72 protein-coding genes and 1 pseudogene (1 of these 73 only partly in view) are annotated in these 96,095 nt (G+C 60.9%); 41 read left to right on the forward strand and 32 right to left on the reverse strand.

Translation table 11 applies throughout. The features are described from left to right. From EA473_RS12245 to EA473_RS12270, 6 genes are all read left to right on the forward strand, one after another. Nucleotides 1-614 carry the 3' portion of a hydantoinase B/oxoprolinase family protein gene (locus tag EA473_RS12245; RefSeq protein WP_124195947.1) on the forward strand. It extends 1,210 nt beyond the left edge of the window, so the window shows 614 of its 1,824 coding nt (coding positions 1,211-1,824); its start codon lies beyond the left edge, outside the window; its stop codon occupies nucleotides 612-614. Continuing rightward, nucleotides 604-2,658, forward strand: coding sequence for a hydantoinase/oxoprolinase family protein (locus EA473_RS12250; RefSeq protein WP_165875276.1), 2,055 nt, complete (start codon nucleotides 604-606; stop codon nucleotides 2,656-2,658). The genes EA473_RS12245 and EA473_RS12250 overlap by 11 nt, the downstream gene beginning before the upstream one ends. Nucleotides 2,659-2,902: 244 nt before the next feature. Further along, nucleotides 2,903-4,573, forward strand: coding sequence for an ABC transporter substrate-binding protein (locus EA473_RS12255; protein ID WP_124195949.1), 1,671 nt, complete (start codon nucleotides 2,903-2,905; stop codon nucleotides 4,571-4,573). A 15-nt stretch (nucleotides 4,574-4,588) separates the two neighbouring features. Then, nucleotides 4,589-5,536: an ABC transporter permease gene (locus tag EA473_RS12260; protein WP_124195950.1), complete on the forward strand. Its 948-nt coding sequence runs from the start codon at nucleotides 4,589-4,591 to the stop codon at nucleotides 5,534-5,536. Between the two features lie 2 nt (nucleotides 5,537-5,538). Beyond that, nucleotides 5,539-6,450: an ABC transporter permease gene (locus tag EA473_RS12265; RefSeq protein ID WP_124195951.1), complete on the forward strand. Its 912-nt coding sequence runs from the start codon at nucleotides 5,539-5,541 to the stop codon at nucleotides 6,448-6,450. Beyond that, nucleotides 6,447-8,594, forward strand: coding sequence for an ABC transporter ATP-binding protein (locus EA473_RS12270; protein ID WP_124195952.1), 2,148 nt, complete (start codon nucleotides 6,447-6,449; stop codon nucleotides 8,592-8,594). The genes EA473_RS12265 and EA473_RS12270 overlap by 4 nt, the downstream gene beginning before the upstream one ends. Before the next feature lie 820 nt (nucleotides 8,595-9,414). On the opposite strand, the gene EA473_RS12275 is transcribed toward EA473_RS12270, so the two are convergent. From EA473_RS12275 to EA473_RS12310, 8 genes are all read right to left on the reverse strand, one after another. Beyond that, nucleotides 9,415-11,076, reverse strand: coding sequence for an aldehyde ferredoxin oxidoreductase C-terminal domain-containing protein (locus EA473_RS12275; protein WP_124195953.1), 1,662 nt, complete (start codon nucleotides 11,074-11,076; stop codon nucleotides 9,415-9,417). A gap of 641 nt (nucleotides 11,077-11,717) precedes the next feature. Next, a complete protein-coding gene (locus EA473_RS12280; RefSeq protein WP_124195954.1) occupies nucleotides 11,718-13,334 on the reverse strand; it encodes a gamma-glutamyltransferase family protein in 1,617 nt (538 codons plus the stop codon). A 918-nt stretch (nucleotides 13,335-14,252) separates the two neighbouring features. Continuing rightward, nucleotides 14,253-14,450: a cytochrome-ba3 oxidase subunit gene (locus tag EA473_RS12285; protein WP_124195955.1), complete on the reverse strand. Its 198-nt coding sequence runs from the start codon at nucleotides 14,448-14,450 to the stop codon at nucleotides 14,253-14,255. Nucleotides 14,451-14,491: 41 nt separating this feature from the next. After that, nucleotides 14,492-14,686: a CbaC protein gene (locus EA473_RS12290; RefSeq protein WP_124195956.1), complete on the reverse strand. Its 195-nt coding sequence runs from the start codon at nucleotides 14,684-14,686 to the stop codon at nucleotides 14,492-14,494. Continuing rightward, the gene (locus tag EA473_RS12295; protein ID WP_124195957.1) at nucleotides 14,686-16,440 is read right to left on the reverse strand and encodes a b(o/a)3-type cytochrome-c oxidase subunit 1; all 1,755 of its coding nucleotides are present in this window, start codon (nucleotides 16,438-16,440) and stop codon (nucleotides 14,686-14,688) included. Before EA473_RS12295 ends, EA473_RS12290 begins: the two co-directional genes overlap by 1 nt. After that, the gene (locus tag EA473_RS12300) at nucleotides 16,437-17,222 is read right to left on the reverse strand and encodes a cytochrome c oxidase subunit II (RefSeq protein WP_124195958.1); all 786 of its coding nucleotides are present in this window, start codon (nucleotides 17,220-17,222) and stop codon (nucleotides 16,437-16,439) included. The genes EA473_RS12295 and EA473_RS12300 overlap by 4 nt, the downstream gene beginning before the upstream one ends. Then, nucleotides 17,219-17,383, reverse strand: a complete 165-nt coding sequence (locus EA473_RS12305; RefSeq protein ID WP_124195959.1) for a cytochrome oxidase — start codon at nucleotides 17,381-17,383, stop codon at nucleotides 17,219-17,221. Before EA473_RS12305 ends, EA473_RS12300 begins: the two co-directional genes overlap by 4 nt. Before the next feature lie 222 nt (nucleotides 17,384-17,605). Then, complete coding sequence (locus EA473_RS12310; RefSeq protein WP_165875277.1) at nucleotides 17,606-25,957, reverse strand: right-handed parallel beta-helix repeat-containing protein; 8,352 nt, start codon at nucleotides 25,955-25,957, stop codon at nucleotides 17,606-17,608. A gap of 817 nt (nucleotides 25,958-26,774) precedes the next feature. Between EA473_RS12310 and EA473_RS12315 the strand changes: the two genes are divergently transcribed. Continuing rightward, on the forward strand, nucleotides 26,775-28,520 hold the full coding sequence (locus tag EA473_RS12315; RefSeq protein WP_165875278.1) for a sensor histidine kinase: 1,746 nt from the start codon (nucleotides 26,775-26,777) through the stop codon (nucleotides 28,518-28,520). On the opposite strand, the gene EA473_RS12320 is transcribed toward EA473_RS12315, so the two are convergent. Together EA473_RS12320 and EA473_RS12325 are read right to left on the reverse strand one after the other, a co-directional pair. Beyond that, nucleotides 28,508-29,464 (reverse strand): sulfite exporter TauE/SafE family protein, encoded by a 957-nt coding sequence (locus EA473_RS12320; RefSeq protein WP_124195962.1) that lies wholly within the window; start codon nucleotides 29,462-29,464, stop codon nucleotides 28,508-28,510. The two genes, EA473_RS12315 and EA473_RS12320, sit on opposite strands and share 13 nt — an antisense overlap. Beyond that, nucleotides 29,461-30,135, reverse strand: a complete 675-nt coding sequence (locus EA473_RS12325) for an SCO family protein (RefSeq protein ID WP_124195963.1) — start codon at nucleotides 30,133-30,135, stop codon at nucleotides 29,461-29,463. The genes EA473_RS12320 and EA473_RS12325 overlap by 4 nt, the downstream gene beginning before the upstream one ends. Nucleotides 30,136-30,273: 138 nt before the next feature. Between EA473_RS12325 and EA473_RS12330 the strand changes: the two genes are divergently transcribed. Both EA473_RS12330 and EA473_RS12335 read left to right on the forward strand, forming a co-directional pair. Further along, complete coding sequence (locus EA473_RS12330; RefSeq protein ID WP_124195964.1) at nucleotides 30,274-30,858, forward strand: nitrous oxide reductase accessory protein NosL; 585 nt, start codon at nucleotides 30,274-30,276, stop codon at nucleotides 30,856-30,858. A 139-nt stretch (nucleotides 30,859-30,997) separates the two neighbouring features. Continuing rightward, on the forward strand, nucleotides 30,998-31,288 hold the full coding sequence (locus tag EA473_RS12335) for a hypothetical protein (RefSeq protein WP_124195965.1): 291 nt from the start codon (nucleotides 30,998-31,000) through the stop codon (nucleotides 31,286-31,288). A gap of 50 nt (nucleotides 31,289-31,338) precedes the next feature. On the opposite strand, the gene EA473_RS12340 is transcribed toward EA473_RS12335, so the two are convergent. From EA473_RS12340 to EA473_RS12350, 3 genes are read right to left on the reverse strand one after another with little or no spacing between them, the layout of a single operon-like run. Beyond that, nucleotides 31,339-32,199 (reverse strand): ABC transporter permease, encoded by an 861-nt coding sequence (locus EA473_RS12340; RefSeq protein ID WP_124195966.1) that lies wholly within the window; start codon nucleotides 32,197-32,199, stop codon nucleotides 31,339-31,341. Continuing rightward, complete coding sequence (locus EA473_RS12345) at nucleotides 32,196-32,951, reverse strand: ABC transporter ATP-binding protein (protein WP_124195967.1); 756 nt, start codon at nucleotides 32,949-32,951, stop codon at nucleotides 32,196-32,198. Before EA473_RS12345 ends, EA473_RS12340 begins: the two co-directional genes overlap by 4 nt. Next, nucleotides 32,948-34,888: a NosD domain-containing protein gene (locus EA473_RS12350; protein WP_124195968.1), complete on the reverse strand. Its 1,941-nt coding sequence runs from the start codon at nucleotides 34,886-34,888 to the stop codon at nucleotides 32,948-32,950. The genes EA473_RS12345 and EA473_RS12350 overlap by 4 nt, the downstream gene beginning before the upstream one ends. A 93-nt stretch (nucleotides 34,889-34,981) precedes the next feature. Between EA473_RS12350 and EA473_RS12355 the strand changes: the two genes are divergently transcribed. From EA473_RS12355 to EA473_RS12365, 3 genes are all read left to right on the forward strand, one after another. Next, nucleotides 34,982-35,425, forward strand: coding sequence for a universal stress protein (locus tag EA473_RS12355; RefSeq protein ID WP_124195969.1), 444 nt, complete (start codon nucleotides 34,982-34,984; stop codon nucleotides 35,423-35,425). A gap of 252 nt (nucleotides 35,426-35,677) precedes the next feature. Further along, on the forward strand, nucleotides 35,678-36,130 hold the full coding sequence (locus EA473_RS12360; RefSeq protein ID WP_124195970.1) for a universal stress protein: 453 nt from the start codon (nucleotides 35,678-35,680) through the stop codon (nucleotides 36,128-36,130). A 55-nt stretch (nucleotides 36,131-36,185) separates the two neighbouring features. Continuing rightward, a complete protein-coding gene (locus EA473_RS12365) occupies nucleotides 36,186-36,614 on the forward strand; it encodes a hypothetical protein (RefSeq protein ID WP_124195971.1) in 429 nt (142 codons plus the stop codon). Nucleotides 36,615-36,704: 90 nt separating this feature from the next. Here the strand turns inward: EA473_RS12365 and EA473_RS12370 are convergent, their stop codons facing one another. Further along, nucleotides 36,705-37,292: a DoxX family protein gene (locus tag EA473_RS12370; protein WP_124195972.1), complete on the reverse strand. Its 588-nt coding sequence runs from the start codon at nucleotides 37,290-37,292 to the stop codon at nucleotides 36,705-36,707. A gap of 257 nt (nucleotides 37,293-37,549) precedes the next feature. Here EA473_RS12370 and EA473_RS12375 point away from each other — a divergent pair, with 257 nt between their 5' ends. The 5 genes from EA473_RS12375 (at nucleotide 37,550) to EA473_RS12400 (ending at nucleotide 42,008) form a co-directional block, all read left to right on the forward strand. Further along, on the forward strand, nucleotides 37,550-37,966 hold the full coding sequence (locus tag EA473_RS12375; RefSeq protein WP_124195973.1) for a universal stress protein: 417 nt from the start codon (nucleotides 37,550-37,552) through the stop codon (nucleotides 37,964-37,966). A 340-nt stretch (nucleotides 37,967-38,306) separates the two neighbouring features. Further along, complete coding sequence (locus tag EA473_RS12385) at nucleotides 38,307-39,152, forward strand: GIDE domain-containing protein (RefSeq protein WP_124195975.1); 846 nt, start codon at nucleotides 38,307-38,309, stop codon at nucleotides 39,150-39,152. Between the two features lie 460 nt (nucleotides 39,153-39,612). Beyond that, nucleotides 39,613-40,830 carry a CBS domain-containing protein gene (locus EA473_RS12390; RefSeq protein ID WP_124195976.1) on the forward strand — a complete coding sequence of 406 codons (1,218 nt, stop codon included), beginning with the start codon at nucleotides 39,613-39,615 and terminating at the stop codon, nucleotides 40,828-40,830. A 213-nt stretch (nucleotides 40,831-41,043) separates the two neighbouring features. Then, nucleotides 41,044-41,445, forward strand: coding sequence for a universal stress protein (locus tag EA473_RS12395; protein ID WP_124195977.1), 402 nt, complete (start codon nucleotides 41,044-41,046; stop codon nucleotides 41,443-41,445). Nucleotides 41,446-41,582: 137 nt separating this feature from the next. After that, nucleotides 41,583-42,008 (forward strand): EamA family transporter, encoded by a 426-nt coding sequence (locus tag EA473_RS12400; protein ID WP_124195978.1) that lies wholly within the window; start codon nucleotides 41,583-41,585, stop codon nucleotides 42,006-42,008. A gap of 41 nt (nucleotides 42,009-42,049) precedes the next feature. On the opposite strand, the gene EA473_RS12405 is transcribed toward EA473_RS12400, so the two are convergent. The 10 genes from EA473_RS12405 to EA473_RS12455 form a co-directional block, all read right to left on the reverse strand. Then, nucleotides 42,050-42,925 (reverse strand): universal stress protein, encoded by an 876-nt coding sequence (locus EA473_RS12405; protein ID WP_124195979.1) that lies wholly within the window; start codon nucleotides 42,923-42,925, stop codon nucleotides 42,050-42,052. Nucleotides 42,926-43,017: 92 nt separating this feature from the next. Beyond that, complete coding sequence (locus EA473_RS22795; protein WP_243645246.1) at nucleotides 43,018-43,473, reverse strand: hypothetical protein; 456 nt, start codon at nucleotides 43,471-43,473, stop codon at nucleotides 43,018-43,020. Then, nucleotides 43,470-44,357, reverse strand: a complete 888-nt coding sequence (locus EA473_RS12420; protein WP_207890176.1) for a ParA family protein — start codon at nucleotides 44,355-44,357, stop codon at nucleotides 43,470-43,472. Before EA473_RS12420 ends, EA473_RS22795 begins: the two co-directional genes overlap by 4 nt. A 782-nt stretch (nucleotides 44,358-45,139) precedes the next feature. Further along, nucleotides 45,140-46,054: a DUF6159 family protein gene (locus tag EA473_RS12425; protein WP_124195980.1), complete on the reverse strand. Its 915-nt coding sequence runs from the start codon at nucleotides 46,052-46,054 to the stop codon at nucleotides 45,140-45,142. Nucleotides 46,055-46,878: 824 nt separating this feature from the next. Further along, the gene (locus EA473_RS12430; RefSeq protein ID WP_124195981.1) at nucleotides 46,879-47,913 is read right to left on the reverse strand and encodes a lactonase family protein; all 1,035 of its coding nucleotides are present in this window, start codon (nucleotides 47,911-47,913) and stop codon (nucleotides 46,879-46,881) included. Between the two features lie 149 nt (nucleotides 47,914-48,062). Then, on the reverse strand, nucleotides 48,063-49,004 hold the full coding sequence (locus EA473_RS12435; RefSeq protein WP_124195982.1) for a carbohydrate ABC transporter permease: 942 nt from the start codon (nucleotides 49,002-49,004) through the stop codon (nucleotides 48,063-48,065). A 2-nt stretch (nucleotides 49,005-49,006) separates the two neighbouring features. Further along, nucleotides 49,007-49,951: a carbohydrate ABC transporter permease gene (locus EA473_RS12440; protein ID WP_124195983.1), complete on the reverse strand. Its 945-nt coding sequence runs from the start codon at nucleotides 49,949-49,951 to the stop codon at nucleotides 49,007-49,009. A 31-nt stretch (nucleotides 49,952-49,982) separates the two neighbouring features. Next, a complete protein-coding gene (locus tag EA473_RS12445) occupies nucleotides 49,983-51,314 on the reverse strand; it encodes an ABC transporter substrate-binding protein (protein WP_124195984.1) in 1,332 nt (443 codons plus the stop codon). A 224-nt stretch (nucleotides 51,315-51,538) separates the two neighbouring features. Next, on the reverse strand, nucleotides 51,539-52,702 hold the full coding sequence (locus tag EA473_RS12450) for a mandelate racemase/muconate lactonizing enzyme family protein (protein WP_124195985.1): 1,164 nt from the start codon (nucleotides 52,700-52,702) through the stop codon (nucleotides 51,539-51,541). A 230-nt stretch (nucleotides 52,703-52,932) separates the two neighbouring features. Next, nucleotides 52,933-54,066, reverse strand: a complete 1,134-nt coding sequence (locus tag EA473_RS12455; protein WP_124195986.1) for an ABC transporter ATP-binding protein — start codon at nucleotides 54,064-54,066, stop codon at nucleotides 52,933-52,935. Nucleotides 54,067-54,204: 138 nt separating this feature from the next. On the opposite strand from EA473_RS12455, the gene EA473_RS12460 reads away from it, so the two are divergent. From EA473_RS12460 to EA473_RS12470, 3 genes are all read left to right on the forward strand, one after another. Further along, complete coding sequence (locus EA473_RS12460) at nucleotides 54,205-55,338, forward strand: mannonate dehydratase (RefSeq protein WP_207890177.1); 1,134 nt, start codon at nucleotides 54,205-54,207, stop codon at nucleotides 55,336-55,338. Between the two features lie 185 nt (nucleotides 55,339-55,523). Continuing rightward, the gene (locus EA473_RS12465; protein ID WP_124195987.1) at nucleotides 55,524-56,309 is read left to right on the forward strand and encodes an SDR family NAD(P)-dependent oxidoreductase; all 786 of its coding nucleotides are present in this window, start codon (nucleotides 55,524-55,526) and stop codon (nucleotides 56,307-56,309) included. A gap of 67 nt (nucleotides 56,310-56,376) precedes the next feature. After that, entirely contained in the window at nucleotides 56,377-57,537 is a 1,161-nt protein-coding gene (locus EA473_RS12470; protein WP_124195988.1) for a glycoside hydrolase family 88 protein, read from the forward strand. 30 nt (nucleotides 57,538-57,567) lie between these two features. Here EA473_RS12470 and EA473_RS12475 read toward each other — a convergent pair whose 3' ends face one another. Further along, entirely contained in the window at nucleotides 57,568-58,371 is an 804-nt protein-coding gene (locus EA473_RS12475; RefSeq protein ID WP_124195989.1) for a creatininase family protein, read from the reverse strand. A gap of 93 nt (nucleotides 58,372-58,464) precedes the next feature. Here EA473_RS12475 and EA473_RS12480 point away from each other — a divergent pair, with 93 nt between their 5' ends. Together EA473_RS12480 and EA473_RS12485 are read left to right on the forward strand one after the other, a co-directional pair. Then, a complete protein-coding gene (locus EA473_RS12480; protein ID WP_124195990.1) occupies nucleotides 58,465-59,619 on the forward strand; it encodes a hypothetical protein in 1,155 nt (384 codons plus the stop codon). Nucleotides 59,620-60,023: 404 nt separating this feature from the next. Continuing rightward, nucleotides 60,024-60,788, forward strand: a complete 765-nt coding sequence (locus EA473_RS12485; protein WP_124195991.1) for an IclR family transcriptional regulator — start codon at nucleotides 60,024-60,026, stop codon at nucleotides 60,786-60,788. Nucleotides 60,789-60,800: 12 nt separating this feature from the next. Here the strand turns inward: EA473_RS12485 and EA473_RS12490 are convergent, their stop codons facing one another. Then, nucleotides 60,801-61,580: an SDR family NAD(P)-dependent oxidoreductase gene (locus EA473_RS12490; RefSeq protein ID WP_124195992.1), complete on the reverse strand. Its 780-nt coding sequence runs from the start codon at nucleotides 61,578-61,580 to the stop codon at nucleotides 60,801-60,803. Nucleotides 61,581-62,414: 834 nt separating this feature from the next. On the opposite strand from EA473_RS12490, the gene EA473_RS12495 reads away from it, so the two are divergent. Continuing rightward, complete coding sequence (locus tag EA473_RS12495; protein ID WP_124195993.1) at nucleotides 62,415-63,629, forward strand: aminotransferase class V-fold PLP-dependent enzyme; 1,215 nt, start codon at nucleotides 62,415-62,417, stop codon at nucleotides 63,627-63,629. Nucleotides 63,630-63,788: 159 nt separating this feature from the next. Here EA473_RS12495 and EA473_RS12500 read toward each other — a convergent pair whose 3' ends face one another. Beyond that, nucleotides 63,789-66,293: a methyl-accepting chemotaxis protein gene (locus tag EA473_RS12500; protein WP_124195994.1), complete on the reverse strand. Its 2,505-nt coding sequence runs from the start codon at nucleotides 66,291-66,293 to the stop codon at nucleotides 63,789-63,791. Nucleotides 66,294-66,767: 474 nt separating this feature from the next. On the opposite strand from EA473_RS12500, the gene EA473_RS12505 reads away from it, so the two are divergent. The 12 genes from EA473_RS12505 to EA473_RS12560 all read left to right on the forward strand — a co-directional run bounded on the left by EA473_RS12505 (nucleotide 66,768) and on the right by EA473_RS12560 (nucleotide 80,127). Next, a complete protein-coding gene (locus tag EA473_RS12505; RefSeq protein ID WP_124195995.1) occupies nucleotides 66,768-66,995 on the forward strand; it encodes a hypothetical protein in 228 nt (75 codons plus the stop codon). Nucleotides 66,996-67,371: 376 nt separating this feature from the next. Next, nucleotides 67,372-68,286: a HEAT repeat domain-containing protein gene (locus tag EA473_RS12510; RefSeq protein ID WP_124195996.1), complete on the forward strand. Its 915-nt coding sequence runs from the start codon at nucleotides 67,372-67,374 to the stop codon at nucleotides 68,284-68,286. Between the two features lie 114 nt (nucleotides 68,287-68,400). Then, entirely contained in the window at nucleotides 68,401-70,236 is a 1,836-nt protein-coding gene (locus tag EA473_RS12515) for an ABC transporter substrate-binding protein (RefSeq protein WP_124195997.1), read from the forward strand. A gap of 62 nt (nucleotides 70,237-70,298) precedes the next feature. Further along, the gene (locus EA473_RS12520; protein ID WP_124195998.1) at nucleotides 70,299-71,306 is read left to right on the forward strand and encodes an ABC transporter permease; all 1,008 of its coding nucleotides are present in this window, start codon (nucleotides 70,299-70,301) and stop codon (nucleotides 71,304-71,306) included. Further along, nucleotides 71,293-72,453 (forward strand): ABC transporter permease, encoded by a 1,161-nt coding sequence (locus EA473_RS12525; protein WP_243645247.1) that lies wholly within the window; start codon nucleotides 71,293-71,295, stop codon nucleotides 72,451-72,453. Before EA473_RS12520 ends, EA473_RS12525 begins: the two co-directional genes overlap by 14 nt. Then, nucleotides 72,450-73,574, forward strand: coding sequence for an ABC transporter ATP-binding protein (locus EA473_RS12530; RefSeq protein ID WP_124195999.1), 1,125 nt, complete (start codon nucleotides 72,450-72,452; stop codon nucleotides 73,572-73,574). The genes EA473_RS12525 and EA473_RS12530 overlap by 4 nt, the downstream gene beginning before the upstream one ends. Beyond that, a complete protein-coding gene (locus tag EA473_RS12535) occupies nucleotides 73,571-74,665 on the forward strand; it encodes an ABC transporter ATP-binding protein (protein ID WP_124196000.1) in 1,095 nt (364 codons plus the stop codon). The genes EA473_RS12530 and EA473_RS12535 overlap by 4 nt, the downstream gene beginning before the upstream one ends. Before the next feature lie 112 nt (nucleotides 74,666-74,777). Beyond that, complete coding sequence (locus EA473_RS12540; protein ID WP_124196001.1) at nucleotides 74,778-75,779, forward strand: hypothetical protein; 1,002 nt, start codon at nucleotides 74,778-74,780, stop codon at nucleotides 75,777-75,779. Between the two features lies 1 nt (nucleotide 75,780). Further along, the gene (locus EA473_RS12545; protein WP_124196002.1) at nucleotides 75,781-77,610 is read left to right on the forward strand and encodes a glycoside hydrolase family 9 protein; all 1,830 of its coding nucleotides are present in this window, start codon (nucleotides 75,781-75,783) and stop codon (nucleotides 77,608-77,610) included. A 145-nt stretch (nucleotides 77,611-77,755) separates the two neighbouring features. Then, nucleotides 77,756-78,385: a DUF7437 domain-containing protein gene (locus tag EA473_RS12550; protein WP_207890178.1), complete on the forward strand. Its 630-nt coding sequence runs from the start codon at nucleotides 77,756-77,758 to the stop codon at nucleotides 78,383-78,385. Beyond that, nucleotides 78,378-78,926: a hypothetical protein gene (locus EA473_RS12555; protein ID WP_124196003.1), complete on the forward strand. Its 549-nt coding sequence runs from the start codon at nucleotides 78,378-78,380 to the stop codon at nucleotides 78,924-78,926. The genes EA473_RS12550 and EA473_RS12555 overlap by 8 nt, the downstream gene beginning before the upstream one ends. Before the next feature lie 169 nt (nucleotides 78,927-79,095). Next, complete coding sequence (locus EA473_RS12560; protein ID WP_124196004.1) at nucleotides 79,096-80,127, forward strand: Gfo/Idh/MocA family protein; 1,032 nt, start codon at nucleotides 79,096-79,098, stop codon at nucleotides 80,125-80,127. A 10-nt stretch (nucleotides 80,128-80,137) separates the two neighbouring features. Here EA473_RS12560 and EA473_RS12565 read toward each other — a convergent pair whose 3' ends face one another. After that, nucleotides 80,138-81,400, reverse strand: coding sequence for a Gfo/Idh/MocA family protein (locus EA473_RS12565; protein WP_124196005.1), 1,263 nt, complete (start codon nucleotides 81,398-81,400; stop codon nucleotides 80,138-80,140). Nucleotides 81,401-81,516: 116 nt separating this feature from the next. Between EA473_RS12565 and EA473_RS12570 the strand changes: the two genes are divergently transcribed. Together EA473_RS12570 and EA473_RS12575 are read left to right on the forward strand one after the other, a co-directional pair. After that, complete coding sequence (locus tag EA473_RS12570) at nucleotides 81,517-82,662, forward strand: Gfo/Idh/MocA family protein (protein WP_124196006.1); 1,146 nt, start codon at nucleotides 81,517-81,519, stop codon at nucleotides 82,660-82,662. 502 nt (nucleotides 82,663-83,164) lie between these two features. After that, nucleotides 83,165-83,893 (forward strand): sugar phosphate isomerase/epimerase family protein, encoded by a 729-nt coding sequence (locus EA473_RS12575; protein WP_124196007.1) that lies wholly within the window; start codon nucleotides 83,165-83,167, stop codon nucleotides 83,891-83,893. 73 nt (nucleotides 83,894-83,966) lie between these two features. Here EA473_RS12575 and EA473_RS12580 read toward each other — a convergent pair whose 3' ends face one another. From EA473_RS12580 to EA473_RS12595, 4 genes are all read right to left on the reverse strand, one after another. Then, nucleotides 83,967-84,797 carry a PIG-L deacetylase family protein gene (locus EA473_RS12580; protein ID WP_124196008.1) on the reverse strand — a complete coding sequence of 277 codons (831 nt, stop codon included), beginning with the start codon at nucleotides 84,795-84,797 and terminating at the stop codon, nucleotides 83,967-83,969. A 77-nt stretch (nucleotides 84,798-84,874) separates the two neighbouring features. Next, a complete protein-coding gene (locus EA473_RS12585) occupies nucleotides 84,875-86,707 on the reverse strand; it encodes an MBL fold metallo-hydrolase (RefSeq protein ID WP_243645248.1) in 1,833 nt (610 codons plus the stop codon). A gap of 835 nt (nucleotides 86,708-87,542) precedes the next feature. Then, complete coding sequence (locus EA473_RS12590) at nucleotides 87,543-88,871, reverse strand: MFS transporter (protein WP_124196009.1); 1,329 nt, start codon at nucleotides 88,869-88,871, stop codon at nucleotides 87,543-87,545. A 160-nt stretch (nucleotides 88,872-89,031) separates the two neighbouring features. Beyond that, on the reverse strand, nucleotides 89,032-89,460 hold the full coding sequence (locus tag EA473_RS12595) for an acyl-CoA thioesterase (protein ID WP_124196010.1): 429 nt from the start codon (nucleotides 89,458-89,460) through the stop codon (nucleotides 89,032-89,034). A 1,562-nt stretch (nucleotides 89,461-91,022) separates the two neighbouring features. On the opposite strand from EA473_RS12595, the gene EA473_RS12600 reads away from it, so the two are divergent. From EA473_RS12600 to EA473_RS12615, 4 genes and pseudogenes are all read left to right on the forward strand, one after another. Further along, complete coding sequence (locus tag EA473_RS12600; protein ID WP_124196011.1) at nucleotides 91,023-92,420, forward strand: SLC13 family permease; 1,398 nt, start codon at nucleotides 91,023-91,025, stop codon at nucleotides 92,418-92,420. Between the two features lie 156 nt (nucleotides 92,421-92,576). Beyond that, nucleotides 92,577-94,040: an amidase gene (locus EA473_RS12605; RefSeq protein ID WP_124196012.1), complete on the forward strand. Its 1,464-nt coding sequence runs from the start codon at nucleotides 92,577-92,579 to the stop codon at nucleotides 94,038-94,040. 164 nt (nucleotides 94,041-94,204) lie between these two features. Beyond that, complete coding sequence (locus EA473_RS12610; protein WP_165875279.1) at nucleotides 94,205-95,785, forward strand: class I adenylate-forming enzyme family protein; 1,581 nt, start codon at nucleotides 94,205-94,207, stop codon at nucleotides 95,783-95,785. A 147-nt stretch (nucleotides 95,786-95,932) separates the two neighbouring features. Then, nucleotides 95,933-96,095 (forward strand): annotated as a pseudogene (locus tag EA473_RS12615) (IS4 family transposase); the annotation flags it as partial.

Genomic DNA, 96,095 nt, shown 5'->3' on the forward strand with positions numbered 1-96,095 from the left:
GTGGTCCGGGGGTGCCCGGACACGACGGTTGGCTGACCTACGGCAGTCCCGATGCAGGCGGCGTTCTTCGCCGTGACAGTATCGAAATCGACGAGATGAAACATCCGATTCTGTTCGAGCGAAACGAGGTACGACAGGATACGGAAGGTCCAGGACAGTGGCGTGGTTCTCCAGGGATCGTCATCGAATACGGCCCGCGCGAGGACCCGATGACGATCACGTATCTCTCCGGCGGTACCGAATTCCGACCACAGGGAATCCGGGGTGGGAAACCCGGCGCGTTAGAGACGACCGAAAAGCGAACTGAAGCGGGCGACCTGGTCGAACTGTCCCCGATTGGAACCGAGACGATAGCTCCCGGCGAAACGATTGTCGGACGGAAATCCGGCGGCGGTGGGTACGGTGATCCGTACGACCGGAACCGACATAGTGTGCTGAAAGACGTCCGTCGTGACATTGTATCCGTAACACGGGCTCGAGAAGAGTACGGGGTCGTCCTCGTCGAAACCGAAGACGGATACGCGATCGATTCGGATGCGACGAACGACCGACGAGGACGAACCAACCGACGGGACGCCACCAGCGAAACTGAGGGAGAACCCGATGACAACTAACGTTTCGATCGACATCGGCGGCACGTTCACCGATCTGTATCTGGTTTCGGATGCCGAAACCATCTCGACGAAAGTGCCGACGACTGAAGGCGATCTGAGTACCGGATTGATGAACGTAATCGAAAGTGCAGCAGCGGCGAAAGGGATCTCGGTCGAATCACTGCTCGACTCGACCGTACGTATCGTCCACGGGACGACGGTTGCCACGAACGCCATCATCGAGGATGATACGGCGACAACGGCCCTTATCTGTACGAATGGGTTCCGTGATATCCTCTGGTTCAGGGAGGGTGGAAAGCAAAATCCGTATGACTGGGATGTCGACTATCCGGACCCGTACGTTCCCCGATCGCTCACCTTTGGCGTCGATGAACGAATGACCGCGGAGGGAACGGTACGACGAGACCTCGACGAGGACTCGGTACACGAGGTAGTAGCCGAGATCGAGCGACGCGACGTCTCGGCAGTCGCTGTTTCACTGCTCTGGGCGCAGGTCAATCCAGAACACGAGCGACGGATCGGAGAGATACTAGACGAACGACTTCCAGAGGTGGAGTACTCGCTGTCACACCAGGTAAATCCAGTTATCAGGGAATATCGACGAACCTCGTCGACGGCGATCGATGCATCGATCCAATCATTGGTAGGCGACTATCTATCGAAATTTCAGTCCATCCTCGAACGACGAGGATACGAACGGTCGCCGTTGATCGTCACGGCCAATGGTGGTGTAATGCCCGTTGAGGAGGTGATACAGGTACCGATCTGGACTGTCGACTCGGGACCGACGATGCTCCCGGTCGCTGCGAATGAATACGTACAGTACACGCTCGACCGGGCGAACGTTATCGCCCTGGATATGGGTGGCACCAGTTTCGACGTAAGCGTCGTTTCGGAAGGAAAGGTGTCCCGAACGCGGGACGCAACCGTCGGGGAAGACTACGCGCTCGGCATCGAGAAAACGGAGATTACGAGTGTCGGATCCGGTGGCGGAAGCATAGCGACCGTCGACGACGGAAACCGAATACACGTCGGACCCGAGAGTGCCGGAGCGGTCCCGGGACCAGCCTGTTATCTCCGTGGTGGCAAGCGACCGACGGTGACCGATGCTGCACTCGTGCTGGGGTATCTCAGCGAAGACCATTTCCTCGGAGGTAAGATGGATATCTCGGAGGCTGCCGCACGGGAGGCGATAGACGAACACGTTGCCGCCCCACTGGGTACCGATACCGTTGACGCGGCGCAAGTAATCTACAGTACGACGATCCAGGACGTCACCAACAGTATCAAAGACGTCACCATCAGTAACGGAATCGACCCTCGAGAGTACGTGATCGCCGGCGGTGGCGGTGCACTCGGAATGCACGTAGTGCCGATCGCCGAGGCGATGGGTATCAATGACATCATATTACCACCGAACGCAGGTGTCATGAGTGCCGTCGGCGGTATCGTTTCGGACCTCGTGCGGGACTTCTCGATCAGCGCACACACGCGCTCGGACGAGTTCGATTACGACCTCGTCACAGACACGCTAGAGGAATTACGGCGCAAGTCACAACGGTTCTTTGAGCGAAATGCCATCCCGGACGAAAAGCGGTCGGTGAACTATTATGGTGAAGGGCGATACCCCAACCAGGTGTGGGAACTGCACGTCCAGTTACCTGAGGATACGATCACCGAGGATTCGGTCGCGTCGATAGTGGATCGATTTCACGCCCTTCACGAGGACACCTACGGTTTCAGTACCGATGAGCCGATAGAATTTCTCGCGTGGCGTGCAGAGGCCCGAAGCCGATTGGAGACGTCTAGTATTCGTTCTCGAAGCGAAAACGACGTACCTGACGAGCCGGTGCCCTACGAAACTAGAACCGCGTACTTCGAAGGCGAACCGTATGAGGTTGACGCGTACGAAGGGCCCTTGCTCAATGTCGACCACAGCATTTCCGGGCCGGCAATAGTCGATACGAGTACGACGACGATCGTCGTGCCACCCAGTTCCGACCTCGAGCCCACCCAGACGGGTGCGCTTCACATTTCCAGGTAGAGAGACCGCCCGATAAAACGGGTGACATCGCTCCGTATCAGTTCTCTATTTACGGGGAGTTGGCGAATGTATAAGCGATCGCCCTTGCGCTGGTTTCGATATTCTCTCTGTTCTATTGTCTCGAGCTCATCTCTCGTTGATGGTTTCCGGTTCGTCGTCACCCTCTCTCGTTGCGGAGGGGAATAGTATCAGGAGTGTAATAAATAGGGTATGTTTTATTAGGTGTGGTTTGCATTAACTATGCATGGTTCGGACTTCAGAAGAATCAGAGCCGATTCTGACAATGGAGGAAGCGGTGGGTGCAGGGTTGAGCCGGCGTGAGTTTGCCGGCATCGCTAGCTCGCTGGGGCTGGTTACCATGGCGGGATGTATGGGGGACGAGGATCCCGACCCGGGCGACGTCGGTGACGACGATGGAGTAGAGCCGACCGAGGGCGGAACCCTGGAGGTTGGTATCGAGGTGTCGCTCGATTCGATGGACCAGCACCTCCAGACACAGATCACGACTGTCGCCGTACTCTCCCAGATGGTGGAGAACCTTTTCGTCGTTGAACACGATTACACTGTCGATGGGAAACTGGTCGAGAACATCGACCTAGAAGACGACGGACAACGGTGGGTAATGGACATCCGCGAAGGCGTTGAATTCCATCCCCCGTATCAAAAGGAACTCACTGCGGAAGACATTATCTACAACCTGGAGCGGGTGGTCGATCCGGACGTGGGATCGTTCAGTCGACGCCCGTGGATAATCGAATCCGAGTTTGAACAGATAGACGACTACTCGATCGAGATGAGTTGGGACGAGACGCAAACGAGCGTCGACAGTTGGATCGCGGGATTTCACGGGTTCGGTATCATGTCCCCCGAATCGATCGAGGAAGGCGATCCGTCCAACCATCCGGTCGGGACGGGTCCGTATGTGTTCGAAGAGTGGATACCGCGTGATCATATCACGATGAGCGCCTTCGACGATTACTGGGGCGACGATTACCCGCATTTCGACGAAATCACTATGCGGCCGATCGACGAACCAGCGACGATGATCACCGAGTTACAAGAGGGATCCGTGGATCTCCTGCGACAGACCCCGCGAGAGAACATACCAGAACTCGAGCAGGACGACGACGTCGTCGTTGACATCAGCGAAGGGTTTGCGTACCAAACCCTGGATATCAACCCAACAACTGAAACAGAGGAAGGGCGGGTCGAGGAGATGCCGACGGTCGAACGGGAGGTCAGGCAAGCCATTGCCGCGGCAATCGACTTCGAGGAACTCGTCCAGATTTGTTTGAGCGGATATGGAGTCCCGACGCAGAACTTCTTCCCGGAGGACAGTCCGTGGCACGTCGATTACAACCCACACCCGATGGAACAAGATGCCGAGTTAGCAGAACAGTTGATCGACGATGCGGGCTACGATACACCGCTCGAAGTCAACCTCATCTCGACTTCCGAAGACCCGATTTACAGGGCCCTAGGCCGGACGGCCCAGGGACAACTCAATCAGGCGGGCTTCGACGTCAATCTCGACGAGTTCGAGTTCGCGGAGTGGGCTGGTAAGTTGTTCGCGGGCGAGTTCGATATCAGTGTTGATGGCTTCCCAGGCGCTCCCGATCCGGAAGCTCTGAGCGGCTACTTCCACATCGGTCAAGATGATCCGCCGCTGTTCAACTACGAGTTCGAGGAAGCGGATCGGGTATTCGATCTCTGGGAACAGGGGCGTCGTACGACCGATGAAGACGAACGACAGGACATTTATCGAGAGTTGCAAGAACTGATCATCGACGATCCGATACGCCTGGTGCTCTGGCATCGAGACATCGTCAATTCGTACACAACGGATGTCGGTGGCTTCGAGGCCCACCCGTGGGACATGGAGTTCCGTGCGTACGAAGCATACTTTGGAGAGTAATACACGGCTGTTGCTATGGGATGGATCACCTATTCGGTTCGTCGCCTGTTGATCAGTGTCTTCGTTCTCTTCGTAGCGTCTATACTGATCTTTTCGATCGTCAGATTGATCCCGGGCGACCCGGCCAGGGTCTTTCTCGGCCCCACGGCCGACCAGGAGGCCGTGGACACCCTTCGGGTACAACTCGATTTACACCTCCCCATATACGAACAGTACCTGAACTGGATCGCCGGCGTCCTTACTGGGAACTGGGGGAACAGCCTTATCAACGACATTCCGGTGTTCGACCTGGTCCTCATTCGGTTTCCCAGATCCATCCAGCTGGCCATCTTCTCACTTATAATTGGAGTGATAATATCGTTACCGCTTGGTCTCCTCGCGGCCTTACAGCCGAACAGCGGCCGTGATTACGCCGCGCTGTTTTTCTCCCAGTTCGGAATGTCGGTGCCGAGTTTCTGGTTAGGGATTATCCTTATGCTGGTATTTGGACGCTACCTAGGTGTCTTGCCGGCGTCAGGATACGTCTCCCCAATGGAAGATCCGGTTGCGGCGGTATCGCACATGATCATGCCGGCGTTCGCACTCGGAACGATCAACGCGGCGGTACTCACCCGATTTCTCAGATCGGAGATTCTCGAACAGCGAGGCAAGGAGTACGTGCTCACCGCACGCGCGTTCGGCCACTACAAGGGAACCATCCTACGGAAATACGTGCTGAAAAACGCGTTGATCCCCTACATGACGAACCTCGGCATTCAGTTCGGCTGGGTGCTCGGCGGTGTCGTCATCATCGAAGTGGTCTTTTCGTATCCGGGACTCGGGCGGTTAGTCCTAGACGGGTTGTTGAACCGTGACTATCCGGTCATCCAGATGGGACTGCTCGTGTTGATCTCGACGTACGTCCTAGTCAACCTAGTCGTGGACCTGACATACAGCGTTTTGAATCCAAAAATACGGTACTAATTATGGTAGAGCAACACACGACATCACTCAGCGTGCCTCGGCAGGTAGTCAGGATGCTATCTCCAAACTGGACGATGTTAAAAGAGCTTGCCGCCCATCGTCTTGGACAGATCGGGTTAGCGATCGTCGCGATATACGGAATCCTAGCCGTCTTGGGACCGGTAGTCTTTACCGTGGACCCATCGGCCGTCGCAGGCGGGGAGCGATATCTCGGTCCGAGTCTCCAGTATCCGTTCGGAACCGACGGCTATGGTAGGGACATCTTCGCACTAACGATACTCGGAGCCCGGGTAAGCCTTTACGTTGCCGTGGTCGTCGTCGGCATCTCGACGACGCTCGGGATTATTTTCGGGCTCATTTCGGCGTATTTCTCCGATCTGGTCGACGAGGCGATTATGCGAGCCGTCGACGTGCTGTTGGCGTTTCCCGGTATCCTGCTGGCGCTCGTCATCATCGCCATACTGGGGCCAGGACTGAATCGGGCTGTGCTCGCGTTGGCCATCGCCTACACTCCGATAATGACACGTATCGTCCGAGGCAACGCGCTGGCGATTCGCGAGGAGGAGTACGTCCTTGCCGCGAAATCCTACGGGGAATCCCACTGGCGAATCCTGTTCAGGGAGATGTTACCCAACCTGACCTCGGTCGTGATCGTCCAAATGACGATTACTTTCGCGTTCTCGATACTATCGGAGGCAAGCCTCTCGTATCTGGGGCTCAGCGCGCAACCGCCGCAGGTGACTTGGGGGGTGTTGATCAGCGAAGGCCAGAGTGTCATCGGCATCGCCCCCTGGGTAAGCGTCTTTCCGGGGTTGACGATTATGTTCACGGTGCTCGGGCTAACGCTCTTGGGTGTCGCACTCAGAGATGTACTTGACCCGCAGGGCGAAGTAAACATGACTCAAGACATATGAGCAAGAAATCGATCTTAGAAGTCAGGGACTTACATACGCAGTTCGAGACGGATAGCGGCGTGGTTAAAGCAGTCGATGGCGTCAGCTTCTCGTTGCAACAGGGTGAGATATACGGTCTCGTTGGCGAGAGCGGAGCCGGCAAGTCGGTGACCGGCCGGTCGATAATGCGTTTGATCGATCCGCCGGGGAACATCACCGATGGTACGGTTCGTTTCAACGATGAGAACCTGCTTACACTTCCGATGGCGGAGGTCAGGGACATACGAGGCAACGAGATCGCGATGATCTTTCAAAATGCGATGGCCGCGCTGAACCCTGGGTACACCATCGGGACGCAGATTTCGGACGTACTGCAGCGACACAAGGACTTCAACGACAAGCAGGCCAGAGAACGTACGATACAGCTGCTTTCGGATGTAGGGATCCCCGACCCGGAGGCTCGATTCGACTCTTATCCCCACCAGTTGAGCGGCGGGATGTGCCAGCGGGTAGTCATCGCAATGGCGTTGTCGTGTGATCCGGATATCATCATTGCCGACGAGCCGACGACAGCACTGGACGTGACGATTCAGGCTCAAATCCTCGAATTGCTATCCGATCTCAGGGACAACTACGGTATAACCGTGCTGTTGATCACCCACAACATGGGCGTAGTCGCAAGCACGTGCGACCGCGTTGGGGTCATGTACGCTGGCGAAGTCGTCGAGGAAGGCCCCGTCCAGGATATCGTAGCCAAGCCACGCCATCCGTACACAATGGGTCTGATGCAGGCGGTTCCCCGACTCAACGACGCTCGCGAACGGCTGGAATCAATTCCGGGCGATATGCCAAACTTGCTCAAGACGCCGAACGGCTGTTCGTTTCACCCTCGCTGTCCGTACGACGCTGAGGACTGTCGCAACGTGGACCCGTCACTCGATCCGCTCTCCCCAGATGATCGTTCGACGGAACGGCGTACGGCCTGTCTCCGTACCGACGAGATCGATTTCGACCGCGAGATGGCCGAAATGGCCACTGAAGCCGACGGGAAGGAGGGTTCACCGAAACCGAAAATACCGAACCGGGGCAGAACGGACTCCGATCCATTGATCGAGGCGAGCAACCTGCAGAAGTACTTCGACCCCGAATCACAGTCCTGGCTCGATCGACTGATCGGTGAGCGCGAGTACGTCCACGCCGTTGACGACGTGAGTTTAGACATCTACGAGGGCGAGACACTCGGACTCGTCGGCGAAAGCGGTTGCGGGAAGACGACGCTCGGGCGCGTGCTGTCACACCTATACGAACCAGATGCGGGAACGGTGGTGTACGCAGGCACGGATCTAACCGAGCTCGATCGGCGAAAACTCAAGTCGATGCGCGGGAACATCCAGATGATCTTTCAGGATCCAGTTTCGAGTTTGAATCCGCGCAAATCCGTCTACGAGATCATCAGTCGTCCCCTCGAAATTCACCAGAACATCGCCGACGAAGTCGCCCGTCGGGAGCGTGTTGAGGAACTGTTAGATTCCGTCGGATTGAAACCCGAACACGCGTCCAGAAAACCACACGCATTTAGCGGGGGCCAGAAACAGCGAATCGGCATCGCACGGGCGCTTGCGGTCGAGCCTGATTTCATCGTGGCGGACGAACCCGTCAGCGCGCTGGATGTCTCTATTCAGGCAAAGATTATCAATCTCTTGATGGACCTGCAAGAGGAGTTCAACCTGACTTACGTATTCATCGCGCACGATCTGAACGTCGTCCAGCACATCGCCGATCGAATCGCAGTTATGTATTTGGGCGAGATAATCGAGTGTGGCGACGCCGACGATATATTCACGCCACCGCATCACCCATACACGGAGATGTTGCTCTCCTCGATTCCGCCGCTTGATCCGTCAGCCGAGACCGATCGGATCGTGCCCCGCGGTACGCCACCCAGTCCGATCGATCCTCCCTCTGGCTGTCGGTTCCACACGCGCTGCCCACGGGCTATGGAAGAGTGCAAATCGGTAGTGCCCGCCGACCACCAGTTCGGCGAGGACCACACGATAACCTGTCACCTGTTCGACGACGACAGGGACCACGCGGAGATCAATGCGCTCATCGCCGAACAGGAAGCCTATGGGGTCCCGAAGGATCAACTGGTAGATTCCGATTGAAAGCGGAGTGGACCTCCCCTGGCCCGTTTTGCCGTACACATATAGTGAGGCGGTCACCCACGTCAATTTCTATCCGTTCCGAGCCACCAATACACCGTATCGGTTTATACTAATCGACGATGGATTTGCCCGCATCGGTTTGTGGGTGTCCTCGGAGAAGGACTTCATAAGCTCAACCACCATGGGCCAGCAGTCTATGACGTTCCGTGGATGCACGTCGCAGTCACCGTGAGAATTTCACCAGGCCGGTCAAATCGATGGACGTTTTTTTTTTGCGACAGGTGGTTTGTCAGACTCGAAACTGTCCTCTCCATTCTTTAATGGATTCCCTTGTTGTGCTGTCGTAACAATTGCACCGATTGACACATCCATCGCAGATACGTCTGGCGATCACGTGTCCGATGACGTGCAGTGGCTACTACAGGTACTTACGCGCTGGCGGTATTCCCCGTAGTAGTCGTCCGGCGGGAAAGAACGTTCTATCGAGTTCCTGGTCATCAACAGCAACCAACGAAGATCTTGTCACTAAATTACCATCTCAGATACAGATTGGACGTCCTGACAGTCGATGTGGCGACGACACAGTCGGTCTACGGGTGCGTTCCGTGGCGACTTCGTGAGCGACCGGACGGCATTCGTCTGCACTGGTCAGACCATAGGCCGGTCCTGCCGACCGTCGCTGTGGGTGTCCTCGAGTACACAAGTAAGACTGGTGGTGTTTGGCATCACAATGGCGTCTCATACGGATCGGTGTATCGTTTTACCGGTGATCGCTCGGAGGGGGTCGGCGAACACCGGTAAAGATCTACATCGGTCCGTATCAGTCCGCGGCGACATCTGTCACGGTATCCTCGGAGACGGTACCGTCCTCGTTCCAGCCCCTGACCTGGTAGTACTCCTGTACGGCGTCTTCCAAGTTCGGCAGGTCATATGGGAGGTCGTCGTCGGCCTCGTCGAAACCACGCTGGTTGTTGAAGTGACGTTCGAGGGTAACCGTTTTGCTCCCGATGTCGAGCAGCGTCTCCATGTCGGTGTCGAATAGAGTTTCGAGGCGGTCATCAGTCAGATAGTCACTGCCGAACGCACAGACGATACCGGTATCACGGAAGGCGTTACGGTTCTCGCGTTCGGCAACAATATCGGCCTTGCCGAGTGTTCCTTGGGGATCGATGTCACCGTTGTACTCTAGTTTGAGTACCGTGGCGTACATGTGATCGGCGCCCCGGTTCGCAACTGCATAGGAGAGTCCTTGACCATGGAGAACCCGGCCATCGTGAGCGGCGAATTCCAGACCCTTGACAGTGTAATCGGTTACACCGAGTTGGTCGTGACAGCGGTGGACGCCTTCAGCGAGCAGGTCACCGACCTCCTCACGGTGGGCGATCTTCCGCGTAATCTCTTGAGCTAGGTCGGCGTTGCCGAACTCGTCTTCGCTCGCGAGATAGGCCGCCACGGTAACCCCGGCCGAGATGGTGTCCATTCCGAGGCGATCACACAGTTCGTTCGCCTGCATCACGTCGACGATATCTCCGATTCCCTGCATCGACCCGAACGAGTAGACCGTCTCGAATTCGGGCCCTTCTGTCTCTAGACCCGTCGCTTCGTCCCGCGTCGGAAGCTTACACGCGTAGGCACAGGCCGAACACGCACCCTTTTTGTACTTCTTCTCTTCAACGGCGTCGCCTCCGATATCAGCTGCATGCTCGAACTCGTACTCCTCGAAGTAACGCGTCGGTAACGAGAAATTTTCGTTTATCGACTCCGTTCCGCCCGTCGTCCCTTGCCGCCGCATCCGATCGTCGGACGTCGCCGCCTCTCGGTGAACATCGCTTTCGGGTGGGTTCGGAATCTCGATCGACGGCGGCGAGTTCCCCTCGAAGGTGATGCACTTCACATTTTTCGATCCGAGGACGGCACCGAGTCCGCCACGACCGAATGCCCGAGAATCAAAGGTCATCACGCTTGCGAACCGGACGAGATTCTCCCCCGCAGGGCCGATCGCGATGCAGTTGTCCGGTCCTAAATCTCGGGTGGTCGCGATGTAATCGGACACCTCGGGAACTGGCGCACCTTCGAGTTCCGGGACGGTTTCGAATTCGACGCCGTCGTCGGTGACGTGGATCACCAGAAGGTCGTCGCTCGCACCAGTGACTTCGAGTACGCTAATGCCGGTATCCGTGAAGTTCCGCGAAAGGTAACCGCCAGCGTTCGTCGAGACGAGTCCGTTTGAAAGCGGCGAGAGACCGGTCATGTTCATCCGACCTGTAAACGACATCGTGGACTGCTGGAGTGGCCCCGTCGAGATATATGCCCGGTTCTCAGGACCGAACGGGTCCGCACTGAACGGTATGCGGTCGTGTGCTAATGCCGTCGCTACCGCACGGCCGCCCACGAGCGATTCGAGCAGCCCTTCGATCGATGTTTCTGTAGCCGTCCGGTCGTCGACGTCGATACTGAGCAGTGGGCCCACTGCGTGAAGCATACTCCTGCTTGGGACTCCCATACCTTAAACATGTGCAGCGTTCACCTCTCTTGCATCTGTCGCCTTCACCGTCTCACCGCTGCACGTCGCTCAAAACCCAGCTACAGGACTGAGGTACTGCTACAGGTTTCGTCCATAAAAACGCGGCCACAACGAGAATGTATTATACGAAACCAGAGGTATTGTGGGCGGATTTCCATCAGGGAACTGTGATCCCGCGGCTGTCGACGGTATTTTCGCCGTCGAATTCGACGACTGGAACGAGATCATGCCTGTTCGTTCGCCGAGAGGAGGGTTGTGACATCTCGAACTATAGTAACAACTGAAACGATTTGCACACCGATCACCGATCTATCTGGCGATCGAGTGTGCGATGACTTTCAGTGGCTACTATAGGCAGACGCCGAGGAGAAAATTTGACTGGCTCGAAGTCAGACGACATCGAATCGGCCATGTCAATTCCCGCTGACACTGCCCATCACTGATTCACGACGAACCGATTGAAGGCGGTCTCAGAATAGACATCCTGATCGAGAGTACGCACTCGATGGTTGCTCGAAACTGGTCTCAGAAAGCCACCAATATGAGTGGGAAAACTTCGATTGGTCGGTCTTCGACGACAGGTGGTGGGAAAAATGGGGTCAGAACCCGATCGTCGTTCCGTCCTTCCGGGGATCGCTTGCGCCCGAGAGGACACCGTCGTTCCAACGAGCGATCTGTGCCCCACCGAACGCCGATAATCGTTCGACGCGGACGTCGTGACCTCGGTCTAGGAGGGCGTCGACGAGGGTGTGGTCCATCCGCGATTCGACGGAGAGCGTTCCGTCTTCGCGATACCGCCAGCGGGGGCGATCGCAGGCCCGTTGGAGCGAGTCATCGGAATCGAGCAGATGCGAGAGTACCTGCAGGTGCCCCTGTGGTTGCATGAACCCGCCCATAACACCGAACGCGGTCCAGTCGTCAGTATCTCGACGCACGAGACCGGGGATCAGGGTGTGGAATGGTTGTTTGCCGGGTTCAAATCGGTTTGGATCGGACGGATCGAGGGAAAACGACCGCCCACGGTTTTGCAACAGAATACCGGTGTCACCGGCGGCGATACCGCTACCGAACGACGCGAACACCGAGTTTATAAACGAGACGACGTTTCCCGCCTTATCGGCCACGGTCAGAAGGACGGTATCAGCGTCTTCGGTCTCAGGATTGGGTGTCCCGATCGACGGATTTTCCGTTGCCGAGTCTCCGATGGCGTCTGCCCGACGTGCCGCATAGGCCTTCGAATCGAGTGGCGGGATCTCCTCGAAATCGGGATCGGTCACGTAGTGGTGGCCGTCTCGGAAAGCCACCTTCATGGATTCGACGAGGCCGTGAACTCGCTCGGGAGAGTTGGGGGAATGAGCATCCACGTCGAGTTCGTCCGCGACGTTTAGTGCCTCGATGGCGAGCAAGCCCTGATTGTGCGGCGGTAATTCGTACACCGTGGCGTCTCCGTAGGTCGTGCTGACGGGATCGACGAAGCGGGGTTCGAACTCGGCGAGGTCCTTTGCCGAGAGGAATCCACCCAGGTCCCTGATCGTCCGAACGATCTCGTCGGCAATCTCGCCTTCGTAGAAAACGTCCGCACCGTCCGTGGCGATCCGTTTCAGACTCTCACCCAGTTCGGGAAGCGTGACAAACTCGCCGGCCCTCGGCGGTCGGCCGTCGATCAGGTACGTTTCCCTCGCTCGTTCGTCGAGGGTGTCGGCGTTGGCCGCCCAGTCCGAAGCGATGATTTCTGAAACCGGGTAGCCGTCAGTGGCGTACTCGATGGCCGGTTCGAGCGCCGGACTAAGCGTCCGCCGTCCGAACCGCTCGAGGAGCGCGTCCCACCCGCGCACCGTACCTGGGACGGTAACAGCGTGTGGACTCTGACTACCGATTTCGACTGATCCGTCGTCGGATTCGGCCGAGATCGTCGATCGGAGCTCCTCGAGTGAGACCGACTGTGGGGCGGGACCGCCGCTTTGCATGCCGCCCACGTCGCCGTCTGCGGTCCGGTAGAGCGCGAAGACGTCCCCTCCGATGCCGGTCATGTGTGGTTCGACGACGGCCAGTGTGGCCGCGGTCGTCACCGCTGCGTCGAAGGCGTTCCCGCCGTCCCGGAGTGCCTGAATTCCTGCTTGCGCTGCGAGGGGTTGACTCGTCGATACGACACCCCGCGTCCCGTAAACCGTTGACCGTCGCGATTCGAAGACATCGATAGCCGGTGATCCTGCCATGTAGACACACACTCCTTGGACCCATAATAAGTGTGGTCCACGGCGATCGGAAAGGTGGTATACTGCACAATCACGACCTATCTTCAAATAGTCCCCGCCAACTCACAACATTCAGTTCGGCTGGAAGTAATGGCTGAGAGAAGTTAACGGGAGCATGATCTATACGTCGTGATTTGACGAATCGTGGGTGCGTAAGTGAACACTGCCAACCGTAAGGATGTTCGCCGTCCTTTTCACGAAATCTGGTGTCCGCTTCGAGGGATACAAGTATTTCTCCGCTCGTTTCACGTATAATGTACTCACCAAGCATCTTTCCGTGGATACTTCGGCTGGCTGACTGCGTTCCAGGCCATTCGATGAATTCACCATATAGAATCGATATTGGCGATATATTACATTTATAACGACAAATAGAATTGCAAGTATTATACAATATTATGTGGTTCGTGGGGTATTCTTGATGCTGCAGTCTTCGAAGACGGGGGTCTGATCAAGTTGCCACATTCGTCCCAGACTGACCGGGAATTGCTATCTTTCCGGGGCTATGTTTTTCGTCAATGGCTACGGTCATCTAACTACACTATCTCGATTCGAGTCGATCAATCAACTCAACTACGTCTACCAATGTCTAATCGAATAGTAATTTCCCCTCTCAAGACACGTGTCGAGTGTTCCCATAAGTTGTGAAGTGGGAAGTCGGGTCAGTATCCAAAGAAGAGTTGTTTAACCCATACACTACTATGGCCTCCAATTAACAAACCAATATACCAATTGACATATGTCTGCGAAGATGCTGAAATGATCGGTCCCGCCTAGACAAGGTCAACTAAAAGTAGCCGTGACAAATTGACTATACTTGCCGAGCGGTCGTGTGAACCGTTTCAATTTCCATTAAAACATGTCCTTCAGAACAACACGTTAGGCCGTCGAGTCGGGGCCGTGGTCGGCTTCGCCGATCGGCGACAACGCGATGGCGAGCGCGAGAAAGATCAGGACGACGTTCAGGGCCGCGACGAACCCGCTGAGCCCTGGGTGGACGACGCCGTAGACGATCGTCGGCACGAGTGCGAGCAGTCCGACCGCGGCCGCATACCGGGGTGTGAGCGACTCGAGCATAGGTGGATTACGTCTCGCAGGGACTTAACGGGATGACGTCGTCACTCCTCGGTCGGTTCCTCGTCGACCGGTCGGGTCCCCCAGTAGACCAACACGGCGATGACGGCGACCGCGGCGATTGCGGATTCGAGAGGTGAGACGGCAACGCCGAAGAACGCGAGGACGGTCCGGGCCTCGAGGAAGACGACGAGGACGAACGCGACGATGAGCAAGAGTCGGGGCGGGGAGATGCGCATCAGGCGATCAACGCCCCGAGAGAGTAAAAGACGGTCGGGATCGCGTCGGTAATCTGGACGAAGACGGGAAACGGCCCGATGTCCGGACCGAAGAGACCGCCCCGATCGACGATGCTCGCAAGCGGTATGATGTAAGCGATCACGACGAGCACGAGCGCGATGGCGATCCACAGCCGAAGGTTGTCGAGGACGGGTGGCGAGTCCTCCGGTCCCGACAGCGCTGGTGGGATCGTTCCGTCGACCAGCGGTTCGGTATCGTCGTTGAACGCGGTCAACAGCATAATTCCCAGAAAGAGCATCGCCGAGACGAACAACAGCGTTCCACCCAGTGCGAGCTGGACGTTGAGTTCCGCCATCGAGCCGACGCCGATGTCGTACTCGAAGCTGTACTCTGGCTCTGCGGTTCGACGCGGGACACCGAACAGTCCGGCGCGATACATCGAGTTCGTCATGAACACGATGCCGAGAAACCAGAGGACGACCTGGACGAGGCCCGCCTGTCGGTTGACGAGACGATTTCCGGTCAACTGCGGCACGAGCCAGTAGGAGCCGGCCATGAGGGTCAGCGCGACGGCGGTTCCGACCTGGGTGTGGATGTGGCCGGGGATCCACACCGAGTTGTGCACGAGGTAGTTGATGTTCATCCCGGCATTGACGATCCCGGTGAAGCCGCCAAAAGCGAAGACGATCCCGGCGAGTGCCATCCCCGTAAACGCCGGATCACGCCACGGCAGCGCACGGAGCCAGTTGAACGTGCCCTCGCCACCCCGCTGGCGGGCCCCGTGTTCCATGCTGGCGACGACGGTAAACGCCGTCAGCAGGCTCGGCAGCAACAGGAACATGGTGTTGGTCATCGCGATGAACTTGAACCCCTCCGAAATCCCCGGATCGAGGTACTGGTGGTGGATCCCGACCGGCGTCGAGAGCAAGACGAAGAGGATGAACACCACCCGAGCGAGCGGGTCGCTGAACAGCCGGCCGCCCGAGAGCTTCGGTAACACGATGTACCAGAGGAGATAGGCGGGAAGCAGCCAGAAGTAGACGAACGCGTGGCCGAAGTACCAGAACAGCGTCCGCGTCAACGTCGGATTGAGGCTCTCGGTGAGGGCGAGCGACCACGGCAGGATAAACGCAAGAATCGCGATCGCCACGCCGATCGAGGAGATATACCACATGATCATCGTCGTCAACACCATGAACGTGGGCAACGGGATGCGCTCGTCCGGGTTGTCACGCGACCAGGCGAGCCAGGTCCGGAACCAGTCCGCCCCCGCGAGCCACGTTCCGACGACGAAGACGACGAGTCCGACGTAAAACAGCGGATTCGCCTGCAACGGGGCGTAGAACGTAAAGAGCACGTCGGCACTCAGTTCCGACCCGAGGACCTCCGGCGGATCGCCGAGAAAGCCGGCGAGAATGGTGACGGCCGTGATGATCGTCCCGGCCGACATGAGACCGTACCACGTCCAGGTGACGCGCGGATCGACGGGACCCCGGTCTAAGCTGTCGGTGACCGCCCACTGGTAGAGCCCGACGAGAAAGAATATCGTGAACGTGACGACCAGGAAGACGCCGTGTCCGGTCAACAGCGTGTAGTACGTCGGCGATTCGACGATCCGGAGTATATCGGTCCGGTGGAGGGCCTGGAGGAGTCCGAAGACCGCGCCGACGCCGAGTGCGATAAACGACGCGGTAAACGCGAGACGTATCAGCCGCGCCTGCTCGGGATACTTCTCGACGAACAGCTCACTCACGACTCGTCACCTCCGTCGTCGGTCCCGACGGTGACCGTCCCGCCGTCGGACTCGTCGTCGACCTCGACGGTCCAGTCGTGATCGCCCTCGCCGAGGTCGTCTGCGTCGACGCTCGTCGTGATCTCCTCGCTCGTTCCGCCCTCGACGACGACCTCCTCTTCGATCGTTTCCTCGCCGATTTCGACGGTGAGCGTCGTCTCGACCTCCTCGAGCAGGCCGTTTTCGACCGTCGCGGTCAGTTCGACCTCCTCGCCCGGTTCGACCTCGTCGGGCGCGTCGACGGCGAGATCCGTCAGGTCGAACTCCTCGGCCTCGACGACGGTCAGTTCGCCTTCCATGTCGTGGTGGCCGGCCCCGCAGTACTCGTTGCAGATGACGCCGTACTCGCCGGGTTCGTCGAACTCGACGGTCATCGTCGCCACCTCGCCGGGGATGACCATCGTGTTCGTGTTCGTTCCCACGACGGTGAAGCTGTGAATGACGTCGCGACTCGTGACGTAAAACGTCACCTCGCTGTCCGCCGGAATCTCGATCGGATCGGGCTGGAACACGAACGTCTGGGCGACGACGTAGGCCGCGTACTCGTCTTCGCCGACCTGTTCGACGCGGGGATCGGCGAACCGTTCGTCCTCGCCGATCTCGTCGGGAGCGAGCGTCTCCTCTTCGTCGTCAATCATCGTGATCCCGAGACCGACGGATCCGTACGTGATCGTCGCAATGAAGCCGACGATCAACACCATCGCGCCGACGATCCACAGTCGTTCGTACGTGTGTATGTTCATAGGACGATCATCGGCGTCGGCTCGTTTCCGACGAACTCGACGAAGTACGTGAACAGCCACATCAACACGAGGACGAGGAAGTACAGCGCGATCAGCGCGAGCGTTCCCCACGGATCGAACTCGTCGTGGCCGATCTCTCGAGTAGCGCTTGCATCGCTCATACCGATCTCACCACCACGAACGCCGTAATAAAACTCACAGGGGGCGTCCTCGAGGACGAGGGCGTATGTGTACGTGATTTTGCACTCGGTGGAACGGATCACATCGGACTCATTGATACGGTCTGTCGGTACGACTTACCGGTGGGACCCCAGGACGGTCGCGATTGCACCGCTACCGCCCGGCAACAATCCGTATGAGTAGAGACGAGAACCGGCGGGACCCTACCGATCGGTGCGACTGTACCAGAGCAGACTGGTCGCAAGTAACAGCGCCAGCAAGCCGGAGACGCCTGTGAATCCTGGTACCGTGTCATCCTCGCCGCTGTCGTCTGTGCCGGTAGCCGAAGCGTCGGGGTCGCTGTCGTCTGTGCCGGTCTCAGAGCCGTCAGTGTCTCCGTCGGCTGGGTCGCTATCGGAGTCACTGTCGCCCGTGTCACTATCGGAGTCGTCAGCGTCAGCATCAGAGTCGTCGCCGTCAGCATCAGGGTCGTCGTCAGCATCAGAGCCGTCGTCAGAATCCGGGTCGTCGTCGGAATCAGTATCGCCGGGGCTGGTATCGGTATCGGAGCCGCCAGTACCGCCGTCCTCCGTATCGCCATCGTCGTCGCCGTTCTCGTCTGGCACGCCGGAACCGCTATCATCACCGGTGGACCCATCGTCGACAGCGAACGTGAGGTCGTACGTTTCCACGTTTCCGGCTTCGTCCGCCAGAGTCACGGCTGCGGTGTAACTCTCTCCGTCCACGACGTCCATCTCGTGTGACGCGCTGGTCGACGTAATTGCCGTCGCCGGGTCGTCGGAGACGTCCGAACCGTCGACGACCAGTTCGACCGCACCGACGTCGACTCCCGACCCGTCGTCGTCGTACTCGAACTCGAGAGTTACGTCGTCGGAGCCGTGCTCGAGCGTCTCGCCGTCATCGGGCGTCGTGGCGAGCAGCTCCGGCGGTTCATCGTCGGTCGCGATCGCGCCGTAGGTCGAGAACTCTTCGACTTCGGCGACCCAGTACTCGCCGTTGACGCCGATCGTATCATCCGCAATCGTCTCGACGGTCGTTTCGACTGTCTCCCATTCGTCGGTCGATCCGTTGTAGTGTGTGATGTCGACCGCTTCGGGGTCGTCGACACCATCGACGTCCGAGACGTCGGCGGGGACGTGGATCGTCGCGCTCGTGAGGTTCGCCTCGAGGTCGTCGCCGAGCATCGCAGTGAGGAACCCGGCACCGAGCAGGTCGTCCTCGAGTTTCTCGTAGGCGTCCTCGTTCTCGGAGACGGCGGCGAACCCGTCCTGCAGGTCGGATTCCGTCTCGAACTCGATGAACGTTCCCGTCTCCTCGTTGTGGAGTACGCCCGTTCGATTGTCGGTCGCGAACTCGGTGTCCGCGGTCACTGCCGTGGTTGCAGTCCCGTCGTTGCCCGCCAGATCCGTTCCCTCGATCGTCACGTCGTACTCGCCGGCAGAATCGAGATCGATCGTGGCGTTCCAGTGGTCGCCATCGGACTGGACCGTCGGCTCCGTAGTCGATCCGTCGGGACCGGTGACGGAGGCGGTCGGCGCGCCCTCGAGGTCGGTATCGCTACGAATCTCGATGGTGGCCGCCTCGCCGTCGACGTCCTCGATCGCGCCGGTCAGCGACGGCGACTCGCGGTCGATCACGAGCGTCTCGTCGACCTCGGTCTCGTTATCGAGACCGGCCTCGTCGGTCGCCCGGGCGGAGAGCTCGTACGGCGCGTCGTCCGGGACGTCCTCGAGATCGATCGTGGCTGTCCACGTCTCGCCGCCGTCGTGGCTCGCCGCGACGTCGTGACTCCACGTGGTCGCGAGCGAGTGGATCTCGAGGTCGACGGTGTCGACGTCGCGGCCGTCGTCAGCGCTGGCCTCGATCGTGACCGTGACGTCCTCGCTGGCGTACATCGTTCCCTCGTCTGCGGTGTGGGAGTCGACCGCCGTGATCGATACATCGGGTTTTTCACCGAGCACTTCGACCTCCTCGAGATCCTTGTCGATGTTGATCGAGTACGTCGCGTCGAACTCGTTCTCGAGGTCCATCCAGAGGTCGTACGTGTCGCCGCTCGGGAGGTCGTCGACGTCGACCGTTGCGTTCCATTTGGTCCCACTGAGGTGGGTTGCGGACTCCTCGAGGTTCTGCCAGGCGTTGTCCCCGTGGACGATCACGGTCAGATCGCTGATCTCCTCGGTCGCCGGAACGCCCGGTTCGGCGTCGCCTGGTTCCTCGACGAACAGGCCGATCGTTCCGAACTCGGTGAGGTCGGTTGTCACGACCTCGTTGTCGGTGTCGACCGACGAGTCTTCCAACTCCTCCCACGTTTCATCGGCGTGGTCGTAGCGCCACAGCGAGAGGTCGGTCGGATCGGCCCCGTCGAGGTGGGCCTCATCGTAGTGCACGGAGAGGTTCAGGTACGAGGGAGTGCCGGACTCCTCTTGCACGTCGATGTACGTACCGAGCGAGTGGGCGTTGGGGTTCTCGGCTGGAGCGTGGGTCGCCTCCAGATCCACGTTCTGTGCCCCGAAGGAGACGATGAACTCCGATGCTGGAGTCGCGGTGAACTCGAACTCGACCTCGTCGCTGGCGTAGACGACCCCGTCATCGACGGAGTCGCCAGTAACGTCGTTGACGGTCACTTCCGAGGGTGCGCTTACCGTGTAGTTCTCGACGACAGTGGGGCCACTGTCCGACGCGTAGAAGTCCGGGAGATCCCACGGTGCCTGCACGTCGCCACGGTTGTAGCGAGCATCGATGTCGGCGACTTCGACGCCGGAGACGCCAGTGAGGAGCAACCCGTAGTTGTTCGCGACGATGACGTTGTCCTCGACGACAGCGTCGTCGCTGCCCGACGCTAGATGAAGACCGTAGTACGCCCCCGTCATCTCGTTGTCCGTAATCACGTTCCCGGGCGAGTCGTAGAGGTACGCGCCGTACCAATTGTTCCCACTTAGGTCGTTCCCGTGGATCGTGGAGTTCGTGAGGTCGTTGGCCCAGATGCCGTAGTAGCCGTCGATGCTCGTGGAGTTCGTGATCTCGCTGTCGGTGACGTTCTGCACGCGAATCCCGGCGTTGTCGACTTGGAACGAGGACCAGCTTTCGAGGTGGACGTCGTTGATCACGACGTTCGTCAACTGGCCGTCGGTCCCGTCGACGTGGATGCCGTGCGCACCGTCGTCCATCCCGCCGCCTCCAGCGAGATAGATTCCCTGCCCGTCGAGTTCGACGTAGCTCGAGGTGATCGTGATGCAGGTCGACGAACTGGTCTGTCCACTAACGATCGTGTAGACGCCCGGTGTGTCGATGTCGGTACAGCCGTCGAGTGCGACTTCTTGCTGGATCGCGATCTCTTTTTCGTCCGCGTTGTCCTCGGTCCGTACGGTGATGTCACCGTAGTCTGCGTCGTCCTCGGCGGTCGGGTTCGTGAGTGTGACCGTCTCGGTCTCGTGGCGTTCGAGCGTGAGTTCGACCGTGTCTTCGACGGATCCGTCGAGGCCGACCAGTTCGACCTCCTGGGTCCCTTCGCCACCCACGTTGTGTACCGTCACCTCGACCTCCAGGGTCTCGCCCTCAAGAACTGGTGCATTCGAGTCGGTGACCTCGACGAGGAACTGGGGATAAAGCGCCTCGTTGTGTCCGAACGTCGCCAGCCGGATCCGCGAGTCGGAACTCGAACCGCCGACACCCGCGTCGATCGCGTGGAGTGTCCCGTCGAAGTCGGGTTCGTTTCCGGCGACGTAGACCACACCGTCGGCGGCCGTCGGCGATGAATCTGCTCGATCCCCGGCATCGTATACCCAGTGGACGGCGCTCGAGGCGTCCCCGATTGCGTAGACAGTTCCGTCGCCGGTGCCGACGAAGACGAGCGCGTCGTCCGCGTGGACCTTGTCGACGTCGTCGGGTGCGTGGACGACGGTGGGCGACGATCGAATCATGCTGGACGAGTCGAACCGCCACGCCTCACTGCCGTCATCGGCGTCGATCGCGAACAGCTCGCTGTCGCCACCGGGGACGTATATCGTGCCGTCGTGAACGGTCGGTGCGGCGGTGATTCCGGCACCCTCGTAGTCGTCGCCGAAGGGCTCGTCCCATATCTCCGCGCCGGTCTCGGCGTCGAGGGCGTGGACCTCGGTGGTCCAGCGCGTCACGTCCCCGCCGAACTCGGGGACGACGTTGTCAACGGGGACGTACACCGTCCCGTCGTCAACCGTCGGAGAGGTCGGGATGTTCGTGCCGGAGTCGGACTGGAACGTCCACTTTTCGGTGCCGTCGGCGGCTCCGAGTGCGTACACCGTCCCGACTCTGTCACCGATGAAGACCGTCCCGTCGGCGACGGTCGGCGCACCTCGCGTCTGGCCCGTGGTCTCGTACTCCCACAGTGCTTCGCCGTCCGTGGCGTCGAACGCGAGGACGTAGCCGTTATTGTGATCGAAGTCGGGCCCGGTCGACACGTAGACGGTGTCCCCGACGACCGTCGATCCTCGGGGCGGTCGCGTCATCGTCTCGTTCCAGCGCTCGTCGCCGGTTTCGGCGTCGATCGCGTAGAGGGTCCCCGAATCACCGATCAGTGAAGTCCCGCCCGCGACGTAGACGACGCCGTCGACGACGGTCGGCGCTTCGTCGGTGCCGTCGTAGTCCCGTTCGAACTCCCACTCGACGTCGCCGGTGTCGACGTCGATCGCGTACACCGTCCCCTGGAAGTCGGAGATGTACGCCATCCCGTCGACGACCGTCGGCGCGTTGTCGTCGAAGCGCTCGTCGACCGTTTCGGTCCAGATCGCCTCGCCCTCTACGGCGACGTGGATCGTCGCAGTCGTCGCGTTCGTCTCGCCGCTTTCGGTCTCGATTTCGAGTTCCACCGCGTAGCTGCCGTCCTCGGTGTACTGGTGAGTGATCTCGGGGCTCGACGTCGTCTCGGTCGTTCCGTCCCCGAAGTCCCAGTGGTAGGTGTCGACGTCGCCGGTGGGTGCCGTCGAGTTCTCGGCGTCGAAGGTCACGTCCTCGCTCGGTTCCGGAGCGGGTGGCTCCCACTCGAAGATCGCCTCGAGTGGATCGAGCCCGTACACCTCGACAGTCTCGTTCGTCGTCGCGGTCACCCCGTTCTCGTCTTCGACCGTCAGTTCGACCTCGTACGTGCCGGGCGTGTCGAAGACGTGTGCCGTCTCCGGATCTGCGGTGGTTTCGTTGATCTCGCCGTCGCCGTTGAAGTCCCAGTGGTAGGCCGTAACGTCGCCGTCGGGTGCTGTCGACCCGCTGGCGTCGAAGGTGATTTCCTCGCCCTCGTCGGGGTCGGCGGGATCGACGGTGAACGACGCGGACGGGCCGTCGATCGGGTCCTCGTTGAGCCACGGATCGAAACAGACGTTGTTGTCTCCGTCGTCGTCGATTGCGTCGCCAGCGCCGTCGGCCACCGTGCCGGTACAGGCGTCCGTGACGCCCCCGCTGGCCCCACTCTCCGCACCCCACCAGTTGTCCGTGACGGTCATCTCGTCGGCCGTCAGGTAGTAGTCATTGACGAAGGCGAAGTCGTTGCCCTCGAAGCTGTTCTGGGCGATCGTCACGTCCTCGGTCTCATCCTGAAGAACGAGCCCCTCGACGTTGTCCTGGAACGCGTTTCCGGTGACGACGATGCCGTCGAGGTCACCCCAGGCGTTCAGATCGACACCAACGCCGTTCCGGGCGATGGTGTTGTCAGTTATCGTCGCGTTCTGCACCCCGTCGCGCAGGTCGACGGCCAGGCCGTAGTCGTCGTTATCGACGAGGACCGAGTTCGTGACTTCGATCGACTCGAGCTCGTCAGTAGCAACCCCTGTGTCTCCCCCCTCGACCGTGACCGAATCGAGCGTTACATTCACGGATTCCGCGAGGTACAGGCCATCGGTCGTCGGGGCGGTGATCGTACTGTCCGCGATGGTTACGTTCTCGCTGTAGATGACCTGAATTGTCGGAGCACTATCATCGAGAGTGAGGTCCTCGGCGGTCACATTCGACGAGTTGGCGATGATGACCTGGCCGGCGTCCGTCGGTACGTTCGGATCGTCGACATCGTGGAAGTACACGAGCGGATCGCCGGCGACCAGGTTGTCCTCGAACGCGTGGTCGGTGAATTCGACGCCGTCACGGAACACATCCAAGAAGACGCCAGTCTCGAACTCGTTGCCGACGACGGTCGCATTCGCCGATTCATCGAGCCTGAGATCGATGTCGTGTCCGGACACCGAGTTGTTTACAACCTGGTCGTCCTCGAACCCGTCGATGTAAATTCCTTCGAGTCCGCTGTCGGTGACGGTGTTGTTCATCAGGTCGCCTCCCCACGCGTAGATGCCGTGTTCTCCGCTGTTGAGGATGGTGTTATCGTCGACCGTGGCGCCAGATCGTGCTTCGATACCGTTGTCTTCAACGTCGGTGACGGTGTTGTTCGTGATCAACCCAGTCCGAGCCTCGATGCCGTTGCCCTCGCTCTCGGAAATTACGTTGTCCCGGATCGTCACGTCCTCGTCGGCGTTCCCGGAGCCGATGCCCTGGCCGTTTCGGGCCACCTCGTTCGACTCGATGACGAGCCGTTCGTTGGTGTCCGTGCTATGTCGTGGCCCGATGCCAACCCAGTGGTGGTCGGTCACGACGTTGTTCGAAATCGTCACGTCACCGGCCTCGTAGATTGCGATCCCCCGGGCGTTGTTCGAAACCTCGTTCCCCGTGATCGTCGCGTCGCCGTCTTCGACCTGAATCCCGGACATCTCTTCGTTGCCCGTGACGACGTTGTCCGCAATCGTGGTGTCGTCGGCATCCTCTCCGATGTTGATTCCGTCGGTCTCAACTCCGTTCGTGACGTCGTTGTTCGTGATCTCGACGTCGACGGTTCCCTCGGCGAAGAGACCGTAGCGCGTCGGCGCGTCGATCTCGTTGCCGTCGATCACAGCCTCCTCCGTGCCGTACAGGACGAGGCCCATCCACTCGCTGTCCTGCATGGTGTTCTCGGTGACCGTCACATCAGTTCCATCCCAGAAGTTGATCTGACCGCGGTCGGTCAGAAAGTCGTCGTGCCCCCCTCTAGTGAGGTCGTTGTCGTGGACGGTTACCTGATCGCTGTAGGCGATCTGGATCCCTGCGGCGACGTCAGTGAACTCGTGGCCGCTCACGTCCACGTTCGTCGAGTTCACGACGATGATCTGGCCGATGTCGTCGGGAATCGCTGGGTCATCCTCCCCGTTCGCGAAGAAGAGCGGTTCCCCGTCGACAGTGTTGTCCTCGACAGGGTGATCGAAGTGTGCCAACTGGTCGCCGTCCAGTACCAGTCCCGACTCAAGATCGTTTCCAGTGATCGTCGCGTTGGCCGAAAACGACACATCAACCGCGGCGTCGTGTCCGGACACGTTGTTGTCTTCGACAATCACGTCTGCGTTCGGGCCGCTGGTGGATCCCCAGATCGAGCGCCCGTTCACGTAGATTCCACGATAGCCGTTGTCGTGGATCTCGTTTCCGACGATCGTCGTCCCTTCGCTTGCCCTAACCTGAATCCCATTGTCGAGGGAGCCGACGCCCGGAACGTTACCCTCCACGACGTTGTCCATGATGGTCACCGCGTTCGAAGCCTCGACGAGGATTCCTTCCTCGTCGTTCTCCGAGAGGTCGTTCCCGTCGACGATCGCGCCGTGTGAGTTATCCCGGATCAGCACACCGTACTCGGCGTAGTCGCTCGTCACTTCGTTTTCGGTCACGACGGCGTCCGGCGACTGGTAGATGTCGAATCCTTCGTCGCGGGAGTCGGTCGCCGTGTTGTTCCGGACCTCGAGGTCGGCGGCCTGGTAGGCGTAGACGGCGTTGCCGTAGTTGTCGTAGAAGGTGCTGTTCTCGACGACGGCGCCGTCGGCGCCCGGTCGGACGCGGATCGCGTCACCGTTCGTCTCGAACGTGCTCTCCGTGACGACCACGTTCTCTGCGCTGATCTCGACGCCGTCCGAGTTCTCGAGGGCAGTCACGTTCTCGAGCAGCGTGCCGTCGGACGTCTCAACGAGGACGCCGTAGTTGTGTTCGTCGACGACGGTGTCCTCGACGACGGCGTCCGGCGAGTTCACCAGGTGGATTCCGTCACCGCTGTTCCCCCAGCCACCGATCACGTCCATGTCGGAGAGCGTCACGCCAGCGGAATCCTGGACGACGATTGCAGTGTCTTCCAGGTAGTTGCTCACGTTGAACCCTTCGATCGTCACTCCGTTGGCATCCTCGATGGAGATTGCCGTCTCCAACCCATCGTCCCCACCACCGTCGAGTACGGGTGACGCCCCGTCCGCGGCGACAATTGAGATATCTTCGACGTCGATAATCACCTCTTCCTCGTAGTTTCCGTCCTCAACAACAATCGTATCCCCCGGTTCTGCCTCGTCGACGGCGTCCTGGATCGACTCGCCGTCGGAGACGGTGATCTCACTGGCCGTTGCGGCTACCGGAGTGGCGACGACGAACGCTGCCATCGAGACGGCGACTAGCACCGCTATTATGACTGCAGACCGACGTTTCAGCCCGTTACCCAGCGCTGGTGCGTCCGCACTTTTTCCGAGCGTTTCCGTCATCTTACACTCCCCCATCGGTCACCCTACCCAGTGTCGTACCGTTCACATTTTCTAGTTACAAAATTGAACTGTACCAAATTCATTAACATGCTTATAACCGATATATCATGTGTCAATAAGTGTAAGGCAACCTTCAAGTAAGTTAGAAGGTTACCTCAAGGTAATCTCAGAATCGTCGGACGGTGTCTTGCCGAACCGGGCTAAGGTGCGGGAAAGTCGTATATCTCGATGGTCCAACTAATCACAGACCTGCTCAGCGAGTTTGACGCGGCGGAACATCGATGCGTTATAGGAGTGTGGACAGAGTCCTCCTTAGTTGAAATCCTCGAGACCAGGGTGTACGGCTTTGCGCGACTTGACGAAGTCACCGATGTTCTGGTATTCGTCGTTGGTACTGGTCTCTACCGGCTGGAAAGTGGCTGCGATCAACTTACTGTCACGGCAGTTCCCGAACTCGTGTGGAAACCGGTTTTACTCGTCGTGGTCCCGATGTGGATGAGTTCGACTGCCCGATCGGTGATCGTGGTCATGGGCTCTGGCCTTTCCCGACGATATGACACTGATCCGCGCCGCATCGCCACTGACCCGGCGAACCATCGCATATCTGAGCGGGGTCGCCTCAAACGAACTGTAATTCGTCACCGTGTGAGTACCGCCGTCCCGCGGTGCGTCCCTCTGGACGCAGTCGAGACGGACCCGTTCAGGAACGCTAACACCGAGGGAAACGCCAGAACGAGGGTGCCTGATCCCAGTCACAAACATGGACTTTTATTATGAACTGGTAGAATGCTTCCCAGACCGTTCCAGATCACTCACAATGACGTGGCAACACACGATCTACGCCTACCCGACGCTCATCGCGACCGCGGTGTCGCTCGTTCTTGCAGTCTACACTGTTCTCCATATTCGCCGTCACGAGCCGTCTCCGACGACGCTCTCGTTCGTCGCGATGAACGTCGCGATCGTGATCTGGACCCTGTTTTCGGCGATCAAACTTCTGAGCACCGATCCGCTGATCAAGTTTCAGGCGTATCGGCTTCTGTATCTCGGTGGCGGCTCGATCGGCCCGTTTTTGCTCTTGTTCACGCTCGCCTACACCGATCGGACGCGGTGGCTCCGCCGCCGCTTCGTCGTCGGCCTGTTCGTCGTCCCGATCGTATTCTGGACGCTGTTGTTCACCAATCCGTACGATCTGGTAACCGTCGAAACGTACCTCGTGGACGTCGACGGGTTGGTTGTTCTGCGGACGACCACCGGCCCAGCATACGCCGTATTCAGCTTTACGTACGCGCTGGTGATGGCGCTGCTCACGCTGGCAGTTCTGCTATCCGAAACCATCAAACAGGGCCGATCGTACCTGCCACAGTCGGTACTGATGGTGATCGCCGTCGTGACGCCGGTGCTCGTGAGCTTTCTCACGTCGGCGAACGTCCCCCCGTTTACCCTCGAGTCTGTGAACTTCGTCCCGGCCTCTGCAGTCATCTCCTCGATCGCGTTGGGGGTCGCGACGTTCCGATACCGAATGCTCGACCTCCGGCCGATCGCACGCCGAACGGTCATCGAGCACTCGCCCGACGGCGTCCTCGTCCTCGATCGGGCAAAACGAGTCGTTCACGCGAACGACACCGCCGCTACGGTACTCGGCCCAGCCTCGCCTGCCGTCGGCAACTCCCTCGAGGAGGTGTTTCCGGGGTTCGACCTCGAGACGGCGTCGACGGTGACGCTCGATCGCTCTTCGAGCACCGGGGCGGCCGACTTTCTCGAGATCCGGTCACAGCCACTGCGCCGTCAGGGCGACCACGTCGGCTGGGTACTCGTGCTCAGAGACGTTACCACACGCATCCGGCGGGAACGCGACCTCGAGAACTTTACGAGCGTGGTGTCACACGACATCCGGGAGCCGTTGCGCACCATCGAGAACTACCTCGACCTGCTCGAAGACAACGCGGCGCTCGAGGAGGGAGACCGAGAGTTACTGACCACGGCAAAAGAAAACAGCCGCCAGCTCCAGGGGATGGTCACCGACCTGCTGCAGTATTCTCAACTCGACGCCGGTGAGGAGTCGTTCGACCGGGTCGATTGTGACCGAGTGGTAGCCGACGTCCTCGAGACACTCCAGTTCGAAATCGAGGACAGGGATGCCACGGTCGTCGTCGACGACTTGCCGACCGTCGTGGGAAACGACCACCAACTCCGGCGACTGTTCCGGAACCTCCTCACGAACGCGCTCAAGTACACCGACGACTCGCCGGAGATTCAGGTTACCGTCGACGAACTCGAGACCGAGTGGGCGTTTACGGTCGCGGACGACGGAATCGGTATCGAATCGTCCGATCTCGAGCGCATTTTCGACCTCTTTACGCGGGCTGATCGAACAGACTCGGCGTCCGGGTCGGGGGTAGGACTCGCCGTCTGCAAGAAAATCGTCGAACAACACGGCGGACAGATTTCCATCGAGTCGACCCCTGGAGACGGAACCGAAGTCACGTTTACGATTCCACAGCCACGGTTGAAATCCGATCGACCGGTATCGCCTCGTCCTAGCCCGTCTCACAGCGGCTGATAGTGAGGGAGCGGGACCGACGGCAAGGGAACGCCGAGCGTCGCGAGTCCATGTTGAAGCGGAACGTACCCGAGGACGACGAACGCGACGCCGAGAACGCGGTGGAGTTTCGCCCGCGTCGCGGGGCTGAGCGACTGAAAGAGGGTCCCATAGAGGAACATCGACGGAATCGTTCCGAGCCCGAGGACGCCGAGGGCGACGACGCCCTCGAGTGGCGAACCGCGGACGAACGCGTAGAGAAACGCCGGATAGAGCAGCGGACACGGCAACAGGCCGTGGACGGCTCCCAGTCCGACGATCCGGTAGTTACCGACCCAGGCGTCGACGTTGCCGAGCAGCCACCGGTGGACGCGACCGAACAGGGGGCCGATCAGCGGAAGACTGATCGAGCCGCCGAGCAGTCCACGGCCGACGAGATAGTGAACGCCCATCGCGACGATGATCGTTCCGACGAGAATACCGGCTATCGAGTGGACGTCGGTTGCGACCGCCGTAACCGCCCGCGGTGTCACGAACATCACTGCGCCCGCAGCCCCGAAAACGCCTCCCAGGATCGCGTAACTGGTCGCTCGGCCGAGGTTGAAAAGCGCGTGCTGTCGGACCATACCCACGGTCAACTCGGCCCGTCTGCTCCCCCCGTCGCGTCGTGCCCGGAGCCGATCCGAGTACGTGCTCACGAGCGGGCCACACATCCCCAGACAGTGGGCCCCACCCAGCAACCCGATCAGCCCGAAGACGACGACGCTCACCGGTTCGATCGCGGTCGGATCGAGCGCCGGATCGTAACACGTAGAGAGTATCGTAGGAGTCCATAGTTTTCCCGGGAAGAACCAGGACACAGCGTCAAAGGACGGGCCTCGAAACCCTCGATTGGCTACGATACTCCCTAACTGCCGTTCGAGGACGATCCCCGCGGGGATGGTGGCGGCCGGTTCGACGCTCATGCCCAGCGCTCGAGGACGGTCTCGAGGTCGTCCGCAATCCGCTGCGTATCCGGGTTTTCGCCCCGGTAGCTCCGTTCGACGTAGCCGCCGGGATTGACGAGAAACGTGACGGTGACGTGTATGAAGTCGTACTCGCCGCCGCCGAGGTCCTCCCGCTCGAACGGGATCCCGAGCCGGTCGTCGACGACGGCTTTCGCGTCGTTCGCATCGTCCGGCCGCAGATAGTGCCAGTTTCCCGCCTCGAGATCGACGCCCATCATCTCGGCGTGCTCGCGCAGTTCGTCGGCCGTATCCCGTTCGGGATCGAACGTGATCGCGAGAAACAGCGTGTCGCTCCCGAACCCGCCCTCGAGGCTGTTCGTCTGGACCGTCGACATGGCGTTCATAAGCGGGATGCACTCCGCCGGGCAGGTCGCGAAAAACGCCGTACAGACGAGACAGTCGTCCACGTCGCCGACGTCGACGACTCTCCCGGCGAGCGGATCGGCGAGTTCGAACGTCGGAAACGGGTCGCCGTAAGTCGGGTACGACGGATCTCCTTGCGTCTCGTCTCCGGCTGGCTCGAGAACGACGTCGTCGGCGCTTTCGCCCCCGAGCGCGTCGGTGAGACAGCCAGCGATGGTGGTCAGGACGGCCGTTGCCCCTGTGCCGAGAACACGGCGTCGGTTCATCGATCGAAGGTAAGGAGGCCCGCTCCAAGTACAGTCTGGTCGAACCGTCGAAATCGAACCGAAGACGGGCTCTCGAGGCGAGACCGTTTCGGCGATCGTACCACATCTGACTTACTAGTGCGGTCCGTCTGTTCGAGTATGACGTCGAAAACGTATCTCGGGGATGGACCCACGCGCCGGTCGGTGCTCGCTGGGACGGCAGCCGTCGCGCTGGGTGCGATTGCGGGGTGTCTGGGCGAAGACGACGCGCCGGAACCGATATCGATCGCGGGCGATCAGGACTGTGACAACTGCACGATGGGAATCGGTCACCATCCCGGACCCGTCGGTCAGGCTCACTACGAGAATCCGGACGAGGTCGTCGGCGACGACCGGCCGGCGCAGTTCTGTAGCTCGCTTTGTACGTACGCCTTCACGTTCGAACAGGCGGACCGCGGAATCGACCCCCAGGTCACGTACGTCACGGACTACTCGACGGTCGACTACTCGATCACGACGTCCGACGGCGACCTCGAGATCAGCAATCACCTGGACGCCGAGACGTTCGCGACGCCGGCGGATCTCGCGTTGATCGCCGACAGCGAGGTGCTGGGTGCGATGGGTCGGTCGATAATCGGGTTCTCCGACGGGGACGATGCCGACGAGTTCCGAGCGGAGTACGGCGGCGAGGAGTACGCACACGAGGACGTGACGATGGAACTCGTGATGTCGCTGATGTCCTGACGGACGAGAGCGCCGGATCGACTCGGACGGGCGGTCGGACGTCGTTGCCGGCCGGACCGTGGTCCGTTTGCGTTCCCACCGATAAATCGTCACGAGTCCGATCGAAAGAAAATTTCCAATGGGATAACGTATCGACGGTATGGCCATCGCCACGGTTGCCCGCTACACTGGAAGTACGATCGAACTGACACTGGCGGTCGGACTTCTCGGGATCGCCACAGTCCATACCATCGCTGGCGTTCCGACCGCGCTTCTCCCCGCTATTGGTGCTTTTGGCTTGATTGGTGGCGCGGTCGCCCTCGCTCCCGTAACACGTCGTCGTATTCGACAGAATGCGACCGGACGAGAGGATATACTGGTGTTTCTCGGATCACTCATCGTCGCGACCGCCACTCTGGGATCGTTCGTCGTACTCGGCCAGTTTTTCTGACCGCCATCCTATAACCTGCCGGGTCAGGCGGATCGCGGTCACCAACCGTGTTATCGCCCGACGGCCCAGACCGCGACCGCAAGCGAGCCGACGGTCCAGAGGGCCAGACCGATCAGACTCGAGACCGGCGAGGCGACGGTGGGGCCGGTTCCGGACGCGACCATCACCGTCGTCTCGAGCACCAGTCCGCGGTATGCGCTGAGCGGACTTGCCGCCAGCGCGTACAGTAGATCCGAGTCGCCGACGATCCCCTCGGCCAGCCCGTAGACGATCGCGAGATCGAACCCGACGAGCAACGCGACGAGCGCGAGGACCGAGAGGCCGAGCGCGCTCCTGGTCGCGCTGACGAGCGACGAAATCGCGATTGCCACTGCGAGCACGGCGAGCCCGAAGAGGACGGTCAACACGAGAAACCGGGCGAACAGGATGGGCGAGTCCGCCCCCGAATGGCTGGCGTAGACGCTGACGGGATCGTCGCCGCCGACGGCGATCGCGACGGCTGCGATCGCGAGCGGAACCGCGATCGTCACGGCCAGTCCGACCGCTCGTCCCGCGTACACGCCGACCACCAGCTCCCGTGCCGAGACGGGGTACGTCTCGAGGACGTCGAGTTCGCCCCGTTGCTCGTCGCCGAGGATCGCCCGGTAGCCGAACGCGATCGCGACGACCGGGACGAGCAACTCGAGGGGCGTGAGGAGGTCGACGATCGACGGGAGGTAGCCGGCCGTGAACCCGTCGCCGATCCAGGTGACGCCGACGACGACCGCCGTCAGCGCTGCCGCGAGCAGGAGCAACGACCGGGAACGGGCGACGGTCCGTATCTCCCGGACCGCGATCGCCTCGAGCAGCCGTCGGCGCGCCGGCGGGGTGCGAGCACGACCGTCGGCAGGAGAGGATTCCGGCGGACTCACGTCGTCACCCCCTGGACGCGAACGGTTCGGGTGTCGCCGGTGATCGACTCCTCGTAGGCGTCCCGCAGGGAATCGACGCCGACGCGATCGCAGACGTCCCCGGGGTCGCCGCGATCGACGATCGCGCCGTCGTCGAGTATCGCGACCTCGTGGGCGTTTCGCTCGACGAGCTCGAGGTCGTGGGAGCTGAGGACGATCGCGGTGCCCGCCGCCGCGAGTTCCGTCGCGACCTCGAAGACGTGCGTGCTCATACCGGGATCGAGACCGCTCGCGGGTTCGTCGAGGACGACGACGGGTGGATCGCCGATCGTCGCCTGGGCGATGCCGACCAGCCGCGTCATGCCGCCCGAAAGGGCATCGACCGGTCGGTCTGCGGCGTCCGCGAGGCCAACGCGCTCGAGACGCTCGAGTGTGGCCCCGTCGCCCTCGCCGACGAGGGATCCGTAAAACTGGAGCGTCTCACGGACGGTAAATCCGGGGCGAAACGCCGGCTGCTGGGGGAGGTAGCCGATTCGGCGCGCCGCGTCTGGGCCGCGGTCGGTGACGGTGCCGCCGGTCGGCTCGAGGAGGCCCGAAAGCACCCGGAGAAGCGTCGTCTTTCCGGAGCCGTTCGGGCCGATCAGCGCCGTCACCGCGTCGGCGCGGATCGGGAGCGTGACTCCCTCGAGGACGGAGACCGATCCGTACTCGTGGTCGACGTCCTGTGCGTGCAGTACCGGTTCGGTCGACGGTGGTGTATGCCGTTCGCTCATGGTGATGGTCCCTGCTCGATTCGTTCGCACGACCAGGCCCGATCGGCCCACGGCGTCTCCGCGAGCAGGTCCTGGTTGTTCGGCTCACACGTCGGCGCGAGGTCGACGACGCTGCCGGTTCGCATCCCCGGAACGGTCCCCTGGAGCCCGGAGATCGCCTCGAGCGCCGGGGAGCGAGCGAGCGTCTCTGCGCCGTCGGTTCGGTGGAGTTGCCGGTCGACCGGTGCCGTTGGCGAGTACGACCCGTCGACCGTTCGGTCGCCGGTGAGACTACTCGCCCCCTGCCAGTAGTTGCCCGTCCCGTCGTGGGTCCAGACGCGAAGCGGTCCGGTGCCGGCGTCGGCGTGGACGTCGTTCTCGACGAAGTCGTTCTCGAGGACCTGGTTCGTCGGCAACATCGCGCGAACCTGAGCTCCGATCTCGTTGCCGGCGACGACGTTGCCCTCGTAGCGCGATCCCGTTGCGTCGATCCGGAGCCCGACGCGGTTGTCGACGAGGAGGTTGTCGGCGACGTACGAGTCGCTGCCGTCCGGGTAGAGCCCGTACTCCGCCCCGCGAATCTCGTTGTTCACGATGGCGTTTCGCTCCGGTCCGGTCATAACGTAGATCCCGGTGTTCGACTGGTTCGCGACCCGGTTGTCCGCGAGCAACGCCTCGGAGGTGTGCATCAGGTGGATGCCGAGTCGGTTTCCCTCGAGCGTGGAGTCCCGGACGACCAGTCCGGTCGATCGATGCGAGTAGATTCCGTCTCTGCCGTCGGAGACGGTCACGCGTTCGACGACGCTCGGCGAGTGAAACGCGAGGATGCCGGCGTGACCGTCCTCCCAGCGGTCGGGGCTGTCGACGGTGACGTCGCGGACGACGGATCCGGCGCTTCGCCGGAGGACGATGCCGGTGATCTCCGAGTCGACGGACACGTCCTCGATCAGCGATTCGTTCGCCGTGTGCATCCCGATCCCGGCGTCGCCGCCTGCGTAGTTCGCCTCGAAGGTTTCGTCCCACGCGCCGTCGGGTTCGTCGTCCCCGGGAAGTTCGCCGCTTCCCTGTCGTTGTGATCCCGAGCCGGCGACGGCGAGGCCGACGACGGCGGTACGGTCCGCCGTCGCGGTGATCACCGTCCCGTTTCCGTCGCCCCGGATCGTCACGTCGCCCTCGCCGCGAAGCGTGATCGACCGATCGATCTCGAGGGTCTCGTCGTAGGTTCCGTCGGGAACGAGTACGGTCGTGTTCTCGGGTGCGGCGTCGATCGCCTCCTGTACCGTGTCGGCGTCCTCGCCGACGACGGTGGAGACGGGCCGGTCGCGTAGCGTGGAGACGTCCTCGACGCGTTCGTCTGCCTCTCGGTGCTGGTCGTCGACCCGGTCGCGGACGACCGTCGCGTCGTCCGTCTCGACGTCCCGATCCAGCAGTTGCTCCCACGTGACGATCGAACCGCCGTGGGAATCGGCGAACGCCGTCGCGTCGTCGCGATCCGCGAAGGGAACGATCGTCTCCCCGCTCGGCGTCTCGGCGTCGCTCCCGACCACGAACCACGCGGATTCGGCGTCGGTCCACGCCGGCTCCCGGTCGGCCGTCGGATAGCCCGCAGCCGACAGTTCGGCGTCGACGCTGGAGTAATCGCTCACGTAGACGGTCCGCGGGTGCCCGAACCGGTCCGTGTGGCCGTCCTCTCGAAACGAGGCGACGAACGTCTCGACGCCGTAGTAGCCCACGACGTACTCGTACTGGGAGTAAAACACCTGCGCCCTCGGCAACCGAACGTCGTCCTCGAGTCCGTACTCGTCCTCGAGGGCGAGCCCCATCGACACCGTATCGTCGAAGTGGACCGGGTCGGGATCGCTCGTCTCGCCGTCGACGACGAAGACGCCGACCGCGACGACGGCGATCACGAGGCCGACCGCGACGACGAGCAGACGGATTCGCTGGCGCTCGATCACGGTCGACTTTGGAACTGACGCTATCTATACCGTCTGGTCCGACGCTCGAAAGTCGGCCGTAAGGACTTGGTTCGTCCCCGCCGATCGGCAACTATGTACGATACGATCCTCGTGCCGACGGACGGCTCGGAGAAGTCCACCGTCGCGCTCGAGCACGCCATCGATCTCGCGTCGACCTACGACGCGACGTTACACGCCCAGTACGTCGTCGAGTCCTCGCCCGCGTTCTCGGCTGAACTGGACGAAACGACCGAAGAGGAGATCTACGGCTCGCTGTTCGACGCCGGCCGCCGGGCGGTCGACGAGGTCGCCGCTCGAGCCGACGACGACGGCGTTCCGGAGGTCGAAACTGTCGTCGATCGCGGTCGGCCCCACGAGGAGATTCTCGGGTACGCCGACGACGCCGACGTCGACCTCGTCGTCATGGCGACTGCCGGCCGAACGGGGGAATCCCGCGAACTGATCGGCAGCGTCGCGGAACGGGTCGTTCGCTCGTCGCCGGTCCCGGTTCTCACCGTCGCCGCGGACGACGAGTAACGCCACGACCGAAAAGATTCCTGTCGTTTCATACGGTTTACTGCAAGGTAGTACCGGATCGACCGCGGGACGGAACCCGGTCGCTCCGGTACACAGTTGCAGCAATCCGTATCAGTCCGGCAGGAACGCCCTCTATAGTAACAACTGGAACTATTTACACACTGATCGCACGACAGCTGTGCGATCAGGTGTGCAGTGACTTCCAGTGGCTACTATACTACTATCAGCCTCGAGCGAGTAGTCGAGCGTGAGATGTACGAACGGGTACTCTTGCCGACGGACATGAGTCCCGGCGTCGACGACGCCATCGATCACGCGATCGACGCCGCGAAGCGATACGACGCGACGTTACACGTCCTGTACGTCGTCGACGCGGAGGCGTACAGCTCCTACCCCGGCGACGAGTACGTCCACGAGTTCGAAGGGTTAGAGAGTGCCCTCGAGCAGGCCGGTCGCGACGCCGTCGAGGAGATCTCCCGGCGGGCCGACGAGGCCGGCGTCGAGACGGAGACGATCGTCAGACACGGCGTCCCCCACGAGGAGATCCTCGTCTACATGGACGAGTCGGACGTCGACCTGACGGTCGTCGGATCGAAAAACCGCACTGGCGAGTACCGGCGCCTGCTCGGGAGCGTCGCCGAGCGCGTCGCGAACATGGCGGAACGGCCGGTGACCATCGTGAAAACGCCGGTCGACGAGGAGTAATTCGACGCGGAAAACGGTCGGTACAGTTTTCCTTTCTTCGTCCCAATTCGAGGGTATGTCACGACTCCTGTTCGGTGTGCTGGGCGTGCTCATCGCACTCGTTCCGCGGGCCGTAATCGAGACCTACGAGCAAATCGTCTTCGAGAATCCGGAGGAGTGTACGGCCAAGCCGTGGCTCGAGCCGGCGGTACGAGCGGAAGGTGTCGTTTACGCGCTGGCCGGTCTCGTCGGCGGTCGGAGCTACGGCTGGGTGATGAACGTCGCGGGAGTCGCCGGCCTCCTCGCAGCGCTCGCACCCGAGCGGTACCTCGAGGCCGGCGTCTCGATCGCGTACGACCACTCCGACGACGTGGCCTGGAACGATGGTGTCGTCCCCGCGGTCCGGGTCATCGGCGTCGTCGCCGTGGTCCTCACACTCCGAGCCATCGGCCAACGCCGTCGGGACGCGTCGGCTCAGCTCGAGGACGGCTCGACCACCGACTGATACGGTTTGCTGTAACGAACTGCGGCTGGGACCGCAGGACGGTCGTGGTTCCACTGGTGACGACTGTCAGCAGCCCGTACGAACGCTGGCCTATCCCAGCAGGTACCGTAGCCACGGGTTCGATCGAACGATCGACGTCTCCTCGAGGGTTCCGTCCACGCCAGCGAGTCTCCCGGCACCCCAGGCTGCGAGTCCGAACAGCAACAGCATGTAGACGAACGAGCTGTCGATGAAGTACCCGTTTTCCATCGGGAATCCGGCGGCCAGTCCGCCCTGCCAGGCGGCGGTCCAGAAAAACAGCATCTGGATCGCGCCCATCAACGCGGCGAACCGGAAGAACGCGCCGAACAGAAGCGCCAGTCCGATGAGAACCTGTCCGAAGATGACCATCGGATCGACGATGGCGGCGTACTCGCCAAAGCTCACGAACAGCCCGTGAAGCGGGTTCGCTTCGGGGACGGCGTGGTTCAGAAACCCGGCCGAGGACCAGGCGAGCGGATCGCCCCACCCGCCTTCCGCTAACTTCGCGAGTCCGGCCTGCAGGAAGACCCAGGCCATGACGAGCCGAAGCCCGAATATCGAGTATGCGAGCCAGGTATCTGAGTAGTTGAACGAGACGGTGCGGCCGAGCAGCGTCGATTCGAGCGTTCGTTCCGTCGGTTGACGTTTCGTTGCCATCTGTAATATCGACGATGTGGTTCTACACAGGTAATATTCGGTGCAATTCCTGGCTACTGATAATTCTCGAAAGCTACCCGTGACGACATAGACCGGATCGTCGGTCGAGGTCTGCCGCCCTGGTGTCGCGCCAACGGTGTCGCCTCTGGTCCGTTTCGACGGTAGGTGACGACCTCGACCCAGCACCGAGGACAGCACGATACCGCATCGAAACCCGCGAGGTACACCTTTTTGTCGGCTGATCACAAATTACACGTATGAACGTCCTCGTTCCGATAGACGATTCCGATCCGGCGACCAACGCCGTCGAGCACGCCGCAGAGACGTTCTCCGGTGAGGATTTAACGTTCGTTCACGTGATCTCTCCGAATACGGGGATGTACGGTGAAGGGGCGATATACGCGTACGACGAAGTCCTCGATGCACGCCGGGAGGCGGCGGAGGACCTGTTCGCGGCGGCTACCGAAATCGCGTCCGAACACGGCTGTCGCGTCGAAACCGAGACGATCATCGGCCTTCCGGCTCGAGAGATCGTCGAGTTCGCGGAGGAATCAGACGTCGATCACATCGTGATCGGCAGTCACGGCCGGTCGGGAGCGTCGCGCGTCCTCCTCGGGAGCGTCGCCGAAAAGATCGTCCGCCGGGCACCGGTGCCGGTGACCGTCGTTCGGTAGAGTACCAGCTGATACGGGCTATGGAATAGTAATAACTGAAACGGTTTACACACCGATCGCCGATCCGTCTGGCGATCGGGTGTGCAATAACTTTCGGTGGCTACTATAGTCACTAGCGGCGCGTGGCAACGGATAATTGATTTTATAGCGGAAAGAGTCACATCAGTCACTATCAGTACAGCTCAGATACTCTTCTATGGGTGAAAATTAACAAATCTTATATACTGTATCCTACAGCTAGTGAGTATCAAATGCTAGCTTGTGACACTACAGTGGGACGCTATCACGCCTCTCTCACCTGTTGGTCGGAACGCACCTACGCCCAGATGAGTGATCACGGATGAGCAAGTGGGCCGTGTTGGTCGTCACCGCCCTGGAGGAGATTCAACAAAGCATGCACGAGGGACCGTTCGACGAGCCGATTGGCTGGGTGATGCTGGCACTGTTCGGCGTTACGGTCGTCGCTGGCCCCCTACTCATGGTCGTCGGTGGCAAAAAGTTACAGCAGGCTTTCAGTGTGTTCACGAACGAACCAGTCGGGGCCGGTGAGGTCCACCTCGAAGACGGCATCGTCGAGGTGGAGGGAACTGCCCAGCGCTTCGAGAAAACACTCACCGGCAAGTACAGCAACGAAACGGCACTCGCCCAGTCCTGGAAGCGCGAGCGAAAACAGGAGCGAGAGCAAGACGACGGGAGTACGAACACGACCTGGACGACAGTCAACAGGGGAAGCAACGCCGTTCCGTTTCTGGTTGAAGACGATACAGGAGCCGTCGTCGTCGATGCCCGCAGTGCGGATCTTTCGATTTCGACGTCCCGTATTCGAAGACGCCGACGGCTATTGCCCTGGCGCAAGAGCCGCAAAAACCGGCGGTACCGGGAGTACGAAGGCCGGATCGAACCCGGTGACGGTGTCCACGTCTACGGACAGGTTACCAGTACGGCACAGGAAACCCCGCCTTTGACGGACGATCCCGCCTACATCGGTGACGGCGACGACGTCTCTAACTTCCTCGTCTCGAAGGGATCGGAGCTACGGACCGTGCTTCGACTCTCACTGTTCGGCCTGCTCGTGTTCGTGGTGGGTGCCGTATTCGTTCCGATCGGCATTGTCATGTTTCTGCTCGCGCTCGAAGCGGTGGTCGGTATCGGTGCCGGCTCATGGCTGATCGACCTGCTTTCGTGAGCAGGTCACCTCTTGTAGCTCTGCCAGAGAGACACGAGGCCGACCGGCGGACTGACACCTCTTGCGCTGTAGGTCTAGTTAGACATCAAGAAATGGCAGTGAGTGCCGAAATCGCCCACAGTCGAGGGACATTTCGGCCATTCGTACTCGTTATCGCCCATTCGCACTCGTTATACTATCGAACAGAGTGGACTGCAAACCTGAAACTCCCACCGCTCGGGATTTCGCCACGTGAACGCCGAGGAGGATGGTAACAGGAGACGTATCGCTTCTACTCTTCGTAGCCGATCGATATCGAGGCGAGTCCCCCCTTTCGGGAACTTTCGACGTCGAGCGAACCCAGACGGGATTCCGGGCTGCCAGGAATCACCCTCCGGCTATTTGAACTCGAGAACCGAATTATCACCCGTCGACCGACGCCGATCGCATCGCCGACACACCACTGACACAACCCACAATAATGAATATCGCCGACATCATCTCGACGGAGTACGTCGAATTTCCACCGGATGCGACCGTCTCGAAGCTCGTCGGAACGTTTGCCGATTCCGACGTCGACGGCGTCGTGGTGCGAGGGACGGAGTTCGAGGGAGTCGTTACCCGCCGACAACTCGCCACGTCACACCGCCAGCCTAACGAAAAACTCGGCTCGCTGGTCTGGCACGTGCCTCGGTTGGCTCCCGACGAGGACGTTCGCAAGGTCGCACAGCTCATGATCGACAGCAGCTCCCGGCTGCTCCCGGTCTTCGAAGACGGCGAACTCGCGGGCGTCGTCACGGTCGACGATATCCTCGAGGCGGTCATCCCGTATCTCGACGCGGCGACCGTGCGCGAAGCCCACTCGCCGGACCTTCTCACGCTCGAGCCGACGTCGTCGGTCGGGGAGGCGCTGCACGTCTTTCGTGAGAACCGGATCACCCACCTACCAGTCGTCGAGAACGACACCGCTGTCGGCGTCCTCAGTCTGTACGACGTGACCGACCTGACGGTCCGTGCCGAAGTTCGGAGCCAGGGTGGGGACGCGGGTGGCGTCGATCCGTTCGGGGGTGAAATTTCGTCTTCCACCGCCCGCGCACGACGTGGCGGGTTCGGTGCTCGCGAGGGTGAACTCGCGCGTATGCTCGATCTCCCGATCCGCGACGTTATGACCACGCCTGTTCGCACCGTGGCCCCCTCCGAGACGCTCGACGTGGCCGTCGAAACGATGTTCGAGGCGGACGCGTCGTCGCTCGTCGTCACGGAAAACGGCTCGCCACACGGGATCGTGACCAAAACCGACGTCCTCGAGTCGCTCACCTGGGAGGCAGGTGGCAATCGCGGCGTCCAGATCTACGGCACCGACCTGATCGAGGACGTAAGCTACGACGAAATCGTCTCGATGGTCGAAGGGTTCGACGACAAGGACCACGGCATGAGCGTGCTGGACGCGAAAGTCCACCTCCACGAGCACGACGAGAAACGGCGGGGGACGCCGCTTTTGCTCGTCCGGATCAGACTCTACACGGATCGGGGGCTGTACATCGCCTCGGGAGAGGGATTCGGTGCACGACAGGCACTCTCCGAGGCCCGAGACGTGCTGGAACGCCAGATTCGCGACCGCAAAACGTACGGGCGGAGCAAGAAGCCGCCGAGCGAGGAGTTCTGGGAGAAACGGTTCGGGTGGCTCCTCGAGGAGTAATACTGTCGGACAGGACGGTGTGCCGATCGGTCGCTCTCCTGTGGCCGTCTCCGGTGGCGACGGCCGCGAATTCGCGACCGACGTCTCATTGACTTCTCGTCGGCAGTATAAGCGCCGCTTACGAGTTTTTCGTCGGTTCTCATCGCCGAGACGTCGTCCCGGAGTGCTGGATTTACCCTGAATTATTTATCTGCGTTAGCACAACCCATAGCTATGGCCGACATCCTGCTGGCTGTCGATACAGACGAAACGCGCGCCACCCGCCAGGTCGAGACGATACTGGATCTCTCGTTCGACTCCCCAGCGGTTACGATCTTACACACCTTCACGGAAAACCCGTCCGGGGCATCGGTAAACCAGGTCAAATCCGCGCGCCTGGTCGAAAGCCGACTCGAGGAAGCTGGAATCGACGTCACCCTCGCCGAGCAAAGTGGTGATCCGGCCGAGCAGATCATCGCGTTCGCCAGGGAAAACGAGATGGACGCGATCTGTCTGGCCGGCCGGAAACGATCTCCGGCGGGGAAAGCGTTGTTCGGGAGCGTTACACAGGAGGTCATTTTGAACACCGATCTCCCCGTGTTGATCGCTGGGAAAAATCAGTCCGAGCAGCTGTAGGTCGTGCTCTCGCTTCCACCCCTGGGAGAGGATTGGTCTGGCTCATGGACTCTCGAGTGCGAGCGGGGAGAACCGCTTCAACGAGTACTGTCCCGGTAGCAGAAACACTTTGGGATGGGGCCGAATATTCGCCACGAATGGATGGCATCGAACTCGATTCGGCCGTTCTCTTCGGACTGATCACGATGGTGTCGTGGGGACTCTGGGTCGTCGTTGGTAATGCGGCGTCGGAGTCTATCGACCCGCGAACTGCCGCTGCCATCTCGTATCTCGTCGCTGCACCTCTCGCTGTCGTATACGTCGTCGTCTCCGACGCATCCCTTGCCGTAACTGCGAGAGGGGGTATGCTCGCCGCCCTGGCCGGCCTGTTCACTGCCGTCGGCTTCATCGCAACGTACGCAGGCCTCTCCGTGGGGTCGACGACAACCGTTTCGACGATCGGTGCGATGTACTTCGTCGTTGCAGCGGTCACTGGGGCGATCATCTTCGGAGACGACTTGACAGCGATAGACGTCGCCGGGATCGCGTTTGCGGCCATCGGCGTTGCCCTGATCGCCCGGTGACTTCCGCGTTCGCGTCCGATCCGAACGAACTCGACACATCGTTATCGTGAGGCGTTAACGGTGAGAACCGGTCGCTCTGCAGCCCGGAGGACCCTGACCGTCGTGCTCCCGAGGAGCCGGTCGTCCGTCTCGCCGTGACCCCGGGTTCCCATCGCGAGCAAGTCCGCGTCGACGCGGTCGGCGTACGCGAGCAACTCGTCCGTCGGCGTCCCCCGCCGGATTCCCGTGCGGACAGTGATCCCGAGGTCGTTCGCTTCGGCTTCGATCGCCTGGACGGCCGCGTTTCCCCCCTCCTCGAGTAATCCGATGATGCTTCGTGGCGCGTCCTCGAGGTCGGATATCGTTCGATCGACCACGTAGACGACGTCGACGGAGGCGTCGACGAACGCGGCGAACTCGAGGGCGACCGCGGCTGCCCGTTCGGCCGCGTCGCTACCGTCGGTGGGGATCACGATGCGGTCGATCGAAACGTCGTCGACGTCGGTCACTGCGTCGCTCGTTCGGACCGTCACGACGGGGACGGGGGCGTACGCGAGGGTTCGCTCCGCCGTCGATCCGAGCCGGGACCTGGCAGTCTGGCCCCGAGTCCCCATGACGATCAGATCGACGTCACTCTCGTCAGCGTATCCGACGATTTCTCGGTAGACGACTCCTTCGCGGAGGGTTTCGACGACGTCGACGTCGGCGTCGTCAGCGACGTCTGTGACCGTCCCGATCGCTTGCCGGCCGAGCTGTTCGGTGTACCGATGAACCGCGTCACGTTGCTGTTCGTCGACGTTCACCAGGTCGTCTTCCGGGTGAATAACTGATAGGGCGTGGATAGTTCCGTCCGCGATGCGGGCCAACGCAACTGCGTGGGCGATTGCGCCCTCACCTTCGGGGCTTCCATCCACCGGTGTGAGAATCGTCTCGAACATCGTGGTCGGGTACCACGTCAACAGTCAAGTAACTGCCACCCGTTCGAGATCGTTTTCGATCGACTTCCCTGGTGGTTCTGTCCGGCGAACGGTTACTCCGTTTCGACTCGCGTGTCGCGGATCCGATCCGGAACTTCGTCGATGTGCTCGAGGACGACCTTCAGGAGGGCGTCGTGAACTTCTCTCGTCTCCTCGTCTCGTATCCCCATCCGCCGAAGCTCCGGTGTCACCGTGATGCCGAGTTGGTCCTCGAGTTCGTCCCACGTCTCCCCACGTGCGTAGAGCGGTTTCTGGCGAACCTCGCTGTACTCGAACGCCGGTCCCGCGTCCGCGGGGGACGCGGTTTCGTCCGGCTGGGTCTGTTCCCCATTCGACGGCTCCGCCGAGTTGGTCGACGGTGTGGAGTGATCTGTCGGTTCGTTCGCGGCGGGTTCCGGCGCACTCGAGTCGGCCGTCGTCCCGGACGTGGCTGTTTCCGATACGCCCGAGTCGGTCGTCGTCTCTCCAGCGCCGCCGCTTTCGAGATCGTCGAACGGGTTGTCGCTCATGAAGTCGTCCCCCCGTTGGCGACGATATCCGCCAGTTCCTGGTAACAGGCGATCTGGTCGTTCTCCGGATCGTAATCCTGCAGTGGCTGATTGTGCTGGAGCGACCGCGAGAGTGCAGACCGGTGACGGATTCCCGGTTTCGGTGGCGTCATCTCGCCCGCGTCGATTCGATCGAACTCCGTCGCCGAAATCCGGGCGAACTCGGGTACTACCTCCTGGAGTGGCTGGCCGTCGTTTACCTCGTACGTCGCCGTGTTCAGGTTCTCGAGCAGTTCTCGATCCTCGGTCCGATGGTCGATCCGGTCCGAGAGTTTGTTCGGTATGACGGCGAGCACGTCGACGTCGATGTACTCCCGTGCCGGCTCGATCAGCCGTTCCATCGTCCGTTTGTAGCCGCCGATTGCACTCGAGCCCGGTTCGAGTGGGATCATCACGTTACCGGTCGCGACGAGTGCGTTGTTGTTGAGCATTCCCGGATATGCCGGGCAATCGAAGACGACGTACTCGTAGGTCTCTCCGAGCAACGGATCGACGATGTTCGATTTGACCCGCGCCGATCCTTGCATCGCGCCCGCGAGGTCCTTCTCGACGTCCTCGAGGGTGTTCGAGGACGGAAGCAGGTCGAACCCGTGGTCGGTTTTCCGGATCAGATCACTCGGGGTCGCATCCCCGTCGAGGAGAACGTCCCGGAGGTTCAACTCGTCCTGGTACGCGTCCTGGAATCCGAGTCCGTTCGTCGCGTGCCCGTTCGGATCGAGGTCGGCGAACAGCGTGTCACCGCGCTCGGCGAGTTGGCGCGCGAGGTTCATCGAAGTCGTTGACTTCCCGACACCGCCTTTCAAAATTACCACGCTTACGGCCCGTGGTGCGTTCGTCGTTGCCATTGTGTGGATCCGCCCGCTATACCTAAGGTACCTATTGTCGACGGAGTGTCTCTCGTAGCGGACACTCCGTACATCTGGAGTGTTCTACTTAACTTTACCGTAGGTAGATACAATAGGTAGTTTAGGGGGCTTAGGTAGCTTAGGTGAAATAGCTATTTTCACTACCTAAGGTTAGATAGGTGGTTCAGGCAGAATAGCTTGTTAAGGTAAGGCACCTATTGCAGGTGTTTGCGGCAGCTCAGATGGTTGAGGCACTAAAAATGGCTCAGGTGAGCTTCACACCGGTGGTGGCGTCGCTCACATAACTATCGTAGCTGCAATAGTAACAACTGAAGCGATTTAGACACCGATCGCCGATCAGCCTGGCGATCGGGTATGCAGCGACGTTGAGTGGGTACTATAGACGTCGAGCACACCCGATGGAATCGGAGGAGCACGGTTCGGAGCGTACGCGGTTCGGAGCGAGTGAAACGAGCGAGAACCGCGGACCGGAAAACGGTGTGAACAGCGACAGTTGTACGCTCCGAGGGGTCTTGCCGTCGGTTGTCCGTTCCCAGCCGCTTCCGGATGAGGCTGTACGGTCGCCCTCACTCGAGCGGTCTGTTTCGAAACGTGAAGTCGAGTTCGAACCCAACGGACCCCGTCTCGCGAGCGGGACTCGTCTGGGTCCGGTACGACAGCCCGTATCACCGACTCCCGCATCCGGTCTGCTAGCAGTAATTTTCGAAGCGACCGCGGGAACGACACCCGGTCGCTCGGAAAAACAGCGACGGCGATCCGTATCAGTCGCCCATCCGGGGTGCCGATTTACTGCTCGTTCCCGGTGTGCCAGACTGTTCGGTCCGGCCGCCGAGCGTCTCGAAGTCGAAGTTGTCGAACTCGTCGGGTGCGTTGCCCTCGACTGCGTAGACGTAGAGGGCGGTCTTTGCGATTCCCCAGATCGTCTGGCTGAGGAGGTACGTGAACACGAACGCGCCACCGACGAGGAGGACGGCTAGCAGAATTCCGGGTCCGGGGAACACCGTCGCAATCGGGATCGAAACCACCAGCGCGATTGCGACGAGGCCGATCCCGATGGCCGTGACGATCAGAGTGATGCCGAATCCAGCTCCGAGCGTCTCACCCCAGGTGTCTTTGAACGTCGCTCCGCTTCGTTTGAACATCGACGTAACCGATACGTCCTCGAAGACGATCACCGGCACGATAAAGAACGTCATGATCGACCAGCCGATCGCAAACAGCGTGCCGAGAATCGAAGCGATCGGATTGTCCGACTCTTCGAGACTTTTGAGAACGACGCTGACGGTGGCTGCGATGATCGACCAGACGAAGATCGGGCCGATCCGGTCGCTTACGGCTTCTAAACACTCGAGAACGCCCGGTTCGCGACCGTGAAATGCCTCGTTGGCACCGTAGACGAGTGCGGCCGAAAAGTACGTGCTGACAAACGTCGTGATGAAGTAGAGAACGAAGAGGACAGCGTACTCGAGGCCGGTACCGAGCAGGTTCGCGATTAGCAGCGGGAAGAAAAAGAAGACGAAAAAGCCGATGCTCGCAATCCCTGCGAGCAGCGGGAAGAGCATGAGCCATGGGTGATGTCTGATGACACTGATGCTGTCTTTCGTCAACGTCCATCCGGTCTTGAGGCGGTCGAAGAAGCCGATTCGCCCGCGGCCGGTGTTTGAGCCGAGTGACATATACCGCTACCAGGATATAATATTTTTTAACCTTTTCTCTTTGCTTGTACCTCTTTCGACAGCTGTATTCGCCTCTGCTTAGCCGAATCACCAGTTGTTGTATCCACAATTGTCACTTCTAAATATGGTATATTAATTTGCCAGAAATGGCGAGTGGTACGAACAGTGTCCGATCGGGGCGGGAAACACTGCCTGCTGTAGGCCGTCGGTCAGATCCCGTAGGGATTGTGAGAACGAACTGGGAGTACGACTGCAGCCGGTTACGGTTCTGTCGGTACCGTGTATCGAGCGTCTCTACAGAGGTACAGCGAGAGTTCCTCGGGGTCGTTCGGAAGATCTTCGATCTTCCATGATGACGAGACGCCTGCGGCGTCTCGAACCACTTGACCCCGAGGTACTTCACACGGCTTGTCCTCGACGAACGCTCCGATACGTCTATCCGTCACAATCGACTGAAAGTCGACGAAAAACGGGGGTAAGTGGCGAAAAGCGACGAGTGAGCGACGGAATCTGTCGATATCACGCGACGATGGGAACCGACGGTACCTGCTGGATCGCTTCTCTGAAGTCCCCGGATGAACTACCCCTACCCTACTCGCTCCCTTCGCTTGCCCCTTGAGGAAGGGACGTAGCGCCTGGCCCCAGCAAAAGACACCGTCTGATTGCTGGGATCGGTACGAGTCGACGGCCAGTATCTGTTTAATTCATCAAAAATACGAGCGCTTTGATTCCCTCTCTGTGGTTCGATAGTACTGAAGAGGAAGAGTCCGTCGTCCGATCGATCGTCGTTTCATCTCCACCGACGCAGACGGGGAGTCGCGACCTCAGATCGGTCGGATGCAGGTCGGTTTCGGAACCGCCAATCGGTCGACTGCGTCGCTGGTCGTTCCGGTCGCCGGGTCGAGTTCGAACCCAACGATATCGCTCGAGCGAGCGTTTGCGACGAAAAGCGCCTCACCGGAGGACGCGACGAGAAAGTTCCGGGGCCAGTTTCCGGTCGTTTCGACGATCTCGAGACGCTCGAGTCCGGTCGCCGTTCGCTCGAAGACGGCGATGCTGTCGTGGCCGCGGTTCGAACCGTAGACGAACGATCCCGACGGGTGGACGTGGATGTCGGCCGTGATGTTGTCGCCGTCGTAATCGGCCGGCAGCGTCGACACCGTGTCGATTTCGCTCAACTCCCCGGACTCGTCGTCCCAGTCGAACACCGTTACGGTCGAGTCGAGTTCGTTGATCAGATACGCCTCCGAACCGGTAGGACCGAACTCGAGGTGGCGGGGACCTGCCCCGTCTCGAGCCGAAACCGACGTCCGGCGGTCTAACTGTCCGTCGGCAGGGTCTAGATCATACACGACGACCTCGTCGGTGCCGAGATCCGGAACGTAGACGAACTCGTTGTTCGGCGCGGGAACGATCGAGTGGGGATGTGGTGCGGTCTGGCGGTTGGGATGGACGCTCGAGCCGCTGTGATGGGTTACGGTCGGTTCGCCGACGCGCCCGTCGTCTGTGATCGGCAACACCGAGACGGCTCCGCCGGTGTAGTGTGCGACGAACAGGAAGCTTCCGGTAGCGTCGACGCTACAGTGACACGGATCTGCCGGGCCGATTACCTGCTGATTTAGTCGCTCGAGCGAGCCGTCGGCGGCGATCCGGTAGGCGGTAACTGCGCCGTCCTCGAGTTCGTTGACGGCGTACAGATACTGTCGATCGGGGTCGACGGCGAGAAACGACGGCTCGTCGGTTTCGGCGACGAGTCCGCCGCCGTCGACTTCGCCGGTGGATTCGTCGATCTGACAGCGGTAGATTCCTTCGCTTTCGGTGTCGGTGTACGTTCCGACGTATGCGACGGTCGTTTCCATACCCGATCGTACCCGGCGGGCATAGATATTACTATCGGTTGACGACTTTCGTGGGAGAAACCGTGTCGAACGTGACGCGTCGGCACTCGTCGACGGGAGTCAAACACGACGCAGACGAATGGAGCGAAAACGTGATCGATGGAGACAGATCAGACGCCCGTGTTGGCGAACCCTTCCGCGAACTGCCTCGTAAAGAGGATGTAGACGATGAGCGTCGGCAACGCGGTGATGAATCCGGCGGCCATGATCACGTTGAACTCCCGGACCATTCCGCCGGCCAGTCCGGCGAACGCGACGGTGACCGGTTCCGCCTGCGGGCTCGTGACGATGACGAGCGCGAACAGCAGGTCGTTCCAGATCGTCGTAAACGCGAGGATCATGACGACGACGAAAAGCGGCTTCGACAGCGGAAGCACGATACGGAGGTAGATAGTCCGCATGCTCGCCCCGTCTAACCTCGCGGCCTCTAACATCTCGTCCGAGAGGTCTTTGTAGTGCGAGCGGAATAGCAGAGTCGACAGCGGAATCCCGAACGCGATGTGGGTGATCGCGAGTTCGATGAACTGCGCGTGGTGTTCCTGTGCGAGCGGGAGATCCCAGACGTTTACCGGTCCGAGAGTTGCCAGTTGCGTCTGAACGTCGACGATGCTCCAGGTCAGCGAGAGGGGGACGAGGACTGCCTGCAGCGGGATGAATATCCCGACGATGAACAGGACGTAGATCCCGATCTGGCCGCGCCAGTCGGTGATGGTCAGTCCGAACGCTGCGAGGCTCCCGAGGACGGGTATCAACAGCGTCGCCGGAATGACGAACATCGCGCTGTTGAGCATCGTCGCTCGGAGCGTCGTCCACGCGTTCATCCAGCCCTCGAGGGTTGCCTGGCCTGGTGGCGGCGGCGCGATCGGGACGGTCTGTGCAAAGCCACTGACGGTTTTAAACGACGTCATGACGGCCGACTCGAGTGGCAACAGGAAGAGGCCGCCGACGAAAAAGAGAACGACGTACAGCATCGCTCTCCGTGGCGAGACGTTCCGTATTCGGGCCAGTAAACCGGGCTCCGATGGGGTCTGGGAGTGGGTTTTCGTGGTCATTGTTAGAGGAGGTTTCGGTTGTGCTGGTAGTAGAGGTACGGCGCGATGCAGATCAGGGCACCGACCAGCAACACGACTGCGACAGCCGATCCGTACGCCCAGTTGTTCGCGCTGAACGCTTCACGATACATCATTACCGGGAGGATGTCGGCTCCTGGTCCGGGGCTCGTTCCGAACAGAACGAAGACGAAGTCGAAGGCCTTGAGCGAGAACATCAGGAGGATTACGATCGCCGAGAACGTCGACGTCTTCAACTGCGGGATAACGACCTTGAGGTACATGATGATATCGGACGCGCCGTCCATCTTCGCCGCCTCGTACTGATCTCTCGGTATCTTCCTGAGACCGGCGAGATAGATGATCATCGCGAGGCCCGTAAACTGCCAGACCAGTGCAATCGTGATCGCGATCAGCTGCGTACTGGGGTTGCCGATCCAGTCGAGCGCGAGGAACTCGAGTCCGATTCCCCTGAGGAACGTGTTGATCACGCCCGTCGACGGGTTGAACATCCATCCCCAGAAGATCGCCGTCACGACGAACGAGATACTCATCGGGAGCAGGTAGATGGTTCGGAGCGCCCCCTCGAATTTGATGTCCCGATCGACGAGGATTGCCAGGGATAGGCCCAACACGAGACAGAGGAGGGTAAACGCGACGGTGAGTGCCACCGTGTTCCGGGCCGCTGCAAGGAACGTCCCGTCGGTCAGCATTCGCGTATACATCCCGAGGTCGAGTGAGGTGTAGTCCGGATCGCCGAACCCGCGGAAATCGGTCAGCGAAAGGACGAAGTTCCAGATGATCGACCCGTAAACGAACACCGCGACGAGCAGTCCCGGAACGGCCAGAAACGGGATCGACTTGACGAACTCGTTCTTTCGTAACGAACTGAGGGTTTCCGAAACCCCTCCGTCCTCAGTCGTCGGAAGATACGATTGGCTGCCTCCCATGAATAATGTGTGATATTGAGCGCAGCCTTATCTATATGTCGAAGGCGTCGACGAGGCCTTCGTAGGTGTCGTCGACGTCCCACGTTCCCGAGAACGCGGAGAAGACGTCGTAGACGTTGGTCGAGATCTGCGGTAGCGTGACGTTGTTGTGCGAGATCGTTCCGGTGAGGTTGTCGGCCTCGAGGAAGTCGTCGTACATCACTTGCTGGTGTTCGCTGAACTCCCACTCGTCGTCGTCGATGGGTGCGTCGTCACGACACGGGATGCCGCCTTTGGCCGAGTTGAATCGGATCTGTGCGTCGTTCGTCCCCGTGTAGCGAAGCCAGTTGATCGCCGCTTCGGGTGCCGGGTTGTCGGCTGGGTACATGAACGCCGAACACTGTCCCATGAACACGTCCTCGGATCCGGGATAGGCGACCGCGTGCCAGTCCTCGTCGTACTCGTAGTCGTCGGCACGCGTGAAGTTGCCGACCGCCCACTGACCGTCGTGGAGGAACGCAGCTTCCTCCCCGATGAACTGACTGGTCGCTTCGGTGAAATCGACCGAACCGGCGTCCGGATTGTTGTAGTCGGTGTAGTCGACGACGATCTCGAGGGTGTCTCTGACCTCGTCTTCGATCGACTCGATTTCGCCGTCGATGTACGACGTGTACGTCTCGAAGTCGTACTCGCCCAAAAGAACCGTCTCCCACAGCTGCAACACGGTCCAGGGCTCCTGGGTGGACTGGGCTATCCCGACGGCATCGGTTTCACTCTCGACTTGCGCCATAGCGTCGGTCAGGTCACTCGGCGTTTCGATCGCTTCGGGATCGACGCCCGCCTCTTCGACGATCTCGACGTTGTAAAAGAGGTTGTTCAGGCGATTGAACTCGATCGGGACCGCGACGTATCCGATCTCGTCGAAGTAACAGAGGTCGCTCAGATACTCCGGGATCGGCTCTTCAAGGCCTTCCTCTTCCCAGACCTCTTCGGAGACGTCACCGAGGAGTCCGCCCTCGGCGTAGTCGGTGAGGTCAGGTCCCGGGAAGAATCCCCACGTCCCCGGCGGATCGTTGTCGAACATCCGCGTGTCCAGTGCTGTCTGGAGTCCGGTCCCCGCACCACCTGGATTGTCGTTGACTACGGTTTCGACGTCGGGATACTCCTCCTGGAATCCTTCGTGGAGGTTCTCGAATCCCTGACCGCCGTCCTCACCGGTCCACGCGATCATGATCTCGAGGTCTTCGCCGGAGGCGTCGCCGTTTCCGGTGTCTGCGTCGGTATCTCCGTTTCCGTTTCCATTGCCACCGTCGTCCGAGCAACCCGCGATGGCGACCGCTGTGATAGCACCCACTCCTGAAACGTATTCACGCCTGGTTGGCATACTCTATTCTCCCGAGCGAAACAACTTATACTTATCGGCCACTATCGTAGTGGTCGACCGCCAATGCACTCTCGTTTCGCACTCGTGCGGCCACCACTGAGGGCGCTTGCCGCCGGTTCTCGATCGATGAGTAAATCGTTGCAGTTCGTACGATAGCTCGAGTACCGACGGCAGACGTCGAACGTGTCGGCCCGCCCCCTGATCGGTCTCGTTGGCGACTCTCGTTACAGAATGCGGTGGTCCTCGACGGTGTCCATATCGACGGAGATTCCCAGGCCGGGTTCGGACGGCACCGTCAGTTTGCCGTCGTCGATCGTGAACGGCTCTTCGATGACGTCCGTTTCCCACCCGTAGTAGGCCGTATCGCTCGCGAGGTTGATCCCCGGCAGTCCGTAGACCGTCTGAAGGATCGCGGCCGTTCGGATTCCGAGATCGAACGCACAGTGATGAGAGAGCGATATTCCGCCGTCTTCTGCGATATTCGCGAGCTGGCGAACGCCGGAGATACCGCCGGCAGGGGTGATGTCGACTACTCCCACATCGATCGCGTCCTCGGCGATCATCTTCTGGAGGTTGTGCGGAATGTACGTGTCCTCGTTCGCCGCGATCGGCTGTCTCGTCCGGGTTCGAAGCTGTCGCAACGATCCGTGTGCGTCGACCCGAATCGGCTGTTCCATGTACTGGAGGTAGATCCCGCTGTCCTCGAGTTTCGCTCCGACGCGAACCGCGTCCTCGACGGTCCACCCCTGGTTGGGATCGAGTCGGAACTCGAGTTCGCCGTCGACGGCCTCGTGCATGGCCCGGATCCGTTCGACGTCTTCCTGCCAATCTCGACCCGCTTTGGTCTTCAACACGTTGTACCCCTCTTCGAGGGCGTACTTGGCGTACTCGCGGGACTCTTCGGGCGAAAAGATACCGAGACAGTACGCGAACTCGACTTCGCGGGAGTGTCGATCGCCTTTCGACTGCTCGCGGTCTTGCATGTTCGTCTGGTGGGTGACCGTCCACCCGCCCAGCAGTTCCGAGACCGGGCGCTCGAGTTCCTTCCCGACGATGTCCCAGCAGGCCGTCTCGACGGGCGCGAAGAACATGTTGGCGTTGGTGTACTCGATGAAAACCTGTCGCCGAAGCTTCTCGATTTCGAAGGGGGACTGGCCGACGACGAGCGGACCGACTCCGTCCTCGATGACCGAGACGGTCGCTTCCGGCGAGAGGAAGACGCGCACCTCTCCCCACCCCTCGATTCCGGCGTCGGTTTCGACACGGACGAGCACCCTGTCCATGTCGTAGAGTTCGCCGTGGTTCGTTCGGTAGGGAGCAATTCCGCCGTCTTCGATGGGTTTGAGCGGTATGTTTACGGGGAACGCGCTCACATCTGTTATCCGCATACGACCCGTTCTTTCCATCGCAGGTATAAAAATATACATACACCGGTCAGCGCGTTTCACAGAAGTGTCCCGAATCGGGACGAGCGGGAAAACAGACGCGGAGCGTGCGATCACGCGGTGAAACCGCGTGCAGGAAATCGCGTCGGCGAACCCCCTCGTCTCACCTCCTGGGGCCGAGATGAAACCGAGCCGGCGAGCCGATCGGAGGAGATCTCGACGACCGATCGCCGTTACAGATCGAGTGAGGCGCGTTCGGTCACTTCGCTCGCGTTTCGAAGTACCTTGCCGGTGTGGCTATCGAAGACGTGCATCGCCTCTGGCGGAACGTGGACCGACACCGAATCGTCGACGGACAGCGACGGACGCCCGTCGACGATGACCGTCAACTCGACGTCGATCCCGTCGAGTTCGATGTGGATGTTGCTCTCCCTGCCAAGGTGTTCGACGACCGCCACCGTCCCGGTAAACGCAGTGTCCGACTCCGAGTTCCCCGTCGAAACGGTCAACGCCTCGGGCCGGATGCCGACGACCGCGCTGTCGGCGTCGACTGCGTCGGCGAGCCGTCCATCGAGCTGGTACTCGAACGTGCCCGCACTCATCGTCCCGTTTTGCACGTCCATTTCGACCAGGTTGATCGAGGGTTCGCCCAGGAACTGGGCGACGAACGTGTTCTCCGGTTCGTGGTAACACTCGGCCGGCGTTCCGTACTGCTGGAGTTCGCCGTCGTTCAGAATCGCGATCTTGTCTCCCATCGTCATCGCCTCCGTCTGATCGTGGGTCACGTAGACGGTCGTTACGTCGATGTCCTCCTGTAACTGCTGGAGGTAGGTCCGCATCTCCGCACGGAGCTTCGCGTCGAGATTGCTGAGCGGCTCGTCCATCAGGAACACCTTCGGATCGCGGACGATCGCCCGCCCGAGTGCGACCCGCTGTTGTTGGCCACCGGAGAGGTCGGCCGGAACCCGATCGAGTAACTCCTCGATCCCCATCATCTCGGCCGTTTCCTGAATCTTCCGTTCGATATCGTCCCCGGTAAGATCGGTGGAGTGCTCTAATCCGAAGCTCATGTTCTCCCTGACGGTCATGTGGGGATAGAGCGCGTAGGACTGAAACACCATCGCGATGTCGCGGTCTTCGGGTGGCTCGTCGTTGACGACGTCGTCTGCGATCTGGATCGTGCCCATCGTCGGATCCTCGAGTCCAGCGACACACCGAAGTGTCGTCGTCTTCCCACAGCCACTCGGTCCGACGAACACGACGAACTCGCCGTCTTCGACGTCCAAATTCAGGTCCTCTACCGCGACGACAGTCTCGTCGCCGTCCTGAAAATGTTTTGAGAGCCCCTCGATCTGGATTCTCGCCATACAGCCCCTTTCGAGTGGAAGAATATATAACTGGCTCTTGGCTCGTCACCCGGTGTGCCCGCTGGGCGTTCGAGCGTCGGCCGACAGCGCGTTGATGGGTCCCACAAACGCTTTGTAGCAGTACGGGAAGTAGCGAGTATGAGCCAGACGAGCAGCGACACCGACTCGAGCAGCGTCGACTTCGACGAGCTACCGATGCGTGCCGGCCTCGGGACGTTCATGGACCCCCATCCGGATCGCCTCAAATTCATCAAACAGATCGGCGTCGACGACGTCCTGTTAAACCTCTGGGGAGCACCCGAAGCCGGCTATCCGAACCTGCCGCTTTCCGGCGAACACGAGTGGTCGTTCGAGAACCTCGTCGTTCTCAGAAACCAGATCGAAGACGCGGGGCTCAGACTCAACGCGATCGAGAACTTCCCGTACTCGTTTTACGACGACGTCATGCTGGGCGGTCCGCGCCAGGACGAACAACTCGAGCACCTCAAGACGACGGTGCGCAACGTCGGTCGCGCCGGCATTCCGTACATGGGGTACAACTGGATGCCAAACGGCGTCTGGCGGAGTTCGACGACCCACAGGCTCCGCGGCGGTGCGGAGACGAGCGCCACCGACCTCGACCAGCTCGAGGACGCACCGTTCACTCACGATCGAGAGTACACGGAGGAGGAACTCTGGGCGAACTACGAGCGGTTTCTCGAGGAGCTGTTGCCCGTCGCGGAGGAAGCCGGCGTCACGCTCGCGTTACACCCGGCCGATCCGCCGGTCGAGTCGATCGGCGGCATCCCGCGTCTGTTCTACAACTTCGAGAACTTCAAGCGCGCGATGGACCTCGTCCCGAGCGACAACCACGCGCTGCAGTTCTGTCTGGGCAACTGGTCGGCGATGGGTGCCGATCTTCCGGAGGTAATCGAGTACTTCGGCGAGCGCGATAAGCTGGCGTACGTCCACTTCCAGACGATTTCGGAACCGCTCCCGCGGTTCAACGAGGTCTTCATCGATCAGGACGGCTACTACGACCCCTACGAGATCATCGCGAAACTCGACGAAGTCGGGTTTTCGGGCATGATCATTCCCGGCCACGTCCCCAAGCTGGAGGGCGACGGCCAGTATCTCGAGCACGACGATCGGTCGGACCTCGACGTCGACGGTCACGGCGGCTGGAAAGAACGCGGGCGCGCGTTCACGATCGGCTATCTCCGCGGACTCCTCGAGACCTACGGTCGCGAAACCGGGCGGGAGTCCGCGGTGTACCGGCCGTCCGAGGAGTGATCCGATCGCGCTGGGAGTGATTCGGATCGCTGCAACGATGTATCGGCGGGGCCGTTTCACGTTCACGATGGCACGGCGATACCGGCAGCAGACCGTCTGACGACGTCCCGCCGCTTCGAGTCGACCACGGCCTGGGATCGGAGGTACATTTATACTGCTCTCGCGAGTTGGTGGTGGTGACACCGATGAGTTCCGACAGATACGAGGGGAAAACGGTGATCGTAACCGGTGCCTCGAGCGGGATCGGCCGACGGATCGCACAGCGATTCGGCAGGGAGGGAGCGAACGTCGTCTGTGCGTCACGAAGCAACGAACCCCACGAGGGGGTCCACCACGATACCGACGTCTCGGTTCCGACCGAGGAGTGGATCCGGACCGAAACGGCCGGCGACGCGACGTTCGTCTCGACGGACGTCTCCGACCCGGACGCCGTCGAGTCGATGGTCGAGGAAACGGTCGACACCTACGGCGGGATCGACGTTCTCGTCAATAACGCGGGGATCTACATCGAGGGAGACTCACAATCGACGTCGGTCGAGGACTGGCGGACGCTGCTCGGGGTGGACCTCGACGGGACGTTTTTCTGCTGTAAGTTCGCGATTCCTCACCTCAAGGCGTCCGAGGGGGCGATCGTCAACGTCGCGTCGGTCAACGCGACGGAAGGGGGCAGTGGTCCCGCGTACTCGGCCGCCTGCGCCGGTCGGGTCAACCTCACGCGAGATCTCGCGGTCGAACTCGGCCACCACGGCGTCACCGTCAACGCGGTTTCGCCGGGGTACATCAAGACCCCGATGCAGGACTATCAGGACGAAGCGAGCATCGAACGCAGCCGCGAACAGACGCTGCTCCCGCATCTCGGCGAGCCGAAGGAGGTCGCCGACGTCGTCGCCTTCCTCGCGAGCGACGAAGCGAGCTACGTCCACGGTGCGAACGTCCCGGTCGACGGCGGCTGGAGCGCACACCGTGTGTGACTGCGCTCGTCGCAACTGAACCGGCCGTTTGCCAAGAGTTATTTCGACACCGCACGAATCCCGCGGTATGTCTGCCAGATCGAAAGCCGACGCTCTCTCGCTGTTGGTAGATCGAACCCGATCGACACTCGAGGCCCTCGAGGACGACGAGTTTCCGTACGTCGCCGACCCGGAGACGGGCGAGTGGATCACGACGGCCGACGGGAACTGGTGTGGCGGCCACTGGATCGGGATGTGCTGGATCGCGGCCGACGTGACCGGCGAATCCCGATTCGAGGAGGCGGCGCAGCGAGCAACCCGCACGGTTCGCGAGGAGATGGCGAGGGACAACATGTTCTTCGGAATGAACAGCCAGTACGCGGGGTTCCGAGCGTTCGACGTCACCGGCGACCCCACCCACCGACAGATCGGCCTCGAGGGGGCCGACGCGATGGTCGAGTACTTCCACGAGGGAGCGCGCCAGATTCCGCTGGGGACGCTCGCAATCGAGGCTCCCGCGTCGAACTTCCGTGGACCGGGGTCCGACGACGGCCCCTCGGGAGACCGCCTCGGTGCGGTCGACGCCGTCTACACCGCGCTCCCGGTTCTGTGGCGCGCGTACGAGGAGACCGGCGATCCGACCTACCGTGACGTCGCCGTCTTCCACGCGGATCGCCACCTCGACTGGTACGTCCGGCCGGACGGCCGAACGTGGCACCACGCCGAGTTCGATCCAGAGACCGGGTCCCTGCGCCGGCAGTATAACGAACTCGCCGTGAGCGACGACACCTGCTGGGCGCGAGGACAGGGATGGTGCATCGCCGGACTGGCGCGAGCGTACCGGGAGACGGGAGCCGGCCGCTACCGCGACGCGCTCCGCCGGACCGTCGACTACTACGTCGACAACAGCCCGGACGACCTGGTACCCCACTGGGACTTCGAACACCCCGACAGGCCCGCCGTCGAGCGCGATACGAGTGCTGCGGCTCTGGCCGCGTACGGTCTGACGGGGCTCTCCGAAGATGGCCCTCTCGGTGATCTCGCTGACGTTGGCGAGCGAATTCTCGAGTCGCTGATCCAGGGGTATCTCACGCCCCGCGATGACGGTCCCGCCGACCGCCCGGACGGCATGGTCCTCGAGAGCTGTTACAACGGTCCCGCCGGCTACGCGACGGCGCACGAACACGTCTGGACCGATTATTACCTGATGTACGCGCTCTCCCGCCAGACAACCGCCGACGGGTTGTGAAGGTGGCCGTCGACTTCCGTCGACGTGTCGTCAGCGGTTCTGTTCGTGTACGTCTTCGAGCAACTCCTCGAGTTCCTCGCCGAGGAGGTCGTAGATCCGCTCGCCCTTCTCGGCCGTGGCGAGTTCCGGTTCGCCGATCGCGCCGGTGTGTGAGTACTCCTCGAATCCGCGGTAGACGGCGAGTGGTCCCACCTCGAGGAGGTCTTTCGTTCCGTGGTCGTAGGGCTCCTCGAGCGGTGGCGCGTCGATGGCGTCCTCGTCGACGAGGTCGGGCCGGAGGGCCATCATGAGCGACGTTTCGAACTCGCCGCCGTGGGACATGCCGCCGACGTCGCTGTCTCTGATATCGTCGATGAATTCCGCCGCCAGTTCGAAGTACGTCAAGCCGAGCACCTCCACGTCGGGGTGGTCCTGGCCGATAGTGCTGACTGCACCGGAGATCAGCGGCCCGTTGCCGCCGTGACCGTTTATCAGGACGAGCGCGTCGAACCCGTTGTCGAGCGCGCTCTCCGCGACGTTCTCGAGGACGTCCATCATCACGTCGAACTCGAGGGTTACGGTGCCGCCGAAGGCCATGTGGTGTGGGGAGAACCCGGACCACACCGGCGGAGTCCGAAGGATGGGGACGTCGTCGTCGAGGCGGTCGACGCCGAGATCGGCGACGGCGTCGACGAGGATCGTGTCCGTGGCCACCGGGAGGTGATGACCGTGCTGTTCGACGCTGCCAACCGGGACGACGAGGATCGATCCGTCACGTTCGCCGACGTCGGCGATTTCGCTGTAGGTCTTTCCGGCCCACTCGGCTGTACCCGAGCCGAGAGATTCGTGTACCATGGGGGCGCTTACAACCGGGATGACTTATACTCTACTGGTCGTCCCCGGATACGAACTACCAAAGGTTATGTTCCCACGGATTGTCACTCGCGTATGAACGCCGCAATCTGGGCCTATCCGTGGGATATTCGCGACCGGGGCGTCGAGTCGGTGACACAGGAGCTCGCCGAAATCGGTATCGACGAGGTGAATCTCGCGGCGAACTATCACACCGTCCACTCGTTTTCCCCCGACAACCCGGGCCAGCGATCGTACTTCGCCCGAGCGAGTTCGTACTTCCAGCCGTCCGATTCGTACGGAACGCTCGAGCCGGTTCCGGCCGAGGCGATGGGCGACGCCGACTGGGTCCGCGAGATCGCGGCGGGGTTCGACGGGACCGGTATCTCCCTCAACGCGTGGACCGTCGGCGTCCACAACTCGCGGCTGGGGCTCGATCGTCCCGACCTGACGCTTACCTCCCCGTACGGCGATTCGTTGCCGTTTGCCCTCTGTCCCTCACAGCCGGCCGTCCGGACGTACCTCACGACGCTCGTTCGCGACCTCGACGCGGACGACGCGTTCGACGCGATCGAACTCGAGGCGTTCGACTTCTTTCACGGAAGCGGCTTCGGCTGGCACCACGACAAAGTGTTCGCGGAACTCGGCGACCTCGGCGAGTTCCTCCTCGGACTCTGTTTCTGTGACGCCTGTCGGGAACGGGCCGCGGACGCCGGTGTCGACGTCGAGACGGCCCGGAAGACGTGCGTCGAAACGCTCGATGCAATCGCGAGTCGCCAGCTCCCGCCGTCAACCGCCCCGCTCGAGTGGCTCCGTGCTCACCCTGCGGTAGAAGCGTACGTCGCGTATCGAGAGGAGACGGTAGCCGACCTGTTCGCCGACCTCCGAGAGACGGCCGACTGCGACCTCGGCTACTACGTCGGGTTACTCGACGTCGGCGACGAGTGGATGTTCGGTGCCGATCTCGAGGCACTGGGTGAACACGTCGATTACTACACCGCGATCGCCTACGAGTCGACCCCCCGTGGCGCGGCGGAACGCATCCAGACCGCGACCGAACTGGCGGGTTCGACGCCGGTTCACGCGGGAATCCAGCCCGGACCACCGCTCGTCGACGACGGGGAAACGGTCCGAGCGATCGTCGACGCCGTCGTCGATGCCGGTGCGGACCGCGTCTCGTTTTACAACTACGGCCCCTTGCCACAGCGGAGCCTCGAGTGGATCGGCGACGCGATCGACTCTCATCGATAAGTGGTTGGCAGTTAACTCACATTAGTGTATACGCTTCCAACTCACTCGGCCCTATTCACCAGCTTTCCAACGATGGTGGAACATTCTGGCGTTCTCCATCGTACTCTCGAACTGAAACGTAGTCGTGGTATTGGATACCAACCAACTGGTTCGTACGAACGGGCGCTTACAGAAGACGTAGCGAGCGATAGCTCACGGTCGACTCGCCACCGGCGTCGATGATTCCGATTCACGTGTGAGTTGCCACGACGTGATGGTCGGTAGGGCTGTCACTCGACGTCCACCACTATGGGAAATATGGAAATAGTTCCAACCCATATGGAACTTATAACACCCGTTTCACCTCTGGGGAAATATTCGGAGAAAAGGACAACGATTATGTTATCACCCGAGTACGTACGGGTATGGAACAGCAGTCCGATTCGGGGGGGTCGATCAAAGCGGTACAGCGGACGTTCGAAATCATCGAAACGCTTCGAATTCACGGCTCGCTTACCCTCACCGAGTTGGCGGACGCCCTCTCGATTCCAACCTCGACCGCACACGTCTACCTCCAGACGCTCGAGCAGGAGGGGATCATCGTTCGAGACGACCGGCGGTACCGAAACGGCCTCAAGTTCCTCGAGTACGGAGGAGAGGCCCGCCAGCAACTCGATCTGTACGGTTCGTCTCGCCAGGTGCTTTCGGAACTCGCAACACAGACCGGAGAGCGCGCGTCGGTCGGCGTCGAAGAGAACGGGAAACGGGTGCTCCTCGCGTTGTCCGATGGGCCAAACGCCGTCAGCGACAACATTCCGGTAGGCGAGTTCACCGAGATGCACTGGACGAGTCTCGGCAAGTGCATCCTCGCGTATCTCCCGTCGGACCGTCGAGAGGAGATACTCGCGGAAAACCCACTGCCGAGGGCGACGGACGAGACGATTACGGACGAGGGGGCGCTTCGCCAGGAGTGTGAACGGATTCGATCGCAGGGGTACGCCATCGAAAACGAGGAACGCCGGGAAGGGATCCGAAGCGTTTCCGTCCCGATTCTGACGCCGGAAGAGGAAATCCTCGGTGCGATCGGCGTTACCGGCCCCACGAACCGCTTCGAGGTGGAGACGATGTCCCGGTACGTTTCGCTCCTAGAGGAGAAAGCGAACATCGTCAAACTGCAGACGGTTTACTGACCGCCGTCGCGGTTACACGCCCCGATGGGCGGTCCATCCGCCGTCGACGAACAGCGTCTCCCCGGTAATCCACGAGGCGTCCGGCGACGCGAGAAACGTTACCGCACGCGCGACGTCGTCCGGTTCGCCGAGTCGGGGGAGTACCGTTTGCTCGCGCGACCGGTCGACCTCGTCGTCGGTGAGGTAATCCTGCCGAGGTGTCTTGATGAATCCCGGACAGACGGCGTTGACGGTGACGTCGTGGGGGCCGAGTTCGGTCGCCAGATCCCGCGTCAGGTTCACCATCCCCGCCTTCGAGGAGGCGTAGGCGGGTCCCGAACCGCCTTCGATCGCGTGAACCGACGCGATGTTGACAATGCTCCCGCTGTGTGTTTTGAGGTGGGGAGTGGCGAACTTCGAACAGTGAAACGTTCCGGTGAGGTTGACGTCGATAACGTCCTGCCACTGCTCGGAATCGAGAGACTCGATCCCCCCTTCGATGTGAATCCCCGCGTTGTTGACGAGGATGTCGAGCCGGTCGAACGTCTCGAGGGTGTGATCGATCAGGGCGTTACACTGCTCGGGTTCTCCGATGTCCGTCCCAACGAACGACGCGTTCCCTCCGCGCGCTTCGATTTCACGATGGGTCGGCCGGTCGCTCTCGTGGCCGTATCGTTCCCCCCCAGCTGGCTCCTCCTGGATGTCGCCGATCACGACGTCTGCACCCTCGTCGGCGAGTGCGAGTGCGATGGATCGGCCGATCCCGGTACTCCCAGCCGTGACGACTGCCACCTGATTTTCGAATCTCGTCATGGTCGGCGTTTAGCGAGCAGACGCATAATTCTTGCTACCGATATCGCTCGATCCGAATCGGGGGACACACTCGGGAATGCCGTTTCCGACGGTGGCGGCCGACTTGGACGGATCGGAGATATCGCCGACCGATCTCGCAGACAACAGGGGTCGAATCGGGACGCACCCGGTTCCGATCGCATTCCGTGGATCGGACCGAAAGAGGACGTACACGGCGAATTCCACTCATAGTGGATGTCCTCGAGGCACCGTCTCCGGATCCGGTACTCGATGGCAACCGACAATTACACTTGTACAAATGTAATGTACTGCCGCGGGTAGCTCTCCAGATCGACCGTGCTTTCCGATGCTGGCGAGACGAGTTTCGATGGTACCGTGAGTCGTCCGATTCCCCAGTTGACTCCACTCGGAACCGATCGGATACCGACTGAACGGATCGATTGTCGGGAACAATTATGGGGGTTCTACCGATTCGTTTCTCACACCGAAAAATTCCAGCGAATACGTTACTATAGAATCGGTTGCTGTGAATACAGACGCGAAATTTTACACACGTACTTCCGTAATAGGACGGGGAAAAATACGGTTGTTTCCCAGGCGGAAACGATAAGGGCCACCGATCGCGTCGATTTCATCCGGTCGGGTACCCCTCAGTTCGCGAACAATCGAATCGATATACTCCAAAGAGTGGTATCAGATCATGTAACGGTTGACTTCCGCGGAAAATTTTCATCACCGACCGAGACCGGCCCGCCGTTTCTTTCAGGGAAACACGTTCCGTCGCTGCCCCAACCGAACATATATATACTGGCCTGAATTTGTCTTTCATCAGGAATGGGAGACCGAACTGTGTACGACGAGTTGGGAATTCCCCGGGTCGTAAACGCTACCGGAACGAAGACTCGGATCGGCGGGAGCCGGATCCGTCCGGAAGCGCTCGACGCAATGAAACGCGCCGCGAATCACTTCGTCAAGCTTTCCGATCTACAGGCGAAAGCGAGCGAGGTGATCGCCGACGCAACCGGTGCCCAGGCGGGATACGTGACCTCGGGAGCGGATGCTGGTATGCTTCTCTCTGCTGCTGCAGCGATCGCTGGCAACGACATCGCTGTCATGGACAAACTCCCGCAAACGGACGGGATTGCCGACGAGATCATCATGCCCCGGACTCACCGGACGGGATACGACCACGCCTTTCGGGCGGCTGGCGCCACGATCGTCGACGTCGGGACGAACGATCGCGTCCTCGGAACAGGGTCGACGGCCGTCGAACCCTGGGAGATCGAAAACGCGATTTCGGAGCGGACTGCGGCGATCGGCTACGTCCAGAAACCCTACACCGAACCGCCGCTTTCCGAGGTAACGGATCTCGCGGCCGAACACGACGTCCCCGTGATCGTCGACGCCGCGGCCGAACTTCCGCCGAAACGAAACCTCAGAACGTTCACCGAAGCCGGCGCAGATCTGGTCGTCTTCAGCGGCGGCAAAGCGATTCGTGGCCCGCAGACGACGGGTATCGTCGCCGGCCGACGCGATCTGATCCAATCGATTGCACTCCAGAACCTCGATATGCACGCCGCAAACCAGGTCTGGGAACCGCCATCACAGCTGATCGACGTCGAAGCGATCGACGGCGTCCCACGCCAGGGAATCGGCCGATCGCTAAAAGTCGGTAAAGAAGAACTCGCCGGGCTCATCGTCGCCCTCGAGTCCTTCCTCGAGAGCGATCCGGACGCCATGCGGGACCACTGGCACCGTGAAGCACAACTCATCGCGGACGCGATCGACTCCGCGACGGGCGTCGAAACCACCCTGAACTCCGGTGGCGAGATCTCGGTCGCATCGGAGGTCGTCGTTCGAATCGACCCCGAAACGGCCGCGTGCACGGCGACGGAACTGGTCGGCGACCTTCGATCCGAGACCCCGCGCGTGTTCGTCGGGGCAGACAGGCTCGACGAAAACGTCGTCACGATCAATCCGATGTGTCTCGATGAGCCGGAACGGGAGTACGTCGTCGAGCGCCTTCGGACACACCTCGAGCTGGCGTAGTAGATCCATCCCGCCAACTTCGATTCGCCTTCTCTACGCTCGCGAGCGCAGCTTCGAAAGGAAATCGGTCGCCGATTCGTCGTTATCGGCGGTGGCGATGGTGACGGACGTACGCCCGGCCGCCACCGAGTTCCGGTCGAATACCGGTGGAAAACGTTTCTACTGACCGAACTCGAAGGCAGCGTCGGGGTCGTCGGGGTTCGGACCGTCGGACGTCTTCGCAGCGTCCGATTCGTTCGGAGACGCCTCGTCGTCTCCCGTGGGAGACTCTGGGTCGTCGACCGCGGTGTCCTCGTCCTCGTCGGACGGGCCCGACTCGCTATCGGTGTCGCTCTCCGGTTGTGAATCCGAATCGGTTTCTGCCTCGTTCGCTTTCGATTCCGGATCGGCGTCCGCTTCGTCCGCATCCGCTCGGTCACTCGAGAAGGCGACGGTGGCTGCTTGCTCGGTCGTCGTGTCGGTTTCGAACCGATCGAGAGCTTCCGAGAGCTGGGTCGCCTGACTCGAGAGATCGGAGACGGATTCCGACACCTCGCTCATCGCCGACGTCTGTTCTTCGGCGGCGGCAGCGACGGTTTCGGCTTCCGACGTCGTTTCGTCGCTGATCGTCGCTGCTTCGTCGACGATCGAGACGACTTCCTGGGTGGTCGCGGCCTGCTGTTCGGTCGCGGCGGAGATCTCCTGGACACCCCTGTTCGTCTCGCGAGCGTACTCTGCGATCGCCTCGAGGGCGTCGACGGCTTCTTCGACCTGCGCCCCGGCGTCGTCAACGGCGGCGCTCGTTTCTTTGACCTCGCTCGCGGAGCGTTCGGTCTGTTCGCGAATCGCTTCGAGGCGGGCTTCGACCTGCTGGGCGGCGAGTTTAGCGTCCTCCGAGAGTTCTTTGAACTCCCCGGCGACGGCACCGAACCCGCCGTCGTCCTCGTTCCCGGCGGAACGCGAAGCCTCGATGTTGGCGTTCAACGCCAGCATGTTCGTCTGTTTGGCGATCTCTTTGATCTGATCGATGAGTTCGTCGATCTGTTCGACTTCGTCCTCGAGTTGACGGATTTCCGTGACGGTGTCCTCGACGTCGACCTCGATCTCTTCCATTCCGGCGATCGCGTTCGTCGCTGCCGTCTGTCCCCGTTTACCGGTATCGGCTGTCCGTTCTGCGACGTCTGCGACCTCGTTCGAGGAGGCGGCGATCTGCTGGGTCGTCGTCGAGAGCTGCTCGATTTCCCGGTTTGCGGTCTGGAGGGATTCGTGTTGTTGCTCCGCGCCGGTCGAAATCTCTTGAGTGGCCTCGGCAACCTGTTCGGAAGCCGATTGGACTTCCTCGCTCGAGGCGGTGACCTGTGCGGACGCGGTCGCGACTTCGGTCGCGAACGTGCTGAGCCGATCGATGGTCGATTCGATCTCCGAAATCATCTCGTTGAACTCCGACTCGATCGCGACCATCGCTTCGTTGTCGGTCGACGACTCCATCCGGACGGTGAGGTCACCGTCGGCTGCCGACTGCATCACCGTACTGTACTCGTTTGCCGTCTCCTGTAGTTCTGTGTTCAATTGCGCGACGCGTTCGCGTTCGCGCTCGGCGTCGGCGTATGCCGTCTCCGTCTCTTCGATCTGTTCGCGTAACGAGAGACGCATGTCGTCGAACGCCGTGTAGAACTGGCCGATTTCGTCGGTGCGGGACGTCGTCAGATCGACACTCAGATCTCCGTCGCCCATCTGCGTGGCTTTCGTCTGGAGGCGTTTTAGCGGGACGACGGTCTGTCTCCCGAGGACGACACCCGCGAAAACCAGCGCCACGAGCGCAGAGCCGACGATCAACAGGACGTTCATCCCGACCGTTTGCTGGACCGCAAACGCCTCCGCTTCGGGGATGCTCGTCACGGCGACCCAGTCGGTTCGATCCACCGGTTGGTACGCTCGAACCGGATCACCCCGTACGAACTGCCCGTCTCCGGTTTCTGCAGCCCCAGCAATCGCGTCTCGATCGAAGTCGTCCGGTCTGTCCTCGTCCGCCAGCAAGACGGGTTCGCCGTCGGCGGTGACGAACGACGTCCACTGGACTCCTTCGTCGATCCGCTGACTTCGAAGGTCGAGCGATCCGTCGAGCACGACGACCCGATTCGTCCCCGAGACGTCAGCCGCGAAGCCGACCACGTGGGTCTGCCCGCCACCGGGATCCTGGTACGAACTGTCCGAGACCCACACGTCGCTCCGGCCAGCGAACGCCTCGTCGAAATCCGTTTCGGTCCACGGATAGGCGAATTCGTCGAACGAGGCCCCGTTCTCGAGGGTCGTACTCGCGACGACGACCTCCTCTTCGACGTCGATCACGTGGATCCCGCTGCGGTCGAGAGATGCCCGTCGTGGCTCGATCGCTGCTTCGACGGTCCCCGGATCCTCGGCCGTCACCCCATCGTACTCGCTTACCATTCGAGCTTCGTACTCACGGACCTGCACCCACTCGTTCATCGCATCCGACTGCTGTGCTGCAGCGGACTCGAGTGTTTCCTGTGTGTCTTGCTCGAGCGTTTCGTCGACCTGCGCGTACCCCATCATCCCGGCAGCCCCGATCGCGAGGAGGACGATCAGGATCGAGACGGCGAATTTCGCACCGAGACGTCTCCTGATTGCGGACGGGACGAAGCGGGACAGAACGTTCCCTATCATGTATTATGTTTGGTATGCAACCTATAGACCGTACATGGTAAGTAACCCTATATATTTGTACCGGCCCATCAGTTCCCTTTCACGCACTACACCTACGAACATTGACCATTCGTTCACCTGATCTCGAATCGATTTCCGCAATCTGTCGCGATCGCCGGACCGACACACACCCACGATTGTACGTGGATCGGGCGACCAGAAGTGCCTCACACTGCAAGTCATTACCGAAGACTGCGGGAAGCGCCCGGTCACTCCGGTGAACGGGTACAGCAATCCGCATCGGAGAGCCAACTCGCACGGGTTGGATGACCGATTGCCGGTCATCGCCCACCGGTGTTCGATCGGCTGGGACAGACTCATACCAGACCGTATCAGGGGCTCGCTGACGATGAATACGTACATTTATCCTCTCAAGGGGAGACGATCACGTATGAATCGATCACAGATCGCTGCTGGGAGCCGTCGACGGGACCGATGAGTTTCCGGAGCCAGTTCTGGGGGGTGGTCAACACGTACCGATCGATACTCGTGATGTTTTTCGGTATCGTTCTGGTGTTGTTCGTGTTGAATACGTTCGCGTTCGTCCACCTCGATCCATCGGCGGACACCTTCGCGATTTCCCTGCTCAACTTCGGGATTCTCGGTGGCCTGCTCGCGGCGACTGCGTTCACGCTATGGCGATGTCGACGCCACCGAATGTGACGACGGAACTGATGGGGCACCGTTGTACCGACCGCAGACGGGTACACACAGACGACAATGTCGTACGGCGGCCCGTATCGGGCGGCCAGCACGCCCGGTGTGACGGCCAGTTCGCGAGCCAAACCGTATCGGTTTCCAACGGCGATATCGGCTGCGATCGGGAGTGTGTGGCCGAAAGCGATGGTGATAACTCTACCGGCCGGCCGTTGTGATGACGCTATCGGCCGTGTGCCGTGATGATACTATCGGCCCCCTCCGCTGGCGGTCCCGGGCGAATCAGCCCCGCTCTGTAGCCGGGACGGCCAGCAACGTCGGATCGGTCCCTTACGATCCGATGGCAAACAAACTTAAGGGGTTTCCAACGAGGTGAATATCAATGAGCGATCTCAGGAAACGCGCGAACGAGTTCCTCGAGCAGGCTGGAACGAAACCGGGGAACGTCGACGTCACAGCGGTCGAACCGTTGCTCGACGCTGACGACGGCTACGTTCGTCACACGGCGTTGCGAACGCTGGCACTCGTTGCCAGCGAGAATCCGGATCAGGTGCTCCCCGTCGTCGAAACCGTCCGATCCCGCGTCGATGATTCTTATGCCGTCGCGTCGAGTACGGCCATGGTGATTCTCTCGTTCGTCGGAGAAACGAATCCTGCCGAAGTCAGGCCCGTCGTGCCGGAAATCGTCGACCGACTCGACAACCCCTCTCCGGGGTATCGGTTTCGAGCAGCGTCCGCGCTCGTCCCGCTTGCGGACCCGTCTCCCGAGGTGGTCGTCGACTACGCCGACGACCTCGCCGATCTTCTCGTCGACACCCCGGTCGTCAGTTCCATTCGGAACGACGCACTCGAGGAGGAGAACCTCAATCCGGGTCGGATAAAGACGATGGAGAAGGCCCGTAGTCGGGACCGGGGACGGTCGATTGCCTACCGCGAAATCCTCGCACACCTCCTCGTCTGCGTTGCAGATGCCGACCCGGCAGCGATAGTCGACAGGCTCGACGACGTCGCCGAGGAACTTCCGGAGAGCAAACAGCCGGTTCGACAGGCGCTCGTCGAGGTGTTTAGACACGTCGCCGAGTCCAACGACGTCGACGTATCGGTTCCGATCGATCCCCTCCAGGACCTCCTCGAGGACGACGATCCGACCGTTCAGGCCCGGGCAGTTCGGACGCTGGGATTCGCCGAAGCGACCGAAACCATTCCTGCACTTCGGGCGCTGGCCGAGCGAGACGGGAACGAAACCGTCAGCGAACTCGCGAGGGAAACGGCTGACTGGCTCGCACAGCGCACGTAGCGGTCTTCTCGCCTAGACTTTCGGTCCGTAGGGGTCCGGTCGAATGGGTGTGTTATCAGTATAGTGAGTAATGAATAGGAACATTTATATAATGTCAAATCAACCAACGAGTGTATGGTTGACAGCCAATCGCACGGAGACTACAGCGATATAGTCTCCCGACGGAAGTTCGTAGAACTCACGGGAATCGCAGGGGCAGCAGCACTCGCGGGCTGTTCCAGCGAGGACCCAAGTGGGAACGGGAACGGAAATGGGAACGGAAGTGGGAACGGAAACGGGAACGGCTCGGGATCGCAAGACGAAGCACCCGATTTCTCCGAATCGCGTATCAGGACCGCGAACTCGTTTTTCGAACCAGCGGATATCCACTACAACAACCAGCTGTGGTCGGGGTCGACGCACATCAACAACTCCATGTTTCCGGAGCTAGCGAAGTGGAACTACGTCACCCAGGAGTGGACGCCCCACGCAGCCGTCGACTGGGAGGCAGGACCGGAGACGTTCACCGTCGAACTGCGTGACGACCTGGTCTGGAGCGACGGCGAGCCGATCACGGCCGAGGACCTCGAGGACCGCCTGCGTATCGGCGAAGAGATGGGCGAGGAACTGTTCGAGTTCGTCGACGACTACGAGGCCGTCGACGACACCACTCTCGAGGTGACGTACCCGGAGGGAACGAACCCGTTTATCGTCGAGCAGTCGCTGTTGCACCACCACATCGACACGCCACGCCAGATGTGGGGCGAGTTCGTCGACATGGACGACCCCGACATCGGAAACATCCAGGCGTTCGAGCCGAAGGGGATGGGCGGCGACGACGACGTCGACGAGGTTATCGCCGGCGGAACGGTCGTCCAGGACGAACGTGCGACACAGAACATCAGCTATCGCACGCGCCACTCCGGCGTCGAAATCGACGGTCGGGAGATCGAACCGCATCCGGACGCCGACGAGAACATCAACTTCGCCGGGTACCAGATGGGATTCCGCTCGGGCAACACCGAGTACCACCAGAGCATGATGGCGGGCGAACTCGACGCGATGCACAGCGTCTTCGTCCCGCCGGAGACGGTCGACCAGTTCGAAGACTGGCACATGATCCCGACTCCGATGGGATTCGGCCCTGGCCTGGTGTTCAATCACGATCACGACCACTGGGGAACGCGTGAAGTGAGACAGGCCGTCGGCCACGTCGTAGACCGACAGCGCGCCGTCAACGCCGTCGGAGACACGACGCAGGCACACGTCGAAACGCCAGCGGGGATCTCGACGGCTCTCGTCGACGACTGGGTCGATACGAGCGGTCTAGACGATTACACCGGCGGCGAGTCCGCCGCGGAGGATCTGATGCAAGACGCCGGATACGAACGCAACGACGACGGCGTCTGGGAACTCGACGGCGAGCCGCTCGAGGCAGACGTCCTCGCACCGGCCGGCTGGACGGACTGGATCACGGCCGCCGACGCCGCGATCGACGACCTCACGGCGTTCGGTATCGACGTTTCGATGGCAGTGACGCCTCGACCGGAGATCACCGGCGAGCGACTGCCTGCGGGTGACTTCGAAATCGTCGTCGAAGGATGGGTTCCGGGCGGAATGAACGGGTTCTGGCCGTACTTCTCGTTCGAACACATCTACCGGAACACCGAGTTCGCCGAGCCCGAGAACCGTCCGTGGAACAACCTCCCACAGGAGATCGACGGAGTCGACACCCACGAACGCCTCGACGAATTCGCACAGACACAGGATCGAGACGAGATGGAGTCGATCGCACAGGACCTGGCGGAACTGTACAACGACGTGTTGCCGGCCGTCCCGCTCACTGAGGGCCTCGAGCAGTCGTTCCTCAGCGAGGACGGCTGGAACTTCTCGACCGACGAGGCTGACGTCCACAACCAGTGGCCGCTTCACTGGCTCCCGAAGCAGGGCAACCTCTGGGCGACCGAGTAGGAACAGACAGACGTATATATGTCCCCTTTCCATTATTATCCAACGAGTTGGTCGAGTATTCCATGAACTGGTGGGTCAAACGGACTGGACAGGCGCTGTTCACTATCTGGGCAGTGGTAACGATCACTTTCGTCCTCATCAGAGGGCTCCCCGGCGATCCGGGGGATCGTATTCGCGAACAGGCACAGCGACACAATCCCGACATGTCACAGGCGGCGCTCGAGCGACTGATCGAAGCGCGCATCCCGGCGAGTTACGACGATCCGGTTCACGTCGCCTACTGGGAGTATTTGACGAGCGTCATGCGTGGCGACCTCGGTTACTCGACGTTTAGACGGGCCGAAGTCGCACCGGAGATCGCGTCCGTCTTGCCGTGGACGGTCCTCATCATGTCACTGAGCACGGCGTTGATGTTCGCGATCGGGCTCGGACTCGGCGCGCTCATGGCGTACAAAGAGGGATCGAGGTTCGATACCGCCATGACCGGCGCATCGATCTTTTTCAACTCGATCCCCTACTACGTCGCGGCCGTGTTGCTAATCGCGTTCCTGGGCTATCGGTTGAGCGTCTTCCCTGCACGGGGGACCCACTCAGACGCGACGGATCCCGGTCTCTCCGCACACTTCATCTTCGATGCGCTGTATCACGCCACGCTACCGACGCTCTCGTTCGTCATAACGGGATTCGGTATCATCGCGCTGACGATGCGGGGCAACAGTATTCAGACGCTCGGTGAAGAGTACATTCGCGTCGCAAAACTTCGGGGCATTCCGGACCGCCGGATCGCGCTCCGGTACGTCGGACGGAACGCGATTCTTCCGATGTGGACGACCCTGCTCATCTCGATCGGATTCATGTTCGGCGGGGCGATCATTCTCGAGGAGATCTTCCAGTACCGCGGGATGGGCTGGTTGATGTTCCGATCGATCGAACACAACGACATCTACCTCATGATGGGAACGTTCCTGATCGTAACGATCGCCGTCGTCATCGCGCTGTGGATAGCAGACGCGACGTACGGCTGGCTCGATCCGCGGATCAAATCGGGTGATGACAGTGAATCGTACTGACGAACCGTCCGACGACGAGCCGGGATCGGGCGACGCCGGCTCCCGGTTCGACGGATCGGCGCTGTTCGATCGTGACACTGACGGCACCGACAGGGAGTATCGCGCCGACGGCGGTCAAAGCGCCGGCGGTGGACAGATGTTCTCTGACTCCGAGTTCACCGACGTCACGATGGGGCAGCGCCTCTCTGAGGTGTTTTACCAGTCGATTTACGAGCCGTTCGTGGTCGCGTGGGAAGACTGGCGAACGAAAGTCGGACTCAGCATCATCTCGCTGTATCTGCTTCTCGGCGCCGTCGCCTGGGTGTCCACCTCGGAGTTTCTGATCCTCGATCGGATCACGATCATCGAACCCGCTCGCGGTGACGGACCGATCCGACTCGCGCCGTTCCAGGACTGGAGTTATCCGCTGGGAACGGACATGATCGGCCGTGACCTCCTGGCGGCGATGATACACGCGACGCCGCGGATGCTCCAGATGATCCTCGCCGGTGCCGTGTTCGCAACCGTCGTGGCGACGGTCGTCGGAACCCTCGCTGGATACAAAGGCGGCATCACCGAACGGGCGTTGATGACGATTGCAGACGTGTTGATGACGATTCCCGGCCTTCCGCTGGTTATCGTCCTCATCGTCCTCATCGATCCGTCCAGCCCGTATCTGATCGGGATCATCATCGTCGTCAACGCCTGGGCCGGACTCGCACGGACGATCCACTCCCAGGTGTTGACGATTCGCGAACACTCCTACGTCGAGGCCTCGCGAACGATGGGCATCGGGACACCGACGATCATCAGAAAGGACCTGTTGCCGAACCTGATGCCGTACATCCTGATCAACTTCACCAGTATGGCCCGCCGCGTCATCTACGACAGCGTCGCGCTGTACTTCCTCGGAGTCATCTCGGTCAACACGATCGAAAACTGGGGCGTGATGATGAACATCGGCTACGAGAACAACGCACTCATCATTCCCGAGGTCTCACACCTCCTGTTCGTCCCGATGGTCTTCGTCGTCGGACTCTCGTTCGGGCTGATCCTGTTCTCACAGGGGACCGATCGACTGTTCAACCCACGGGTCCGCGCTCGTGGTAGCGGTTCGACGAAGTCGAAAGACGACGAGGAGATCACGACCGGTGGTGGTGCACTATGAGTACGCACGAAACGACAGTTACGGACGGCCGATCGCACAGTGTCTCGGACCCGATCCTCGAGATTCGAAACGCCGAAGTCGTCTTCGAAATGGATCGGGGCGTCTCCCGGGTGCTCGACAACGTTTCGCTCGACATTCAGCGGGGTGAAATCCTCGGCATCGTCGGCGAAAGCGGCAGCGGAAAGTCGATGCTCGCCTCGTCTACGCTCGACGCCGTCGTCGAGCCGGGCGTTCTCAGCGGTAGCGTGACGTACTATCCGGAAGAGGGCGACCCCGTCGACGTCCTCGAGCTTTCCGATTCGGAACTGCGCCAGTTACGCTGGGAGGAGATCGCGATGGTCTTCCAGGGTGCGATGAGTTCGTTCAATCCGACGATGAAGATTCGAGATCACTTCGAGGAAACCCTCGAAGCCCACAACTACTCCCTGTCGGAGGGAATGAGCCGGGCCCACGAGTTGCTCTCGGATCTGTATCTCGACTCCGAACGCGTCCTCGATTCGTACCCCCACGAGTTAAGCGGCGGCATGCAACAGCGGACGTTGATCGCGCTCTCGGTCATCCTCGAGCCGAACGTGCTCGTGATGGACGAGCCGACGGCGGCGCTCGACCTGTTGATGCAGCGGTCGATCATCTCGCTACTCGAGGAACTCAAAGAGAAGTACGACCTCACGATGATGTTCATCACGCACGACCTGCCGCTGGTCGCAGAGCTGGCCGACCGGCTGGCCGTGATGTACGCCTTCGAGTTGATCGAGCAGGGGACGACCGAGGAGATGTTGCAGAACGCGGGCCATCCCTACACCCGCGCACTCCTGAACTCGACCCCGAATCTCGATGCACCACTCGAGGAGATGCGACCGATCCCCGGCTCCGCACCGGACCCGGTGGCCGTCCCCGACGGCTGCTCGTACCACCCACGGTGTCCGCTCGCGACCGATCAATGTGTCGCGACGGATCCGCCGAGCGAACCGGTGACCGAATCGCACCTCATCGACTGTCACCACTGGGAAGAGTCGATCGAATCGATTCCGCTCAACCATCAAAAGGAGGCCACAACTCGAACGACCGACGAGGAACGAAACCCAATGGATCACCAGAATCAGATGGAGGGTGAACGATGAGTGACGAGCCACTCGTTTCACTCGAGAACACCGAAGTTCACTTCGAAGAGGAAAGCGGCCTGTTCGACTTCAGCGAACCGGATGTCGTTCGTGCGGTCGACGGCGTCTCGCTCGACATCGGCGAACAGGACGTCGTCGCACTGGTCGGTGAATCCGGCTGCGGCAAGACGACACTCGGCAAGACCGCCATCGGGCTTCAGCGTCCGACCGGCGGGAGCGTCACGTACCGTGGACAGGACATCTGGGACGCGAAAGATAACAACGGCGACGTCGACATCCCCTACGACGATATCCGTCGGTCGCTGCAGATCATCCACCAGGACCCGGGGAGTTCGCTGAACCCTAACCGGCGAGTGTTAGGGACGCTCGAGGCCCCGCTGAAGAAGTGGCAGCCGGATATGAGCTCCGGGGATCGACGCGAGGAGATCGTCAGGATGCTCGAGGCGGTCGGGATGACGCCGGCGACCGACTACGCCGGCCGATACCCACACCAGCTTTCCGGTGGAGAACAACAGCGCGTCGCGTTGATTCGGGCGCTGTTGATGGATCCCGATCTCATCCTGGCAGACGAGGCCATCAGCGCACTCGACGTCTCGTTGCGCGTCGACATGATGGATCTGATGCTGGAGCTTCAACAGCAGTTCAACACGTCGTTCGTGTTCGTCTCACACGACCTCTCGAACGCACGGTATCTCGCCTCGCATGCGGGCGGACGGATCGGCGTGATGTACCTCGGCGAACTCATCGAGATCGGACCGCCGGAACAGATCATCAACGATCCACAACACCCCTACACCAAGGTGCTTCGGTGGGCGACGCCGGACCTTCGGTCGACCGATAAGGCCGAAGAGCCGCCGGTGCGGAAAATCGACATTCCGGACCCGAAAAACCCGCCGTCGGGCTGTCGCTTCCACACGCGGTGTCCGGAAGCCAGGGAGGCCTGTAAAGCCGATTCACCCGCGTCCTACGACCAGGAATCGGGCCACCGCGTCCGGTGTTTCCGTGCGGACGACGATCACGACTACTGGTCGAGTCAGCCGGTAACCGACGACGAACCGTCGGCACACGCCTCTGACGCCACGTCCGATTAACTGCGGCACGTTTTTTCGATCGTTCGGCTCGCGTTTTCTTTCGGCGACACGTCGGGGTGACGCCTGTAACCGATCCAAAGAGTAAAATATCCTCTATAGGAATGTTTACTCGATGCTCGAGAAAGGGACGAGTTACTTTAGTGTCAGAGATCCTAAACACGCGGAAGCAGACCTCGACCGCTTCAAAGACGAAGGGCTGAACGCCGTGCTTCACACGTTCAGCGAGCGGGATCGGATGTACTACACGGAGACGATGTCCGAAATCGTCGAGGCGAGTCACGACCGAGACTTTACGGTGTACATGAACCCGTGGTCGATCGGTCGCGTCTTTGGCGGCGAGGCGCTGTCGGAGTTCATCGGCAAGAACCCGGAAAGCTGTCAGGTACTCTCGACGGGCGAGTCCGTCCCGACGGCCTGTTTCAACGATCCCGATTTCAGGGAGTACATGCGTGGGTGGGTCGCCGACGCGGCGGACGTCGGTGCCGACGTCCTCTTCTGGGACGAACCCCACTGGTACATTCCGGAGTGGTTCGACCACGAGGTGCCCGAAGGAACGTGGACCTGCCGGTGTGAAAGCTGTCAGGAGCTGTACGAAGAGGAGTACGACGAACAGATGCCCGCGACCCGAACCGAACGGATCGACGAGTTCCGCGAGGCGTCGCTGCTCTCGTTTCTCGACGAGATGATGGAACTCACCGCGGAGAAAGGCCTCGAGAACGCAGTCTGCCTGCTTCCGAGCGAGGACTCGGATCACGGCCTGCGCGACTGGGAGAAACTCGCGGCCAACGAACACCTGGACGTCCTCGTCACCGACCCGTACTGGGACGTCTTCGACGAGGAGAGCCCCGAGTTCATCTCGTATTTCACCGACACCGTCGTCTCGCTGGCGGAGGAGTACGATCTGAAGAGTCAGATCTGGATCCAGGGCTTCCGTCTCGACGACGATCCGGAGACGATCGGGGACGTTCGGAAGGCGACGCGAGCGACGATCGACGGCGGCGTCGACAGCGTCTTCATGTGGGGATACGACGCGTGTCGGTCGATCTCCGACATCGCCTGTGAGGACCCCGACGCGGTGTGGGAAGCCTACCTCGAGGAACTGCCGTCGGAGTAATATGAAAATCCTCGTCAATCAGGCCGGATACGATCCCGACGAACGAAAACGCGCGATACTCCGGGGATCGCCCGGGGAGACGCCCGGCGACGTGCGAGTCGTCGACGTCGAGACGAACGCGGTCGTCTTCGAAACCGAGGCCACTCGTCGCGGCCCCGTCGACGACTGGAAAAACTGGGTGTTCTGGACGGCCGAGTTCACGGCTCTCGAGGAGCCGGGGTCGTACGCCGTGACCGTCGACGTGACCGATACCGGAGCGGGCGGCCAGGACGAGGGCGGACCGACGGACAGGGACGGGGATTCTCGCGCGGGTGGAGACGGTACTCGCCCGCGATCACACGTCTTCGAGATCCGCGAGGACGTCGTCGGGGAACGGGTCCTCTCTGACGTCGTCTACTACTTCAAGACCCAGCGCGCCTCCGGCCGGTTCGACCGCGCTGACCGGGCCGTTCCGTTCGTCGGCGACCGAACGGAGACCGTCGACGTCAGCGGCGGCTGGTACGACGCCTCGGGGGACATGAGCAAGTACCTGAGCCACCTCAGCTACGCCAACTACGTCAACCCTCAGCAGACGCCGATCGTCGTCTGGGGTCTCCTCGACGCCTACGATCAGCTGTACGCGGGCGAACGCTCGCTCGGGGCACTGCTCGAGGAGCGTCTGCTCGAAGAGAGCGTCCACGGCGCGGACTTCCTCGTCCGAATGCACGACGAGGAGGGGTATTTCTATCACACCGTCTTCGACCAGTGGTCGAAAGAAACCGACCGACGGGAGATCTGCGCGTACGAGGGCGAAGACGGGACGAAGACGACGGATTACGAGGCCGGCTACCGCCAGGGCGGAGGCGTCTCGATCGCGGCTCTCGCACGCGCGAGTCGAATCGACGAATCGTCGGAAATCGCAGCGGCGGCAGCGTTCGATCCCGCCACCTATCTGTCGACCGCGGTCGACGCGTTCGACCACTTAGCGGAGCACAACGAGGCCTACCTCGACGACGGCACCGAGAACGTCATCGACGACTACTGTGCGTTGCTCGCGGCGACGGAACTGTTCGGTGCGACCGGCGACCGGCGGTTTTACGACGCCGCGACCGACCGCGCTCGATCGCTGCTCGAGCGCCAGACCGGCGACGACCGATACGCGGGCTGGTGGCGCGCCGACGACGGCCAGCGGCCGTACTTCCACGCCGCCGAAGAGGGGCTGCCGGCGCTCGCGCTCTGTCGGTTTCTCGAGGTGCTCGGTGAGTCCGATTCGCCAGCCGGCCAGGAAGAACTGCGAGGGGAAATCACGGACGCGCTCGCGACGTACTGGGCGTTCGAACTCGAGATCACGACCGACGTGGTCAACCCGTTCGACTACGCCCGTGCCTACGTGAAAGCCGTCGACGAACCCGAGCCGCGGGCGTCGTTTTTCTTCCCGCACGAAAACGAGACGGGCTACTGGTGGCAAGGTGAGAACGCCCGCATCGCCTCGCTCGCGGCGGCCGCCGTCCGGTCGGCGCGCGTTCTCGGCGACGATTTCGAGCCCAGCACCGACGAGCTTCATCGCTTCAGCCAGGCGCAACTGGACTGGATCCTCGGGTTGAACCCCTTCGACGTGTCCATGGTCGAGGGGACCGGGCGGAACCCACCCCACTACCACGAGCGGTTCCGGAACGTCCCCGGCGGCGTCTGCAACGGGATCACCGCCGGCGCGACCGACGAGTCCGACGTCGCGTTCCTCCCCGACGGGATCGGCGACGATCACGCCCACCGGTGGCGCTGGGCGGAACAGTGGCTCCCCCACGCGGCTTGGTTCGTCGTCGCCGTCGCCTCGCGACACTCGAGGGAGTGATCGCGAAGACCGGGAACGCAGTCGGATTTTCGAGCGTACTACCTCGATACCCGACGTAGGGTGAGAGCGCGAAGGTGTGTCCGTTCGATCCCTCGATACCGATTCGTCCGAAACGTTTTAGACTATAGTTCGCGTACTATGTACTATGTCGAACGCGCCTCGCCCGACTCGGCCACCGGACGCGGGACGAACAGCCCGCCAGTTTTTCGTCGTTCAAGAGTTGCTGGGAACGCCGGAGCTGGCGCGGTTTTACACGGACCTGCTGGTCAACTCGCCGACGACGGTAACCGCCGCACGGGATCGGCAGGGGTTCTCGAAGAGCACCGCTTACAAGTACGCCAACACGCTGTCCGAGCTGGGCGTCGCAGCGGAACTGGACGAGTTCGAGAACGGGTCGGCGCTCTGGCGAGCCGACCCGGTAAGCGGTAACTGGACGGACGAAACCACGATCGAGCTCGGTCCCGCGTTTTTCGCCGTCTACGGAGCGACCAGCGGCGACGACGACCTCGAACTCTTCGTCGACCGCCACGGTAAGGCGGCGCTCGCCCCCGCAGTCACCGCGACGATCGAGTACCTCGAGGGCGAAACGACGCGTCGCGGGGTCGCGGACGACCTCGGAGTGCCCGCCGTGGAGGCAATCGCCGTTACGCAGGCCATCGAGCGAGTTCTCGTCGTGGTGAAAGACCACGATCCGACGCTCGAGGACGTCACGTTCGACGTGAACATCCACGAACGGGCGCTCGAGGAGGCACCGTACCGCCACGCCGATGGGTGAAGCGAATCCATCCCCGATTCCCGGCGCGCTCGTCCTCGATACGAGTTTCCTCCGGACGATCGGCGGAACGGAAAGCGATGCGTATCAAACGTTCGTACGGTACGTAAAGAACGAAGGGGTGAAACTGTACCTGAGCGGCGGTGTCGTCGACGAACTGACCGAACAGCGCGGATATCTCTCGATTGATTGGGTCGACCGGGCGGACACGACGGAGTGGGTCACCGTCGTGGGCGACGTGCAGGCGGGAGTCCGCGTCCACGACGGACCGCGGGCCGGGGAAGTCATGGATCGGGTCCACGAACGACTTGCGAAGTTCGAGCGGACCGATCCGGACACGCTACGAAAGACGGACTCGGAACTCCCGGCCGTTGGCGTAATGCTCCTCGGCTCGACGGAACACGACGCCGTCGGAATCGTGATGGACGATCGGAACGCAGAACGGGCGATTTCCGGCGTGATCAGAAACACGTACTACGAGGGACGGATCCGCGTCATCGACGTCTGGACGGCGATCGAACACATGGAAAAACGAACGGCGTAACTGCCCACGGGGTACGCAGATTCGAGCGGTATCTCGTACGGATTACTGTAACTGTTTACCGGCGCACCCGCCGCCCGGGTCGCGGTGCGCCGGCGATGACGTACAGTAAACCGTATCACAGGTCCCGTGCGGGAGAACCTTCTTTTACTCTCGTGAGAACGAACACGGTATGACCTGGCGATTCGCGGGTGCGAACTTCGATCAGATGCACATGAATACCAACCTCGAGTGGGTGCGCGATCATCCGGACGCCGAACTCGTGGGCGTCTGCGACGAGGACCCCGAAACCTCGACCGGCTCGCTGTCCGACGCCGTTTCCGACCTCGAAATTCCCGACGGAGACGTCTACGACGATCTCGATGCGTGTCTCGAGGAGAGCGAGCCGGACGTCGTGCTCGGCTGTCCGCGAAACGCCGAACACGCGGTGTTCGTCGAGCGCGTCGCGGCCTACGACGTCCACCTCGCGATCGAGAAGCCGCTTGCGGCCACGCTCGCCGGTGCCGATCGCATGCTCGAGGCCTGGCGCGACGAGAATCTGTTCGCGATCAACTGGCCGGTGCTGTGGGACCCGGTCAAACACGAGGTCCGCCGGCTCGTCGAGGCGGGGACGATCGGCGACGTCCTCGAGATCCAGTACTACGGCGGGAACGCCGGCGCACCGCCGGACGGAAGCTGGTTCTACGACCCCGAAGCGGGCGGTGGCTCCCTGCTCGATTACCTGGGGTACGGCGCGACGTTCTCGACGTGGTTTCGCGGCGGCGAACTGCCGAGCGACGTCACCGCAGAAACGTACGTCCCCGAGGAGATGACGGTCGACGTCCAGTCGTCGACCGTCTGTCGATACGAGTCGGGGCTGTCGACGCTACAGACCTCCTGGCGGCTGCTCACGAATCCCTGGGAGATCCAGCCCCAGCCGCCGAAAGGGTACGAAATCGTCGGCACTGCGGGCGCGATCAGCACCCGCGATCGCGAGGTCCCGATCCGGGTCACCACCGAAGACGAGCCGGAGGGGTACGCAGTCGAGCCGGACCCGCTCCCCGACCGGTTCGAAAACCTCGTCCACTACGTGATCGACCGCCTCGAGACCGGCGAGGAGCCGGAGGGGCCGGCCGATCCGACCTTCTGTCGGGAGGCCCACAGAATCGTCGAGAGCGCGCGTCGAAGCGCCGATCGAGGCGAGACGGTCGAACTCGTCGAGTAACTGGTCGGGATCACTCCCGCGCCGGCGGCGGCGTGTACGTGGCGAGATCCGTCTCCCGAAGGTCGACGTCCTGCCCGGTCTCGGCCGCTTTGTACGCCGCCATGCAGAGACGAAGAATGCGCCGGCCGTCCTCGAGATCCAGCGTTCCGTTCTCGCCGCGACGGAAGGAGTCGACGGCGTCGCGGTTCTCGGCGACGAATCCGCCCGTCACGGCTCCCGCGGCGTCGACCGGCATCCGACCGCTGGTCGCGGTCTGTTTTTCGGCCCACCCTTCGCCGGCCCCGACCGCATCGGAGAAAAAGACGCTCGAGGAAGCCTCGTCGGCGACGACCTGACCGGAGTACTCCGGGCCGAGCAGTTCGATCGTGCGTCGAACGCCCGCGCCGACGTAACACCACGACCCCGACGCCTCCGAGATCACGGGGTCGCCGTGTTCGTCCTCGTAGCGAACCGTCGCACGGGCGTAGTCGTCTGCCGGATCGGACTCGTAGTCGACATCGTGTTCCTCACGGAGCTGGCTCGCGTAGCGCTCTCGACTCCACTTCAGTGTCTCGGTGTCGGCGGACACCGAAACGGGCTCGAGGCCGGCAGCCGTCGGTTCGGAGCCGCCAGAGGGAGACCCGGGATCGTCGTCAGTCGGCTCCGGATCGGAGAGGAGTACGTGGTTGCCCGCGAGCGCGTGACAGAGCATGTCGGTCAACGCGCCACCACCCTGTCGGGTGCCGTGCCAGAACCACGCCGAGTGGGGGCCACCGTGTTCGGCCTGCGACCGTGCGATATACGGCCGTCCGGCCTCGCGACCGCGCTCCCAGAGCAACTCTCGCATTTTCCGGATGGCGGGTTCGTGGGGCCAGTTCTCGAGGTAGGCGTGGGGGATCCCGGCCCCGTCGATTCGGTCGACGATGTGTGCGGCCTCGCGGAGGTTTCGCGCGACCGGTTTCTCCATCGCGATTCCCTGGAGGTCGGCTCCGTCTTCGACCGCGTCGATCGCGGCGTCGACGGCGTCGGCCCGCGTGAAGTTCGGACTCGTCACCCACACTCCGTCGACGTCCGGATTCTCGACGAGTGCTGCGATTTCGCCCTCGCCGTAGACGGCCGGATCGCCGAGGTCGTTCTCGCGACACTCCGTTGCGACCTCCGCAGCCGTCTCTCGCGTGCGGTTCTGGATTCCGGCGACGTGGACGCCGGGGAGGTACCCGACGCTCGGTACGTGGCGCTCTCGAGTGATGAATCCACAGCTGACGAACCCGATACCGAAGCTTTCCTCGCTCATACGCGGCGAATCGATGGCCGAAAGTATAGGCGCTTTGATCGTGTGATGCGGGGTAACGACCGAAACACTCGAGTACGGATACGAGAATGGGTAGGTGCTGACGAGAGTACTGTGATATGTCCGTAGAAATTGGAATCATCGGGGCTGGGAATCGTGGGCAGAAACACGCGGCCGAGTACGCGACCGTCGAGGACGCCGACGTCGTCGCGATCGCGGACGTCGACGAGGCCGCCGCCCGGTCGCTCGCACGGGAGACGAACGCCGAGGTGTACGGCGACTACCGGGATCTCCTCGAGGACGCCGACGTCGACGCGGTGTCGATCTGCGTTCACAACAACCTCCACCGACCGATCACGGCCGACGCGGCGGCGGCCGGCTGTCACGTCTTCTGTGAGAAGCCGATGGCATCGACGTACACCGACGCGAGAGCGATGGCCGACGCCGTCGAGGACGCCGGCGTCCACCTCGGGGTACAGAACAATCGGCTGTTTCAACCGGAGACGCGGGCTGCACGGACGCTGATCGACGAGGGAAAGCTGGGCGATCCCTACTACGCCCGGGGCGTGTTCTCCCGCCGCCGCGGCAGGCCGTACGTCGACGGGTACGGCACGCCATCGTTCGTCTCGAAGGAGTCGGCCGGCGGCGGGCCGATCATCGACATCGGGACGTACGTCATCGGCCAACTGCTGTACCTGCTTGGCAACGAACGCGTCGAACGGGTGGCCGGTTCGACCTTCGAACACACCGACGAGATGTACGCCGAAGAACTGATCGGCGAGGATCACGACCGCTACGCCGACCGCCTCGCGGAGTCCGGATACGACGTCGAGGACGTCGGCCTGGGGATGGCACACCTCGAGGACGGCTCCGTCCTCTCGATCCGTGCGGCCTGGCACATGTACCTTCCCGACGCCTCGAGCGCGCTCGCAGGCACACGAGGTGGCGTCGAATTTGACCCTTTCAAATTCTACACGACGACCGGCGACTACGAGGCGACGGTCTCACTGGACATCGAGGAGTTCGAACGCCGACAGACGCTCCTCGAGAGCGACTCCGGCTACGAGATGGAACGGTCGGGGGGCCAGTTCCACCACTGGATCGACACCGTCCGCGGGACGGCAGATAACGTGATCCCGACCCACGAGATCGCGCTCAACTCGATGATCGTGATGGAGGGAGTCTACCTTGTACAGGAGGAGGGACGAGAGCTAACTGCCGACGAAATCGCGGAGCGGTCCGAGTCGACCGCGATCGATCCGTGAGCGGCGTCCGTCGTCGACGGAACGGCAGATATCGCGCACTAAACGAACCGGGATCGAAAAGGACTGAGACGGCCGGTGAGCGGGTCCGGCGTGAGCGTCCCGATGACCGGCGGTCCCGTTAGGCGCGAACTGGCCCTATATTCTGATGACGCTCGTGGTATCGCTAAGGAAGTCGGCAATCGCCGCGACCAGCACGTACACGTTCCCCTCCTCGTGGAATCAGATCCTCTTCGCTTTCACTCCCTGACTGACGCTGGAGCGGTCACGGTCTATATCTGGGTTTGAGGAACGAGCAGGTGATGTTTGCCTTCCTCGAGGAGTACATCATCGCCGAATTACGAAGCGGGTAGCCAAATACTAACGGTGCTCCTCCTTTTTCTCCATCGGTGCGTGCGGCTGTCGTCCCAGGACAGTGAGCTATCGGGCCCTCCAGTGCTGGGTGCGCCGGAATTCCGTCGAACCCAGACGAAACACATATCCAGCCAGTTTTCGACTCTTGGGTATGGTCAAGAGTGCGATCCAGCTGTACACGTTACGGAACGTCGATCTCCCGTTCGACGGCCTGCTCGAGCACGTCGCCGACGCCGGATTCGGCGGCGTCGAATTCGCCTACCGCGTCATCGACGAGGATCCCGCCGCCGTTCGGGGGACGCTCGAGGAAACCGGTCTCGAGGCCGCTGGCGCGCACGTTCCGATCGAGTCACTCGAAGACGAGTTCGACGACACCGTCGCGTTCTACGGGACGATCGGCTGTGACGAGTTCGTCGTCCCGTGGCTCGACGAGGAGCACTTCAGTTCACGCGACCGGCTCGAGGACGCAATCGATCGGCTCGCGACCCTCGAGGATCGACTCGCGGACCGCGGAGTCGACCTCCACTATCACAACCACGACCACGAGTACGTCGACCTCGAGGGCGGCCCCGGCTTTCACGCCTTCGTCGACGAGAGCGAGATCGACCTCGAACTGGATCTCGGATTCGTCCTGAAAGCGGGCGACGACCCCGTCGAGTTGCTCCGATCGGTCGGCGATCGCTGTCGGCTGGCCCACGTCAAAGACGTCGACACCGAATCGGGGGAGCTGGTCCGCGTCGGAACCGGCGATCTCGACCTCGAGGGCTGTGCCGACGCGTTTCGCGACGGCGGCGGCGAGTGGTTGATCTACGAGTACGAGGGGGAAGACCCCCTGGCCTCGCTTCCCGATGCCGCAGCCACGATGGACGAACTGATCTGATCGACGTACGCCGGTCCGTCTCACCCGAACTCTGATCCAGTTCCTCGTTCGATCGCATTTCGATGCGGCCAGATCAGAAGAAGAATAACTCCTCGCGTCGCGAATCGGTCAGAGATGCACCGTACTCCGATATTTCGACCGCCTCGGCGTGTCCGGCTGCCCTCCCCCGTTCCGGCCCGTACCTGTCGATCAACGCCTCGCGGAACCGGTCGGCGACGTTCATCTCAGTGTTTTCCTCGAGGTGGCTCAGCCCGTCGCCGGCGAGCCACTCGCGGCGCTCGGCGTCCCCCTCGGGAACCGCCTCGAGTTCGTCGTACGTGTAAGGCAGCCACTCGTACATCTGGGACTCGTGGCAGTGTAACGCGTCGATCTTTCGATCTTCGACGTCGGTCACGTCGATGACGACGTCCGGTTCGAACGGCGCGGGTTTCTCGAAGTGGTCGGCGACGTACCCGAAGACCGGGTTGGTCGACAGCGCCGGAGTGTCGGGACAGATGTTCGGCACGATCAGCGTATAGGCAGCGTCCCGAAGCAGTTGTGCGCAGTAGCGGTGGTCGGGATGGTAGTCGTTGGGACGGGGGCCGAGCACGAGGTCGGGATCGACCTCGCGGACGTACCGAACGAGCCGCCGTCGGTTTTCGAGCGTCGGTTCCAGCCGGCCGTCTTCGATGTCGAACACGTCGTATTCGATACCCAGCGTCTCCGCGACTGCTTCGGTTTCGGCCCGCCTGCGAGCGACCAGTGGGTCGCGGTCCATCTCGTGGTGACCCGCGCCGCCGTCGGTCACGGAGAGAAAGGTGACGTCGTGGCCCGCTTCGACGTATTTCGCGGCGATTCCGCCCGCCTTGATCGAACAGTCGTCAGGATGTGCGCCGACGACGAGGAGCGTACACTGGTCGTCCATATTCCCCCATGGAATCCGGCGGTCGAAACTGTTGGGATTGCAGCGAGAACACCCTCTCCTGCTCGTCGACCGATACGCTACCGGTCGTCGGATCGCGTCTCTATCGTCAACTCGACGACGTCACCCGCCTCGAGATCGGTCGGTTCCAGAAGCCGGACGAACTGTTCGTCAGTGCCGTCGCTGAGCACGCGGGCACGAATCGTCTCCGTCGAGCGGTCGAGTTTCGCCTCGAGGCGGTCGAGGCGGGCGAGCACCTCCGTCTCGAGCGATCGGTCGGCGGCTTCGGCGGGTTCCCGACTCCCATCAGCTTCGGACGATCCAGCGTCCTCGTCGGGAACTCGAACGCCATCCCTTTCGGACGGGGCGTCGACCGCGGATCGGTTCCGGTCGTCGGCTTCGGCTCCCGACCGAGCGTCGTTCACTTCGAACGACGGACTCGCTCGATTGCGCTCGGCCGGTTTCTCGGTACGAACCTCGAGTTCCTGTCCAGTAGACGTCGCCGAGTCGCTGCCGTCGGTCGGTTGCCTGGGAGTTTTCTGGGAGGCCGTCTGTGAGAATGCAGCCTCGAGCGCCTCGAGATCGACGCCTTCGGCCGCGGGATCGACGTCCTGGCTTCGACCGATCGGAACAGTCGCGTCGAACGCGAACGTCTGTTCCTGTATCGCCTTCCAGCGACGCTTTCGGATCCGGGTTGCGGTTCGGTCCGCGATCCAGTCGGGGGCTTGCCACTGACCGTCCTCGTAGAGCCGATAGACTCGCTCGTCGTTGGTCCCCCACGTGAAACACCGATCGAATCGGCGCTGGAACTCGTTGAGCGTCTTCCCGCTCGCGTGTTTGATGACCACCTCCGTCGGAACGAGCGATTCGACGAGGTCGTCGATCGTCTCGAGCGAGGGATGGTTACACAGCGGAAACGTCCGGACCGTACAACGCGTTCCCGAAGACCGATCGGCGTCGTCCGTCCCGGACTGGACGAACACCGCGGCTGGATCGTCACTGATACGCTCGAACAGTCTGCGGGCGCTCCCCGTCGTCGGCGTTTCCGGTCCGGCGATCGTCACCCCACCGGCCTCGAGAACCGTTTCACACCGATCGAACGTCTCGCACGTGTCGATCCCGGGAACGTCGTACTCGAGTGCGTTGTAGAGTTTGGCGGCTTGTCCGACGAGTGTGATCGGTAGCTCCCTCTCGAGCGTTTTCGTCGCGTGACCGAGCAACGTCACGTAGTGGACGCCAGTGAGTGAACTCGCCGCCACGACGACTCTCGATCCTGCGTACGCCCGCTCGAGGACGGTCTGGACGGAATCGTTGAGCGACCTCGAGTAGGAGTCGTCACTCGAGACGTTTACAAACAGACAATCGATATCGAACGGGTACGACGTTGGAAGGCCGGGGTATCCAGCACAGGGACGGGTAGTGAAATCACCGGTGACGAGTATGTGGTGTTCACCGTCGAGCAACCCAGTGGCGTTTTCGTCACGAAATCTGATCACGAACCCGGCCGCGCCGGGGGTGTGACCGGCTGAAACCGGCCGGACGTCGATCGTCTCGAGTACCGACGTCCAGTCGTCGATCGGTTCGAGGGCACCGATCGCAGCGGAGACGTCACCGAGGGCGTTGTCCTTCGTCGCTTCCGGCAGGGCGTGCTCGAGGATCATCGCCGTCGACGGCGAGGTGTAGATCGGCACGCCGCATCGAACGTTTCGGGCGAGTGTCCGGTAGTGATCGATGTGACCGTGTGTGAGCAAGATCGCGTCTAGATACTCGCCGTCTCCGAGCAACGAATCGACATCGACGCCGTCTCCCACATCGACGAGAATACACGTGGGTGTTCCGTCACCGGCCGTAAATCGTAATACCGTGGACTCGTTGCCGCCTTTGACGTTGGCATGTTGATAGGAGACACGCATACGTGACGAAGCGTACTGACGACATATTACGACGGATCCGTTATACAATTACCGGTGTGAAAATATTATCATCAGAATTTCTAATAGGTCGGATAGCCCCACGGAGAAACGGCCCGATGGTTTCAACCTTCACCCCAACAGCTATTACTGTTGGTATCGTGCGCTCGTGATACGTTCACGAGCGTTCGTTCTATCACTTCAATTGTTAAGGGTTTTTGGCAAACTATAATGTTTAAGACAATAACTGAGCGGCTGCCACCCAGTCTCGGTGTTTCACTGTCCCTGAAGCGGTCGAGAGAGGTCCTGAAGTCGATCTCGAGGGATTTTACCCGTAATGCACGAGTTCGTCGACGAAACACACTGATAGTCCGAATACCGGGTGCTACCGACGGAGCCACGGGACGTCGCCGTACACCGAGCAGAACACGCGGATCGTTTCCAAGTGAGATCTACTGCCGTCGCCGCGTTCGGAGGAAATTAGCCAAAATCAGCGACCGAACTGCTGGTAGACTCCTCGCAGCGAGGTCGAACCGCTGCGATGAACTCCTGCTTTGTCCGATCGGCAAACTGAACTCGAGTTCGCTCATATGAAGATATTGTTTGATATAGTATCATTATTGACATCAGATGTGTATCTAGAATTGTCATTTCTATCTGAGGAGACGAAGATCGTACGGAGTGAAACAGAGACCGAATCAATACTGGCAGATCCGACAGCGCGATCGACACAGCGAACGGAGGACCCCGCTGTAGCCACTGCACGTCATTGTACACCAAATCACCAGACAGATCGGTGATGAGTGTGTAAATCGGTGCAGTCGTTACTATCGCAGTCTCAATCGGTCGTATCGGCGTCGATGGGAGTTTCCCGGCCGGTTCGATACACCCGGCTCGTAAAGAGGAGACTGATCGTGCCCCCGGCGAGCACCGTCCCCAGGGCCAACATCGTGAACGCTTCGCGCATCCCGACCGTCTCGATGAGATAGCCGACCAGAACCGGCATCATCGCGCCGGTGAGATTCACCGCGGTCCAGAAGTATCCGAACGTTCGTCCCTCCCGTTCCGGCGGGGTAATCTCGCTGATGAGGGCGTCTCGAGCGGGACTGATTCCCCACAGACTCGTCCCCAGGACGATCATCACGAGTAACAGCGTTACCGGAGAGAGATCGAGAGAGCCGAGAACGACGAGCACGACGGTTCCAACGCTTACGCCACCCAGAAGGACCAGTCTGGGATCGAACCGATCGGTCAATGCACCCAGAAAGAGCTGACTTACCGCACCACAGATCAACAGCGCTGCGAAGTAGAAGTTGGCGACTGACTCCGGTGCAAGCGAGATACCTCCCACGTCGAAGGAGTAACTGTAAACGGCGACGACGAACGCGGGAACGAACGTGTTGACGCCGTTGGCGGCGAACATTTTCGTCACGAAAAACAGGAAGATAACGATCATGGGATACCGATACGTCCGTGGATCGGTCCGCTGTTTCGTCTCCGATTCCTCGTCCGACGTCCCTTCGGACGTTTCCGGCACGGTCTCGTAGTCGTCGCCACCGAGGGCAACGTACAGTGCAAGCGAGTAGAGGACACCGACGAGACCGAGGATGACGAGAATGAGGTCCCACGCAAGCACGAGAATCAACGCACCGATGGCAAGCGGTGGAATTGCATCGCCGAATTTCGCCGAACTACCGAAGATTCCGAGCGTTTTTCCTTTGTTCTCAGAGGAGACGTTCGCAGAGATCATCGGGTATCCGGCAGGGTGGACGACCGCGTTTCCGATGCCGGAGACGAGCATCAACCCCGACATCACCAGAAAGCCACCTTCGAACGTGTACCCAAGCAACGAGAGGTCGGGGAGAACGACGCCGAGTGCGGGTGCAAACGGGAACACCATGTAACAGGCGGCCGAAACGCCGATTCCGGCCGGGAGGATCGCACGTCGGTCGTACCGATCAGCCAGCACACCGAGAGGAGCCTGTGACAACCCCCCACCGGCGTAGAAGACGCTTACGAGGAGACCGAGTTGCCAGATCGGATACTCCGTCACGATCGCCAGTATCGGAATCAGGGGTGGAATCAGGCGCAAGTAGAAGTGCTGAGCGAGATGTGTCGAACTGATGAGGAAAGCGAACCGCATTTCCCGACGCGCAAGTCCGAACATAGCTGTGTCAATTAAGGTAGAGCCGATAAGATTACCGGCTTCGCTCCGCCGAGTAACAGATACGCCGGTACCGTCGGTACCGAACCTGTCGACACCCGCCCTCGAGTGCCGGATCCCTGACGGTGGGCTCGACTATCTATCGTTTTTCCGGCGGACGCAATTAGTCGGCCATCAACGCCTCACGGAGGCCATCCGGTACGGGAATCGAGCTCTCACCGCCAACCTCGACGCAAACCCGTTGCTCGTACCCGGTAAATGCGAGTTCACCATCGACGGTCCCGGCGTACTCGAATCGAACGCTCGAGTCGCCGACCGTCGCGGTCATTCCGATCGTCACGACGTCGCCCGCTCGGACGGGCTGATGGAATCGAGCGCCGACGTCGACGATCGGTAACCCGATGCCGTGTTCGTCGGTCATAGTCCAGAACGGCCACCCGATCGATTCGACGTACTCGTCGGCAGTTTGGTGGAGTGCATCGATGATTCGTGGGTAGTGTGCGATCTCGAACGGATCCGAGTCCGAGAATCTGACGGTCCACTGGCGTTCGAAAACGGGATCTTCGACCGCCGGGTGGTCCCCATCGGTCATCGGCGATCCTCCGCCGGGGCGGCGACTCGTCGAACCGCCCGGCTGGGCCGCCGTACTCTTCGGACGGAGCCCTCGAAGACGTCCGTCGACGGCCTGTCCGCGTGGATAGCCGTTCCGTCTCGCTGGGTCGTACACACCGATATTAACATACCACCCAGGTAATTCGCAACAGCTTTATCTTTTTTGGATCGGTACCCGGTCTAACTGGGAAAAGAGATCGTGACCGTAGATATACGATCTTCGAACACAGGAGCCCGGAGTTGTCGCTACTCCCGCGGTGTCACGTGTTTGTTCGGTCGGCTGGGATGGTATGCCAGCACAAACCGTGATCGGTCTACGGTCGTCCTGGTACTGAGTTCCAAGAGTTCATACCAAAGTAGCCGTTGGATACGGCGGGTTGTACTCTACAAGTCGCTGAGCCCTCCGTTACCTTCATCATTTATAAACACTCGTTGACACCTGTTCCGCTTACTCGAATTGGCAACAAGCATCGGTGAAACCGACGTTCAGCGGTACGTCCGGACTGGCAGGTCTGGTCGGTTACTCGTTCCGAGTTCGGCTCGTGGGTCGTACTGACGTGGTATGTTTCGACGAATGGTATTCCGTATCATCGAATTTCTATGGCATCCGGAAACAGCAATGAAACGGCTATTGTCGCGATCGAATGCGCAATGTCAATACGTAACCACAGACGAGGCAGTTTGGTCGACCAGCGCGATACATACTGAATGGTGGTTCATCGGCAAACCAACAGTACAGTCTCGAGTCCTATCCTTACAACCATACATGTGTAAACGATGGGTACTTAAATCGGGACCAACGGAATGAATTCCGTATAGTCGAATGGGAGAATTGAATCACAGTATTCGCCTGTTCGATCACTACACCGGCCTTTTGACGGCTTTGGTTCCAAAATTCGAACTATAGTCATTGCGCGATACGGAAGTCATCGCGGAAGCAGAATTTTAGGCTCCCTGGCAATTGAGAGCGCGTTCGCTAATCAGCCGGTCCGACATGATGGGGGTACTTCCCGTTCCGGCGAGGCCTATAGTAGCCACTGAACGTCAATGCACACCCAATCGCCAGATTGATCGGCGATCGGTGTGTAAATCATTTCACTATTACTATATTATGATCGTCTTTTTGACGGTCCCAGAACGACATTCGCCGAAACCGCACTCATAGACAACAGGTCGACACGGCTGGACAGAAGCATTCCTATCCGCACTGTAGTCGGCAAATCAGCGGTCACCCGTGTCCGTATCGCAGTGAATGAGGTTGGGCTAGTTGCAGTCCTAATCAAAGGTATTAATGCGTATTAAATCGATCCTTGTCGATAATGCCACCCGGAAATTATGGCGTGAAGTCCGCCCAGTATCTGATCCAACACGATCACATCGTTACGCTGTGCGCATTGCAGTCCATCGTAGTCCAAAGCGACAAACAGGTACGCGGATTCAATCAGTAATGCGAACGCTCAATTCGGTAACGGCGGCCATCGACACTCGACACCCGCTGGCTGAAATCAATCTTCATAACGCTACAATTCAGAAATTTGGCCGATGAACTTCACACAGGCGATTCCCGATGTCCGATCGCCGGTTACCACGATCCTGGCGTCAGCATTACTCGGAGGAATCGTGTTTGCAGCCGCACCGGCCGATGGAGCCACGGCGAGGATGCTTGCGATTACTGTCTTCTGTATCGTACTCTGGATATTCACGCCGATTCCGCCATCGTACACCGGCATAATCGGAATCGCTCTCATCGGGGTCACGTTTCCGATGGAGATCGCACTCGGAGGCTTTCACTCGCCGGCGACGTGGCTGATCGGGTTCGGATTACTCATGGGCGAAGCGACTCGCCGAAGCGGACTCGCAGCACAGGCCGGCCACTGGATAACCGCTCGAAGCGTTCCAGGCCACGTCCGGTCGGATCCGGTCCGAACGTATCGGCGGCTGTTGCTTGCACTCGGACTGGGCGCGTACGCCCTGGCGCTATTTATCCCATCGGCGCTCGTGCGCGTGTTGTTGCTTGCACCAGTCCTCAAAGAAGCCGGGACGCTTTTCGATTCCAGACGCGCACGAATCGGTCTCTTTCTGGGTCCGCTTTTCGCGACCTTCTACGGATCGGTCGGAATACTCACGGCTGACCTTCCGAACATCATCATCACCGGAATCAGTTCGTCGATCGGAGATCACCCGGTTTCGTGGACCGAGTGGATCGTCCACATGTTCCCGATCATGGGCATCACCCGCGTTCTCGTCGTGATCGGGATCGTCTACGTTCTGTACCGGCCGGAGCCGACCTCGACAGTACAACCACCCGACCTCGAGGGAACGGCGGTCGACGGGCGCCACCTCCGAATGCTCGCCTTTCTGTTCGTCGGCACCGCCGTGTGGATGACCGACTTCGTCCACGGCCTACACCCCGTCGTCGGCGCACTCGTGGTCGTCATCCTCGCGTTTTTACCGGGTGTTGGGATCGTCAACTTCGAAGAGGCCGTCTCTGACGTCGACTACTCGATCGTCTTCTTCGTCGCGTCGGTGCTGGCGATCGGCGAAGGACTCGCCTATACGGGATTCAGTGAAAACGCGGCGAACTATCTACTCGAGTGGATTCCACACGACGCGCCACTCGCGGTAATACTCCTGTTTATCTTCTCCGCGACGCTGCTGCTCGCACTATTGATGGAGGGGCTGGCGGTTGCGAGCGTGCTGACGCCCGTCGTGATTCCGTACGCTGAAGCAGCAGGGTTGCCGCTTACCCCCGTCCTGATGGCTGAAGCGATGGCGCTTGGGACGTACTTTTTCCCCTATCAGTCGGCGGTCCTCATTACGATCCTCGCCGAAGACGTCGTCGAGATGGGCGAACTGGTACGGACGACCGTGGTGTGTTCGGTAGCGACGATCGTACTCCTGGTTCCGCTACAGTTCGCTTATTTCACCCTCCTGTACTAAGACCGAATTCGTTGCAGGCACTCGGACGCAGAATAGTTTTCCCATTTGGTATTGGTGCATTTATGTAATATGGGTGATAAAAAAAGAGTTATCGGCCGGTACCGGACCGCGATATGGTACCAGTATCGTTATACGGTTGGTTCGCCATCCGGTGGTATGGTCGAAAGGACACCGCCGGGTTCGGCGACGGAACTTGCCGAAGCGATCCGATCGGGAGAGACGTGTCCGATCGAAACTGTCGATGCGTGTCTGGAACGAATTGAGCAGCGGAATAATCGGACGAACGCCTTCGTCGACGTCTACTCGTCGGATGCACGGGAAAAGGCAAAGGAAGCGGCTGCTGCCGTCGACCGCGGCGACTCTCTCGGACCACTACACGGGGTCCCAATCGCAATCAAGGACCTTTTCGATCTCAAAGCAGACGTACGATGTACGTTCGGATCGATACCGTTCGAGTCGTTTGTTCCCAAACACACAAGCACGCACGTGGCGCGACTCGAGCGTGCGGGCGCGATCGTCGTTGGCAAGACTAACACGTCGGAGTTCGGCCACAGCCTCGTAACCGACAATCGCCTGTTTGGGCCCACGTCGACGCCGTTTGACTTAGAACGGAACGCCGGCGGCTCCTCCGGCGGTAGCGCGGCCGCAGTCGCCGATGGCCTCGTCCCAATCGCACAGGGATCAGATGCAGGCGGTTCGGTCAGGGTACCCGCGGCCTGCTGTGGTGTCGTCGGCGTCAAGCCGACGTTCGGGCTCGTCGCCCAACCGATGCGACCAGATGCGTTCTTGGCCGACACACCGTTCGTCCATGTCGGTCCAATAGCTCGAACCGTTCAAGACGCTGCAACAATGCTTTCAGTGCTCGTCGGACCCGACCCAGCCGATCCCTTCTCGGTACCGACGCCCGACCTCGATCTCCAGTCGGCCCCTCAGAAGTCGATCGACGGGTTCACGATTGGCTACCTCCCGACGATCGGAGACCTTCCAGTCACCAACTCAGTAGCCGAGACGACCGAGTCGGCTGTCCAGGCCTTGGTGACAGCCGGGGCAACCGTCGAACGGGCGACCCTGGATCTCGACCTCGACCACGCGGAACTGAGCGGGATCTGGCGTCGCCAGATGGGCACTCTGTATCATTCGGTGCTCGAGGGGTTTGCCGCGGGCGGCACCGACGTCTTCCAAGATCGTCGACCGGACTTGACGCCGAGCTTTCGCGACATGCTCACGGAGACGGCCGACCGTACCGCTCTGGAACTCAAACGCGATGACCGCAAGCGAACACGCGTCTACGATGCGATCCAGTCGGCTCTCTCGACGTACGATCTGCTCGTCACTCCGACGACCGCCACCACCCCCCCAGAAAACAACCCTAGCGACGTTACGACCGGGCCCGACTCACTCGAGGGCGTTTCGCTCGACCCGCTGACCGGGTGGTGTCTCACCCACCCGCTCAACTTCACGGGCCACCCTGCGGCGTCCGTACCGGCCGGCGAGACGTCCGACGGACTGCCCGTCGGCCTCCAGATCGTCGGCGATCGATTCGAAGACGACGCGGTTCTCGCGGCGGCTGGTGCCCTCGAACGCCACGATCCCTGGATCGATTCCTACCCCGACGAGTGATCGATCCACCTCGGTTTCCTACCCACCGACCGAATCCCTGAATTTTTGGCATGTTGGCGCTTTCCACTCACTTGGAAGGCCGATCCGTTCGAAAGTTAAACGACTGCGGAGAGTCGTACCGCGAGACATCAGCTATACGTACCAGTGCGTTCATGATAGAGCAAATGCAGCCCCTCGAAAGCTGGACGGTTCCGAACCTGTTCGAACAGGCCGTATCCCGCACGCCGGAGGCCACAGCGATCGTGGATCTAGAAACGGGACGTGAGTACACCTACGCGGAACTAGATGCGGAGACCGCCGCGATCGCCAGCTGGTTCGCCGAGCAAGGAATTGGGAAAGGTGATCGAGTTGCCATCTGTCTGAAAAACCGGCCCGAACACATCCTGACGGTACTCGCAACCCAACGAATTGGGGCCATCGCTGTCCCCTTTAATTTCCGACTGGCTCCCGAAGGAATTCGGTACACCCTCGAACACTGTCGGCCAGCGGCGTTCGTGTACGGTCCCGCAGTCGAGGCGACCGTTCGAACCTTGCGTCCTGACCTCGACGTCCCCATCGAAACGTACGTTACGGTCGCAACGGACCCGCCGTCATTTGCCACTCCGTTCGAACGGCTCCCAGACGAAAAAGTGGGTGAAATGGACGTCCGGGTCGATCCGGAAGATACGAGCGTCATCCTCTACAGTTCGGGCACTACCGGCCGTCCCAAGGGGATCGAGATCAACCACGCCGCTTCCGCGGCACGACCGGTTATCAATACCATCGGCCAACGATTCAGGCTACAGACGGAGTGTATGGTCGGCGTCATGCCCCTGTATCACACCGTTGGTCTCCACGGGGTAGTCCTGACCATGGTCGCACTTAGCGGGACAGTCCTTACCCTACACGATTTCGAGCCGGAGGCTGTTCTCGACGCAATCGACGAACACGGCGTCACCGCATTACACGAAGCACCCACAATATTCCGGGCGCTGGTCGACAGTCCGGCGTGTAACCGAACCGACGCCGAGAGCATTCGAGTGCTCACCTACTCGGGAGCGCCGATGGAGTCGCCGTTGCTTTCCGAGGTGATCGATGCGTTCGACCCTGCTTTCGTCTCGAATCAGTACGGCTGTACGGAAGCGTTCGGCCCACTCGGACAGATCGACCTCCAGGATCCGGATACCGCAGAGCCGGCGACCGACCCCACCTGGACCGGACCGACCAATATCATGCAGCAAACACGGATTGTCGATTCTGAGCGAAAGGACCCCGATGCCGTTCTCGAGTCTGGAATGCACGGAGAACTCCTCATCAGCACTGCCTCCCCGACGATCTTCAGCGGCTACTGGAACGACTCCGAAGAAACCGAATCGGCGGTCCGTGACGGGTGGTTTTTTACCGGCGATATGGCCTACCGAACACCAGACGGCAATACCGTAATCACCGGTCGCGTCGACGACATGATCATTAGCGGCGGCGAGAACATCTATCCGGCAGCACTCGAAGACGTCCTCTCGGCCCACCCGGCGGTCGCCTCGGCTGCCGTGGTCGGAACTCCTGATGACAGGTGGGGGGAAGTACCTAAAGCCTACATCGTTCGGGCCGACCCAGTGACTGCAGACGAACTCGACGAGTGGTGTCTCAACCGGCCGGACCTCGCTGAATTCAAACGTCCCCGTGAATATGAGTTCGTCACGAACCTTCCCAGAAATCCGAGCGGCAAGATCAAACGGTACGAACTCCACGATTCCGATAACGAATGATAACCGCGTGTCGCAGTGAAAAAAGTCGGCAGCGTTGCATCCCGATCGATTCCGGTATACAGTCAATCCATCCGTTCTAGTTTAACAGATCGGGGTATCCAGAGACGCCAAGCTAGAATCGTCAGTAACTAGGAATGTGAGAATCCGGTGGGAAGTGTGTACAAACCACCGGACTCAGTAGTTGTGAACCGAATTCAAAGAGCGTTTCCATCTGATGAGTTGCGCGAGCGTGCTCGCGCAACGAATCTCATCCAGCGAGAGCGGAAACTCGACGTCGTCGCGTTGTTTTACACGCTTTCACTCGGCTTCG

Source organism: Natrarchaeobius chitinivorans, from assembly GCF_003841505.1.
In the GTDB taxonomy this organism is placed as follows: domain Archaea; phylum Halobacteriota; class Halobacteria; order Halobacteriales; family Natrialbaceae; genus Natrarchaeobius; species Natrarchaeobius chitinivorans.

What these genes read in the sequence shown, in the direction of transcription:
- EA473_RS12250 (WP_165875276.1), top strand. Translation starts at nt 604, where the DNA reads ATGACAACTAACGTTTCGATCGACATCGGCGGCACGTTCACCGATCTG.
- EA473_RS12255 (WP_124195949.1), top strand. Translation starts at nt 2,903, where the DNA reads ATGGTTCGGACTTCAGAAGAATCAGAGCCGATTCTGACAATGGAGGAA.
- EA473_RS12260 (WP_124195950.1), top strand. Translation starts at nt 4,589, where the DNA reads ATGGGATGGATCACCTATTCGGTTCGTCGCCTGTTGATCAGTGTCTTC.
- EA473_RS12265 (WP_124195951.1), top strand. Translation starts at nt 5,539, where the DNA reads ATGGTAGAGCAACACACGACATCACTCAGCGTGCCTCGGCAGGTAGTC.
- EA473_RS12270 (WP_124195952.1), top strand. Translation starts at nt 6,447, where the DNA reads ATGAGCAAGAAATCGATCTTAGAAGTCAGGGACTTACATACGCAGTTC.
- EA473_RS12275 (WP_124195953.1), bottom strand. Translation starts at nt 11,076, where the DNA reads ATGCTTCACGCAGTGGGCCCACTGCTCAGTATCGACGTCGACGACCGG.
- EA473_RS12280 (WP_124195954.1), bottom strand. Translation starts at nt 13,334, where the DNA reads ATGGCAGGATCACCGGCTATCGATGTCTTCGAATCGCGACGGTCAACG.
- EA473_RS12285 (WP_124195955.1), bottom strand. Translation starts at nt 14,450, where the DNA reads ATGCTCGAGTCGCTCACACCCCGGTATGCGGCCGCGGTCGGACTGCTC.
- EA473_RS12290 (WP_124195956.1), bottom strand. Translation starts at nt 14,686, where the DNA reads ATGCGCATCTCCCCGCCCCGACTCTTGCTCATCGTCGCGTTCGTCCTC.
- EA473_RS12300 (WP_124195958.1), bottom strand. Translation starts at nt 17,222, where the DNA reads ATGAACATACACACGTACGAACGACTGTGGATCGTCGGCGCGATGGTG.
- EA473_RS12305 (WP_124195959.1), bottom strand. Translation starts at nt 17,383, where the DNA reads ATGAGCGATGCAAGCGCTACTCGAGAGATCGGCCACGACGAGTTCGAT.
- EA473_RS12310 (WP_165875277.1), bottom strand. Translation starts at nt 25,957, where the DNA reads ATGACGGAAACGCTCGGAAAAAGTGCGGACGCACCAGCGCTGGGTAAC.
- EA473_RS12315 (WP_165875278.1), top strand. Translation starts at nt 26,775, where the DNA reads ATGACGTGGCAACACACGATCTACGCCTACCCGACGCTCATCGCGACC.
- EA473_RS12320 (WP_124195962.1), bottom strand. Translation starts at nt 29,464, where the DNA reads ATGAGCGTCGAACCGGCCGCCACCATCCCCGCGGGGATCGTCCTCGAA.
- EA473_RS12325 (WP_124195963.1), bottom strand. Translation starts at nt 30,135, where the DNA reads ATGAACCGACGCCGTGTTCTCGGCACAGGGGCAACGGCCGTCCTGACC.
- EA473_RS12330 (WP_124195964.1), top strand. Translation starts at nt 30,274, where the DNA reads ATGACGTCGAAAACGTATCTCGGGGATGGACCCACGCGCCGGTCGGTG.
- EA473_RS12335 (WP_124195965.1), top strand. Translation starts at nt 30,998, where the DNA reads ATGGCCATCGCCACGGTTGCCCGCTACACTGGAAGTACGATCGAACTG.
- EA473_RS12345 (WP_124195967.1), bottom strand. Translation starts at nt 32,951, where the DNA reads ATGAGCGAACGGCATACACCACCGTCGACCGAACCGGTACTGCACGCA.
- EA473_RS12355 (WP_124195969.1), top strand. Translation starts at nt 34,982, where the DNA reads ATGTACGATACGATCCTCGTGCCGACGGACGGCTCGGAGAAGTCCACC.
- EA473_RS12360 (WP_124195970.1), top strand. Translation starts at nt 35,678, where the DNA reads ATGTACGAACGGGTACTCTTGCCGACGGACATGAGTCCCGGCGTCGAC.
- EA473_RS12365 (WP_124195971.1), top strand. Translation starts at nt 36,186, where the DNA reads ATGTCACGACTCCTGTTCGGTGTGCTGGGCGTGCTCATCGCACTCGTT.
- EA473_RS12370 (WP_124195972.1), bottom strand. Translation starts at nt 37,292, where the DNA reads ATGGCAACGAAACGTCAACCGACGGAACGAACGCTCGAATCGACGCTG.
- EA473_RS12375 (WP_124195973.1), top strand. Translation starts at nt 37,550, where the DNA reads ATGAACGTCCTCGTTCCGATAGACGATTCCGATCCGGCGACCAACGCC.
- EA473_RS12385 (WP_124195975.1), top strand. Translation starts at nt 38,307, where the DNA reads ATGAGCAAGTGGGCCGTGTTGGTCGTCACCGCCCTGGAGGAGATTCAA.
- EA473_RS12390 (WP_124195976.1), top strand. Translation starts at nt 39,613, where the DNA reads ATGAATATCGCCGACATCATCTCGACGGAGTACGTCGAATTTCCACCG.
- EA473_RS12395 (WP_124195977.1), top strand. Translation starts at nt 41,044, where the DNA reads ATGGCCGACATCCTGCTGGCTGTCGATACAGACGAAACGCGCGCCACC.
- EA473_RS12400 (WP_124195978.1), top strand. Translation starts at nt 41,583, where the DNA reads ATGGATGGCATCGAACTCGATTCGGCCGTTCTCTTCGGACTGATCACG.
- EA473_RS12405 (WP_124195979.1), bottom strand. Translation starts at nt 42,925, where the DNA reads ATGTTCGAGACGATTCTCACACCGGTGGATGGAAGCCCCGAAGGTGAG.
- EA473_RS22795 (WP_243645246.1), bottom strand. Translation starts at nt 43,473, where the DNA reads ATGAGCGACAACCCGTTCGACGATCTCGAAAGCGGCGGCGCTGGAGAG.
- EA473_RS12420 (WP_207890176.1), bottom strand. Translation starts at nt 44,357, where the DNA reads ATGGCAACGACGAACGCACCACGGGCCGTAAGCGTGGTAATTTTGAAA.
- EA473_RS12425 (WP_124195980.1), bottom strand. Translation starts at nt 46,054, where the DNA reads ATGTCACTCGGCTCAAACACCGGCCGCGGGCGAATCGGCTTCTTCGAC.
- EA473_RS12430 (WP_124195981.1), bottom strand. Translation starts at nt 47,913, where the DNA reads ATGGAAACGACCGTCGCATACGTCGGAACGTACACCGACACCGAAAGC.
- EA473_RS12435 (WP_124195982.1), bottom strand. Translation starts at nt 49,004, where the DNA reads ATGACCACGAAAACCCACTCCCAGACCCCATCGGAGCCCGGTTTACTG.
- EA473_RS12440 (WP_124195983.1), bottom strand. Translation starts at nt 49,951, where the DNA reads ATGGGAGGCAGCCAATCGTATCTTCCGACGACTGAGGACGGAGGGGTT.
- EA473_RS12445 (WP_124195984.1), bottom strand. Translation starts at nt 51,314, where the DNA reads ATGCCAACCAGGCGTGAATACGTTTCAGGAGTGGGTGCTATCACAGCG.
- EA473_RS12450 (WP_124195985.1), bottom strand. Translation starts at nt 52,702, where the DNA reads ATGCGGATAACAGATGTGAGCGCGTTCCCCGTAAACATACCGCTCAAA.
- EA473_RS12455 (WP_124195986.1), bottom strand. Translation starts at nt 54,066, where the DNA reads ATGGCGAGAATCCAGATCGAGGGGCTCTCAAAACATTTTCAGGACGGC.
- EA473_RS12460 (WP_207890177.1), top strand. Translation starts at nt 54,205, where the DNA reads ATGAGCCAGACGAGCAGCGACACCGACTCGAGCAGCGTCGACTTCGAC.
- EA473_RS12465 (WP_124195987.1), top strand. Translation starts at nt 55,524, where the DNA reads ATGAGTTCCGACAGATACGAGGGGAAAACGGTGATCGTAACCGGTGCC.
- EA473_RS12470 (WP_124195988.1), top strand. Translation starts at nt 56,377, where the DNA reads ATGTCTGCCAGATCGAAAGCCGACGCTCTCTCGCTGTTGGTAGATCGA.
- EA473_RS12475 (WP_124195989.1), bottom strand. Translation starts at nt 58,371, where the DNA reads ATGGTACACGAATCTCTCGGCTCGGGTACAGCCGAGTGGGCCGGAAAG.
- EA473_RS12480 (WP_124195990.1), top strand. Translation starts at nt 58,465, where the DNA reads ATGAACGCCGCAATCTGGGCCTATCCGTGGGATATTCGCGACCGGGGC.
- EA473_RS12485 (WP_124195991.1), top strand. Translation starts at nt 60,024, where the DNA reads ATGGAACAGCAGTCCGATTCGGGGGGGTCGATCAAAGCGGTACAGCGG.
- EA473_RS12490 (WP_124195992.1), bottom strand. Translation starts at nt 61,580, where the DNA reads ATGACGAGATTCGAAAATCAGGTGGCAGTCGTCACGGCTGGGAGTACC.
- EA473_RS12495 (WP_124195993.1), top strand. Translation starts at nt 62,415, where the DNA reads ATGGGAGACCGAACTGTGTACGACGAGTTGGGAATTCCCCGGGTCGTA.
- EA473_RS12500 (WP_124195994.1), bottom strand. Translation starts at nt 66,293, where the DNA reads ATGATAGGGAACGTTCTGTCCCGCTTCGTCCCGTCCGCAATCAGGAGA.
- EA473_RS12505 (WP_124195995.1), top strand. Translation starts at nt 66,768, where the DNA reads ATGAGTTTCCGGAGCCAGTTCTGGGGGGTGGTCAACACGTACCGATCG.
- EA473_RS12510 (WP_124195996.1), top strand. Translation starts at nt 67,372, where the DNA reads ATGAGCGATCTCAGGAAACGCGCGAACGAGTTCCTCGAGCAGGCTGGA.
- EA473_RS12515 (WP_124195997.1), top strand. Translation starts at nt 68,401, where the DNA reads ATGGTTGACAGCCAATCGCACGGAGACTACAGCGATATAGTCTCCCGA.
- EA473_RS12520 (WP_124195998.1), top strand. Translation starts at nt 70,299, where the DNA reads ATGAACTGGTGGGTCAAACGGACTGGACAGGCGCTGTTCACTATCTGG.
- EA473_RS12530 (WP_124195999.1), top strand. Translation starts at nt 72,450, where the DNA reads ATGAGTACGCACGAAACGACAGTTACGGACGGCCGATCGCACAGTGTC.
- EA473_RS12535 (WP_124196000.1), top strand. Translation starts at nt 73,571, where the DNA reads ATGAGTGACGAGCCACTCGTTTCACTCGAGAACACCGAAGTTCACTTC.
- EA473_RS12540 (WP_124196001.1), top strand. Translation starts at nt 74,778, where the DNA reads ATGCTCGAGAAAGGGACGAGTTACTTTAGTGTCAGAGATCCTAAACAC.
- EA473_RS12545 (WP_124196002.1), top strand. Translation starts at nt 75,781, where the DNA reads ATGAAAATCCTCGTCAATCAGGCCGGATACGATCCCGACGAACGAAAA.
- EA473_RS12550 (WP_207890178.1), top strand. Translation starts at nt 77,756, where the DNA reads ATGTCGAACGCGCCTCGCCCGACTCGGCCACCGGACGCGGGACGAACA.
- EA473_RS12555 (WP_124196003.1), top strand. Translation starts at nt 78,378, where the DNA reads ATGGGTGAAGCGAATCCATCCCCGATTCCCGGCGCGCTCGTCCTCGAT.
- EA473_RS12560 (WP_124196004.1), top strand. Translation starts at nt 79,096, where the DNA reads ATGACCTGGCGATTCGCGGGTGCGAACTTCGATCAGATGCACATGAAT.
- EA473_RS12565 (WP_124196005.1), bottom strand. Translation starts at nt 81,400, where the DNA reads ATGAGCGAGGAAAGCTTCGGTATCGGGTTCGTCAGCTGTGGATTCATC.
- EA473_RS12570 (WP_124196006.1), top strand. Translation starts at nt 81,517, where the DNA reads ATGTCCGTAGAAATTGGAATCATCGGGGCTGGGAATCGTGGGCAGAAA.
- EA473_RS12575 (WP_124196007.1), top strand. Translation starts at nt 83,165, where the DNA reads ATGGTCAAGAGTGCGATCCAGCTGTACACGTTACGGAACGTCGATCTC.
- EA473_RS12580 (WP_124196008.1), bottom strand. Translation starts at nt 84,797, where the DNA reads ATGGACGACCAGTGTACGCTCCTCGTCGTCGGCGCACATCCTGACGAC.
- EA473_RS12585 (WP_243645248.1), bottom strand. Translation starts at nt 86,707, where the DNA reads ATGCGTGTCTCCTATCAACATGCCAACGTCAAAGGCGGCAACGAGTCC.
- EA473_RS12590 (WP_124196009.1), bottom strand. Translation starts at nt 88,871, where the DNA reads ATGTTCGGACTTGCGCGTCGGGAAATGCGGTTCGCTTTCCTCATCAGT.
- EA473_RS12595 (WP_124196010.1), bottom strand. Translation starts at nt 89,460, where the DNA reads ATGACCGATGGGGACCACCCGGCGGTCGAAGATCCCGTTTTCGAACGC.
- EA473_RS12600 (WP_124196011.1), top strand. Translation starts at nt 91,023, where the DNA reads ATGAACTTCACACAGGCGATTCCCGATGTCCGATCGCCGGTTACCACG.
- EA473_RS12605 (WP_124196012.1), top strand. Translation starts at nt 92,577, where the DNA reads ATGGTCGAAAGGACACCGCCGGGTTCGGCGACGGAACTTGCCGAAGCG.
- EA473_RS12610 (WP_165875279.1), top strand. Translation starts at nt 94,205, where the DNA reads ATGCAGCCCCTCGAAAGCTGGACGGTTCCGAACCTGTTCGAACAGGCC.